The sequence below is a fragment of the Komagataeibacter sucrofermentans DSM 15973 genome, assembly GCF_040581405.1.
GTDB classification, from domain to species: domain Bacteria; phylum Pseudomonadota; class Alphaproteobacteria; order Acetobacterales; family Acetobacteraceae; genus Komagataeibacter; species Komagataeibacter sucrofermentans.
On sequence record NZ_CP137157.1, the window covers coordinates 1,732,633 to 1,847,975 of the forward strand.

Here is a 115,343-nt window from a genome sequence, read left to right on the forward strand (position 1 = left end):
TTTTGATACCATCGGCCCTGATCCGGGCTATATTCGTGGCTACCCGCCCGGCATACGCGAAAATGGCGGCCAGTACACCCATGCCGCCCTGTGGACCGTCATGGCCTTCGCAGCCCTGGGCGATGGCGCGCAGGCACATGCCCTGCTGCACATCATCAACCCCATCAACCACAGCCTGACCGCCGAGGCTGCCGGGCGGTACCGACTGGAACCCTATGTTGTCGCAGCCGACATCTATTCCCGCCCGCCGCATGTGGGGCGGGGCGGCTGGTCGTGGTACACCGGATCAGCCGGATGGATGCAGCGCGTAGGCGTGGAAACCCTGCTCGGCCTGCGCGTGCAGGGTACGACGCTGATCGTTGACCCGTGCATTCCGCCCGGATGGCCCGAATTCACGGCGCGGCTGCGCTGGCGCACCGCCACCTATGCCATAACGGTTAGCAACCCAGAGCATATGAGCGCGGGCGTACGCCATGTCGTGCTCGATGGCGCGGCCCTGCCCGCCACCGATGCGATCGGGATGGTGGATGACGGCGCAACCCATATCGTGACCGTGACCCTCGGGCCGCCACCGCAGGCCGTTACGTGACGGATGGATCTGGTTTGAGGCGCAGTTTCATCACTTATTAATTTACCACCACCCATGCAAAAGGCCCGAACCATCCCGCCCGTATGCCGTTGACTGACTGACAGCAGGACAAGACGCGGTTTTTACTGCTGCCTTTTCCATAAAGGACAGGGATCATGTCTTATCTTACGCACCAGCACGCGCGTGGCGGCACGCCTTCAGCCCCCGTGGATGAAGGCCATGCCGCCCCGAAGGCTGAAGGGCACGGCAAGCCCCGCAAGGGCGAGGACGAGCCGGAATCCAGCCTTGACAATGATGAACGGGTCGAGGCCACCAGCCACAAAGGCCCGCAGCAGAACTGTGCGGAAGGCTGCGATGAACACGCCCGCCCCGAAGGCCAGCCCGGCGCGACACCTACCAAAAAACCCTGATGGCGCGACCGGGCATGAAGCTCGGTATTCGCGCCCATATTCAGACCGCGCAAAAGTATTCACACGACAGGCAGGCGCATGACGCAACCTTTTCCTGACGTGATGCCTTCAATGCGTGGGTCATCCCCCCAAATGAAAGAAGACACAACCATGAAAAAGATTCTGCATTCCACCCTGCTTGCAGCCGTCGTGGCAAGTGTTCCCGCCCTGGCTGTGGCCCAGTCATCCGCCCAGCCTAACGAGCCTGCGCCCACGGCCAATTCGGCGGCCTCGCAGGTGGGGCGCAATCCGCCTTCGGCCACCTCCACAAACGGCCAGCGCGTCGAACCGTCGGACAAGCTGTGGAACAACCCGCGCACCGTGGGCGAACAGCCTGGAACCCAGCCGCCGAACAACAATGATTCCTCTGGCAGCGCCACCCCGTATGGCCACAGCCATACCCACCCTGGCTCGGAGGGGCGCAGCAGCCGCGGCGGCAACAAGACACCTTCCCCCGCCGATAGCAGCGAACAGTAAGCCACGCAGCCGCACGGAGCCTGCGCCGCTCCGTGCCTTATGTGAGAACAGGCATGTACCTTCCCTGTGGCCAGCCCCCCATGCCCCCGCCAGCCCCACCTCCGCCATTGCGTGACCCGCCGCCGGCAGGACCAGATGGCCCCGACCCGTTTGATGACCCGCCGCCCCCACCACCCCCACTCCAGAACAAGGACGCGTGATCATGCATAACAGTCCCGACCCCAAGGAAGAAAAGCAGCCCACTCCCGCCGAGACGCATGAAGACGAGGGCCGCGACGAAGCGCTTGACGAGAGCTTCCCCGCCAGCGACCCACCATCGCAGGGACGCACCACCGGCCCGCGCTCACAGCCGCACAATACAAAGTGAGCTGTCACCCTCATTCACGATGAGGGCGCCCGTTAAAAGGGCGCTACCTGTTTTCGGAGCTTTTTGAAAAAAGCTTCCCCAAAAACTTTTGGCGGCAGGCTGGCCCTCCGCCTGCCGGTCCCTTTCGGGGCGGGAACGCGCCACCATCCCGCCCTTTTGCGGGCGCGGCTCATGCCAGTGCATGCACCAGCCCGCAGCAATACTCTATTTTACAGCAGACGGAGAACAGCCATGGCCATCCATGCATCCGGCGCGATGTCAGCCTCATCCACACGCAATCCCGGCCCGCAGGCCCCTGCTGCCCACGGCACGCTGGCCGGGCGCACCATTGCCTTCCTGGCCACCAATGGCGTGGAGGATGTGGAACTGAGCGAACCGGCGGCGGCCCTGCGCGCGGCGGGTGCCCATACGGTGCTTGTCGCCCCCGAAGCCGGTGAAATTCAGGCCATGAAAGCTGATGTAAACCCCACCCGGCGGCTGCATGTGGACATGCCGGTGAACGAGGCCCGCGCGGATGAATTTGATGGCCTTGTGCTGCCCGGCGGCACGACCAGCCCCGATCACCTGCGCATGGACCCGCAGGCCGTCAGCTTCGTGCGGGCGTTCGTGCAGACGGGCAAGCCCATTGCCGCCATCTGCCACGGCGCATGGACGCTGATCAACGCCGAGGGCGTGCGCGGGCACACGCTCACCTCATGGCCCTCGCTGCGCGTGGACCTGACCAATGCAGGCGCGCACTGGGTGGACCGCGAAGTGGTGAGCGATGGCATGCTGGTCACGTCACGCAACCCGCATGACCTCAAGGCATTCTGTCCGGCCATCATCACCCTGTTTGCCAAAGCCCCCCACCGCGCAGCGCAGTAAAGGGAGGCGGGCAAGATGACGAAGAACCCGACTTTCCTGCGCTATTACGCCACGACCATGCTATGCGCGGGCGCCGCCACGCTGGGGGCCGGTTTTGTGGCCTGGTGGCGCGGGCGCAAGGTTGCAACCGATGCCCCCGTGGCCACGGCGCACGCATCCCCTCCCGCAGCCCACCCCGGCCCGCATGAGCGCGAACCTGCAGAGACCGACACGACACGCCAGGTCGCGCGCAAGATGATCCAGTATTTTGTCATTCCGCTATGGCTGACGGCGGGCCTGACCGACTGGTGGTGCCATCGCCGCACGGATATCGAGCATACGACGGGACTGAAAGAAACCGGCATCCATCTGCTCATGCTTGGCGAGGCCGCCTTCCCCGTTCTGGCGGGCCTGTTCCTGGAAATTGACGCGCCCGTGCTGTCGCTCATGATCGCCTCGTTTTTCGTGCATGAAGCCACGGCGATGTGGGATGTCAGCTATGCCGTAACCCGGCGCGAGGTGCAGCCGGTGGAGCAGCATGTGCACAGCTTTCTGGAAATGGTGCCGCTGCTGGCCGTTGCACTGGTGGCCGTGCTGCACTGGCCACAGCTTCAGGCGCTGATGGGGCGCAAGGTGATCCGCTCGCACCCCATCCGCCTCAAGCGCGTGCCGCTAGGCCTGCGCTATGCTCTGGGCGCACTCGGGGCGATGGCCCTGTTCGAGGTGCTCCCCTATTGCGAGGAAGCCCTGCGCGACTGGAAAGCCAATCCCGGCCGCCTCACGCCCCCTGCGGGCCAGCCGGTGTAAAATTTTTCCCAACCTTATCTATTATTATACATTGCAATATAGTCAGCTGGTATCTAATCAGCTGACTATATTTATGCTTTAAGCAAAATATAGAATAATTATTATAATTTAAATTTTTAAAAATTTTAATTTAATATATATTATTTACATATTAAATGAAATAAAACTGCAAATATTATTATATTTGGAAAATGAATATCTGTAATTTCCTGAAAAGATTTCCATAAAAACGCCTTAATCCGTAACTTTTGGAAAATTTTCAAGCGAGACAGATATGTCAGACGATTTTCGGCAAAAGTTTAAAGTATTTTCAGAACGTATGGTCGGTCTTGCACCACGTTGCAGCAATGAAGAAGCAACCAAAATGTTTCTCGTGCTGCCTTTTTTGCAGTTCCTGGGATATGATATAATGAACCCGGATGAAGTCTGCCCGGAGCACCATGCAGACTTTTCAGAAAAATATAAGAACAGGGTTGATTATGCAGTCCTTCGTGAAGGTCATCCTGTCATTGCAATCGAATGCAAGGCACTTGGCGCACCGCTAAAAGATGACCGGGGACAACTGAAATCATATTTCAATGCGGCCCATACCGTAAAAATGGGCGTCATTACCGATGGTCTGGTTTATGAGTTCTATGCCGACTCAGACGAACCTAACATGATGGATCCAAATGCTTTCCTTTCATTCGATCTACGTGAAATTGCCAAAGGCAAAATCGAGGATTCGGTTGTTGATGGGCTGAAAAGCCTACAGAAATCAAACTTTGACCCAGAAAATATTGGCGCTGAAGCCAAGCGCAAACTGGTCTTTCAAAATCTAGTTCAACAGATTGAAGAACTGGCAGTTACCCCTAGCGAGGCTTTCGTCCGCCTTCTTTTGCAAAATATTGGACTTAAACATGTCCGGGCCAAGGCAGTTGTCGAATATACGGAATTAACCAAGAATGCATTTGCTGAATTTGTGAATCTACGCATTCTTCAGCGATTGGACCTGCCAGTAAAAGATAAAGAAACGGACAAGCCTGTTCTGGTTCCTGACCCATCCAAAGGGGATGCTGACGCAAAACCGAATGACGGCCTGGTCATCACTGATACCGAATTCCATGTATATGAGTATGCCAAGCGCCGTTTAGCCTTTTTAGCTGACAACGATGATCTTTTCGATGCAATCCCGGGAGTGGAATACAAAAATTATAAAGGGAAATTCGTTGTTTTTTATCGCAAAGAACGTGCTGGTCGTCTTTTCGATTTTTATGAAAACAAGGGAACAAAATATACATTTGATTTCGGCGAAGAATTCGGCGGTGAGTTTGGTTCTGATGAACTCGGCGGTCTGGACGAACAGCTTCTAAAGGTATTCAAAGCCCGTGTTGAAGCCATGGGTATCAAAGGAAAGCGCGCCAAAGGAGAGAACTGATAAAAACAACGGTTGTTTCCCAACCCACCGAATCATCCAGCATGACGGCGTTCTTACTTGACACCAGGCCTGTCAAACCTTGAATGACAGAACAGACTGCATAGCTTCTTGTAATAAGCGTGATGCAGTCTGTCTTTTCTGATTTGGCCCATGATGCATCACCGGACCATGACGGTTGCTGCGAGGCAGATGGTCAACATCGGTAAGACGCATGTCATGGGTATCAGGCGTGCCCGTCATGCCAGAAACAGGGGAACGGATGCCTCAGGAGAATTTTTCCCCGACCATTTCCTCGCTTTTTGCCCATAGCGCCTCGGCATGCACGGGATCGACCGCGTAGGCCCGCACGCCCGCACTGACCAGGCTGATCGGCTGGTCAGTGGGCACGACCGGGCTTATGTGGCAGTCTTCACAGTAATGGCCACCAACCGCCTCAGCCTCCGCCACCACGCCAGCCCAGACCGATGTGGCCGCGCCCTGTGGGATGGTCTTGAACTGGAACGGCGGTTTTCCTTCCGCCGCAGCCTGTTCATTGATCCGCGCCACCATTTCCTCCACGCCGCCTGCTGGCATGTAACGTGTCAGTTCTGTCAGGATTCCACCGGGGTGCACTGCTGCGGCGCGCACGCCGCGTGCGCGGTGCCGTGCATCAAACGCAACGGCAAACAGGATATTGGCCGTTTTTGAGCGCCCATAGGCGATGAACGGATCGTACGGCGTATACTCGAAATTCGGGTCTTTCAGGTCAACATCCGCAAAGCGATGCCCGGCTGAGGACACATTGACCAGCCGCGCACCGGTGCGCATCAGCCCCGCGATCCGGTTGACGAGAACAAAGTGCCCCAGATGATTGGTGCCGAACTGCGTCTCGAACCCGTCCTTCGTATGGCCAAACGGCGTCGCCATCACGCCCGCATTGGCGATGACCAGATCGAAGGGCAGGCCGGTTGCGCTCAACTGATCGGCGCAGGCGCGGACACTGCTCAGGTCCGCAAGGTCAAGGGCGATCAGTTCAAAACCTCCTCCCCCACGCTCCGCATCGGCACGGACCTGCGTGGTGGCCTGTTCTGCTTTTATCAGGTTGCGTGCGGCCCCCACCACGTGGGCGCCGTGTGCGGCAAGGGCACGCGCGGTTTCAACCCCCAGACCGGCAGAAACGCCGGTAACAAGAACACGTTTTCCCTTCAGGGACACGCCGGAGAGGACATCGTCCGTCGTCGAGCTTGCGCCAAAAGTCTGCGTCATGGGTAAAACTCCTTGAAAGGATGCATCCGTTTTTTGCCGAAGCAGCATGTGGGATGTTATGTGGAGTGTAGCTCCGCTTGATATATGCGGAGGATGTCTCCGCTTAACAAGAGGAAAACTGGTGACCGACGAAAAAAAGCCACGCCGCCGCCCGCGCAGCGACGGACAGCGCAACAGGGAAAACCTGCTGAAAGTGGCCAAGGCTGCCTTCACGGCGGGGGAAGTCGATATTCCTCTGGACGAGATCGCCCGTCGTGCAGGCGTGGGCATCGGCACGCTTTACCGCCATTTTCCCAATCGTGATGCGCTGATCGAGGCTGTCTATCGCGCTGAACTCGACCGCCTTGCCGATGCCGCACCGGTTCTGGCCGCGCAGCACCCGCCCGTCGAGGCCCTGCGGGCATGGATGCGGCTGTTTGTTGACTACATTGCCGCCAAGCTGGTGATCGCCCCCGCCCTCAACGGCCTGGCAGGCGGCACGGGCGCGCTCTATGCCCAGTCCGGCACGGTTCTGCAAAGTGCGATCGAGGGGCTTGTGGCGGCAGCCGTTGCCAGTGGCGACATCAGCGCAGATATCGAGCCGGTTGACCTGCTCCGTGCCCTGGCGGGTGTTTCGAACTATGCGGCTGGCCCCGGATGGGAAACCAGTGCGAAGCGCCTTGTCGATATTCTCATCGCCGGATCACGGGCGTTGGCATCGTAATATTACGCTATGCAAAAGCTGGTCTGGCCGCTCTATCGGGCCTGTTCGTGCAAGAACAGATAGGGCGACAGATCCCTTCCAGGCAGTAACGTCTGGCGATCCCGACCGGGAAGGGCTTCGCGCCCACTGGTGCATCAAGGGGCGGGGTAACGTTTATTGCTGTTCCTTTCACGCGCCTGAACAGCGTCATGAACGGTTAATGGTCAGGCGGGCGGCCCCGCCGCTCCGTGTCCCTTGCGTCACTGCATGGCAGGTAGCCGCATGCACGGGCAGAAAGAACGCAACCAATTTCCTCTTTCGTGGCTTTTCATCCGAGCAAGTGCACTGCACGCGGCCCGGTCATGGCCCCTGCCCCATTATTACCGACAGTTCAAGAAAAGGGATGGAACGATGGTGTCCACCGCGACAGCCCTCCTGCTGGCCAGATTTCAGTTTGCCTTCACGGTAGGGTTTCATATCGTTTTTCCCGCTTTTTCCATCGGGCTTGCCGCCTATCTGGCCGTGCTGGAAGGCACGTGGCTGAAAACCGGCAGGCAGGTCTATCTCGATCTCTATCAATACTGGCTCAAGGTCTTTTCCATCGTCTTTGCCATGGGCGTCGTATCCGGGCTGGTCATGTCGTATGAATTCGGCACGAACTGGTCGGTCTTTTCACGCAAGGCGGGGCCAATTACCGGCGTGCTCCTGTCATATGAGGTGATGACGGCCTTTTTCCTCGAGGCCGGTTTTCTGGGTGTCATGCTGTTTGGCATGAACAAGGTGGGGCGCGGGCTGCATTTTGCGGCAACGTGCCTTGTCTCGCTCGGCACGCTCATTTCCATGACATGGATCCTCGCCTCCAATTCATGGATGCAGACCCCGCGCGGCTATATGATCGAGCCGGGCACGGGCCGCTTCCTGCCGGCGGACTGGCTTGCCATCATCTTCAACCCCTCCTTCCCTTTCCGGCTGCTGCACATGGGGCTTGCGGCCTTCCTGTCCGTGGCTTTTGTGGTGGGGGCAACGGCTGCGGGGCATATGCTTGCCGCCCGCAGGCGGGGCGAGCGGGCAAGCGAGCCGGTGCGGGTCATGTTTTCCATGGCGATGTGGATGGCGACCATCGTAGCCCCCCTGCAACTTGTTGCAGGCGACATGCATGGCCTGAACACCCTTGAGCACCAACCCGCCAAAATCGCCGCGATGGAGGGGGACTGGACATCGGAAGACCATGCGCCCGAACTGCTGTTCGGCATTCCCAACATGAAGACGGAACATACGGATTATGCCGTGGGCATTCCCCTGCTCGGCTCCCTCATCCTGACCCACAGCCTTGATGGCAAGGTGCCGGGCATGAAGGATTTTCCAGCTCAGGACCGTCCGCCTTCCTATGTCATCTTCTTTACCTTCCGCATCATGGTGGCGCTTGGCATGGCCATGATCGGCATGGGGCTGTGGTCGCTCATTTTGCGGCGGCGGGGGCAGATCTATGACAGTGCGGGCCTGCACCGTGCGGCTGTTGTCATGGCGCCGGTAGGGTTTGTGGCGCTGCTGTGCGGCTGGGTTACGACCGAGGTCGGGCGGCAGCCATGGACCGTCTATGGCCTGCTGCGCACCGAAAACAGTGTCTCCCCCATCATGCTGCCCAGCATGGCCCTGACGATGACGGCATTTGTGGTAGTGTATTTCTTTGTATTCGGCTCCGGGCTGATCCTGCTTGTGCGCATGCTGCGCCATGCACCGCAGACCGGCGAGCAGGGCCCCTCGACAGACAATTCAACCTCCGTGCTCGGTGCGCGCTCCCACCCGCATGAGCTACCGGGCCACGATACGCCGCATGGTTCCGGCCCGGCCTGACAACCCCGTAAACCGCTATCAGGAGATGGAGCATGGACGGCGCTGCATACTGGCTACCTGTAATCTGGGGCGTGATCCTGGCCGCCGCGATCATGATCTATATCGTGCTCGACGGGTTCGACCTTGGCATCGGCATCCTGTTTGCCTTTGAACGCAGGCGCGACAGCCGTGACATCATGGTCAACACCATTGCCCCGGTATGGGATGGCAACGAGACGTGGATGGTTTTTGGCGGCGCGGTGCTGTACGGCGTCTTTCCGGGGGCCTATTCCACCTTGCTGCCTGCCCTTTACCTGCCGGTCGTGACCATGCTGCTGGCCCTTATCTTCAGGGGGGTCGCGTTTGAATTCCGTGTCCTGACCCGTATCGGCGCGGGCAGCCGTTCAACCTTCTGGGACTTCGGGTTCATGGCGGGTTCGGTCATTGTCGCGTTCTGCCAGGGGGCGATCGTGGGGGGCGTGATACAGGGCGTATCCACCACCGAGGGCTCTTTTTCCGGTGGCCCGATAGACTGGCTGACCCCGTTCAGCGTGCTGTGCGGCGTATCCGTGGTGCTGGGTTATGCGCTGCTTGGGGCATGCTGGCTGATCTGGCGCACGGAAGGCGCATTGCAGCAGCATTGCCGCGTGTGGGCATTGCCGCTTGCGCTGACGCTACTGGCCTGCATCGTGGCCGTAAGCATATGGACCACGCAGTTGCACGCCCCTTACCTGCGGCGCTGGATTGCGTGGCCCAATATCATGATCGTGGCGCCGGTGCCCATTCTGGTTGGCGTGCTGACAGTCATTTTCATGTGGGGATTGCGCAACAGGCACCACATCACGCCATTCCTGTGCACGCTGGGGCTGTTCTTCCTGTCATTTTCCGGGCTGGGCATTACGGTATGGCCCCATGCCGTGCCGCCGGGGCTGACATTGTGGGATGTATCCTCTCCCCCCTCCAGCCAGGCGTTTGAACTGGTGGGAACGGCCATCCTGCTGCCTGTCATCCTTGCCTACACGGTTTATTCCTACCGGGTGTTCCGTGGCAAGGTCACGGCAGCCGACAGCTATCACTGAGGCAGGCCCCATGCGCGATTTCCCCTCACCCGCAAAAAAGCTGACCACGCCCGGCCCGCTTGGCAGGCTGGGGTGGTTCGCCCTGATCTGGGCTGCCAGCACGGCTGTTGTCATGCTGGTGGCCGAGGGGCTGCACGCGATGATCCCGCGTTGAAAGGATGGGGCATGGCCTCATTGGTCCGTCATTCCCTTCATGCGGAACATGCCATGTCTTGCGCTATATCGCGAATGGCCACTTATCTGGGAACTGACAGATAAAAGTCACGCATGATGACCATGAGGAGGTGTCCGGGTCGTTATCGGCAAAACCGCCTCCGCCCATGTTTCCGCCTTCCATGCCACCTGCACGGCCGCCTTTTGTTTTTGAGAGCGTGTCGTCAGTTGATGCTGCGTGGCCAGCCCCCTGCACCGCCGTCTGCTTGTCGAAGCCGTTCTGTATCTTTCTGGAAGAAGAGGGACTGCCCTTTCACTGACGTGCGGCCCAGGAGCGGCATCCTGGCGTGAAATGGTATCGTTCCGGGGGTTCGCAATGCAGGCATTGTGTGGCATAGGCATATAATGCAAATGCGTCGCATTAATGAACCTGCCCCTCGCGCAAGACCCCCCGTGGCACCGGACCGGCTCGCGCGCACCGCACGGCTTAACCGCAACAGGATCGCCTGCGCCGTGCTCGCCTGCCTGCTGGCCTATGGGGTTGCCCGCCTGCTGGTGGCGGGTATTGCCGCAGGTACTGCCGGACCCGACCGCATCCATCTGGGTCAGATGATCGCGCTTTTTGGCCTGCCGGTCATGGTGGTGGTGGGCTTTGGCGCATGGCGACGGCACGCGGGGTTGCTGATGGTAGGGGCCTGTGGCTGCCTTGCCGCGGGCCTGAAGCTGTTTGCAACCTGATGCGCGAAACCCTGCGTACCCGCCTGGGCTGGCTGCATGGCTGGCTTGGCTATGGGGCCGGGCTGGTGCTGGCCTGCATCTTCGCCACCGGCAGCGTGGCGATGTTCAATATGGAAATCACGCGCTGGATGCAGCCAGAAGTGCAACTGGCCACCCCTGTGCCCCCCACCGCCCTGGCGCTTGATGCGGCAGCACACCTGATCGCGGCCGAGCAGGCCCGTGGCGTATCAGCCTTTATCGCCCTGCCCTCGGCCCGCTCGCCCACGCTGGATGTGCTGCATTACAATGGCCATGAATTTGTTGGCGCGCGGCTCGACCCGGCCACAGGCGCGGTCATACCGGCGCGGATAACGGCAGGGGGTGGGCTGTTCTACAATTTTCACCATACCCTGTTTCTTGGCGCACGAGTGGGCACGGTTATTGTCAATATTGTTGGAATGGTCCTTCTGGTTGCCATTGTGTCCGGTGTTGTCATTCATATTCACGCGCTGGTGCCCGATATCATCCTGCTGCGCCTGTCCGCGGCCCGGCTGCGGGCCTGGCTTGATGCGCATCTGCTGGCGGGTGTGCTGTTCCTGCCCTTCATGGTCATGATGGCCTATACGGGCGTGCTGGTTAAGGCAGACATGATCGTGCCCGCAGCACCACGCCCCGCGCCGCCGGTGCAGGCGAATGCACCACTCCCTGCCCCAGTGCCGGACATGACGCGGTTGCCGCTGGCACCCCTGCTGGCCCGGGCGCGCGCCAGCCTGCCGGGGCAGGAGCCGGGTTTCATCCTTTTTGCCCCTCAGCGCGTATCCATCTTTGCAGGCGATGCCAGCAGCGCGTTCCTGACCCGCGACCATGCCGATTTCAGCCTGCCCGAGGGCCACCCCCTCCCGGTCAGCACGACTGCCAGCCCCATCGCCCGCACCATGCAACTCATGCACGGGTTGCATTATGCGCGCTTTGCCCCACCGGGTTTGCGGTGGCTGTATTTTATATCCGGCCTGTGCGGCACTGCCGTCATGGCCAGCGGGCTGGTCCTGTTTGTAATGAAGCGCCGCCGCCATGCGGGCCATAGAGGCGCACACCGGCTGGCCGATGGGCTGAACGTAACCGTCATGGCAGGGCTACCCGCCGCCATGCTGGGTTTTTTAGAGGGCAATCGGCTCGTTCCCGCCACCCTGACCGGGCGTGAAGACTGGGAAACCGGCATTTTCTTTACGGTATGGGCGCTGTGTGCGGTGCATGCGCTCTTTCAGGCCCTGCGCGGGCAGGCACACCGGGCATGGCGGGCGCAGCTTGGCTTGGTCGGGCTGCTTGGTGCGAGCCTGCCAGTGCTGGACCTGCTCTGCTGCCCTGCCGCGTTCCGTGCGCTGCCGGGGCTGCACATGGCGGTGGATGGCATGGGGGTTGCTGCCGCAACCGTGGCGCTTTACGCCCGCTACAGGCTTGGGCAGCAGGGCGCATGACCTGCCTGTTCCTTCTCGCGCTGTGGGTGGCAGCCTTTATGTGCCATGCCGCCCTGTGGCCCACGCGCTACGGGCTGCCCGCGTTTCACCCCACCGGCCAGCGCCGCGCCCGCATGATGCGGCTGCTGCTGCCCCTTCTTGCGCTGGGGCTGGCCGTGGGCGTGCAGGGTTTTGTCGTGGGGCTGCTTTCATGGTGCGCCGCCCTGTCGCTTGGTGGTCTTCTGGCGGCCAGCCTTCTTGCCCTGAAAGGCAGGCAGGCTGACCGCCTGTAAACAGCAGATGTTCGGGTTGAAGCTTCAGCCGGTTTTACCAGCCGCCCCAACCCCACCCGCCGACATAACCACCATAAGGATAGTAATAGCCGGGATAACCATACCCGTACCCATATCCATCATACGGGTAGGGCGGCGGTCCGTACCAGCCGGGGCCACGATCCCAACCGCCCCCCCAGCCGCCGCGATCCCAGCCACCACCACGTGGGCCACCGCCCGGACCGCCCGGACCACCCGGACCGCCATGCGGGCCACCGTGAAAACCACCGCCACCGGGACCACCAAAACCCGGACCACCGCCATGGCCGCCCGGCCCACCGCCAAATCCGCCACCGCCTGGGCCACCGTGAAAACCACCGCCACCGGGACCACCAAAACCCGGACCGCCGCCGTGGCCGCCCGGCCCACCGCCAAATCCGCCACCGCCGGGGCCACCGGGGCCACCGGGGCCATGCTGGGCATGTGCGATGGATGGGCCTGCTACGGGCGCCAGCGCAAGCGCCATCGCAACAAAGGCCACGGTCCATGATTTTGTACGCGTCATCATACCTTACTCCTTATGTTGCCATCGTGCTGGCCCGGCACGACAAAACAATGGCGGATTGTCACAGTAATGTATCATTAGCCCGCCAGAGGCCAGGTGCAGGCATGCGGCCCATGCATGATCCGCTCCGTCTTACGATCATCTGCCACGCGTAACCCTTGCACACTCCCCCCTGAACACAAAGGCGGGGTGGAACTGCACCTTTGGGGCATCGTACCCGGTGGGTGCGCACCTCGCTGCCGGACCTGCGACATAATTAACGTTTTCAATAGTAAAATTATTTGATCCGCCTGCCCATGCTGGCGAGATCCATGAAAAAATGATTCAAAAACGGAACAAATGAACGCAATTATCATTTGTTCGTTAAGAAGGATGCAGCCTAAGGCAGTGAAGGTAGCCATCCGGCCACACAGCCATCATGCACTTTTACAATACCTCTTATGGCCTGGACTATTCCGGCCCGGCAGGTCAGCCTTCCCCTGTTTACGGCTGCCAGACTTGTGTGTGCCAGTCATATGGCGCGGGCGCAGGGGTGGCATGGTTGCAGGGGTGAGTGTGGCTATTATGCACACCGGGCATCATAAATAACGTAATAACACGGTAAAACCATATTTACCCGTTGACCGGGTTATTTTTGGCGAATTATACACACATACATGTTGTGGAATTAATATAGCACGACAGGAAACAGGACTCTGCACCAGCCCCGCAACCGGGCTTCAGTCTAGGAAAGACGCAGGATGAACACGCTCCACAAGCCGGCACGGCTCTCGAAAATTGTCCTTCTGACCGGTGTGGTATCCGTGTCCTGCTCTCCTGTCGCCGCCTGGGCCGACCCGGTGGTCGAACGTATCACCACCACCAAGGACGTGGGCGATGTCTCGCCCGCCTTCCGCACATCCACGCCGCGCCACAGCACCACGCGTGTTGCGATTGTAACGGGGGCCGACCTGCTCAAGACCGGGCAGACAAACGTGATCGCGGCACTCCAGCAGTCCTCGCCCGAAATCAACGCCCCTCCGGGCGGCGGCGGCGGCGGTTATTCCACCACCCCCACCCAGACCGTCATCCTGCGTAACCTCAACGCGGATGAAACGCTCGTGCTCGTCAATGGCGTGCGCCGCCATGCCAGCGCCATCGGCAACTGGAACTATGGCCCGGCCCAGGGCACGGAACCGGCTGACCTGAGCCTGATCCCGCTCAGCGCGATCGACCATGTGGAAATCGTGACCGAAGGCGCCACCGCGCTGTACGGGCAGGACGCCATTGGCGGCGCGATCAACATCGTGCTCAAGGCGGGCAACCGCAATGGTGGCACCGCCAACATCCAGAACAGCGGCTACTACAGGGGCGATGGCCAGGGCATTACCGCCTATGGCGACCTTGAGCGCCAGCTCGGCAGCAAGGGTGGCGGCATGGACCTGGCATGGCAGGTGCAGAACCAGCTGCCCACCCACCGCGATGGCATCCACCCCACGCTAGGCGATGTAAACCGCATTGAAGGCATCAGCCGTTCGCTGTCCGAACTGTTCAGCTTCAACGCGCACATGCCCATCAGCCGCTCGGTCGAGGCCTATGGCACCGCCACCCTCGCCCATCGCAGCACCGACCGCATCGGCTTCATCCGCGGGCCGACGAACATCAACAACGTGCCCTCGCTCCACCCCAACGGGTTCGAGCCGATCGAAACGTTCGATGAAATGGATTTTCAGGTCAATGGCGGCCTGCGCGGCACCATGCCCGCAGGCGTTGCGTGGAACACCTATGCCTCGTTCGGGCGCGAACAGGTCAATGAAGGCGTGTATGACGACAACAACCCCACCTTTGGCGCGCTGAGCCAGACCAGCTTCAACCAGGGCAAGATCGTCAATGCCGAGCTGATTGGTGGCGCCAAGTTTTCCAAGCGCTTCACGAGCCGGGCGCTGCCCAAGCCCGCCGTGCTCGACTGGGGGCTGGAATACCGGCACGATACCTACCAGATCGGCGCGGGCGACTATCAGTCCTGGGCCACGGGGCCGGAATATACCGGCAGCAACTCGCCCGGCGCCACCGGCTATAACGGCTTTCAGCCCAGCAACGCGGGCAACTGGTCGCGTGATATCTTCGATGGCCACGTGGGGCTGGACATTTTCGTCACCCGCAAGTGGGAATGGACGATCGGCGGCCATGTGGTGAACTATTCCGACACCACCACCGCGCCAACCGGCTCGATCGGCACGCGCTACAACTTTACCAAGAACTTCTCGATCCACGCCAACGTCAATACCGGCTACCGGCCGCCCACGCTGGGCGCGATCCATTACGATGCCACAACGTCCGGCCCGGGCTATACCACCGTCAACCTTTCCCAGGTCAATGAAGTCGCACGCCTGCTCGGCGCGCATAACCCCAAGGGCGAATACTCGCGCAGCTACAGCATCGGGCTGGACTGGAAGCCCGTGCGCGACCTGCAGCTTTCGCTTGATGGCTACCGTATCGACATCAATGACCGCATCGAGAGCACCAGCGCCTTTTCCGGCCCGGTCATGGCCAGTTACCTCGCGGCTCATGGCGTTGGCGACAACATCACCTATGCCAGCTACATGACCAATGTGGGCAACACCACAACCAACGGCTTTACGGCCAAGATCAGCTACAAATTCCCCATCAAGCCCGCCTATGGCGTGCTGATCGGCTCCGTGCAGGCCAATGCGGCCGATACCGAGCTGACCCGTTACGCTTCCACCCCCTCCATCCTGACCTCGCTGGGGCAGACCTACTTCTCCAAGGCGGCCGAGACGGAACTGCTGCGCTCCTCGCCCAAGAACAAGGAATCCTTCTCGCTTAACTGGAGCAAGGGCCGCTACAGCGTCTTCGTGCAGGAACAGCGCTATGCCGGGGTGGCGTGGCTTGTCTACCAGAGCGATCCGGGCGCCTACTGGACCCATGTGCGCCCGCAGATGATAACAAACCTTGAAGCCTCGGCGCGGGTGGGCCATGGTTTTGTCATCACGCTGGGGGCCAACAACCTGTTCAACAAATATCCGACCCGCACCAACAGGCAGGCGCTCAAGGAAAGCAGTGGCGTGTTCGCCTACCCCATGACCGCGCCCGGCGGGTATGAAGGCGGCTATTACTATGCCCGCCTTGGATACACGTTCTGACCGGCCCGCACCGCATGCCTCATCCGTTTCGTGCCAACATGTCATCATCGTGGCCAGTGCTTGCGCTGGCCACGTGCCTGGCTTTTCATGCCCCTGCCCCCGCGCGGGCAGCCGATGCAGCCCCCCCCGGTGGCACGCTGCTCTATCTGGAAAAGCAGCCGCACAAGAACCTTTATCCCCCCGCTGGCGGCTTCTACCCCAATGGCGGCATCCTGGCCCAGATCACGGACCGGCTGACCTGGCAGAACACCGACACGCTTGCCATCGAGCCGTGGATTGCAACCGGCTGGGGCGTGAATGAAGACAGCACCGTCTTTACCTTCACGCTGCGCCCCGGCGTTACCTTCTCCGATGGCACACCGGTCGATGCGGCGGCAGTCGCCCTCAATTACGATACATTTGGCAAGGGCAACCGCGCGCTGCACCTGCCGCCCTCCGAAGTCATCAACAATTACGAACGCAGCGAGGTCATCGACCCGCTGACGGTGCGCTTTTACTTCAGCAGGCCTTCGCCCGGTTTTTTGCAGGGCACATCGGTCATCGGCTCGGGGCTGGTCTCGCCCGCAAGCCTGCGCCGCCCGCTTGATGAATGGGGCGACGCGCGGCATGTCATCGGCTCCGGCCCGTTCGTGGTGCGCGACGAGGTGCCGGGCAAGTCGGTCGATCTGGCCACCCGCCCCGACTATGCCTGGGGGCCTGCACAGCTTGCCCCGCAGGGGCCGAGCCGACTGGCGGGCGTGCGCATCATCGTGGTGCCTGAAGACAGCATCCGCATTGGCGCCTTCATTGCAGGGCAGGCCGATTTCGCCCGCGCGGTCGAGGCCTATGATGAGGAACAGATCACCCGCCATGGCGATACGGTCTACGCCGCCTCCACCCGTGGGGTGAACAACAGCGTGGTCTTCCGCCCCGACAACCCGCTGGTGGCCGACCCGCGCGTGCGCCTGGCCCTGCTGCACGCCACCGACCGGCCCGACATCCTGCGCACGCTCTATTCCCCCCATTACCCGCTGGCGCGTTCGGTCATTGCCGCCGATGCGCAGGGCTTTGTCGATCACAGCACGGACCTGACCTATGACCCGGTCCTGGCCGCCCGGCTGCTTGATGAAGCCGGATGGACGCTCGACCCCGATGGCTGGCGGCGGCGCAATGGCGTGACCCTCGCGCTGGCCGTGCATGAGGCCCTGCCCCAGCCGCAGAGCCGGAGCATGCTGGTGCTGCTGGCCCAGCAATGGCGCAGAACAGGCGTGCAACTGACCATCCTGTCAGGCAGTCCGGCCATGACGGTGCTCGACAACCTCAACCCCGCCGTCACCCCCCTGTTCCATGCCGAGGTAGGCCGCGCCGACCCCGATGTGATCAAGAGCGCGTTCTACCCCACCAACCGTAACGTGCTGCTGCAAAAGGGCGGGCAGAGCCGCCATGTGGACCACTTTGTCGACCCCGAACTCAACGGGCTGCTCGATCAGGTCGCCTCGGACACCGACCCCGCCACCCGCCTTGCCGACCTTGCCCGCGTGCAGGCCGACATTCTGGCCAAGGGCTACAGTATTCCCATATTCGAGGAGCCGCAGGTCTATGCGGGATCGGCCCGCGTGCACGACATGCATTTCGAGGCCGTGGGGCGGCCTGTTTTCTACCGTACCTGGCTGGCAAGACCGTAGGATGAGGCGCCACCCATGACACGTTACATTCTCTCCCGTGCGCTGCAGGCGCTGCTGGTGCTGTGGGGGGCGTTCACGCTCTCGTTCGTGCTGTTACAGGTCATGCCGGGCGATGCCGTGCTGATCAAGTTCCAGGACCCCGAACTTGGCCTCAGCCCGCAGCAGATCAGTGATATACGCGCAAGCTATGGCGCTGATGAATCCGCCTTCGTGCAATATGCCCATGTGCTGGGCCGCACGCTGGCGGGCCAGCTTGGCTATTCCATCGAGACCGGGGTGCCGGTCAGCCGCATGCTGCACGCCGCCTACCCCACCACGCTGCGCCTTGCGGTGGTGAGCTTTGGCGGCGCGATCATGCTGGCTGCCGGTTTTGCCACCGCCGCCCTGCTTGTGCCCCTGCGCCCCCTGCGCGCGGCCCTGCGGCTGGTGCCGGGGCTGGCGAGCGGCATTCCCGTCTTCTGGCTCGAGATTGTGGCGATCCAGCTTGTCTCGTTTCACTGGAAGCTGGTGCCGGTGGTCGGCGTTTCGGGCTGGGCGGCGGCGGTGCTGCCGGGGCTGGCGCTGGCCATTCCCATTTCAGCACCGCTGACGCAGGTGTTCCTGAGCGCGGCGGAACGGGTCATGGCCCAGCCCTTCATTGACGTGCTGCGCGCGCGCGGCGCCTCGCCGCTGCGTATTCTTTACGCCCACGTGCTGCCCAACGCGTTGCCGCCCACGCTCACCATAAGCGGGCTGGTGTTTGGCGAAATTCTGGCAGGCGCCGTGGTGACCGAGACCGTATTCGGGCTGGACGGGCTGGGGCAGTTGGCCCAGCAGGCCGTGGCCAATCAGGACGTGGCGGTGCTGCAGGCCATCATCCTCATTTCGGTGGCGGGTTTCGTGGTCATCAACTTTACCATTGATGCGCTCCATCCGCTGATCGACCCGCGCATCCGCCGCACGCAGGCGGGAGGGGCGGCATGAACACGGCCCTTGCGCAGTGGCGTCAGCGCCATGACGTGACCCTGCCACGCCTGCTTGGCGTGGTGCCCGTGCTTGTGCTGGTGCTCGTGGCCCTCTGCCCCGGCCTGTTCACCCGGCTTGACCCGCTGGCCGGCCAGACGGGCGAGCGGCTCATGGCGCCGTCAGCCACGCACTGGTTTGGCACGGACCAGTTCGGGCGCGATGTGTTCTCACGCATTATGCATGGCAGTTTCTCCACCCTTTCCGCCGCCATGCTGGCGGTGGCGATCAGCCTGCTTGTGGCCATTCCGCTGGGGCTTGCAGCGGGACTGGGCGGGCGCAGGCTGTCGGCGGCCATCCTGGCGGGGGCAGACATGGTGCTGGCCATCCCCGAGCTTTTCCTCTCGCTCAGCATCATTACCCTGATCGGGCCGGGGGCTACGCATGTGGCCTTTGCCGTGGGCATAAGCCAGGTGGCTGGCTTTACGCGCATGATCCGCACGGAGGTGGTGCGCGTGCGCGCGACCGAATATGTCGAGGCCGCCTTTGGCATCGGCTCCACCTTCTGGCAGGTGGTGTGGCGCCATATCGTGCCCAACAGCCTTGCCCCCGCGCTGTCGCTGGCCACGCTGCGGCTGGGCACGGCCATCCTGGCCATATCGACCATCTGCTTCCTGGGCTACGGGCCATCGCCCCCCACGCCGGAATGGGGCCTGATGATTACCGAAGGGCGCAACTACCTTGCAACCGCCTGGTGGCTGACCACCTTCCCCGGCCTTGCCATCATCTTCTCCGCATGGGCGGCAACGCTGCTTTCACGTGCCATAAGGGTGGACCAATGAACACTGTCTCCCCTCAACTCAGCATCCGTGACCTTGATGTGGTGTATGAAAGCCGGGGCAGCGCGCATCATGCGCTCAAGGGCGTATCGCTAGACGTACGCGCAGGCGAGATGCTGGCGCTGGTGGGTGAATCCGGCTCGGGCAAGTCAACGCTGGGCCGCGCCATACTGGGCCTTCTGCCCGAGAGCGCGCGCATCCAGCGCGGGTCGATCCGGGTGGGCGGCACGGAAATCGTGGAGATGCCCGAGCGCGCGCTACGCCGTATCCGTGGGGCGCGGGTGGCCCTTATTCCGCAGGACCCGGCCCATTCGCTCGACCCCGTGCGCACCATTGGCGCCCAGCTTGTCGAGGCGGTGCACCTGCATGAACCCCGCCACCCTGTAGCCGATACGCGGCGCATGCTGGTGGGCCTGCTTGAGCGCGTGGGCATAAAGGAGCCGGAGCGGCGACTGCACCAGTACCCGCATGAACTCTCGGGCGGCATGCGCCAGCGCGTGCTGATTGCCGCCGCCATTGCCCAGCGCCCGGCCCTGATCGTGGCGGATGAACCCACAAGCGCGCTCGATGTATCGGTGCAGGTGCAGATCATGGCGCTGCTGGCCGCACTGCGCCATGAACTCGGCACGGCCATGCTGTTCATCACCCACGATCTGGGCCTGGCCAGCGAGCAGGCCGACCGCGTGGCCGTGCTCCAGCATGGCACGCTATGCGAAACCGGCGAGACGAAAGCCCTGTTCGCCAACCCGCGCACGCCCTATACCCGCCGCCTGCTGGCCGACCTGCCCCTGTTCCATGAAGCACGCGCCCCCCGCCGGGCGGACGGCCCGCGCGAGGATGCGATTGTCGTCTCGCACCTGACCTATGCCTATAAGGGGGCTGGCGGCAGGCCGGGACACAAGGCGGTGCGCGATATTTCCTTTAACGTGGTGGCCGGGCAGACCCATGGCATCGTGGGTGAATCCGGCTCGGGCAAGACCACGCTGCTGCGCTGCCTGCTGGGGCTGATTACGCCTGATGGCGGGTCGGTGCATATTCTGGGCGAGAACCCGGCACGGGTTGAAGGGGCCGCCCGGCGCGCGCTACGCAGGGCCGTGCAGTTTGTCTACCAGAACCCGCATGTATCGTTCGACCCGCGCGACCGGGCGGCCGATATTCTGGCCGAGCCCCTTATCAATGCGGGCCTGCGCGACCGCAGCGCGCGCGCGGAACGGGTGCGGGCCATGCTGGAGCGGGTGCAACTGCCGCCCGCTGTGCTGGAGCGCAGGGCGGCCAACATGTCTGGCGGGCAGAGCCAGCGCCTGGCCATTGCGCGCGCGCTATTGTGCGACCCCAAAATCCTGATTCTGGATGAAGTGGTCTCGGCACTCGACGTATCGGTGCAGGCCGAGATCCTGACCCTGCTTGAAACGCTGCAGCAGCAGCTTAACCTGACCTATGTGTTCGTATCGCACGATCTGGCCGTGGTGCGGCGCATTGCCGACACCGTCTCGATCATCCGCGCGGGCGAGCAGGTCGAGCATGGCCCGACCGAGACCGTATTCTCCACCCCGCGCGATGATTACACAAAGCGCCTGCTGGCAGCGATACCCGGCCGCGACCTGATGCGCCCGGCCATGCAGGCCTGAAAGAAGACGGCATCGAGAAACCTGTCAGGCGTCCTCGACCGGTTCCGTGCCGTACAGGGCGCTTTCAATCAGGTCAGCGCTTTCGTGCGTGTAGCGCCTGAGGTCTGGCATAAGGCTGCGGGCGGCATCCTCCACCGCGCGCGACAGGGCCTCGAGCGCGGGCGACGGGGTCAGGCCCGCCGGTGTCACCACGCCAAAAAAGAACGGCAGGTTTACATCAAGCGGGCGTATGGCCAGATCAGGCTGGTGGAATGCGGCGGCCGTGACCGGATCGACAATACCCACGCCGAGCCCCGCCCGCGCCAGCCCCATCAGCACCGTGGCCATGTTGGAATCCATGATGGTGGCGGGCGTCCAGCCCATTTGTGCAAAAGCGCGTTCGATCGTGTTGCGTATCCTGAACGGGTTGGCCAGCGTGAGCAGCCTGCTCTCGGCCAGGTCATGCAGGCTGACACGCTCATGGGCGGCCATCGGGTCATCCGCCCGCATTACCGCAACACAGGGCGCCATGCCGATCCATTGCAGGGTTACGCCAGGGTGGTTGAACGGAAAACTGACCAGCCCGAATGTCGCATCCCTGCGCCCCACCGTGCGCACCACCTCATCAGCCGGAACGCTGCGTATATGCACCTCACGCGGGAGGGTGCCCTGCGGCAGGCGGCCGAGCGCCATGGGCAGCAGGCCCGCCGCCAGCGCGGGAATGGCGCATAGATGCAGGGAATTTTCCACATCATGGGCAATGGCGTGCACATTCTCGCGCAGGCGCTGCACGCCGCCCAGAAGCGCCAGCGCCTCGGGCTGGAAACGCAGGGCCTGCTCGGTGGGGGTGATACGCGGCCCGTTGCGGTGGAACAGCGTAAACCCCAGCCCTGCCTCAAGATCCTGCACCATGCGCGTGACCATGGATTGCGACCGCCCCACAAGGCGCGCGCCCCCCGTCATGCTGCCAGTGGCCATGACGGCACAGAAGGCCTCAAGCTGTCTCAGATCGGGAAGTGCTGCATCCATGCCTGTCATGCTAGCCACGAACCCTCGCGCCAGCAAACGCAAACGCGGCAGGCCTCCTTTTACCCTATCGCAGGAAGCGGGGTGTCATGCCATTCATCACCCCTGAGTTCGGGCGTATCGAACGCCACGAGATTGGCATAATGGGTCTCGCGGTCCTCCACGAACAGGGCGCGGGTGATATGGCGCGCAAGGCGCTCGGCCCCGTCGCTTATGGCCGGAATATCGCCGCTGACCTTGCCATGCGACAGCGTGGCGGGGAAGCAGAAGCAGTGCACGTATTTCAGCCATGGGCACGAACCGGGCACTTTTTCCAAAAACTCGAACCCCGGCCCGAGATCGGGCGAAGTGGCCAGTTCCGCGCTGACATGGCCCGAGGGCATGTCCTGCGCGGTGGGGGTGAAGCGGTCTTTCCACAGCCGGATATGCGGCGCGATGGTGGCCAGTTCGGGCCGCCGCGACAGGTCGGAGCAGAAGCCGGTGGCGGCAATAATGAAATCGGTTTCCATCACCCCGCGCGGGGTATGAAGGCGCACGGCATTGCCCGCCATTTCAAGCCGGTCGATGGAGCAGGACAGATGGAAGAAGGCATTGGGGTGGCTGGACACCCGCAACACGCTTGGCCGTGGCGGCGGGGTCTGGGCATCGAGCACCGTATCCATGAAGCGCCATTTCCACCCATCGGGCAGGCCGACAAAGCCCTGCACCACGCCCATGCTGCCAATGCCGGTGAATTTGTTGATGGCAGGCAGGGTTGCGCGCCGGATGACCATATCCACCCGCGCGGCCCCGGCCTCAAGCGCCGTGGCGGCGTTATCCATGGCTGAGGCCCCTGCCCCCACCACAACCACGCGGCGGTTCTTCAGGGCCTCGAAATCAATGGGGTCGGCTGAATGGCGCCAGTAATCACGCGGCAGGCCCGCAATGACCGGCGGCACATAGCTGCCGCCCAGCCCGTCGCGCCCCGTGGCCAGCACCAGATGGCGGCACAGAAGGGTTTCGGTTATGCCACCCTGCACCACCGTCAGCGCCAGCACGCCATCGGCCGCGCGGGCCACGTTGGTCAGGGTCACGCCATTGCGCACCGGCAGGTCGAGCACGCTGCGCAGCCATTCCAGATAGGCCATCCATGTCTGGCGGGGGATCTTGTCCAGCCCATCCCACGCAACATTGCCAAAGCGCGCTTCGTACCACGCGCGAAAGGTCAGGCCCGGCAGGCCCATGCACGGGCCGGACAGCGTTTTGGGCGAGCGCAGCGTGGTCATGCGGGCATAGGTGACCCATGGCCCCTCCTGGCCCGCAGGCGCCTGATCGAGCACGACATGATTGAGCAGCCCGTAGCGCCTGAGGTAACCCGACGCCGTAAGCCCCGCCATGCCACCGCCAATCACGACCACATCAAGCACGTGCCGCCCGTCAACGCTGCGCTCGGGCACCCACGAGCGGGTGGGCAGATCCAGCCAGGCCAGATCCTGCCGCACGCGGCTTTCCAGCGTTGCAAGACCGCCAGGAATTTCGGGTGGCTGAGAAAACGTCATTGATCGTGGTTCCTAAAACGCTACGCTGGCCGGGCCAGGCTTCAGGCCATGGCGGAAAGGCCAATGAGGCTTGGGGCAAACCTAAAAATTCCTTCCGCCCAGATCAAGATAAATCATGCATGATTTGCGTTAAATAATATCTTTGTTGCGTAACGTGCATAATAGGCGCCGCGCATGGCACAGGCACATCATTTTTCAAGAATCAAAGTGCCCCGATCCGACCGCCTGTCAGGTCGGTGATATCCGATCGGCCTGCATGCGGCTGACTACAACGGCACCGCCCCACAGGGCCAGAAAAACCAGCACGATGCCCGCACCCAGTGCCGCAAAATGGTCGCTGGCCATCATCAGCCCCCGCATGAGCAGGCTGCCACCTGCAACAGGGCCTACCCCCTGCCCCAGTTCAATCACGCCAATGCCCACGGCTGCCACAAGGGAGACAAGGCTGATGCCCAGATCATAGGCCACGCGCCTGCGGCCCGAGCGCATGCCCCAGCCATAGGCACGGCACATGAGCAAAGTATCGAGCGTATCAACCAGCGCCATGCCTGCCGTAAAAAGCAGCGGAAACGCCATGACCCCAGCAAGACCCAGCCCGTGCCGGGCCTGAACCGCCGCCATGCCCAGCAGGCCGATTTCACTTGCGGTATCAAACCCCAGCCCGAACAGGAAACCGAGCGGATACATCTGCCAGCTCCGGCCAATCCACCGCCCCACCCACCGAGATATAATGCCTGCGGATGGCGCAGCACCTGCGGGCAACGGGGCAGGCTGGCGCAGGGCCCGCCACTGGCCCATGGCCATGCGGGCATTGGCCACGACCGCTACGAGCATGAAAGCCGCCGAGACCAGCGTGCCGAAGCTTTCGCCCACCAGATGCCACCGCTCCAGCCAGCCCTGCGCGGGCAGCACCACCAGCGCAAGGGTGGCCAGAATGACCACGGTGGAATGACCAAGCGAGAAGAACAGCCCCACCAGCGAAGGCGCGCGCCCTGCCAGCATGAGCCTGCGTGTCACCACGTCAATCGCCACGATATGGTCGGCGTCAAGCCCGTGCCGCAGGCCAAATGTCCATGCCAGCCCCGCAGCCCCCAACAGAACGGGCGAGGCCCCCAGCATGGTCATGGCCCAGGCCCATGCGGCCAGATTGGCCAGCAGCAGGGCGCACATCATGGCGCGTGTTCCATGCCGGGCTTCCTTGAGCATATCGATTTCTTTCCGCCTGCTGGTCAGATGGTGATGTAGGCGCGCACATCCTCCGCCACGAGGTCGCGGGCCTGGCCTGCCAGCACGACCTTGCCCCGGTCGAGCACGGCGATCGTGTCAGCCAGTTCATAGGCAAAATCGAAATACTGCTCTACCAGCACGATGGCCATGTCGCCCCGGTCGCGCAGCATGCCGATGATGGCGCCGATATCCTTGATGATGCTGGGCTGGATGCCCTCGGTCGGTTCATCAAGCACCAGCAGGCGCGGGCGGATGACCAGCGCGCGCGCAATGGCAAGCTGCTGCTGCTGCCCGCCCGACAGGTCGCCGCCCCGCCGGTCGAGCATTTTTGCCAGCACGGGAAACAGGTCGAATATCTCATCAGGCACCCGGCGCTGCCCGCGTGGCAGCAGGCCGAAGCCGGTTTCAAGGTTTTCGCGCACGCTGAGCAGCGGAAAGATGTCGCGCCCCTGCGGCACGGTGGCAATGCCGCGTCGGGCGCGGTCATAGGCGGCGAGCCGAGTAATGTCCTCGCCCTCCCACATGATCGTGCCAGCGCTTGTGGCATGCATGCCGGTTATGGCGCGGATCAGGCTGGTCTTGCCCACGCCATTGCGGCCCAGCACGCAGGTGACCGCCCCGGCCCCTGCCGCGAGCGAGACGCCACGCAGGGCAATCGCCGCGCCATAATGCAGGTGCACGTCGTTAACCTCGAGCATGCGCGTTACCTCCCTTTACGCCCGTGCGGCGCCGTTTAGCGCCCAAGATAGACCTCGATCACGCGCGGGTCGGCGCTGACCGCATCCAGCGTGCCTTCAGCCAGCACGCTGCCTTCATGCAGCACCGTCACGTCCACGCCGAGGGCGCGCACGAAGTCCATGTCATGCTCCACCACCACCACGCTGCGGGTGCGGTTGATCTCGCGCAGCAGGTCAGCGGTGGCCATGGTCTCGGCATCGGTCATGCCCGCCACGGGTTCATCCACCAAAAGCAGTTCAGGCTCCTGGCCCATGAGCATGCCAATCTCGAGCCACTGCTTCTGCCCATGGCTCATGCCGCCTGCGGGCTGATCGGCCATGGCTTCGAGCCGGGTCAGGCGCAGGAGGTGGTCGATGCGTTCGCGCTCGCCCTTGCTGCGGCGCGCCATGAGCACGGCAAAGGGCGAGCGCACGCCCTTGAGCGACAGCAGCAGGTTCTCGGTCACGCTCAGCGCCTCGAACACGGTGGGCTTCTGGAACTTGCGGCCAATGCCCAGCCGGGCGATGGCGGGCTCATCCAGCCGGGTCAGATCGCGGCCCTGAAAGCGCACGGTGCCAGTATCGGGCCGGGTCTTGCCGGTGATGATGTCCATCATCGTTGTCTTGCCCGCGCCGTTGGGGCCGACAATGGCGCGCATCTCGCCCGGGCGCAGCGCAAGGCTGAGGTTGTTGATGGCGCGAAAGCCATCAAACGTCACGCTCACATCGCGCATGTCGAGCAGCAGGTCATCGGTCATGCCTCGTCTCCCTGCGTATCCGCCACTTCAGGGGTCACTTCCTCGGGTGGGGCCTTGCGGGCATGCCGCCACAGCCCCATCAGCCCGTTGGGCAGGAACAGCGTGGTGCCGATGAACAGCAGCCCCAGCCCATACAGCCAGAACTCCGGCAGCCAGGCGGTGAACAGCGTCTTGCCCAGATTGACCAGAATGGCTCCCAGCACGGCGCCGCACAGCGTGCCACGCCCCCCCACCGCCACCCAGATCACGGACTCGATGGAGTTGGCGGGCGCGAACTCACCGGGGTTGATGATGCCTACCTGCGTGACATACAGCGCCCCGCCCAGGCCCGCGATCATGGCCGAGAACACCCACACCAGCAGCTTGGCCTGCTCGGGGCGGTAGCCCAGGAAGCGGGTGCGGCTTTCGGCATCGCGCACGGCCACCAGCAGGTTGCCAAAGCGGCTGCCCACCACAAAACGCGCGGCCAGCAGGCTTGCGGCCAGCAGCAGGCCGGTCACCAGCAGCAGCACGGCGCGGGTCAGCGGCGCGTGCAGGTCAGCGCCCAGAATGTCCTTGAAGTCGGTCAGGCCATTATTGCCGCCAAAGCCCAGACCGTTCTGGAAAAACGCCAGCATGAGCGCATAGGTCAGCGCCTGCGTGATGATGGACAGGTACACCCCCGACACGCGCGAGCGGAAGGCAAGCCAGCCAAACACCCCGGCCAGCAGCCCCGGCACCGCCACGACCAGCACGGCGGCCCAGGCGAAATGCTCCGACCCCCACCAGTACCACGGCAGGTTCTTCCATGAGAGGAAGATCATGAAATCCGGCAGGTCGGCATTGCCATAAACGCCCCGCGCCCCGATCTCGCGCATGAGGTACATGCCCATGGCATACCCCCCCAGCGCGAAGAACGCGGCATGCCCCAGCGTAAGGATGCCCGCAAACCCCCATACCAGATCCACCGCCAGCGCCAGCATGGCATAGGACAGGTATTTACCCGCCAGCGACACCACGAAGGCCGAGGCGTGCAGCGGATTGCCCTCGGGCAGCAGGCTGGCCACGGCAAGCCCGCCTGCCGCCACCACAACGGCCATCGCCATCCAGATCACGCCACGCAGGGAACGCGGGGCATGGGTTGAAAACGGGTTCATGATTCAACTCCCCGCCCGCGCACGGGAAACATGCCGCGCGGATGGCGCTGGATGTAAAGGATGACCAGCACGAGAATGGCGATCTTGGCCGAGACCGCGCCAATGGTCGGCTCCAGCACCTTGCCGCCCATGCCCAGCGCAAGTGCAGCCGCCAGCGTGCCCCACAGGTTGCCCACCCCGCCAAACACCACCACCATGAAGCTGTCGATGATGTAGGACTGCCCGAGATTGGGGCTGACATTGTCAATCTGGCTGACCGCAACGCCCGCAAGCCCCGCAAGCCCTGCCCCCAGCCCGAAGGCCAGCGCATCGACCCGTGGCGTGCGGATGCCCATCAGGGCCGCCATGCGGCGGTTCTGGGTCACGGCACGCATCTGCAGCCCCAGCGGCGTGCGGCGCAGCACCAGCATCAGCCCGCCAAGCACCAGCCCCGCAAAGACAAGGATGGCCAGCCGGTTGAGCGTAATGTCCATGCCACCCACCGCAACCGAGCCCGAAAGCCAGCCCGGCGTCTGCACCGCGATGTTGGTCGGCCCGAAAATGGAGCGCACCGCCTGCTGCAAGATGAGCGACAAGCCCCATGTGGCCAGAAGCGTTTCAAGCGGGCGACCATACAGGAAGCGGATCAGCCCGCGCTCGATCACGATGCCAAGCGCCCCGCACACCACGAACGCCACCGGAATGGCCACAAGAATGACCACCGGCTCCAGCGCGGGCACGGTGGCGCGGATGGCCTGCTGCACCATCCACGTCACGTAGGCGCCGATCATCATCATCTCGCCATGGGCCATGTTGATCACGCCCATCACGCCAAAGGTGATGGCAAGCCCCGTGGCCGCAAGCAGCAGCACCGAGCCGTAGCTCAGGCCATAAAAGGCATTCTGCGCCACACCCCAGGCACGCAGGTGCCAGTCGATGCGCGATACGGCGGCCTGCGCCTCATGGCGCAGCGCTGGCGCTTCCGCATCGGACTGGGCAAGGGCTGCGAGAATGCCACGTGCCTCGGGGCCACCGGCTGCGGCCAGCGCGCGCACGGCTTCAAGCCGGGGGGCGAGCGCATCAGGCGCCGGGGGCTGGCCGAGAATGGTCGCGGCCCGCACTTCCGTCAGCCGGGTGCGCACGGTTGCATCCTTTTCCACCGCAAGGGCGTGCTCGACCACCGGCAGCATGGCCGGGTCGTGCCGGGCGTAAAGCGCATCGGCTGCCCTGAGCCGCGTTGCGGGCTGGGGTGCAAGCAGTTCCCTTCCCGCCTGCGCGCCCGCCAGCGCGGTGCGGATGCGGTTGTTCAGGCGGATCGGCTTCAGCCCCTCCGGCACGGATGCTACGGGCTGGCCCGTGCGGGCCTCCACCACGCTCTCCCCGTGGCGGATATAGACGTTGCCATCAGGGGCTGCGAACAGGCTCCGCTCGCCCAGTGCCAGCAACGCAGCCCCTGCCTGCGGGTCATCTGATGTTGCAAGGGTGGAGATCGCCGCCGTGACCGCCGCGAGTTGCGGGCTGGCGAGGTCGGCAAAGGCATCCGCCCGCGCCCCATGGCCCGGCAGCACCATGGCCCCAAGCCACAGCACCGCCAGCAGGCAGGCGGTACGGACCCTATGCATGCCTGTGCCCGAGGCAGGTCTTGGTGGCAGTGTTGTAATTGCCGCAGGCAATGGGCTTGCTCCAGTCGCCAATCAGGTTTTTCGTTTCCGGCACCCACGGCGACCACGCCTGCCCGGGCACGAGGGCCGGGGTCTTCCACACCACCGAAAACTGCCCGTCATCCTGTATCTCGCCAATATAGACCGGCTTTGTCAGATGGTGGTCGGGCAGCATCTCGGCCACGCCACCGGTCAGGTTGGGCTGGCGGATGCCGATCATCGCGTCAATCACCTTGTCATGATCGGTGGTGCCTGCCTTGGTCACCGCCTGCACCCACATATTGAAGCCGATGTAATGCGCCTCCATCGGGTCGTTGGTGGTGCGCTTGGGGTTTTTGGTGAATTCATGCCACTGCTTGATGAAAGCGGTATTGGCCGGGGTGTCGATGCTCTCGAAGTAGTTCCACGCGGCAAGCTGGCCCACCAGCGGGGCGGTATCCATGCCGGCCAGTTCCTCCTCACCCACGCTGAAGGCCATGACCGGGATGTCGGTGGCCGAAATGCCCTGATTGCCCAGTTCCTTGTAGAACGGCACGTTGGCATCACCATTGATGGTCGAGACCACGGCGGTTTTCTTGCCCGCCGAGCCGAAGGCCTTGATCTGCGAGACGATGGTCTGCCAGTCCGACTGCCCGAACGGCGTGTAGTTGACCATGATATCGGCTTCCGCGATGCCCTTGGCCTTGAGGTAATTGACCAGGATCTGGTTGGTCGTGCGCGGATAGACGTAATCCGTGCCCACCAGCGCGAAACGCTTCGCCCCGCCGCCGTCCTCGCTCAGCAGGTAGTCCACCGCCGGTATGGCCTGCTGGTTGGGGGCAGCGCCGGTATAGAAGATGTTGCGGCTGCACTCCTGGCCTTCATACTGCACGGGATAGAACAGGATGCCGTTGAGTTCCTCGAACACCGGCAGCACCGACTTGCGTGAAACGCTGGTCCAGCAGCCAAACACGGCCGATGCCTTGTCCACCGACAGGAGCTGGCGCGCCTTCTCGGCAAAGAGCGGCCAGTTCGAGGCGGGGTCAACCACCACGGCTTCAAGCGGGCGGCCAAGCAGCCCGCCCTTGCGGTTCTGCTCGGCAATCAGCATCAGCATGGCGTCCTTGAGCGTGGTCTCGCTGATGGCCATCGTGCCGGACAGCGAATGCAGGATGCCAACCCTGATCGGCTCGCCCGCGGGTGCTGCCGCCCGCGCCGGTGCCGCGCGCCACATACCCCCCACAGCAGCCGCCGAGGAGGCAAGGGCAAGACGTCCGAACGCGCGACGGGAAAGGTGAGGCAGTGTGACGGGCATGGTGAACGGTCCTTTTGCTGCTGCCTGCATTGTCGGCGCACCGAAAAGCTCTTCCCATACGCATTCCTGCGTATGTCCCCCACGGGCTTTCCGTTACGATTATGCACGCTGCCACCCGTAACGCCCGAAAGCCGTGATCTTGCCGCACCCGACCAGCCGCCTGCGCATCGTGCGCCCCCGCCGGGCCTACAGCCGCTGGGCCGCCGACCAGACATTCGAGGACTACGCCCTGCGCTTTACCGCGCGCAGCGCGCGCATGGCCACGCCGATGCGCGCAGCACGCACGGCGCTGGGCTCCATCTCGTTCCTGGCGCTCGAGGCCATGGGCGGCACGCTCACGCTGGCCTTCGGCTTTGCCAACACGGCCACGGCCATAGCGCTCGTCACGGCTGTCCTCTTCGCCATTACGCTGCCGCTATGCGCAACGGCCGCGCGCGCGGGGCTGGATATCGACCTGCTCACGCGCGGCACCGGCTTTGGCTATATCGGCTCGACCATCACCTCGCTGCTCTATGCCATTTTCACCTTCATCTTCTTCGGGCTCGAGGCGGCGATCCTGGCGGGCACGCTGCACGGGCTGCTGGGCATGAAGCTGTGGCTGGCGTATCTGCTGTGCGCGGTTCTCATCATTCCGCTGGTCACGTGGGGCATCACGTTCATCGCCCGCTTCCAGATTGCGACACAGCCGGTCTGGCTGGCGCTCAACCTCATCCCCCTTGTGGTAATGGCGGCGCTGCACCCCGAACTGCTGGGGCAGTGGACCCATTTCAACGCGCCTTACGGCACGCCGGGGCGCATCGACCCCCTTGCCGTGGGCACCGGCGCCTCGCTCATGATCGTGCTGGTGTGCCAGAGTGCCGAGCAGATCGACTTCCTGCGCTTTCTGCCCGAACCCACGCGTTGCAACCGGCGGCAATGGTGGGCAGCCCTGGTGCTGGGCGGCCCGGGCTGGATCGTGCTCGATGCCTTCAAGCTGCTGGCGGGCTCGTTTCTGGCATGGGTGGTGCTGCGGGCAGGCTTTTCGCCGCTGCAGGCGGTGCAGCCGGGGGTCATGTACCGTTTTGCCTGGGGCACCTTCACCCCTGCCCCGGTGGCAACCGCGCTGACGGTGGCGCTGGTGGCGCTGGCGCAGGTCAAGGTCAACATCACCAACGCCTATGCGGGGTCGCTGGCGTGGTCGAACTTCTTCTCGCGCCTGACCCACACCCATCCGGGCCGGGTGTTCTATGTCATCTTCAATATCATGATCGCGCTTTTGCTGATGGAGGCCGGGCTGGTCAGCACCATCCAGACCGGCATTACGCTGTACGGCGTGCTGGCCTGCGCGTGGATCGGCGCGATACTGGGGGATGTGGCGCTGTGCAAGCCGCTTGGCCTCAGCCCGCCCTTTGTCGAGTTCAAGCGCGCGCTGCTGCCGGACTTCAACATCGTGGGGCTGGGGGCATGGGGTATTGCCGCAGCCACCGGCGTTGCGGCCTTTGTAGGCTATCTGGGCCCGATGACCGCAGCCTATGCGCCTTTCCTGACGCTGGTGGTGGCCTTTGCAGCGGCACCGGTGCTGGCATGGCTGACCGGGGGGCGCACCTATCTGGCCCGCCAGCAGCCCGCGGGCTGGAACGACCGGCCCGCCATGACCTGCGTGATCTGCGAACATGCCTTCGAGGCACGGGACATGGCCCCCTGTCCGGCCTATGGCGGCACGATCTGCTCGCTTTGCTGCTCGCTCGACGGGCGCTGCCGCGACCGCTGCAAGCCGGTCTCGACCCGCATGGGCAGCCAGCTTGCCACCCCGCTCCGCGCCCTGCCGCCCCGCCTGCGCCGCTGGCTTGTAGCGCCTGCGGGGCGGTTCACGCTCATGCTGGCGGGCATGACGCTGGGCATGGGGCTGCTGGCATGGGCCACGGGCCATGCGTGGCGTAGCATCATGGTGCCGGTCTTCCTTGCGGGCACGGTGGGCGCGTGGCTGCTGGTCATGGCGCAGGAGGGGCGGCGCACCGCCACGCGCGAGACCCTGCACCAGACCCGCCAGCTCATGAACGAGATCCGCGCCCGCCGCCGCACCGACCACGCGCTGAAGCTCGCGCGTGAAAAGGCTGAGGCCGCAAGTCTGGCCAAGACCCGCTACATCAGCGGCATCAGCCACGAGATCCGCTCGCCGCTCAATGCCATCATGGGCTATATCCAGTTGCTGCAGCACGATACGCGCCTGCCGCCCGAGCGCCATCAGGCATTGGGCATCATGCGCGAAAGTGGCGAGCACATCACCAGCATCCTGTCCGGCCTGCTTGACATCTCGCGCATCGAGGCCGGGCGGATCGAACTGCATGCCGATACCATCGCCCTGCCCGCCTTTGTGGAATCCGTGGCCCAGATGATCCGCCCACAGGCACAGGCGCGCGGGCTGGAGCTGATATGGCGGCCGGGCTACCTGCCTGCCGTCGTGACCTGCGATGAGCACCGCCTGCGCCAGATCCTGCTCAACCTGCTGTCAAACGCGGTCAAGTTCACCCGGCAGGGCACGGTCACGTTCTCGGCACGCTGGCAGGGGCAGATTGCGGAATTCATCATAGAAGACACCGGCCCCGGCATCGCAGAGGAAGACCATGCCCGCATTTTCGAGCCCTTTGAGCGTGGAAGCGCCAGCGCGGGCGTGCCGGGCACCGGGCTGGGGCTGACCATCACCCGGCTGCTGACCGAGATCCTGGGTGGCGAACTGACCTTTACCAGCACGCCGGGCAAGGGCTCGCGCTTCAGGGTGCGGCTCATGCTGTCTGACCGGCAGGTGGAACTGCCCGCGCGCCTGCCTGCCTTCCCCACCGGGTATGAAGGGCCGCGCCGCACCGTGCTGGTGGTGGATGACAATGCCGAGCACCGCCTGATCATGCGCGAGATCCTTGAACACTGCGGCTTTGCCTTTGAAGGCGCGGAAAGCGGGGCGGAATGTCTCGACCGCCTGCCGCTGGTGCAACCCGACCTGCTGCTGCTCGACCTGTCCATGCCGGGCATGGACGGGCGCGACCTCGCGCTGCGCATCCGCCGCTCACCCCATGCCGGCGTGCCGATCATGTTCCTGACCGGCAATCTGGTGGAAAGCGCCAACCGCCATGTCCCCTCCCTTGAGGACTGCCCCGTGCTGGGCAAGCCGGTAAACCTGTCAGCTCTGATAACCCAGATGGGCCAGATGCTTGGCCTTGAATGGATCTTTCCCGCCACTGAGGCCGATGACAGCAGGCTGCCTGCGCCACCCGATACCCCCGCCACCGTGCCCGAGGCGGAGCGCGTGGCCCTGCTTGCCCTGCTTGATGGCGGCAATCTGCGCCACCTGCGCGCCCACCTGACAACCCTGCGCGACCAGCATCCGGCCCTGAGTAGTGCGATCGAGCCGCTGCTGGCCCTTGCCGCATCCTACCAGCTTGAAGCCCTGCGCCACCACCTGGAGCGACCCACGCCATGACCGTGCCCGATCCCTCCCGCAAATCCGTTCTTGTCATTGATGATGACCCTGCCGTTCTGGGCCTGATGGACGAAAAACTGACTGATGGCGGCTATACGGTGCTGCTGGCGCAGTCCGGCATGGCTGCGCTTGCCGTAGTGGCGCGCACCGTGCCGGACCTGATCATGGTCGATGCCCTCATGCCCGGCATGAACGGGTGGGAAGTGTGCGCGGCGCTACATGATGACCCGCGCCTGAGCCTGGTGCCCATCATCTTCATGACCGGGCTGACCGAGACCGAGCATGTGATCCGCGCCTTTGAGGCAGGCGCCGCCGATTACGTGACCAAGCCCTTGCGGCTGGAGGAAGTCATGGCCCGCATTGGCGTGCGCATGGAGTCCGCCGCGCGCATCCGCGCGGCTCATGGCGCGCTTGACCATGCGGGCCGCTTCCTTCTGGCCACCAGCCATGCAGGCGATGTGCTGTGGGCTACGCCACAGGCCGGGCTTGTGCTGCGCGAACTGTCAGGCACGGACGATGCGGGCGCGGCCATGCCGTTGCCCACCCCCCTGCCCGCGCCCGGCAGCGTGCTCCTGCGCCATAATGTGGGTGAAAACGAGCTTGTGCTGACCCTTGTGGGCGTAAGCGGCCCGGATGAACTGCTGCTGCGCATAAGCCGGCAGCCGCTTTTCCCCCAGCGCATCCTGCAGGACAGGCTGGGCCTGAGCGCGCGCGAGGCGGAGGTGCTGTTGTGGATCTCGCGCGGCAAGACCAGCCGCGATATTGCCGATATTCTGCAGGTCAGCCCACGCACGATCGACAAGCATATCGAGCAGATTTACAATAAAACCGGCCTGAGCACGCGGGCGGCGGCGGCGGCGACCGCATCGCGCCTGCTGCAGGAGCGCTAGGCGCGAAATCCGCTCAGATTTTCCGGGCGCCGCCTTTTTTAGGCGGCGTTCCCTGAAGCTTTTACAGTCAAGGCACGGCTCGTGCCGCATCATCCGAAAGGCGATCCTGCTGCATGTCGGGCGCGCCGATTTCGGGGCACATCCTGCGCTGCTCATGGCCGCGTATGACAGCCAGTTTCTGGCGCACCTGATCCAGATTGCGCTCGGTGGCATCCTCCCGGATCGGGTGGCCCGCAGGCGTAAGCGTTGCTCCTTTCATGATGCCGAAGCCCAGCACGGGATCGAATTTGACAAAGAAGCCCTTCTCCGCCGGAGCCTTGTCCTGAGCCTCGGCCCTGGCCTCGCTGTGGCTGAGAGCGGCAAGCCGGTCAGACAGGCGCACATCCTCGGCCAGCAGGTGGCGGCAATCCAGTTTTTCGGGGGCGGGAGCAGCCTGTGCCAGGCCCGCGCCCATGATCCCGGCCAGCAGGGCAAAGCCATACGTGGCGTTTCGCTTGAGGGTCAGCATTCCGATCTCTCCCGGCGGTGGGTCAGCCCTGCCGCCTGATAAAATGACATCAACAGGCCAGCCGTTTTCAGTACTGGAACTGCATGCCCAGCAAAAAAGCCCCCACCGCGCGCGTGCCCATGGGCTTGTAGCGCACATAGTCGAACGTAAAGCGCAGGTTGTGGCCATCCATGACATAGTTGCCACCCAGATCCAGCTGGGTGGTTTTGGGGTGGCCGGGCCCGTACATGTCCTTCTTGAAGCGGAACTGCTGGTAACGCACCAGCGGCTGGAGGCGCCCCCAGCCCAGCCGGTAGGGAATGAGGTACGCCGTGCTGGCCAGGAAGGCCGTGCCGTCATTCACGCCACCCACATTGCCGTAATCGGCCGAGCGCTGCCTGTAGCCTGCCGCGATATCCTTCACGCCGCCGGTATAATACTGGTAATACGCCCCCTCGAGCGTATAGACGCCGTATTTCGCGCCCTCGCCAATGCGCTTTTCAAACAGGCCATCAACATTCCACGCCTTGTAGTCGCCCTTGTCCTGCGCCGTGCCCACGCCATCAGTTTCGTACTGGCCTGCCAGGCCAATGGCCAGGATGTCGGCCTTGCCGTAATAGGTACTGGCCGTGTAGTAGGCGGGCGACGGCTCGGGATCGAGGAAGTTGTATTCCATGCGCGCGGCAAAGAGCGGATGCTCGCCATAATTGGAGCCGCCACGCACCCAGTTATGCCCACGATAGACACCGGCTACATAACGGAAACGGTCCTTGAGCAGCTTGCCCCATACCGAGATGCCATCATCACGCCCCGACCATGCGCCCGGATACTGCGACACCATCGGAAAGGCATAGGTGCTGAGGAAGTAGGGTCCATCAAGGTTCGAGCGATCACTTGGCGTGAGCATGCGCCCGCCCCAGATGTTGAACGCCTTCCACCGCTCGAACTGCAGCACACCATCAAGCACGTTCCAGTTGCCATCGCGCAGGCGCTCGAGGTTGAGCGTTGACTTGACGTATTTGTGGAACTGCGCACCCATATAGATACGCAGGTCGTTGGCACTTGCCGCATCCTTGTTGCCGGGCACGGTGGTGTCATGGCTCAGATACTGCGCGCGCACGCCCAGACCCAGCGTAAAGAACTGGTCCTTGCCAAAATTGACCGTGGTGGCCGCGCGGGCATGGGGCATGCTGGCGCCAAGCGCCATACAGGCCGAAAGGATACTGCCGCAACGCAGCAGCTTCTTCTTCCGGTTCATCCTGAACCGGGACACAAGCGCAATCATGAACATCCCCTTGTGGCTGCGGTCACCGACCGGCGACAGGGAAACATTACGAAATTGTACCATCAGGACGGGATGCGTGAAATTACTTATAACGGTCGTTTATGAGCTTATTCATGCCATTTGGGCACAGCGATGCGCCCGCCCTCCGATGCGTAACCACCTGAGCGCAGAGATAAAAAAAACCGCCTTTTGAAAAAGGCGGCACCAAAAAACTTTATTATTTTAAAGCAACAGTTTTTTACAGGCCGCCCTGTTCGATGATGAAACGGGCAATGTCCTCCACCCCGTCGCCTGCGCGGATATTGGCAAACACAAAGGGCCTCTGGCCACGCATCCGCCTGCTGTCGCGGTCCATTACCCCAAGGTCAGCCCCCACATGTGGGGCGAGGTCGATCTTGTTGATGACCAGCAGATCGCTGCGCGTGATGCCGGGGCCGCCCTTGCGTGGGATCTTGTCACCTGCTGAGACATCAATGACATAGATGGTCAGGTCAGCCAGTTCGGGGCTGAAGGTGGCGGCAAGGTTGTCGCCCCCGCTTTCCACCAGCACCAGATCCAGCCCGGCAAAGCGCTCCGTCAGTTCCGCAATGCCGGCAAGGTTTATGCTGGCATCCTCGCGTATGGCCGTGTGCGGGCAACCGCCGGTCTCGATGCCCATGATGCGCTCGGGCGGGAGCGAGCCCGCACGGGTCAGGAACTCGGCATCCTCGCGCGTATAGATATCGTTGGTGATGGCGGCGATATTGTAATCATTGCGAAAGCGGCGGCATAGCGCATCCATCAACGCTGTCTTGCCCGTGCCCACCGGGCCGCCAATGCCCACGCGCAGCGGGCCGTGCTTTGGCTTTGTCATGTTCTGAACAACCTCGTTTCCTGGGTTTCGTGATGCATGGCGGCAAGGTCGGCGGCAAAACAGGCTCCGCCCACATCATCCAGCGTCTGGCGCGCAGCCTGCGCCGCAGCCTGCGCCAGCACGGGTTCAAGCCGGGCCAGTGCGTGCAGCCCATCGGTCTGGCCCAGCGGCACCAGCCGCACGGCAGCCGACACCAATGCCGCCACCGCCGCATACCCGCCCGAGAGCACGGCCTGCGGGGCGGCCACGCCGCCACGGCGAAACACCAGCCCCTGCACCACCGGCAGCGGCCAGCGCGTGCCCGCCAGCGCTGCCTTGGGTGGCACGACATGCCACACCGCCGCCGCCCGCAAAAAGGCCTCGCCCTGATACACCGCCTCCTCATACCGCTCGCGCGAGGCGGCGGAGGCACAGGCGAAGCGGGCAATCTCGCGCAGGCGGGCGTCATCCTTCCCCGCCTGCCATGCCGCGTGCACAATAATCAGGTCATTGCCAAGACTGCCATGCCCCAGCAACGCGCCAACCCACGCGCACAGGGTTTCCACATCACGCACATCGCCTCGCTCGACCGCCCATTCCAGCCCATGACTGTAGGCGTAGCCCCCCGTGGGGAAAGCGGGCGATACCCATGAGAGCAGCCGCAGAAAATTCTGCCCGGCCAGACCTGCGGGTTCAGTCATGTGAATGGACGTGGCCGCCATGCGCATGCGGGTGAGCATGGTCGTGGTGGTGCTCATGGCCATGCGCTGCCCCGCGCCCGGCATAGGCCCCGCTTTCGGGGTCAAAGGCCGCCCGGACCTGTCGCACATGCCCGCCAAGGCCCGCGATCATGTCGGCAATGACATGGTCATGCCGCACAAGGATGCGCTGTGCCGTAATAGCGGCGGGCAGGTGCCGGTTGCCCAGATGCCACGCCAGCCGCAGCAGGTGCAGCGGGTCATGGGCTGTGACTTCCATCAGGTCTTCAGGCAGGGCTTCCACGCGAATGACGCGACCATCATCAAGCACCAGCCCATCACCATCGGCCAGCAGGCGCGCGTGTTCAAGCTCAAGCAGCACGCGCGCGCCCGAGCGCAGGGTGAGCATCATGCGCCTGCGATGGCGGCCTTCATAATCGGCGGCGAACACATCCGCGGCCTCGGCCACGGGCCAGCTTCCCGCTGGCAGGATTTCGGTTACATGCGTCATCAGAACAGGAAATACCTCTGGGCCATGGGCAGGATATCGGCGGGCTCGCAGGTCAGCAGCACGCCATCGGCCCGCACCTCATAGGTTTCGGGGTCAACCTCGATATGCGGCATCGCGTCGTTATGGATCATGCTGCGCTTGCCAATGCCGCCGCGCGTGTCCGACACGGCGGAAAGGGTTTTCTGCAGGCCCAGCCTGCGCCCGATATCATCTTCGAGCGCCGCCTTTGACACGAAGGTCAGGCTGGTATGGGTCCGCGCCCCGCCGTAGCTGCCAAACATGATGCGGCCATGCACCGGCTGCGGCGTGGGGATGGAGGCATTGGGGTCGCCCATCATGGCATAGGCAATGGCCCCGCCCTTGATGACCAGATCGGGTTTGACGCCAAAGAACGCAGGCTCCCACAACACCAGGTCGGCCAGCTTGCCCACCGCGATCGACCCCACCTCATGCGACAGGCCGTGGGCGATGGCGGGATTGATGGTGTATTTGGCAATATAGCGCCTGACGCGGTTGTTGTCGGCCACGCCATCACCGGGCAGGGGGCCGCGCTGCGCTTTCATTTTATGGGCCGTCTGCCATGTGCGCAGCGGCACCTCGCCCACCCGGCCCATGGCCTGGCTGTCGGATGACATCATGGACAGCACGCCCATGTCGTGAAAGATGTCCTCCGCCGCGATGGTCTCGCGCCTTATGCGGCTCTCGGCAAAGGCGATGTCCTCGGGCACCCTGGGGTCAAGGTGATGGCAGACCATGAGCATGTCCAGATGCTCATCAAGCGTGTTGCGGGTATAGGGCCGCGTAGGGTTGGTAGAGGACGGCAGCACGTTGGGCAGTCCTGCCACGCGGATGATGTCGGGCGCGTGGCCGCCGCCCGCGCCCTCGGTATGGAAAGCGTGGATGGTGCGGCCCTGAAAGGCTGCGATCGTGTCCTCCACAAAGCCGCTCTCGTTGAGTGTATCGGTATGGATCATGACCTGCACGTCCATCCGGTCGGCCACACCGAGGCAGCAGTCGATGGCGGCAGGGGTTGACCCCCAGTCCTCATGCAGTTTCAGGCAGCTTGCGCCCGCGCGCACCATTTCCTCCAGCGCCTCGGGGCGGGAGGCATTGCCCTTGCCCGCGAATGCGAGGTTGACCGGAAAGGCATCAGCGGCCTGCAGCATGCGCGCCATGTGCCATGGCCCCGGCGTGCAGGTGGTGGCCGCCGTGCCCGTGGCAGGCCCCGTGCCGCCGCCGAGCATGGTGGTGATGCCCGATGCCAGCGCCTCCTCGATCTGCTGGGGGCAGATGAAATGGATGTGGCTGTCAATGCCGCCCGCGGTCAGGATCTTGCCTTCACCTGCAATGATTTCCGTGCCCGGCCCGATGATGATGTCCACGCCGGGCTGGATATCGGGGTTGCCCGCCTTGCCGATGGCGGCAATGCGCCCGTCACGCAGCGCCACATCCGCCTTGACGATGCCCCAGTGGTCGATGATCAGCGCATTGGTGATGACGGTATCCGCAGCGCCCTCCGCCCGTGTCAATTGCGATTGCCCCATGCCATCGCGGATGGTCTTGCCGCCGCCAAAGCGCACTTCCTCGCCATAGATGGTGAGGTCCTTTTCCACCATCACCAGAAGGTTCGTATCGGCCAGCCGCACGCGGTCGCCGGTGGTGGGGCCGAACTGGCCCGCGTAATCATGCCGGGTCAGGCGCGTCATTGGTCCACACTCCCCATCACATCGCCCCTGAAGCCGATCACGCGCCGCAGGCCCCGCAGCGGCACCAGTGTCACATCACGCTCCTGCCCTGGCTCGAAGCGCACCGCCCCGCCCGAGGGTACATCAAGCCGCCAGCCCAGCGCCTGCGTGCGCTCAAAGCACAGGGCGGGATTGACCTCGGCAAAATGATAATGGCTGCCGACCTGCACGGGGCGGTCGCCGGTGTTGGTGACGCGCAGGGTGCGCCGGGGCTGGCCTTCGTTGAGGGCAATCTCGCCCTCATCGGTCAGGATCTCGCCCGGCACGGCGCCTTCGGGCAGGGGGTCAGCGTATCGGGTCATGGACTGTCACCAGTTTCGTGCCATCGGGGAAGGTCGCCTCGACCTGAACATCATGGATCATCTCGGCCACGCCGGGCATGACCTGCGCGCGGGTCAGTACATGGCCGCCACTGGCCATCAGTTCGGCCACGCTCAGCCCGTCGCGCGCGCCTTCAACCACATGGTCGGTAATCAGGGCCACGGCCTCGGGGTAGTTCAGCCGCACACCACGCTCCAGCCTGCGGCGGGCCACGATGGCTGCCATGGCAATGAGCAGCTTGTCCTTTTCCCTTGGTGTCAGCTTCATGTCGTGCTCCGCTTCCTTGCCTGCCTGTGCTGTATCATGACCGCCATGTAGAGGGCATGGGCCGCCCGGCCCGCAATACCGGCAGGATATGACGCAGCGCCACCTCAAGCCCCCAGCCCCCGGCCCCCACGCCGCGCACCACCAGCATGCCGTTCCACGCCGAGGCGGCAAAGCCCGCGCATTGCGGCGCTGCCAGCCGTTCGCGCACCGGGGCCAGCAGGTCCATTGCCTGCGGGCTGGCCAGCACCAGTGTCGCCACCGCCCCCTGCCCCGCTGCCATGGCGGGCTGGGCCAGCAGGGCCGCGACATCGGTGCTTTCCAGGCGCAGCATGTCTTCGAGCAGCAGTTCGCCCTCGCGCCTTATGGTCAGCCGGTCGCGCACATGCAGGCTGGAAAGCTGCTCGCCCGCGCCAAGGCGGCCAAAGATCCGGCTCTCGAGAAAGAGGAAGGTAGCGGACTGCGCCATATCCACCACCATGTGGCGACGCAGGCGGCTGCCATCGAAAAAGATCGTGCCATGGGGCAGCCATTCCAGCCGTGCGCCAGCACCAACCTGGCATGTAACCGTCATGTCCGCCGGACCATCCTCGGGGCGGGCGCGATAGACCCGCTCGGCAGCCTGCGATGTGACCAGCAGTTCCGTGCCGGGGCCGCAGGCCAGCCGCCCGCTGATGCGATCCCCCGCCGCGATGCCGCCGGATATATTGACCGTGGCGGCTTCCAGCCCGTTGCCCAGCACGCGCGGAAAAAGCAGGCGGCAGCAACCTGCCTGCACCAGATCGGCCATGCGGGTGCGGGGACCATCGGCCCTGACTTCCAGCCCGAACTGCCCCCTTGCGCGCTGGAGTGGGGTTGTTCCCGCGTTCATTTCCGTCCTGACAGCATCGGGGCTATCGTAGCAGCCGGGTGGGGTACGTCCATTGCGTAGAATTACGTAATGCCACGGGCCTGTCCGGAGCCAGCACCCTGCCCTACGCGCGGGGTCAGTCGGGCGATGCGTTGTGAACCGGTTGGCCAAAACGCGCCATGTCCACATTTCCGCCCGATACAATCACGCCAAGGCAGGTCGCGGCGGGCTATCCCTGGTCCATCTCCATCAAAACGATTTCAATCGGGTCACCACCTACACCATGAGAAAAGTATCCTTTCCCGATCGTCTTGAAACCATTTCGTTCGTAGAACTTGTGCGCGTTTAGTGTGGCTTCTACTCTGATCGGCCCCGAGTGGCCTTTGCCTGCGATTTCCACGCCAAGCCTGAGAAGTCGCTTGCCAAGCCCCTGGCCCGTGGCTTTCGGTAACAGGAACAAGCGGGTCACCTCACCGGGAACAGCATCAACAAACCCCTGTATTTCCCCATTCTTTTCGACGACGAACGTGTTGTTTTCCTTGATCACGTCCTCGTAATAATCGGCGGTGCGTTCGCCCATCCACCCCGCAAGCTGATCACGACTGTAATGCTGTTTTCCCAGCCCCTGAATGGATTGCGCCGTTACGTCATACAGCAATTGACCATCACCCGGGCGAGCCGGCCGCAGAATAGTATCCTTTTTATCTTCAATAGTAATCATAGGCCCTCTTCTTTCCGGTCACCGCGTGACTTGACCCAAAAATCCTGAAGCCTGCATGGCAGAATATTCGCGACGACAAGGGCGGGCTACCGATGCCTGTTGACGATCGAGTTATCCGACCTTCCGAACGACAATCATGAAGGCGTAAACAAACCTCAACGTTCCCCCTGCCAGCGATTGTCAATCAGGTGCCCGTTATCATTCTCTACTTGTTGCGGCAGATCCCGGTCTTGCCGCACATTCTCACCCCGGAAATCAGCGGCTCCAGATCAGGAATGGCGATTTTGCACCAGTTCGCCCTGCCCACCCGGCTGGCGGGTGGGCAGGCAAAGTTGAATCAGGGTGCCGGGTTGCAATGCACCTGATGGATCGCGTTGATTTTTGCCTCGAGTTCCGGCGTGATCACCAGATCAACCGAACCGAGAATGGTCCTGAGTTGCTCGATGCTGGTGGCGCCGATGATGTTTGAAGTCACGAACGGGCGGGACGTGACAAAGGCGATGGCCATCTGAACCGGGTCGATCCCTTCTGCTTTTGCCAGCGCAATATAGGCGCTAACCGCTTCCTCCACGCCCGGCTTCTCGTAGCGTTGGGCGCGGTTGAACAGCGTGGTGCGCGCGCCAGCAGGCCGCGCGCCGCCAAGGTATTTGCCGCTCAGATAGCCCTGCGCCAGGGGCGAATAGGCCAGCAGGCCCACCTTTTCACGCAGGGCGATCTCGGCCAGGCCAATCTCGAAGGTGCGGTTGATGAGGTTATAGGCATTCTGGATCGACACGACGCGCGGCGCGCCGTGGCGGGATTCGGCCAGATATTGCGAAACACCCCATGCTGTCTCGTTAGAAAGGCCGACATGGCGGATCTTGCCCTCGCACACCAGATCGCCCAGCACGCCAAGCGTCTCGGCAATGGGCACTTCGTCAGCCTCGGGCAGGCTGGTGAATGTGTTGCCGCCAGCCCCGAACAGCCCCACCTTGCGGTCTGGCCAGTGCAGTTGGTACAGATCAATGTAATCCATGCCAAGACGCCGCAGCGAGCCCTCAAGCGCGTAACGGATCTGCTTTGGCGTCAGCCGGGTTTCCTCCCCGCCGGGGCGGAACCACGGCGATGTGCCCCGCCCCACCACCTTGCTGGCAATGACCAGTCGCTCACGCCCGCCCCGCGCCCTGAGCCAGCTGCCGATGATGGTTTCGGTAGCGCCCTGGGTCTCGGCGCGGGGCGGAATGGAATAAAGCTCGGCGGTATCGATGAAGTTGATGCCGTGATCGAGCGCCATATCAAGCTGGGCATGGCCTTCGGCTTCCGTATTCTGCTGGCCAAAGGTCATGGTGCCAAGACAGATCTCACTGACCATGATGCCAGTGCGACCGAGTTCACGTTGCTGCATGTAAAAACCTGCCTGGTTGGTAGGGCGTGGTACGGGCCGTTCGTCAGGGCGAGTGTTGCAAAAGACGGACGGCAGCGCAATCACACCCGGCCAGGCAGGGATCAGCCGACGGCTTCAGTCAAACGTGCCACCACGCGGGCGAATGATGGGCAGAATGTTGCCGGTGACGGAGTAATAGACGCGCTCGGAAATATTGGTGGCGTGGTCGCCAATGCGTTCAAGGTTCTTTGCAATGAACAGCAGATGGGTGCACGAGCCGATATTGCGCGGGTCTTCCATCATATAGGTCACGAGTTCACGGAACAGCGATACATAGAGTTCATCTACCGCTGTGTCCGACTGCCAAACAATGCGCGCGAGTTCCGGGTCACGCTGGTCCATCGCATCAATGGTGCGGCGCAGGTTTTCCTGCACCAGTCGGCCCATGCTATGCAGGCCCGTGAGCGATATGGGGCATGAAAGCAGTTCGTTGCGCATGGCACGGCGTGCAATCGAGGCCGCGCAATCGCCAATCCGCTCCAGGTCACCCGACATTTTCAACGCCGCCACCACCTCGCGCAGGTCGCCTGCCATGGGTGCTCGCAGGGCAAGAAGGCGGATGACCAGCGCCTCGGTCTGGCGCTCGAGTTCATCGACATGAGGGTCCATTTCCGGCGCATCGACGGCTGCGGCCTCATCATGCTCGACCACCGCCGTAATGGCCTGTGCCACCTGGCGCTCGACCATGCCGCCCATCTTGTTGATGAGCGAACGAAGCTGTTCAAGTTCCTGTTCGTAACTCTGCACGGTGTGCATTGATTCCTGAGGCATCATCACGTCTTTCGTCATCAACCGAAGCGGCCGGTAATGTAATCCTGGGTGCGTTTTTCATGCGGCGCGGTAAACATCTTGTCCGCAGTGTCCACTTCAACGAGTTCGCCCATGTAGAAAAAGGCCACGCGATCCGCACAGCGGGCCGCCTGCTGGAGGTTGTGGGTGACGATGGCAATCGAGAATTCCTGCTTGAGCTCATCAAGCAATTCCTCGATCCGCGCGGTCGAGATCGGGTCGAGCGCGCTGGTCGGTTCATCGAGCAAAATGATTTCAGGCCGGGTTGCAATGGTGCGTGCAATGCACAGACGCTGCTGCTGTCCGCCAGACAGGGCTGCGGCGGAGGCATTGAGCCGGTCCTTCACCTCGCCCCACAGGGCAACACGGCGCAGCACGTTTTCCACGCGCTGGTCCATCTCGCCGCGTGAGAGGCGCTCATGCAGCCGCACGCCAAAGGCGATGTTGTCATAGATCGACATGGGGAACGGCGTGGGCTTCTGGAACACCATGCCAATGCGCGAACGCAGCACGTTCACGTCGATGCCGGGCGAGAGGATGTTACGGCCATCGAACAGCACCTCGCCCATGGCGCGCTGGCCAGGATAGAGGTCATACATCCGGTTGAGAATGCGCAGCAGCGTTGACTTGCCACACCCTGAAGGCCCGATCATGCCGGTCACCTGCCGGGTGGGGAAATCAAGCGAGATACCGCGCAGCGCGTGGTTTTCGCCGTACCAGAAATCAAGGTTGCGGATGGCGATGGCCGGAGCCGACTGCGCCTGGGCGGGCCTGTTATCCATAAGGACGGTGTTCATGATGATGCGGTTCCATTACGTGAAAGCCACCAGCGGGCGAAGATGTTGGTTGCCAGCACCGCAACCGTAATCAGCAGCGCGCCGGTCCAGGCCATCTGCACCCAGTCATCATAGGCCGAACCGGCATATTGATAGATGGTGACAGGCAGGCTCGCCATCGGCGCATTGAGGTTGATGGACCAGTTCAGGTTGCCAAGCGAGGTAAAGAGCAGCGGCGCGGTCTCGCCCGAGATGCGGGCCAGGGCCAGCAGGATGCCGGTCATGATGCCGCCACGCGCCGCGCGCAGGCAGATGCTCACGATCACCCGCCAGCCCGGCGCGCCCAGCGCATAGGCGGCCTCACGCATGGCGCGGGGCACGAGGTGCAGCATGTCTTCGGTCGTGCGCACCACTATGGGAATGAACAGGATGGCCAGCGCCAGCGTGCCCGCCATACCCGAGAAATGCCCCGCAGGCTCCACTACCACCAGATAGACGAACAGCCCGACAAGGATGGAAGGCACGGACAGCATCATGTCCGACACGAAGCGCACGAACGAGACAATCTTCCCGTCATGGCTGAATTCCGACAGGTAGATGCCGGTCAGCATGCCAACGGGCGTGCCGAGCAGGGCGGCGAGCAAGGTCTGCTCGCAACTTCCCACAATGGCGTTGGCAAGCCCCCCACCACTGCCAGGCGCTGCTGTGCTGTGCAGGAAGGTTGAAAGCGACAGCCCCGCCGCGCCGCGCGTGACCAGAGTCCATAAAATTGAAAACAGCAGGAACAGGACAACCACGGTGGCGATACCGCACAGCACGTTGATCAACCGCTCGACAATCCTGCGCCGCACGGCCTGCGCGCCACCGCGCTGCCACCCGTCCGCGGCCCCGACCTGTACATTCTGGGCTGACATATAAGGCTACTTCCCTAGTTCTTTATGCCGCGCTGGAGGAACATGCGCGAGCAGGCCAAGGTAATGAATGAAATAACCATCAGGATCGCACCGAGCGCCAGCAGCGCCGAGAGCTTGAGGCTGCTGGCCGAACTTTCGGGGAATTCCAGCGCAATCAGCGAGGCGATGGTATTGCCGGGCGCGAACAGCGACCAGCCCAGCCGGTTGCTGTTGCCAATGACAAAGGTCACGGCCATCGTCTCGCCCAGGGCGCGGCCCGTACCCAGCATGATGCCGCCCATCACCGCCTGCCGCGACCACGGCAGCACCACCTTGCGCATTACTTCCCACCGGGTCGCCCCCAGGCCAAAGGCGCTTTCCTTCAGCACGGCGGGAATGGAGACGAACACATCGGCCATGACCGAGCAGATGAAGGGCGTAACCATGATGGCCAGGATGAGGCCGCTGGTCAGCAGGCCCGTGCCATAGGGCGCGCCACGGAACAGCAGCCCGATGCCCGGCACATGGCCCAGATAGCGCGTGGCCACGAGCTCGACATAATGCGCCATGAACGGCACCACGATGAAGAACCCCCACATGCCAAATATGATGGAAGGCACGGCAGCCAGAAGCTGCACGGCCATCTCGATCACGCGCGCGAGTGCCGGGGGCGCCATTTCAACCAGCCAGAAGGCCACGCCAAAGGCGAAGGGCACGGCAAACACAAGCGCCACGACCGTGGTGACCAGCGTGCCGAAAATCGATGTCGCCGCGCCAAAATTGTGCGTGATGGGGTTCCATGCCTTACTGGTGATGAACCCCGGCCCGAAGGTGGAAAAAGCCTGCCACCCGCCACTGACCAACACGATGATGATGCCCGCCATGACCAGCAGGATGGACCACCCGGCCAGCCGGGCCAGCACGCCAAAGGCAATCTCACCGGCATTGCCCCCTGCGTTGCGCCCGGAAACAGCCGCCTCCTGGCCTGCGGTGGTGGATGACACTTCCATCATGGAGTTCCTGATATGCATGACATGAATGCAGCACTAAGCGAATTGACTGACTCGTGACAATAATAACGTGCGGCTTTTTTCATGAAGTTTTTATGACACCTGCCATTACATGCATGTATGCCTAATATCTACTTGTGGCACGTCATATAAAGTTCACATATTTCGGGTTGAAGCAGCCCGGGGAAATGCGGCATAGCACCCGCAACGGGCAGGATGGAAAGACCGGCTGCCCCTTAAAAGCACAGGCAGGAACGAGCCTTATGTTTAAATCCAGCGTTATTGAAATCGATGGCGTGTTCATCGGCATCGTGTTTCAGGATGGCCCTGATGAATCCTATACCTTCCGCGCCATGCACGAGCGCGTGACCCAGATGGATGGTGACATCCTTCCCTCTTACGAAGATGCCGTGGCCCGCGCGCGCACCCGCTTCCGCCTCGGGCGCTGCAAGCCTGTGCGCAGCCTCGACGCCGTCCGGCGTTATACCTGAAAGCAGTATTTCATATTCATAAATATGAATATTATATTAAATAAGAATGAGTATTATTTATTTTAAGAAACTTTTTATTTAATATAGCATGACAATAACTTCTGGTGTGTTGTTTCATGCTTCATTTTGCACCCTATTCAACTTTTTCTATCCTGGCGCTAGTCCTGTGCTTCGCACTGGTATGCGTATTCGAATTCGTCAACGGCTTTCATGATACGGCCAATGCGGTAGCCACCGTCATCTATACCAAATCGCTCAAGCCGCGCACCGCCGTGATCTGGTCGGGGCTGATGAACTTCGTGGGCGTGGTGCTTGGTGGCATCAGCGTCGCCTACGGGCTGGTGGAACTGCTGCCCGCCGATGTGCTCTCGCCACCCAATGGCGACCCGGCGGTGCCCATGCTCATTGCCCTGTTTGGCACGGCGCTGGCGTGGAACCTGTTCACCTGGTGGTTCGGCATCCCCAATTCCAGTTCGCATTGCGTCATTGGCGCGCTGATCGGCATTGCCATTGGCGATGCGCTGCTGCACACCCGCGCCATTGGCAACAGCGTTGACTGGTCACAGATCTGGAAGATTTTGCGCGCGCTGGCCATCTCGCCCCTGCTGGGGCTGATTGGCGCGGGCGGGCTGTATTTCATCATCAAGCACCTTGTGCATGACCCCGAGCTGTATCAGCCGCCCCAGGGCGACAAGCCCACGCGCGGCTGGGTGCGCGGGCTGCTGATCCTAACCTGCACCGGTGTCAGCTTCTCGCACGGCAGCAATGACGGGCAGAAAAGCATCGGCCTGATCATGCTGACCATTATCGGCATCCTGCCCGCAACCTTTGCCCTCGCCCCCAACAGCACGCCCCAGATTAGCCATATTGCCCAATACGCCACCGACGCGGTCCCCCTGATCACGCAATACGACCATGACGGCCTGCGCGAGGAAGCCATTGCCTCGGTCAACCGCCTGACCCAGACCACGCCTGATACGGTCGTGCCCTCGCAACTGCGCGCCGACCTGTATGAGGTCGTGGCCGGGCTGAAGGCCGTCTCGCTCAACACGCAGGCCTCTGCCCATGACCGCGCCACCGCGAAAACCCTGAGCAACCAGATGCGCCCGGTCGTGGAATACGCACCATGGTGGGTGCGCCTGCTCAGCGCGCTGTGCCTGGGCATTGGCACCATGATCGGCTACAAGCGCATCGTGCACACGCTGGGCGAGAAGATCGGCAACACGCACCTCACCCCCGCGCAGGGCGCATCGGCCGAACTGGTGGGCGCGGGCCTGATCGCAACGGCGGGCTATACCGGCCTGCCGGTCAGCACCACACACATCATCACCGCCGGTATTGCGGGCACCATGCTTGGCTCGGGCTCGGGCATCAACCGGGGCATGCTGGTCAAGATCGCGCTGGCATGGGTCTTTACCCTGCCTGTCACCATCACCATCGCCGCCAGCCTGTTCTACCTGTTGAGCTGGTAAAGGCGCGCACTGCAAATGGAAACGATCCCTCACATGAACGACACCCGCAAAGACCCCAAGGCCCCGTCAGACCGCGACCGCCTGCGTGAAGAGGTGCTTGATGACATTGACGAGGAAATTGAACTCGAACTCGATGATGCCCGCCTCGGTTCGGAAAACGGGGCGGAAAACACCGATTTCAGGAAAACCTATTTCCGCGAACTGCTGCGCCTGCAGGGCGAACTGGTCACGCTGCAGGACTGGGTGAAGGAGACCGGCCACCGCCTTGTCGTGATCTGCGAAGGGCGTGACGCGGCGGGCAAGGGTGGTGTGATCAAGCGTATTACCCAGCGCCTCAACCCGCGCATCTGCCGCGTGGCCGCCCTGCCTGCCCCCAATGACCGCGAGCGCACGCAATGGTATTTCCAGCGTTACGTGGCCCACCTGCCCGCCGCGGGCGAGATCGTGCTGTTTGACCGCAGCTGGTACAACCGCGCGGGCGTGGAGCGCGTGATGAATTTCTGCACGGATGAGGAATATGACGAGTTCTTCCGCTCCGTACCGGAATTCGAGCGCATGCTGGTGCGCAGCGGCATCCAGATTGTCAAATACTGGTTCTCCATTTCTGATGATGAGCAGGAACTGCGCTTCCGTGCCCGCATGGAAGACCCGCTGAAGCAGTGGAAGCTCAGCCCGATGGACCTTGAAAGCCGCCGCCGCTGGGAATCCTACACCCTAGCCAAAGAAATCATGCTCGAACGCTCGAACATCGATGAAGCGCCATGGTGGATCGTGCGCGCGGACAACAAGAAGAAAGCCCGCCTCAACTGTATCAGCCACCTGCTCTCGCAGGTGCCATACCACGACATCCACAAGCCCGAAGTTCGCCTGCCCGAGCGGGTCTACAGCCCGGACTACATCCGTCAGCCCGTGCCCGAGACCATGTTCGTGCCGGAGAAATACTGAAGAACAAAAGCTTCTGGAGAAGATTTTTTTAATCCTTCAGATAACGCCGCCTTTTTTGAAAAAAGGCGGCACCCAAAAACTTTCGTATCCTCAAATACTTTCTTACAGGATACCGCCTGCAATCGGCAGATTAACACCGGTCATGTAGCTGGAATCATCCCCAAGCAGGAATTCTACCACGCCGGGAATTTCCTTGATGTCGCCATAGCGGCGCATCGGCACGGAATTGATCATCTGCTCGGCCACGACCTTGGGGTCGGTCGAGAAATACTGGCTGCCCGTCTTGGCCTGCAGTTCCACCTGCCGGTCCCACATGAAGCCGGGGCCCATGAAGGCGGGACTGATGGCATTGACCCTGATGTTATAGGGCGCCAGATCTTTCGATGCCGTCTGGGTCAGGCCGATAATGGCGAATTTCGAGGCCCCATAGGCGGCCATGTTCGGCGGGCCGCCCACGCCCGCCATGCTGGCCGTGTTCACGATACGACCGAATTTGCGCGCCACCATATGGCGCGAGACCGCGCGCAGCACATGAAACGCGCCACACACATTGATGGTCATGACACGGGCAAAATCCTCCACCGGGTAATCCTGCACCGGCGCGAAGGCCCCCTGATAGCCTGCATTGTTGAACAGAAAGTCGATCTGGCCAAAATCAGCCACCACCTGGTCCACCACGGCCTGCACGCCTGCCGCATCGGTTACGTCGCAGCCATAGCCACGCGCCGTAACACCGGCAGCGGCCACCGTGCGCACGGCCTCATCCAGTTTCTCGCCCGCAAGGTCAAGCAGGGCAATGGCCGAGCCTGAGGCCGCCAGACGCTGCGCCGTAGCCAGGCCAATATTGCCCGCGGCACCTGTTACCAGCGTTACCTTGCCGCCAAACCGTTTGCTATCCGTCATATGCCACGCTCTCTCCGTTCATGCCTCTGGCATTGCGTCACGGGCCTGCTGGCCCGTGCGTCCTGCCATGCTCCTTTCATCATATCGCTTTGGCTTCGTGCCGGTTCAACAGCTTTTGCAATACTGACCTGCCACTGAGCGGGCAAGACTTCCTGCCGGACCAGAAGGCAGGGCGGTTCAGGAATCCATCACGTTTTTACAGATCGGCACTGATGGAGAATTTGAAGGTCTGCGGGTCACCCATGACCAGATACCCCTGATAACCCGAGGCCCAGTAACGCTGGTTGCCCACGTTATCGACCTCAAAGCGGGCCGTAAGCGGCTTTTTGGCGGCCAGGAATGTATAACGCGCGCCAAGATCGAAGCGCGACCAGACCGGAAGGTGCGCCGTATTGGCATTGTTGAACTGCTGCTTGCCGGTATTGATTACGCGGCCAACCAGCGTCAGCCCTTTTGCAAACGGCACGTCATATTCAAGGTTGCCGTTGATGCTGTAGTTGGGCACGCCAATGACCGTCCTGCCGTCATACAGGCCTCCTGCCGTGTGCAACTGCCTGGCGTCGATCAGCGTCAGGCCACCATTGAAGCGCAGCCCGCGCAGGATTTCGCCATTGAAGGTCAGTTCCATGCCCCGGTTCCGCTGCCTGCCATCCTGCGTATAGATCGACTGGCCGGTCGTGCCATAGGCCTCGCTCATGCCATAGGGCATGGCGGTCTGGAAAAACGCGACACCGGCGGCAAAGCGGCCCACGTCATACTTGGCGCCAACTTCGTACTGCGTGCTCTGATAGGGCGTGAAGACCTGGCCCTGGTTGACATAGGCCGCCCCCACCGTCGTGCCCGCCGAGAGACCCTGGATGCGGTTGAAGTAAAGCGCCATGTGGCTGACCGGATGAATGACCAGCCCGATGATGGGCGAGAAGGCCGCTGCATCGTAATGGGTGGTCAGCTTGGCGGTATCGTAATCAAATGAGTCCGACAGGATATCCTGATACCGGAACCCGCCGGTCAGGGCGATCCGGTCATGCCAGAAGGTCATCGTATCCGACAGGAAGAAGCTGTACAGCTTGTTCCATGCCGTGCGCCCCGGATCAGCAAGGCTGCCACCAGTATAAGCGTTTTCAACCGGCCGGAACTGCGTGGGGTGATAGATGTTGCCCGCAACGCCCGTGCCCATGGCATAGGCCCCATCGGTTGCTTCCCATATGGCCGAGCCACCGGCGTTGATCTCGTGGTGGATGGGCCCGGTATTGACCCGTGCGCGCACGCCCGCCTGCGTGGCCTCGTTCATGACATTATAGACATTGGTCATCGAGCCCACCGTGCCATCGCCCGTGGCTGCATTGCTCAGGGTCGTTGTGGCATAATTTCCCATCTCGTTGCCGCTCTGGGCGCCGAATTTGGCGTAGGTGGTGATATGGCTGCCAAAGTCATGCTCGATATTGAGCGTGCCAAACAGATAGGTCAGGTCGGTATAGGCCCAGCGCTGCCCCCAGTTGGCCGAAGGCGCGGTTGTTCTGGGCACGGTCGTGCCCGCAGGCAGGCCGGTTACGACAATGGCGCTGCGCCCGCCAAAGACCTGCTGCTTCTGGTAATTCATGTTCATGTCGATGCGCGTGTCATCATCATGCCAGTCAAACGCGAGGCCCAGGGCCACGTCATCGCGCCGCTCGCCCTTGATCGGGGTCTCGCCATCCAGCCCCGCCGCGTTGAAACGCAGCCCGAAGGCGTGATCCCTGCCAAACCGGCGGCTGATATCAAAGGCGCCGCCGCCCTGCCCGCTACTGGTATAATCGCCGGTAAGGCGCGTGATGTCGGTCGCCCCCGCCCGCTTGGGCATGAGGTTGACATTGCCGCCGAGTGCCGAGCCACCGGGCGCCGCACCGTTGAGGAACGCGCTGGCCCCGTTGAGCACCTGAACCGAATCATAAAGCTGGGGCGAGACAAGCTGCCGGGGGGTGACGCCATACAGGCCATCAATCGCAACATCATCGCCATACAGCGTAAAACCACGGATCTGGAACAGCTGGGCGTAGTTGCCATAGCCCATGGTCGTGCGCACGGTGGGGTCATTGAGCAGCACATCGCCCAGCGTCTGTGACTGCTGGTTGAGGATCAGGCTGGAATTGTAACTGCGGATGTTGAAAGGCACATCCAGCCCCTTCTTGTTGCCCAGCGCGCCAAGGTCGCCCCCGCTGCTGACATACATGCGGTTGCGACGCGCGGCGGTTACGACCATGTCCTCATGCCCGGATGTTTCAGCAGTCGGGGCGGACGTGGGCGCAGGCGCTGCCGCACGTTTTTTTTGCTGAGTCCGGGCCGACGGAGCGCCGGTTCTGCCCGCATCATCCGCCACCGCGCCAGGCTGCTCGCCCGCCCGCGCCGCAGTAATGAAAGCCGCCGGGCCATAGCCCCCCGCCAGCAGTGAGGCGGTACAGATCGTGGTCAGGTACAGGGCGCGAAGACTCATTTCAAAGCTCACAGGGTCACGTTTCATACCCGCTTTATCAGGTTAATGATAATGAATTGCAATAATAAATGTACATGAATTGCATTCTCATCATATGCTGGCAAAATGCAGCCATGCAGGCGGAAAATCGCAATAATGCACTGAAATAAATATAAATTTTCTGATGAAGCTTTTTTCGGAAAGCCTCAAAAACCCTCATCCGGCAAGTTTTATCAAACCGTGACAGCACGCTTCAGCCCATCCTTTAACACTCCCGGCATCAGGAAAGTGGATGGATATGAGAAAGCCCCGCTCCTGTTGCGGCAGGGGGATACAAGATGCAGTTCGGCATCCATCTGCCTGGCAATGTATTGGCAATGGCAAGACCACTGCCATCCGTGATGGGGAAACCGCGCACGAACGGATTGGTCAGGCGCGTCAGGACCGGCCCGGCAAGAGGACTCATCACTGGCAATGTCCACCGTGCCGTTGTTGCGCAGGCTGAGGCACGGCGGCACGTCACTCTGGCGCTGATGGACCGCGCGCAGGAAGGCATAACCTGTCGCATGACGCGATTGATGAACATGGAATTCTGAACGCCGCCTTATTTTCAAAAAGGCGGCGTTTTCTTTATTATGTCTTCCTACAGACCCAGATCGGACAGTCCCGGATGATCGTCAGGGCGGCGACCGCCGGGCCAGTCAAACAGCCGGTCCTGTACTGTAATCGGCAGGTCATTGATTGAGGCGAAGCGGCGCTGCATCAGGCCATCTGCATCGAACTCCCACAACTCGTTGCCATAAGACCGAAACCACGCGCCCGCGCCATCACGCCACTCATAGGCAAAACGGACGGCCATGCGGTTGTGACGAAAACCCCAGAGTTCCTTGATCAGGCGGTAATCGTGTTCCGTGCTCCATTTGCGGGTTAGGAAAGAGATGATCTCATCGCGCCCCCGGATGAATTCCGTGCGGTTGCGCCACTGGCTGTCCGGCGTATAGGCCTGGGCCACCTGCGCAGGGTTCTGGCTGTTCCAGGCATCTTCAGCAAGACGGACCTTAAGGGCCGCGGTCTGCGCATCAAACGGCGGCAAGGGAGGACGGGACATGCAGGAACTCCTGTATTCAATACAAAAACAAGCGTATGGAGTGAGTGTGGTTCCTGAACCACATTGACGAAATGACAATGATCCCTCATTTCAGGCCATGACCCGTTCCATCGGCTTTGTGCTCTACCCCGATTTCCAGCTACTTGATGCCGCCGGGCCTGCCACGGCGTTCGAGCTTGCCGGGCGTATCAGCGGGCAGGATCATGACCTGAAAATGCTGTCACGCCATGGCGGGCTGGTGCAGTCCTCTTCCAAAATCGCGGTGCAGACCCTGCCGCTTGATGCGGCGGACGTGTTTGACACCCTCATCACCGTTGGTGGCGAAGGCCACGGCACGGCCATGCACTGCGCGGACCTGCGCGCCTTCCTGCAACGCCACGGGGGCCGCACGCGCCGCATGTGCAGTGTATGCTCGGGTGCGTTCGTGCTGGCCGCCGCAGGCCTGCTGCAGGGCCGGCGCGTCACCACGCATTGGCAGCAGGCGCAGAAATTCAGTCATATGTTTGCCGATATCAGGCTCGAGCCTGACGCCATTTTCATCCATGATGGCCCTGTCTGGACCTCAGCTGGCATCAGTGCGGGCATTGACCTTGCACTCGCGCTGATAACCCAGGACCACGGGGAAGATGTTGCCCGCCAGACAGCGCGGCAGATGGTTGTCTTTCACCGCCGCCCCGGCGGGCAATCACAGTTTTCAGCCCTGCTGGAAATGGAAGGAGGAGCCGCCCGTTTTGACACCCTTCTGGGCTGGATACGCGCCCACCTGTCGCAACGCCTGACAGTAGAGGTGCTGGCGGAGCGGATGGCCATGAGCCCACGCCATTTTTCCCGCGCGTTTCAGGCCTCGGTCGGAACCAGTCCGGCAAAGGCTGTTGAACGCCTGCGTGTGGAGGCGGCGCATGAACGGATCGTGCATTCCGCCATACCAATCGAGGCCATTGCGATCACCACGGGATTTCATGACCCCGAGCGCATGCGGCGGGCGTTCGTGCGTGTGTTCGGCTTGCCGCCACAGGCAATCCGTCGTGCGGCGCGATGACTTGCTTCATGGTGCAGGCCCATGCCGGATTACCGGCCCCTGTTCCATCTGAAGCAACATCACGCGTAATAACACGGTCTGCACCAATAATGGCGTAATCGCCTGCCGTGATACGAGGCAGGACAGGGATGCCTGCTGCCAGTCTACACATGCAAACACTCAACAATCCGCCACCGCAGTGCAGGATGGGTGAACGGGAGGCATTTTTCACAATGCCCGTTCGCCATCCCGACCAGCACCACCGGGAAACCCGATGAGACAATACTCCAGCTTCATGATCACCACGCTCTCCTGTTGCGCATTCATGCCAGCCGTGGCGTGCGCGCATGATCGCCTTCATCAGGATAGGCCAGCCGTCAGCACGGACGCAGGCCAGAACGAGCGGATTTTCACCCTGCCGCTGAAGGATGGAGGACAGTTACGGGTGCTCTCTGCCGCCCCGGCCAGACCGCGGGCAACCCTCGTCATGCTACCTGGCGGGGCGGGTGATGTCGGCGTTGAACCAGATGGCAGCATCCGGCACGGCAACAACTTTGTCGTACGCACGCGCGGCCTGTGGAACTTGCGGGGTTATGCCGTGCTCATTCCCGATACGCGTGACCATGCCAGCCTCAGGGGCCAACGCAGTTCTGCCACCTATGCCCGCGTTGTCGCGGATCTCGTCGCTTTTGCGCACCGGCAGGGGTCTCAAGCGGTTTTTGTGCTTGGCACGAGCCAGGGCAGCATCGCGGCCGTCAATGGCGCGGCCCATGCGCCGGCAGGCAGCATTGCCGGTGTCGTGCTGACGGAATCCGTGTCCGTCATGGGAGGCAGCAGGGAAACGGTTTTCAGCGCCGACCCGCAAAACATACGGGCACCCGTTCTGGTCGTGGCCAACCGCGATGACCGTTGCAACGTGGCGCCACCCCAGGCTGCCCGACAGATCGCAGATGCCATGATGGCAAGCCGGGACGTGCGGGTGCTGATGGTGGCGGGTGGCACCACCCGATCGAAAAAAGCCTGCGGCTCACTAAGTCCGCACGGCTATTTCGGTATTGAAGATCAGGTAATTGACGCCATCAGCCAATGGCTCGATGCCCATGCCGGATGATCCCTGCCCTGATGACCCCTGCCGGGCAGGCTGAAAATCATCAGGCCATGTTCAGCTTAGGCCCTGATTTCAGGGCGAAATCAACTACCCGAAAAATCGCATGGCGTCATATGAAATCAGGCGCAGAAAATGCATGACTGGATTTACCGACAAGCGCTGGTCTTTCCCTCTTCATATCCATATCTGCGCCTGAATAATTTTTTCGTGAGCAATGCGGATGAAGAATACCGGTCTTTCGGCGGGCATGATGCTGGCGTTTGCGGCATACGCTTCGTTTTCGATCAGTGATGCCTATTCCAAGCTGCTGGCAGGCCAGATCGACCCGTTTGAGGTCGCGTTTTTCGGCGGTGTCTTTGGCCTGCTGCTCATCCCCTTCATCCGGGGCAAAAACGAATCCTACCGTGACCTGTTCGTGGTGCGCAATCCCATGATGTGGCTGGTGCGGGCTGCCTCCACCTTTGCCGCCACGGCGGCGAGCGTCGAGGCCTTCATGCTCCTGCCCATGCCGGAAGCCTTTTCGCTCATTTTCCTCATGCCGCTTTTCGTCACCGTCCTCTCGGTCGTGCTGCTGCGGGAAAAAGTGTCCACGCTGGGGTGGCTGTCGGTCATCGTGGGCTTTATCGGCGTGCTGATCGTGCTGCGGCCCGGTCTGCGCGCGTTGCAGTTCGGGCATCTGTGCGCCCTGATCTCGGCTGTGGCGAATGCCGTGGGCGTCATTGCCTACCGCCTGTCGGGCCGCGACACGCCGCGCCTGTCCATGTTCAGTTCCAGCCTGTGCGGTCCCCTTCTGGGCAATGGCGTGCTGATGGTGGCCCATGCAAGCTGGCCGCAGGGCGGCACGATATGGATGTTCCTGTTCGGCTACGGCTTTCTGGCCGCACTGGGGCAGTTGCTGATGATGATGTCCGCCACCCGCGCCACCGCAAGCGCCATCGCCCTGCCACAATACAGCCAGATGCTGTGGGCCGTGGCCTTCAGTTTCTATGTCTTTCATGAGCAGCCTGATGACTGGACCTTTGTGGGCATTGCGGTCATTACCGCATCGGGTCTGTTCAAATGGGCCTATCCGCGCCTGATCGGCAGGATGATACCCATGCAGCGCCATGAGGCTGCGCAACCCTTATAAAAAACTGTTTGCACACCACGCATTGATAAAGATTTTCCGATGCCGCCTTTTTTCAGAAAGGGCGGCATTTTTCATAATGCCGGGTCATGCGCCCCACTGCCTACGAAGGTTTTGTTGAAGGGCTTTGGCCTGAGCAAAAGCTCCAGCCGCCCAAAGTGAGCAACCCGCCACAGGCTTGACGCTTGTGGCCAGGGATGGCGTATTCCGCACGGATCGCGCATGCCGCGTTGCGCAAGACGGAACCGGTGTGTGATGACTGATCGCTCCATCACCCAACGCGGTGCCGCACTACGCCGCAAGGTTCGATTTTCGTGAACTGATGCCCGCCCCTTAGCTGGCGGGCATGGCTGCGGGCAGCAACCCTGCCACCGTGCTGCGCGCGCTCAACGAACGGCTCACATGTCTGTTCAACCGCAAACACCAGATCGGACATGCTTATTGCATGGGATGTAAAAGCCGCGCGGCGATCGACAGGATCCTGCGCCACCGGATCATTTCCCTGCTGGCAGAATATTTTTACGAAAACCCGGGCAAGGTCACCAAAAAAATGCCGCCCTTGAAAGGCGGCATCCAGAAACTTTTATTATTTTCAGGGCATTTCTCAAAAACTGTCCGGTAAATGACCAAAGCCTGATCTCCCGGACCAACGCGCCGGGCACGGATCATGACACCCGTGCCCTGCTACGTATCAAATGTGCTTTGTGTTGCGACCCGTTTGCTCAGAAATCGAGCGACGTCTTGACATAATACATGCCGCCATTGAACCCGTAGGGCGAGTAGGACGCATATTTTGCCAGACCCTGCTGCGAATTGGCAATCGAGCTGGAAACACGGGTCGGGTATTTGTTGCCAAGGTTGTTGGCACCTACGCCAATGGTCCACCGCGGCACGGGCTTGTAGTCAACTTCCATGTTGGTGATGAAACCGGGGTTCTGCTCGAACGGCACGGAACCTGGGCCTGTCGGAGCCGCCATGTAGGTAATGGAGCCATAGCGCATTTCCTGCACGAAAACCGACCACTTCTTGTACTGCCAGTTCATGCTGATCTGCTCGCGGTTTTTCGGCGCGGCGTGCAGCACCATCTGCTTGGTAAATTCGTTGACCAGGTTGTTCCGGCTCGAACGGATTTCGTTATCCGAGAAGTTGATGCCCATGGCAAAGCGGAACTTGCCGTAATGGCTGGTGTGCAGGGTGTAATCGGCGCTCAGGTCACCACCAAATGTCTGGGTATTGTAAAGGTTGGCATAGTAGCTGAGCGAAGTGACGTTACCCATACCCGTCGGAGGGGGATTGTTCGGGTCAACAGAAAAACTCTTGGAGCTACCCATCCGATCATTGATGGCAATGTAGTACAGGTTGCCCGCCAGGTGGAAACCATCCACGGGCGTCGCATCAATACCAATGGTATAGCTGCGTGAATACTCACCCTTGAGGGTAGTCGCGCCATAGGACTTGGCGAGGGCACTGCTGGAGGGAATCTGATCCACGACATAACCGGGATAGGGCGCCGAATAGAAATACGAAATTTCACCCAGCGTTGGCGGACGGTAGCCGGAATTGATGTTGGCGCGGATGGCCCAGCGCTTGTTGAAGTTGTAGCGCGTGCCGACCGAACCTGTCTCGACGGTTGCCAGATTGCTGTAGTTGGCAACGCGGCCGCCCAGGGTCCATTCCCACTTCTTGGTGATATAGAAATCAAGGTTGGCAAAACCTTCGTACACGTCACGGTTCGTGTTCGATACGGCCAGCGCGGGGTTGCCAGGGTGATCGGTCGCACCCTGCCCACTCCACGAAGCCGTCTCGCCTTCGGTCATCTGGAAGGTGTCGTGGCGATATTCCGCACCGAACCGCAGGTTGATGTCCTTGGGCAGCAGGCCGGTATGGAACGAGCGCGATCCCCTGAGCCCGGTTGTCAGCTCGGTCGAGATCGACTTGCCATCATAAAAGGATGTCTGGGTCGGGTCGTATGTATATGCGTTACCCGTCAGCGAGGCGTTTTCGGAATCCTTGGTGCCGTAGGCCTGCTGGTCGCGCCCGAATGTTACATACGCATCCCATGCAAAGCCGAGTTTGCGCGTACGGATGCCATTGTCGGTCTCGAAGTCGTACTGGTCCATGGTAATGTAAGGCTGGTTACCATTGGGGTAGAGCGACGGGTTGATCCAGATATCCGAGCTCGTATTGGGGCGGAAGGTTTCAGCCACGTTGGCACGACGATGCGAGAAGGTGGACGTGCTGTAAAAGTTGAGCCCATGCCCCATGGGCACGGACATGTTTTCGCTCAGGGTTTCAAGCGTGCTCTTGGGCAGGCCCAGCCCACGCTGCACATTGCGGTTTGCCGTATCGTTACGCGCGCCTTCGAACAGCGTGCCATAGAAATCGCCACCGCGCGTGGTGGGCAGCTGGTGGGTTACCTGCGCCGCAAGGTCAAGGTAACCGCCCTTGTTGCCCAGCGCCATGGCGTAGCTGGCTGAACCGTCAAACGCCTGCCCGTCGCCCGCGTAATAACCGCTGTTCTTGAAATTGACCGTGCCGCCGCTCGTATCGCGCTTGAGCACGATATTGACCGCGCCCGCGATGGCATCCTGGCCATACAGTGCGGACGCGCCTTCGGTCACGACCTCGATATGGTCAATCGCGGTAATGGGGATCAGCGAAATATCGGCCGGTTCACTACCCCAGTTCGTGCCCGCGTTGGAGTTGAAGTTGGCACCGATATGGCGGCGATGGCCGTTGACCAGAATCAGCGTGTCATCAGGCGACTGCCCGCGCAGCTGCATGGTCTGGACAAAGGAACTCGCGCCACCGCCAGGCAGGGCTGCGGTGGTAATGGCGGGGTTGGCCTGCGCCAGCGCGGAAAGCACATTGGTCTGGCCGGTCTTGAGCAGTTCCGCACCCGTTACGACCGTAACCTGCGTGGTGCTGTGCCGCGCCGTACCGGGTGAAAAGACGGAATTGGTCTGATGGCCGCCGACATGGATCTCTTCGGGGTGGCTCGAGGCACGCAGGGCTGCGGGCATGGCCTGCCTGGGCGCGGGCGCTTTCTTATCGGTGGCGATCCGATAATGTTTTTGCGGCGTCGAAACGGTAGCGCTCGCGGCTTCACTAACAGCCGGCACGAATGTACCAAATGCCACCCCGGCCACCAGATATAACTTGCGCTTTGACAGGCCTGACATATGCCTCTCCCCCCTGAAACTCGACCGAACGTTCCGTAATGAATATGTGCGATCTTATGATGCGCGTTCGTTATGATTTGGCGTCATATGAATTATTGATATGTTAGGAAACCGGATTGGTTCTTACTTGGACATGACAAATTATATAACTGAAATGCCTTTATTTTTTCTGGCGTGTTGCTTTTTTGCATAATAATTTCAAGTATCAGCAAGCATGCCGGACAGGCGTGCATGGGCGCCTGCAGCAACCGTCCCGCGCCATCGCGCCATATGGCACAATATGTTGACAGTTAAATAAAAACCCCTAATGTCAAGGTTATAAATACATAACCTACAACTTTTATGGAGTTCCCGTTGGATATACGCCGACTACAGGCTTTTATTAAAATTATCGACCTTGGCAGCATTTCGCGTGCGGCTGACCTGCTCAATATTGCCCAGCCCGCATTGAGCCAGCAACTGGCCACACTTGAGAATGCTTTCAAGCAGAAGCTTGTCATCCGCAGCAAGAGCGGCGTAACCCCCACCACCGCCGGGGCGGAACTGTACCGGCATGCCCAGACCCTGACCAAACAGTTCGACCGGGCAATGGTTGAAATCAGCCAGGGGTCAGGCCCGCTGGTGGGCAAGGTCTCGGTCGGGCTATCTCCCTACAGCGCTGGGTCCACGCTTTCGGTCAAGCTGCTGCAGCTCGTGCGCGAGCGCCTGCCCAACATTACCCTGCACCTGACCGAAAGCTTTGATGACATATACAGCGAACTGATCATGACCGGGCGGCTGGACATGGCGGTGATTCATGGCGCAGGCCCCATCAAGGGCGTTATTTTCACACCGCTGATGAAGGAAGAATTCTTCCTGCTCGCGCCACATGACCTGGAATTCCCCCAGAATGAAAAAGGCGCCGTGCAGCTTGCTGACATTGCCGACATTCCCCTGCTGCTGCCGCCCAAGCATAATTTTGTCCGCAAAAGCGTGGACATGGCCTTCATACGCAAGCAGCTTGAACCCCGCATCGTGGCCGAAATCGAGGCGCTGATTACCCTGCAGGGCGCCATAGAGCAGGGCATTGGCAGCACCATCCTGCCCTGGTCCGTTGCCAGCCGCATTGTCGTGCCGGGCAAGTCGCGTATCTTTCCGCTGCACAACCCCGTCATTCAGGAAGACGTTTCGCTCTGTATTCCCGAAATCATTCCCGAGACCGAGGCCTCGGTAGCGGTGCGTGAACTCCTCATTGACCTCGCCAAGACCATGGCCGCCTCACATAACTGGCCGGGCGCCCAGCCTTTCGGCTGAAGGTTCAGAGCGCACCACGCCCGATATTGGGGCGGGTCAGCGCATCGGGCTGCAACAGGGCCGCAAGCTGTTCGGGCGAAAGCAGCCGGTCCTCCACGATCAGATCCGTCACCTTGCGGTCTTCAGCCAGTGCGCGCTTGGCAATGGCCGAGCAGATATCGTAACCCAGCACCGGCACCAGGGCTGTAATGATGCCGATATTAAGGTCAAACAGATACTGACACCGCGCCCGATCAGCACAAATGCCGCTGATGCAGCGCGTGGTCAGGGTTTCGATAGCGGCGCGTAATGTTTTGATCGATGTAAACAGGCAATAGCCAATCATCGGTTCAAACGGATTGAGCTGCAACTGCCCGCCATCGGCGCACATCGTAACGGTCAGGTCGTGACCCGCAACCAGATAAGCCACCTGATTAACTGCCTCGGGTATGACGGGATTGACCTTGCCCGGCATGATGGAAGACCCGGCCTGCACCGCTGGCAGCACGATTTCGCCTATCCCCGTGCGCGGCCCGCTCGACAGCAGGCGCAGGTCGCTGGACATTTTTGACAGTTTGAGCGCGAGGCGCTTGAGCGCGCCCGAAAACAGCACAAAAGCACCCACATCCGATGTCGCCTCGATCAGGTCGGGCGAGCTGCTCATGGGCCGCCCGGTCAGGCTGCGCAGTTCCGCCATGACAGCGGGGGCATAGCGCGGGTCGGTATTCAGCCCCGTGCCAATGGCGGTACCGCCCAGGTTGACCTGCTCAAAGGCTGCAGCATGGGCCTTTATGCTCCTGATTTCTTCCGCCACAGAACTGCGGAATGCCCCGAATTCCTGCCCCAGCGTCATGGGCACGGCATCGCGCAACTGCGTACGGCCAACCTTCAGGATGGCATCAAACGCCTCTGCTTTTTCATCCAGCGCCGCGTGCAGCCCATCAAGGGCCGCCACCAGCGGATCGACAGCCAGCAGCAGGCCAAGACGGAGCGCTGTGGGATAAACATCATTGGTGGACTGCGCCATGTTGACATGGTCATTGGGGTGCAGCACGCTGTAGGTGCCCGGTTTTTCCCCCAGCAGCCCCAAGGCGACATTGGCAATGACCTCGTTGGCATTCATGTTCGTCGACGTGCCTGCCCCACCCTGCATGGCATCCACCACAAACTGCGCGCGATAGGCGGGGTTTTGCAGGATCTGCTGGCAGGCGGCGTCAATGGCATTGGCGCGCGTGGGGTCGAGGTAGCCCAGCGCAAGGTTGGCCCGCGCCGCTGCCTGCTTGACGATAGCCAACCCCTGCACCAGCTCGGGAAAACTGCCGATCGTGGTGCCGCTTATGGGAAAGTTATCCAGCGCGCGCCTTGTATGCACGCCCCATAGCACGCCGGGGGGCAGCGTGACCTCGCCCAACATGTCGCGCTCGACACGGGGGCCGGACTGCCCGCTCTCCGCTGCCACAGGGCTGGCCTGGCCCGTCAGGGTGCAGGTCGCGCCATCTCGCGCCGGAGCGGGCATATTAATCATTTCGGTCTATCCCCGTTGAGAAGAATGCTACGACGCGGGTGGAACGATGCCGCCACCACGCCTGTATTCGCCTGTAAAGACATGATGACAGCCCAGAAAAATACGACGGAATGACGACCAAACCGCCGCACCACCCGGCCTGAGCTTATCAGTCAGGCTGGATCTGCATGATTGCGGCGCCATATCCGACCAGTGCGCCAGCCTGCCCCGTCACTTCGGCAACCGTGCCCGCAACCGGTGCGGGAACGGGCACCTGCAGGCTGTCGAGTGTCAGGAGCGCTACAATATCGCCCTGCGCCACCTTGGCCCCGACTGGAGCAAAAGCGGCATCGCGTTGCGGATGAGTCAGGCACAGATGACCAAAATACGGTGTTTTCACCGCTACCAGTCCGCCCCCGGCATCAGGCTGCGCTGCCGGGAGGGCATGAGGGGCTGTTGCAGCAGGTGCTGCCTGCCCCACGCGGATCCGCAGCTTCAGCCCCGCCGCCTCGTTGCACAGTTCCAGGCTTTCCAGCCCGGCCTGCGCCAGCCATGTCGCCATCTGGCCAATCTGTTCAGGCTCTGGCAGCCGATCAAAATGGGGCACCAGCTGTTCGGACCGGTTGTTCATGAGGCTGTCCTTTGCGCAAGCCAGCGTTCAAGGTAGTGAATATCCACGCCGCCACGCGCAAATGCGGGGTCGGCCAGCAGGTCCTGATGCAGGGCGATGTTGGTTGACACCCCTTCCACCTTCATTTCCGCCAGCGCCACCCGCATGCGGGCAATGGCCTGCTCACGGGTCGCGCCGTAACTGATGATCTTGCCGATAAGCGAGTCATAATAAGGCTGCACCGTGTAGCCCGCCACGACATGCGTATCGACCCGGATGCCCGGGCCACCGGGCAGATCCCAGCGCGTGATGGTGCCGGGCGAAGGCATGAAGGTAAACGGATCCTCGGCATTGAGGCGGCATTCAATGGCATGGCCGCGCAGCCCGATATCCGCCTGCGCGATGCCAAGCCGCTGGCCCTGGGCAATGCGCAGCTGCTCGGCCACGATGTCGATGCCTGTTGTCTCTTCCGTAATCGGGTGCTCGACCTGCACGCGGGTGTTCATCTCGATAAAGGCGAACACGCCATCTTCATACAGGAACTCGAACGTGCCCGCGCCACGGTAGCCGATACGCCTGCACGCTTCGGCGCAGCGTTCGCCAATTTCGGCAATGGTTTCGGGTGCGATGCCGGGGGCGGATGCTTCCTCCAGCACTTTCTGGTGGCGGCGCTGTAGCGAGCAGTCGCGCGCGCCCAGCCACAGCGCGGTGCCGTGGGTGTCGCACAGAACCTGAATTTCGATATGACGCGGCTTCTGCATGAAGCGTTCAAGATACAGCGTCGGGTTGCCAAAGGCCTGCTCGGCCTCCTTGGCGGTCAGCGTTACGGCCTGTGCCAGGTCCGCCACACGCTCGACCACGCGCATCCCGCGCCCGCCGCCACCACCTGATGCCTTGACGATGACCGGAAAGCCGACATCGAGCGCAATGGCCTTCACGGCGTCCATATCAGCGGGCAGCGGCCCGTCCGAGCCGGGCACGCAGGGCACGCCCGCCTCACGCATGGCGCGCTTGGCGGTAATCTTGTCGCCCATCATGCGGATGGAAGCCCCGGTCGGGCCGATGAAGGTCAGGCCCGCTTTTTCCACCACATCGGCAAAATCAGCATTTTCCGACAGGAAGCCGTAGCCGGGGTGAATGGCCTGCGCCCCGGTCAGCCGGGCGGCGAGCAGCAGCCCGTCGGGGTCGAGATAGCTGCGGGCTGCGGCGGCGGGGCCAATGCACAGCGCAACATCGGCCTCATGCACATGGCGGCTGTCGGCATCGGCTTCGGAATACACCGCCACCGTCTCCAGCCCGAGCTGGCGGCAGGCGCGCTGGATGCGCAGTGCGATCTCGCCGCGATTAGCGATCAGCACCCGGTTGAAACGTGGGGTCTCACTCATGCCAGCCGGAACAGGGGGGTCCCTGCCTCCACTTCGGTGCCGTCTTCCACCAGCACGGCGGCGATCTTGCCAGCCTGCCCGGCACGGACGGCGTTGAACACCTTCATCGCCTCGACCAGGCCCACTTCCTGCCCTGCCTGCACGTCCTGCCCCACCGTTATGAACGGCGGCGCGCCCGGCGCGGGCGAGAGATGGAACACGCCATAGGACGGGGCGGCAATGACCGCCTCCTCCGCCACCGGCGGCGCAGCCTGTGGCGTGGCCGCTACGGGCGCGGGAGCCACTCCTGCGGGCGGGGCGGATGGCGCAACCTCAGGCTGCGCACCGCCGCCACGGGTAATGCGGATACGGCAGCCGCCTTCCTCGACCTCCAGCTCCGTGACCGGAGCCGTGGCCAGCAGGTCGATCAGCCGCCTGACATGCGTGAGATCCACTGGTCTTACGCCGCGCCGGATGTCTTTTTGGCGAAGTTCAGCCCACCCACGACCTGCATGGTCGGCAGCACTTCCATGAAGCTGACATTCATGCGCTGCGGCGACATGACGGCGAAGGCGACGGAGTTTGCGATATCCTCGGGCAGCAGGGACTCATATTCATCAAAGAATCGCTTCTTCGCCTCTTCCATGTTCCCGATCAGGCGGCCGAACACCTCGGTTTCGCAACGCGCGGGCGAGACTTCGGTCACGCGGATGCGACGGCCGAACAGGTCGCAGCGCAGCTGCTGCGAGAGCGAATGCACGCCTGCCTTGGTGGCGTGATAGACCGTGTTGCCCCCAGCAAAGGCGTAATGGCCCGCAATGGAGGTGATGTTGACGATATGCCCGCGATCACGCTCGATCATGCCGGCCACCACGAGGCGGGTCAGCTGCAGCACCGCGCGCAGGTTCACGTCCACCAGCGCATCGATATCCTCAGGCGTGGTGTTGGTGATGTTGCCCGTGCGCGACTGCCCGGCATTGTTGACCAGGATGTCGATCTCGAGACCCTTGACCAGCGCCTCGATCCCGGCCTGGTCGGACACGCTGACAGCGTGCACGACGCAGCCGGTTTCCTGCGACAGCTGCTCCAGCCGGGCCGCGTCACGCGCCAGGGCATGAACCTCGATCCCTTCCTGCGCCAGGCGGCGCACGATCTGCGCGCCAATGCCAGAAGATGCGCCAGTGACAAGGGCGGTACGATACGGCTGGTTGCTCATGGTAAGAAAACCCGATCCTGAACAGAGAAACTAACACCACCCGGCCCCACAGCGGATACCGGATGCTCAGCTATTGATTTTCATGCTAACGGCCATGAACAACAAGCGCCAAGAGCACTTCGTTCTCACGCCATAACATAATATGATGGCCCGGCTATCATGCTGAGCCATAAGATTATTCAATAGCCTCACAACCACAATTGCACTGGCCATCGTTACGTAAACGGTCATAGTATTGCAGTCGGCACTTCAGGCCGCGAAACCTATATTGTTACGGTTCAGGTTCAATAACCAGCGCCGTTCCAGGGACTGTGTATTTTGAACACGGATATAAAGAACGATGTGGCGCGCGATACCGCCGCGGCGCCTGCCATAAGCATGATCGGCACACGCGCCATGCTGTTCGAGGCGCCGGGTGATTTCACCATGGCCCACCAGCGCCGGGTCTGGGCATTGATGGACGCAGCACAGGCGCGGCCCGACGTGTGCGAACTCATTCCCGGCGTGACCAACCTCATGCTGATCTTTTCCGCCCCGCCCGACAGCCCGCAGGCGGTGGCGGACTGGCTGTGCCATGCCTGGAACACCCTGCCCGAGCGGCACATCGAGGGAAAGCTGTTCGAGATCGGCGTGCGCTATGGCGGCGCGCTGGGCGAGGATCTGGCTGCGGTCTGCGCCCATTCGGGCCTGTCGCCGCAGGACGTCATTTCCATCCATCACGGTAGTGAATACACGGTCTGCGCCATTGGCAGCGCGCCGGGCTTTGGCTACCTGCATGGCCTTGACCCCCGCATCGCAACGCCGCGCAAGACCGTGCCATCGCTGAACATGCAGGCGGGTACCGTCATCATCGGCGGCATGCAGGCTGGCATTTCCGCGCTGACAGGACCGAACGGGTGGAATTCCATCGGGTTTACCGACCTGCGCGTGTTCGATCCGTACAAACAGCCCCCTGCCCTGTTTGCCGTTGGCGATCGCATCCGCTTTTACCCCGAAAGCATCGAGCTGTGATTACGATCCTTGAAACATCCGCCCTGAATACGGTGCAGGATCTCGGTCGCCCCGGATACCGTAATCTGGGCGTGGGCACGTCGGGCGCCATGGATGCGCTTGCCCTGCAGGTCGGCAATATCCTGCTGGGCAACCAGATGGATGATGCCTGCATAGAACTGCAGACCTATCCGTTCGTGCTGCGCTTTGACGCACCCGCCACCTTTGCCGTGACGGGCATGGACGCCGCGATCGAACTTGATGGCCGCACGATCCTGCCGTGGATGGTCGAGACGGCGGCGGCAGGCCAGGTGCTGCGCATCGGGCCGCCCAAGGCGGGCGCGCGCGGCTATATCTGCCTTGCCGGGGGCATTGAGGTGCCGGTGGTGCTGGGCTCGCGCAGCACGCAGTTGCGTGGCGGCTTTGGCGGGCTTGACGGTCGCCCGCTGGAGGCAGGCGATACGCTCAGGACCACGGGTGCCGCGCTGGATGTGGCGGGCTATGGCGCCCTGCCCCCCGCTGCGGTGCTGGATGCCGTAGCAGGCGGGGAGGATGCCAAGGTCATCAACCTGCGCGCGATGCCAGCAACCGATTACACCCTGTTCACACCCGAAGCCCAGCAGCGGCTGTGGGATACCGCCTGGCGCATTACGCCACAGAGCAACCGCGTCGGCTACCGCCTGTCGGGCGCCCCGCTTGAACTGCGCCACCGGGTTGAACTGCGCTCCTATGGCGTGATTGCCGGTATCGTGCAGGTTCCGCCCGCGGGCGAGCCGATCGTGCAACTGGCCGATGCCAATACCGTGGGCGGTTACCCGCGCATCGCCACCGTAATCGAGGCCGATCTGTGGCGACTGGCGCAGGCGCGCATCGGCATGCGCATCCGCTTGCATGAATGCAGCTTTGCCGAAGGTGTTGCCGCCATGCAGCCGGTCAACGCCTATCTTGACGACCTGCGCATGATGGTTGCCCATTACCGCGCATCCGCACGCAGCCGCGCTGGCATGAAATCTGGAGCCAAGGCATGAAGATCGACCTCAATTCCGACATGGGCGAAGGTTTTGGCCGCTGGCGCATTGCTGATGATGACGGGTTGATGGACACCGTCTCATCAGCCAATATCGCCTGTGGTTTCCATGCCGGTGACTACGCCATCATGGACCGCACCGTGCGACTGGCGAAGGAAAAGGGCGTGGGCATTGGCGCCCATCCCGGCCTGCCCGACCTGATGGGCTTTGGCCGCCGCACCATGGCCGTGTCCGATGCAGATATGGAATCCATGATGTGCTACCAGATCGGCGCGCTGCAGGGCATTGCCGCCCGCCACGGCCATCGGGTGACCCATGTCAGTTACCATGCCGCCTTTGGCAACATGGCCAATGCGGATGAGGGCCTTGCCCTGCGCCTGACCCGCGCCATCGCGGCCCTTGACCGGAACCTGAGCGTGTTCTGCATGCCCGGCCAGGCGACCGAGCGTGCCGCCGAGAAGGCCGGCCTGCGGGCACAGACCCTGTTCCTGGCCGATCGTGCCTATACCACGGCCGGCACGCTGGTGCCGCGCGGGCAGCCGGGTGCTGTCATTCACGACCTTGCGGGCGTGCGGGCGCGTGTGAAGCAGTTCCTGCATGACGGATCGGTCACGACCATTGACGGCGCACGCCTGCCGGTCAGGGCGCAGTCCATTCTGGTGCACAGCGACACGCCGGGATCACTGGAACTCGCCCGCGCCATCCGCGCGGAAATCGAGGCAAGCGGGGGCGTGCTGACCCCTGCCTGCCAGCTTTAAGGCCCAGGCATCCTCTACCCATAAGAATTTTCTATTGCACCGCAACGAACGCCTATGACCCGGAATCCGCCCCCTGCGTTACGGTGCCGCAACATGAAGTGCGTGGGGGCACCCGGCAGCATTGATTGATGAAGCGCGCCGCTGTCCATGTCGTGCATTGAGGTACGGATAAAATGAAGCATGACCTGAAACGTGGCGCCCTTCTTCTGGCATCGGCAACGTTTTTTACCGCCGCCCTCAATGCCCTGCAGAAACTGACCGGCTCCACGCTTCCCGCACTCGAGATCATTTTCTTCCGGAACCTGTTTTCGCTCCCCTTCGTGCTGCTGATTGCATCACGCAGCGGCATTGTGCTGAAAACACATCATTTTGGCGGCCATGTCCTGCGCTCGGTGGTGGGCCTGATCAGCATGATCATGGTCGTGATAACCGTGACCCGCCTGCCACTGGCCGAACAGCAGGTCCTGTCCTACACGCAGCCCCTGTTTCTGGTCCTGCTGTCGATACCGCTGTTGCATGAACGGCCCTCGCTCCAGCGCTGGGTTGCGGTCTCGATCGGGTTCTCAGGCGTGATCGTGGTGGCCCTTGGCAAGGGGCTGCTACATGGCCATGCCGCAACAGGCGCTGCCGTGCCCAACTGGGCCTATTTCGTGGCTCTGGCGCAGGGGGCCGTCGGCGCGCTGACCACCATGCAGATACGCCAGCTTTCCGCCACGGAATCCAGCACCACAATCGCCCTGTGGCAGGCCATTCTCATGACGGTCATGACCGCGCTGCCGCTGCCCTTCATCTGGACCACGCCGGGCCTGACCGAAGCGGGCTGCCTTGTTGCCGTGGGTGCCTTTGCCGGTATCGCGCAGGTGCTCCAGACCGAGGCCTTCGCCTCGGCGCAGGTCTCCGCCATTGGCCCGTTTGCCTATTCCGGGCTGCTCTGGGCCGCGCTGATCGGGTGGTTCGGGTTTGGCGAGATGCCCGGCATCGCCATGGGCATTGGCGGGCTGCTGATCATTGGCTCGGGCGTGTGGATGCTGCGCAATGACCGCCCGGCCAGGCAGAAAGTGGTGGCGGAAGGCACGATGGATGCCGCCACCGGCACCCCGCCCTGATCGCCATGCGCCACCCCTCCCTCTCGTAATTCATGGCACACCAGGAGTCCTAAAGCGTGACAACAGGTGAAATGACCACCGACGCCCGAAGCAGGCGCGCAATTCCTGCCCGCTACGTGTTCTTCTTTCTTGTCTTCCTGATGTACGCCATTAGCTATGGCGACCGCGCGGCGCTCTCCATCGCCCTGCCCACGATGGGCAGGGAGTTTTCGCTGACACCGGTGCAGATGGGCTGGGTCTCGTCGAGTTTCCTGTGGTCATATTTCCTGCTCAACCTGCCCTCGACCATCGTGCTCGACATGGTTGGCGCGCGCGCCATCGGCAGCCTTGCTGTGGGCGTATGGTCATTTGCCATGCTGCTCGGTGGCATGGCGCAGAACATTACACAGTTCCTGATGACCCGCGTGCTGCTTGGCGTGGGTGAGGCGCCAACCTTTGGCGTGGGGGCCACGGTGGTGCGCAACTGGGCGCAGCCACGCGAGCGCGGATCGGTCATGACCATGCTGCTCACGGGCATGCAGCTCGGGCTGGCGGGTGGCACGATTGCGGGGGCATACCTGATCACGTTCTTCGGGTGGCGGTGCGAGTTCATGGCGCTGGGCGGCATAGGCATCGCCTGGGCGCTGGTGTGGTGGCTGGTGTACCGTAACCCGAAGGAAAAACCCGATGCCGCCCCACGCAGGCCCATTTCGGCCCGCGAGATCAGGAACCTGTTCCGCTCCTCCTCCTTTCTGGGGATACTGGCAGTGCAGTGCACCCAGAACTACCTGAACTTTCTGGTCATGTCCTGGATGCCGCTGTACCTGATCCATGAGCTGCACATCAACACCACCGGCACGGGCAACAGCACGGCCCTGTGTTATCTGGCCGCAGCCATTGGCGCGGTCGTTATCGGGCGTATTCTGGAACATCTGGTCTTTCGCAGGGGCATTCATCCGCCCAACCGGCGTTTTGTTGTCGTAACCTGCCTGCTCGGCGCCGCCACGATCGGGCTGTTGCCGCAATTTCATACCATGATGCCCATCCTGCTCGTGCTGTCTGGCGCGCTGGCGTGCCTGATGGCGGCGAATGGCGCCAATACCGCGCTGCTGACCGATATGGTGGAAGACGGCAGCAAGATGGGCGCCGTGACGGGCGTGACCCTGACATGCAGCAACTCGCTGGGGCTGCTCTCGCCCATCCTGACCGGGTATATCGTGTCATGGACCGGCAGTTTTGACATGGCATGGTATATATGCGCCGCCGCCCTGCTCATTGCGGGCGGGCTGTCACTTGCCATGGTGCGCAACCCGATCCGGATGGACGGGTAAGGGCAGCATGCTGGCCTTCATAGGATTGTTGTATGGGGCCAGACAATTTTCACCGGTATCTAACCTGTAGCGAAACGATCTACGATCGCTACGACCATCTAATATGCTGTTGCATTGAGTAAAATTGGAGAACGTGTCTGATGCCCGGGTTTGCTGATCGACTGAATGGAATTGGGATTTCGGCTTCGGCCGCGATGACCGACAAGGCATCGGCACTGAAGGCTGAAGGGATGAAGATCATCAGCCTGTCATCGGGCGAGCCGGACTTTCCCACGCCCGAGCATGTGGTGGATGCCGCGATTGCCGCAGCCCGCGCGGGCGATACCAAATACCCGCCGCAGGATGGCAAGCCTGCGCTGAAAAAAGCGGTCCAGGCCAAGTTCCAGCGTGAAAACCACCTTGATTACGTCCTGAACGAGATCCTGGTGGCCAACGGCGCCAAGCAGATCATCTATGATGCCATGATGGCGACGATCAACCCCGGTGACGAGGTGGTCCTGCCCACCCCGAGCTGGATCAGTTATGCCGATATCGCCCGCCTTGCCGGAGCCTCCATCGTTTCCGTGCCCTGCCCTGCCGAAGGCGGGTTCCGCCTCTCGGCCGCAGCGCTTGAGGCCGCCATTACGCCAAAGACCAAGTGGCTGGTTCTCAACTTCCCCGGCAACCCCACCGGCGCGTGCTGCCCGCGCGCGGACATGGAAGCCATCGCCGCCGTGCTGATGAAGCATCCGCAGGTGTGGATCATGACCGATGATATCTACGAACACCTGATCTATGACGGCTTCACCTTCTGTACGATCGCCGAGGTCGAGCCGCGCCTGAAGGACCGTGTCCTCACCGTCAATGGCGTGTCCAAGGCTTATGCCATGACGGGCTGGCGCGTTGGCTATTGCGGTGGCCCGCGCGCGCTCATCGCCGCCATGAACAACATGCAGGGCCAGTCGACAAGCGGCATCAACACGCTGGCGCAGGCGGCGGCTGTTGCAGCCCTCAACGGCCCGCAGGACTTCCTCAAGGACCGCGCGGCTGAATATCAGGCGCGGCGCGACCTGGTGGTTTCCCTGCTCAACGCCATTCCCGGCGTGCAGTGCCATACGCCGCAGGGCGCGTTCTATGTCTATCCCGACATCAGTGGCTGCATGGGCAAGACTTCGGCAGGTGGTCGCCTGATCGCAACCGATGCCGATTTTGTCATGGCCCTGCTTGAAGAACAGCAGGTCGCCTCCGTGCAGGGCGCGGCCTATGGCATGAGCCCGTTCTTCCGCATTTCCTACGCCACGGATACGGACACCCTGCGTGAAGGCTGCCGCCGGATCGCAGCCTTTGTGGACGGGCTGAAGTAAGGTCTGGCCCCGACCAGACAAAACGGCATGGGGCATGGTTATAATGATGTTTCATAACCATGCCCCTTCATCCATGCTTCATACATACATTACAGATGTTGCCCCTGATCCGGTTTAATCAGGGCAACAGACCCGCTCAGTAATGGATGACAGAGCGGATCGACTTGCCGTCATGCATCAGGCGAAACGCCTCATTGATCTCTTCAAGCGGCATGGTGTGTGTAACAAAAGGCTCAAGCTGGATATCGCCCCGCATGGCGTCTTCCACCATGCCCGGCAACTGGCTGCGCCCTTTTACGCCACCAAATGCAGATCCTTTCCAGGACCGCCCCGTAACAAGCTGGAACGGACGGGTGGCAATCTCCTGCCCGGCACCTGCCACACCAATGACAATGGACTGCCCCCACCCACGATGTGCGGATTCAAGTGCAGCCCGCATGACATTGACATTGCCAATACATTCAAAGGTATGGTCCACGCCCCAGTCCGTCATTTCTACAATAACCTGCTGGATCGGCTTGCTATAATCCTTCGGATTAAGGAAATCCGTCGCACCGAATGCTTTTGCCAGTTCAAACTTGTCCGGATTGGTGTCGATGGCAAAAATCCGTCCGGCCTTGGCCTGCCGTGCGCCCTGAATAACAGCAAGGCCGATACCGCCCAGACCAAATACAGCGACAGAATCCCCCGGCTGTACCTTGGCTGTATTATGCACGGCGCCAATCCCGGTCGTCACGCCACATCCCATAAGGCATACATGGCCGGGATTGGCCTGTGGGTTGATCTTGGCCACGGATACTTCGGCCACAACCGTATATTCACTAAATGTAGAGCAGCCCATGTAATGATACAGCGGCTTGCCCTTATAGGAAAAGCGCGTTGTACCATCAGGCATGAGCCCCTTGCCCTGCGTTGCCCGGACCGACACGCACAGGTTTGTCTTGCCAGATTTACAGAACAGGCATGTTCCACATTCCGCCGTATAAAGCGGAATGACATGATCGCCCGGCTTTACACTGGTCACACCTTCGCCCACTTCCATGACAATGCCGGCACCTTCATGCCCCAGCACTGCGGGAAAAAGTCCCTCCGGGTCATCACCGGACAGGGTAAAGGCATCGGTGTGGCATACACCCGTATGGGTGATTTTAATCAGCACCTCGCCCGCACGCGGCGGCTCGACGTCGATCTCGACAATTTCAAGGGGTTTCCGGGCTTCAAACGCAACAGCGGCACGCGATTTCACGCATTTTCTCCTTATTGAATCAGGTCATCCTGCCATGAAAAACAGGCAGGAAACACTAAACCGGGCAATATCGGGGCAGGTATGAAATGACGACCGACCATTCTTGTATCCGGACATCTTTTCTGGCCACGAATATTCCCCGTGCGAGCTAACTTCTGGCGGCAATCCAGCCTACACGAGTACTGCCCGGAGTGCAGGTCCATATTGTGTTGAAGGTATAAAGTAATTCCATTCATATGGAAAAACTAGATAACCAGATTACGCAGAAAATTCTCACACTCAGCCAGTTGCTCCAACGAAACAAATTCGTCTGCCTTATGTGCCTGCATGATCGAACCGGGACCACACACAACGGCGTCAATGCCAACCTGCTGGAACAGTCCCGCCTCCGTTCCGTATGATACGCAGCTACACTGCCAGTTTCCCAGCTTGTTCTTTATATCGTCAACCGCCGTGCATTGCAGCCCGGCCAGGGCAGGCACATTGGCGCGCCGGAACAGGGTCACCCCTGCATCAGGATCATCACGTCGCATTGCCGGTATGATGTCATGATCGATATAGTGCCGGATCGCCTGTTCTATGGCCTCGCCATCTTCTTGTGGCAGGGAGCGGAACTGGAAGCTGAAATCACACAGGTCCGGCACCGTGTTGGTGGACAGGCCGCCTTCAATCGTGCCGACCGAAAACGTGGTGTACGGCGGATCAAAATCCGGGTCCTGCATTTTTTCATAACGGAAGGATGTTGCCATGCCATCAATAAAGTTGATGATTTTGGCGGCATAATTAATGGCGTTCACCCCGTCGGCCGGAGTTGAGGAGTGACACGCCCGGCCATGCACGCGGCATTCAAACACCCGCGATGCCTTGTGCGCGGTAACCGGAGTCATGTCCGTGGGTTCCCCCACAAGGCAGACACGCGGGCTGTAGCCACGCGCCACGATATCACGGATCATGAGCGGCGCGCCGATGCAGCCCAGTTCCTCATCAAACGACAGGGCATAATGAAGCGGATATTGCAGGCGTTTTTGCGCAAATTCCGCAGCAAGGGCGATGGCAATCCCCAGAAAGCCCTTCATGTCGCACGCACCGCGGCCGTACAGCCTGCCGTCACGGATGGTGGCCACGAACGGGTCCGATGTCCAGTTTTGCCCCGCCACGGGCACGACATCCGTATGGCCTGACAGCACAAGCCCGTCATGCAGGCTACCATCGCGCCCCGGCAGGGTTGCAAACAGGTTGGCCTTTGTACCGGACTCGTTTCTTGTCAGTAATACATCCATGCCCAGTGCGCGAAAATGGGCCGCTACTTCCGTAACAAGCGCCATGTTGGAGCAGGAGGAAATACTTTCATGCGCGATCAGGCGCGTGATCCAGTCAAGGGATTGCTGGCTTGGCAGGGCGGTCATGAAAAGGCACGGGCTCCCGAGACAATAAAAAAGCCGGTATATGCCATACGGGCATATACCGACTGCTGTTAGCGATCCTGCACGATATCAGAAGCTCGCGCTGAGCGAACCGAAGAACATCCGCGGTGCCCCCACCAGGAAGGACTGGTAGGCATCCGCCCCCTGCGACAGGCTCATCGGGTTGCCGTTTTCACCCATGGTAGAAATGTAGTGGGAGTTCGACAGGTTGGTTACGCTGAAGGAAAGGATAAGGTCCTTGGCCGGCGCGAGCTTGCGATGCACCGAACCAATCTTGCTGAGGTTGTACTGCACGCCCAGGTTGGCCAGCCAGTAAGACGGCACCTTTACATCCCCCGTATAGCTGTAGTTACGGTGGCTGGTGAAGGTCGCGTCAACATAGGCCGTCAGGCCCTTGTAGTCATAGGACAGGCGGGTCTTGTACATAAAGCGCGGGTAATTGATGACCTGCACGCCCTTGGTGTGATAGTTGATGCCGCCATCCAAAAGGTTGCTGTCATAGGTTGCATGGTTGTAGCTGAAGCTGTTGGTGAACGCCAGGCCGTGGACCGGCATGAGGGTAAGGGCCGCATCTACGCCATCCATGGTGACGCCGCCCACGTTGGCAACGGTTGAAATAGGGTTAATGCCGCCACCCGACGTGATCTGCTGCAGGCGGTTGTTGAAGTTCGTGCGGTAACCATACAGCGACAGCCCGGCATACTGGCTGGAATAGCGATAACCCAGCGCATAGGTCCAGTCCGTTTCAGGATGGATGGAATTACGCTCGGCATTGAACGCGGTCTGCGTTACGGCAAACGGCGAGGCGCAGAGCTTGTAGCCGCACTGTGCGTAGGTATGCACGTTTTCCGAAATATCGAAATACAGTTCATGATGCTTCATGAAATGCCAGTCCGCGCTGATATGCGGCAGGAAAGGCTTGGCGGTGGTCAGGCCAACGCCGCTGGCAAGCTGCGTGCCCGCGCCGTAATAATCCTGGTTGGCATAACCATTGCCAACACGCGTGGTGCTGAGAACGGACTTGAAGCCGAAATGCAGGGCAAGATGCTGGATCGGGCGATAAGTATCCTGCACGAAGGCCGTAAAGGTGTTGGTGTTGTAATCCTGATTATAGATCTGGGCGAACGGGTTCTTCCAGTAGTTCAGCGGGTTGGGCAGGGCCTGCGTCAGCTGGCCGTTGACGATGTTGGGCATCTGGAAGTCATACTGGGGCGACTGGTAGCTGTTGTTTTCATACCATACACCACCGGCCAGCTGGTTCTTGGATGTATCGTAATGCACCTGTGAAATGACGCCAAAACGACGGATGCCAGGGGACTTGCGCAGCTCGGACAGCGGCGAACCGTTGGGCGAGGGATAATAGGGTGTTGTCCATGTGGACTGGGTCGTCTCGCCATGGCCATAGGCCGTGGTGTCCCACGTTACATCGCGTGAAAGCTTGATATGCGCCTTCACGCCGCCAAAATAGTCCTCGCTGTTGAGAACCGCATCGTAATAGGCGGAATCCTGCGGGTCGGCCAGACCGGAGAATGATGAGGGGAAAATGCCATTGGCCGCATTGATCGCAGCCTGCAGGCCGCTCTGCTGGCCGTTATAATAGTTGGTCACGTTGTAACCGGCCTTGCGGATCACTTCCGGCGAGGCATCAGGCGTGGAGAACTGGTGCATGTCGGCCCAGTCGAAATAGGCGGACAGGGAGCTTTCCTCGCCGATGGGCTGCACCAGCTTTGCATTGACCTGCTGGACAAACTGCTCGCCCGTTCCCTTCCAGATCTGACCGTCCTGACGGCTGTAGGATGTATAGAAACGCGTGCCGGTGCGGTTCAGGTCACCACTCTCCAGGCGCACGAACGTGTGATAATTGGCAAAGCTGCCAAAGCCCTGGCTGACCATGCCGCCCATCTTGTGCGACGGATCACGCGAGACATAGGCCATCGACCCACCAAGATTGTTGGTGGCGGCAATATCTTCCGCGCCTGCGGACTGCGACACGTCGATACGCCCGACATTTTCAGACGAAATGGCAAGCAGCGCGTTGAAGCCATTATAGTTTCGCAGCGACTGTTCACCGAGCGGCATGCCATCAAGCGTAAAGCCGATCTCCTGCTGCTGGAAGCCGTGCATGAAGATCTGCTCGGACCAGATATCCACGCCCTGCGCATCGGCGGACTGGAACATGACACCAGGCAACTGCCCGAGCGTCTTGAGCGGGTTGGTGCCTGCTGGTGCCTGTGACAGCAGCTTCTGGCCGACGGTGACCAGCGCGCCGTGGGAGACATGCTTGGACTTGACGTTAAACGTTTCCGACGTGGAGCTGACATAGACCGCTTCCTTGCCAGCGGCAGGCGTGGTCGCGTGCGCGGCGGTGCGGCCGGCGACATGATGCGCCCGGTCGCCTTCCTTCTCGGCGACCTGCGGTACCACCTGCGCCGAGGCAACGCCGGTGCCGATTGTAACGAGCGTGGTGGAAAAGAGACATAATTTCGATAACGAAATGTTCCGCACCATTATTGACCCCTACTTACGACGCTTAACCGCAGGCAGACACCGCGCCCCGTTAGCATGAAATGATGAAAGATGTTCAGCCCGGAGGCCATTGTCTGTCCTGGAAACAGGCTAAGTTGTCTATACGAGTACAGTCAATAAGATTCGTATCGGAATCGCAATCACTCCGTCGTTTTTCCCTGCCCTGTGTTCCGCATGGCCACAGCGTAAACAAGCCCTGTCAGGGCAAGCCCGAACACCCATGACAGATCTGCCCCCCCGAATGCATGGGCAAATGGTCCCATATACAGTTCATTAGCCAGAAACGGCACCTGCACAACCAGCCCGAACAGGTATGACAGCATAGCCCTGAGGTTAAAACGACCATACACGCCCCCATCCGCGGCAAAGAAAGATGGCAGGTCATAGTTGCCATGGCGCAACAGGTAATAGTCGACAAGATTGATGGCCGACCAGGGCACCATGATCGCCATGAGGAGTTCGAGGAAGCCTGCATAGGCCTTGTCGAACTGATCGGACATGACCACCGCCAGCATGGTCGCCACCAGCAGCAGCGTGATCGAGATCGCCACACGCCAGCCACGCCCGAAATGCCGGTGCGGGGCCAGGGTCTGGAACACGGTAATGGAAGAAAGCGCCCCGCAATAAAGGTTCATGGCATTGGCGATGATGATGCCCAGCGACAGCACGCCCAGAACTGGCGCGGCCAGCCAGCCGAGTTCATTGCCCAGCACGGCGGCAACATTGGCGCCCGTTACCACGCCGATCAGCATGGCGACGAACGACCCCAGCACGCAGCCCCAGTAAGTGGCATGGAAGGCCTGCCGCTCCCCCGCCCGGCTGCTCGGCAGGTAGCGTGAATAGTCCGAAACATAGGGCGCGTAGGCAATCTGCCACAGGGCCGCAAGTGACATGGCACCCAGAAAACCCGGCACCGTGTCATGCCCGTCACTGACCCACCACGCGGCGGTGCGCGGTATATGATACAACGCCACCACAAGGCATGTCAGCACGGCCGCACCGCACAGCACCGAGGCGATGCGGGTGGCACCGTGGATGGCCCTGTAGCCCAGCACCGCCGGCACCAGCGAGAGGAACGCCACGATCAGCATGCCCACCGTGCCACCCATATGCCCGTTCATCGTGGCCAGCCCCTGCGCCCCCAGCACAAGGTTGGAGGCGGAAAACCCCAGGAACATGATGACGATCAGGGCCGTCATGGGGGCCGCGCCGATCATGCCGAACTGCGCGCGCGACTGCACCATCTGCGGTATGCCGAGATGCGGCCCCTGCGCCGCATGCAGCGCCATGAACAGCCCCCCTACCAGGTTGCCCACGATGGCCGCGATAATGGCGGTCAGCGGGGTCAGGTGAAATGTCCCGCGCATGACGCCGCCTGTCGTTACGGTCAGCATGGTCATGTTGGCGCCAAACCACAGGGCCAGCAGGTCACGCGCACGGCCGTGCCGTTCCGATGCCGCAACCGGATAGATCGTCTGGAATTCGACGGTTTTCTCGGGCAGGAAATCTTCGGGCAGTTCGGTAAGCTGTTCGATTTTTGTACCTTGCGTGGTCATCATGAAACGGCCCTGTCGGAAAAACGGTTCTGGTCACCCATGAGCAACCTCCATGAAGGTCTGGATACGCGGTGGTGCATTGGGGCCGAATATGTCGGCGGCTGATCCGCTCTCCGCTATGCGCCCCCCTTCGCAGAAGTGGACCGTATGGGCGATCGAGCGCACGAAACGCATTTCATGGGTCACGATCAGCATGGTCATCCCCTCTGCCGACAGGTCGCGGATCACGCCCTGCACCTCCTGCACGAGTTGCGGGTCAAGTGCGCTGGTCGGCTCATCAAAAAGAATCAGCGCAGGCGACATGGCCAGCGCCCGCGCAATGGCGACGCGCTGCTTCTGCCCGCCCGAAAGCTGGTCGGGATAGAAATCCGCGCGCTCCAGCATGCCCACGCGCGCCAGGCAGTCGCGGGCCCTGTCGCGGGCCTCGGCCCGGCCACGACGCAGCACGACCACCTGGCCCTCCACCACGTTTTCCATGACCGTGCGGTGCGAAAACAGGTTGAAGTGCTGGAACACCATGGGCATGCGCGCCCGCGCCGCCTGCAATACACGCGGCTGAGCGATGCGGAAGATGTTGCTGTTGCCATCTTCCGCGCACAGGAACTGCCCGAAGAACGTGATCTCCCCGCCATCGGGCCGCTCCAGAAAATTGAGGCAGCGCAGGATGGTGGACTTGCCCGTGCCGCTCGGGCCGATCAGGCAGGCGATCTCGCCTTCATGCAGGGACAGGTCCACCCCCCTGAGAACGGCGTTGCCCTGAAAGGTCTTGCGCAACTGGCGCACTGTCAGGACGGGAGGCTTTGAGCCGGTCATCGCGCGCCCTCCTTGTCCATGGTCAATGGCACGCTGAGGGTGGCACGCCGGTTGGATGGGGTAAGCCACAGTTCAACGTAGCGGATGATCCGGGCACTGATAAAGCTCATCATGAAGTAGATGATCGCCACCATGATATATGTGTCCATGCTGTCAAACGTGTCGGAAATGACAATCGTGGCATGGCGGAGCAGTTCATTGACCGAAATGAACGATACCAGCGAACAGTCCTTGAGCAGCGCGATGAAATACCCCCCCAGCGTTGGCAGGGAAGCCAGCGCCGCCTGCGGAATGATGACCCGGCAATAAACGGCCACGGGCGACATGCCAAGCGAGATGGCGGCCTCACGCTGACCTTTATCAACCGCCACGATCGCCGCGCGGAACACCTCCGACAGGTAGGCGGCGAGGTTGAGCGTAAGCCCTGCAATGCCCGCCCAGAACGCACTCAGCACGATCCCGGCTTCGGGCAGGGAAAAATAGATCAGCAGCAGTTGCACGATCAGCGGCGTATCGCGCACGACCTCGACAAACGCATCAAGCGGCCAGCGCAGCGTGCGCCGGGGCGACAGCCGGCCCACCGCAAGGAAAAAACCCAGCAGCGTGCCCAGCAGCATCGAGATCAGCGAAAGCTCGACCGTAACCAGCGCGCCCTGAAGCAGGAAAGGGAAATGCTCTGGCACCGCATAAAAGAAAAAATTGTACATGCCGCCCGCTCAGTCCTGTCCGGATGTTTTTACGAGATGGTCCTGCTGCGGTTCCCACACGCCGTAACGTTTCAGGATCGTGCGGATCGTTCCGTCTTCATGCATATCCTCCAGGGCGTGGTTTATCACGGCGAGCAGGTCGGTGCAGGCAGGCCGCACCACAACCCCCTCGCTGCCCAGCCTGTAGGGGGCGGCGGCCTGAGCGCTGGCCCATTTCGGCTTGGGTGTATAGAAAATCGGCCCGCCCACCGTGCGCAGGCCCGCAAAATGCGCCTGCTGCGCGTGCAGCGTGCCCTGATCGACCACAACCGCATCGATCTGCTTGTTGCGCAGGGCAAGGAAGGGGTCGCCAAACGTATCGTAATCCGCGACCGCGGCCCCCATCCCCTGCTCCACCAGGCGGTGGGCCGTGGCGGAATCATTGGTGCCCAGCACGGAACCGATGGTCCTGCCCTTCAGGTCGGCAAGGGAGTGGATGGGCGAATCCTGCGGCACGATCACGTAATCGTACAGCATGAAATACGGCATGGAAAAGCGCACATGCCCCATCACCTCACGCTCCTGCGTGATATGCACGTCGGACAGCACGATATCCCACCGCCTGGCCTTGAGGCCCGGCACGATGGTGGACCATTCCGTAATGACAAACTCCGAGCGGGGCAGCCCCATGCGGCGCGTCAGTTCGGCCAGGAGGTCGGCGTCAATGCCATGATAGACGCCATCATGGTCCTGCCACAGGGAGGGATGCGCGCCAAGCAGCCCGTTGCCCACCCGCATGACCCCTGCCTTGCGGATATCATCCAGACATCCCGCCCGGGCACCTGCCGGCACGCCAGCCGCCAGGAGGCCCAACACAAGCAGGAGGGGCGCCCTCACGCCGGCGCCGTATAAAGGACTGGAAAATCGGGTCCTGCCAGCGAGTCACCATCCTTCAGGGCCAGATGCGCGAAAGGCGGCGAGCCTTTCCCCCCGCGTGAGGCGAAGACCGCGTCATCCCCCACCAGCCGCGCCGAGAAAACGCGCCGCCGGTTGACCGCCCCCGTGGTCGCCGCAGCACCATGAACGGTGCCAAAGTCAAACGCCACGGCATCACCCGGCGCCATGTCCCAGCTCAGGATAGGGTAGTCGCCACGGGCCGAATCGATATCGGGCATGGGCGGGCTGTCATCAACCGCGTAAAGGGGCGTCCCGTCAAAGCGCATGGGCCTGTGGTCGTACCCCCATCGGTGCGAGCCGGCCACGCATTCCAGCGCGCTGGCTGCGGGCACCGGATCGAGGGGGATCCAGAAGCTCACGGTCTGCGGGCCGCTGGCGCAGTAATAGGGGCGGTCCTGATGCCACGGGGTGACAAGCGACGTGCCCGGCTCCTTGACCAGCACATGGTCATGGAAAAAACGCACCTCATGCGCGCCCAGCAGTTCTCCCGCTATCTGGCCGAGGGGAGAATGCTCGACAAAATCGCGGAATTCAGGGATACGCTGCCAGTTGCATAGATCCTGAAAAAAGGGGGCTGAGCCATCTGGCTGGTAGGAACGTTCAAGGGGGCTGGGGTCCGCCATCAGGCGCTCGACGCCTGCGCGCAGTGTCTCGACCCACGGGGCGAATACGCCACGCAGAACGATTGCACCGTTCTTGCGAAAATCCGCCGCCTGTCCGGTCGGGGGAAGCATTGATACTGCCTGGTTCATTTTCTGGCCGTTCCCGATATGAGCGACAATGCAACGATGTTATGTTGTCTGTACAATAAGCGTCAATGCTGATTCGAAATAAAAAAAGGCGTCCGATCCTAAAAATTTAGCGAAATAAGACTGGTTCATCAAAAAGTTATCCAAGACAGATCCGGCCATGCAACCAATTAAATTTCGCTCGACCAACGAAATCTTATATGATTGTATATACATGAACGAACAGGAGATCTGGTCATGTCCGCCAAGCCCGCTTCCATAGCAAAGGTCAATGGTCCTGCATGTCGGCCGGAAGTCGCGCAGCTTGCACCCTATAATGCGGGCCTGAGCACGGAAGCCGTCCGGAGCCGTTACGGTGCAACAACCATTACCAAGCTGGGCAGCAACGAAAACCCTTACGGTCCTGCCCCCGCCGTAGCCACGGCCCTGCAGGAGCTTGTCAAACAGGTCGCACTCTACCCTGAGGCCGACCAGAAGCTGAAGGCCGCGCTCGCGGCAAGGCTGCATGAGCCCGCGTCATGCATCCTGCTGGGCAACGGCTCCGAGCAGATCATCCGCATGATTGCGGAAGCATATATCAACCCCGGTGACCGCGTCGTGACCGTGGTGCCCTCCTTTGGCCTGCACATCATCACCGCCGAGGCCATGGGCGGCAAGGTTGAGGCCGTCCCCATGACACCGGCCTGTACATTCGACCTGCCCGCGCTGATGAAGGCGGTCTCCACCCCGCTCAAGGTGCTGATCTTCGCCAACCCCTCCAACCCCGTGGGCTGCATGATGAAGGCGGATGACATGCGCGCGCTGTTCGCCGCCTGCCCGCCCGACTGCCTGATCGTGGTGGATGAAGCCTATTACGAATATGCCCGCTTCGACGCCGCCTACCCCGATGCCCGCACCATCCTGCGCGAGCAGGAGCGGCCGTGGTTGGTGCTGCGCACCTTCTCCAAGGCATACGGGCTTGCGGGGCTGCGGATCGGGTATGCCATCGGCTCGGACCCGGCAATCATCGATTCGCTTGGCCGAATCCGCGATCCGTTCAACACCAATATCGCAGCACAGCTTGCCGCCCTTGGCGCGCTTGAAGGGCTGGAGCACATGGACCACAGCACGGGCCGCACCGTTGAGGCACGTGAAAAACTCCGTGGCGAGATGGAAGGAATGGGGCTGACGGTAGCCCCTTCCTACGGCAATTTCCTGTTCTTCCGGACCGAGCGCCCGTCGGGCGACATCGCCGAAGCCCTTCTGCATCACGGCGTGATCGTCAAACCATGGAAGGAGGCAGGCTATACACACTGGCTGCGTGTCAGCGTGGGCCTGCCCGATGAGAACGCCCGCTTCCTTGCCGCCCTGCAGGCGGTACTGCACCCTGCTCCTGCCACAGACACCGTTGGAGAATGCGTGAAATGACGACAGCCGACAGCATCGAACAGGCGATTGCCGAACTGCTTCCCCATTTTGGCGAACGCCTGTCACGCAGCCAGTCGGTGTGCGAGCATCATGGCCATGGCGAGGGCTATCACGCCCAACATGCGCCCCAGGCTGTCATCTTTGCCGAAACCACGGAGGACGTGGCCCACGCCCTGCGCGTCTGCAACGCCCACCGTGCGCCAGTCATACCCTTTGGGGCAGGCACGTCGCTTGAGGGGCAGGTCAACGCCATCGAAGGCGGCATATCCATAGACCTGTCGCGCATGACCGGCCTGCTGGAACTCAATACAGGCGACATGGACTGCCGTGTGCAGGCGGGCATCACGCGGCAGGATCTCAACCTGCTGCTGCGTGATGAAGGGCTGTTCTTCCCCGTTGATCCGGGTGGGGAGGCAACCATTGGCGGCATGTGCGCCACGCGCGCGTCGGGCACGGGGGCCGTGCGTTATGGCACGATCCGTGAAAACGTGCTGGGCCTGACCGTGGTGCTCGCCGATGGGCGCATCATGCGCGTGGGCCGCCGGGTGCGCAAATCCGCCATGGGCTATGACCTGACGCACCTCATGATCGGCTCGGAAGGCACGCTAGGCATCATTACGGAGGTGCAGTTGCGCCTGCATGGCATACCCGAGACCATGGCTGCCGCCGTCTGCCAGTTCGAGACACTGGCCGACTGCGTGGAAACGGCCGTGCAGGTCATGCAGATGAGCGTGCCGATCGGGCGCATGGAACTGCTGGATGATGTGCAGATGGATGCCTGCATCCGCTACGCCAAGCTCGATGGCTACCGCCCCATCCCCACCATGTTCTTTGAATTTGAAGGGGGGCCGGAAGCCGTTCGTGAGCAGATCGCGACAGTCGAGGCCATTGCCGACGACAATAACGGCTCAGCCTTTACATGGAGCACCCAGGCACAGGAACGCGCGGCATTGTGGAAGACACGCCACGCCGTATTCTGGGCCTGCCTGGCCTATCGCCCGGGATATACCGGCATCTCGACTGATGCGATCGTGCCCATTTCCGCCCTGACCGAAATGATTTTGGGCGCCAAGCACGATATCGAGGAATCCGGCATTACCGCCCCCATCGTGGGCCATATCGGTGATGGCAATTTCCATACCGTCATGCTTGTGCCGCCGGGCGAGGCGGAAGTGGAAAAAGCCCGTGCGCTGGACCACAAGATCATCGCCCGCGCGCTCTCTCTTGGCGGGTCGGCCAGTGGCGAGCATGGCGTGGGCCTGGCCAAGATCGGGTTCATGCCAGCCGAGCATGATGCGGTAGCACTTGATGTCATGCGCACGATCAAGCGCGCGCTTGACCCGAACAATATCCTCAACCCGGGCAAGCTGCTTCCACCCCCTGCCCCGCCATGCTGAACATCGCGGCACTGGATGCCTTCGCACCACGCCCATGGCGCAACGGGCGGGGCACCACGCGCGAAATCATGGCGCATGATGCCCACCCGGCGCATTTCTGGCGCGTGAGCGTGGCAAGCATCGTGGGCGATGGTCCTTTTTCACTTTTTCCCGGTCTCGTGCGCCATCTGGCGCTTGCCTCCCCCGGCAGGCTGACACTGACCGGGATCGCACCGGGCGGCACGACACTGGAGCGCCCGGGCGACACCATCCGTTTTGACGGCGGCCTTGCGGTCAGTGCGTCATGCCATGGGCAGGCCGTGCAGGCCTTCAATCTCATGGCGGCACCCGCCGTGCCCGCGCGGCTGGAACGCTTTCAGGCTCCCTTCCGCCTGGAACATGCCCATGCGGTCGCCCTCCTTCCCCTTCAGGGTGAATGGCGGACTGAAGGCTGCGACCGCACGCTGCCGACAGGCATGATTGCATGGGGGCAAACCACCAGCGCGACCCGTGTCGCGCCCGTTGCCCCCGCCCTGCCCGCCTGTCTGCTGGCTGTCATCATTTCAACATCCCAAACTGAGAAAGTCATGCCATGAGTGAGCCTGCCGGTCTTCCCATCATTGATCTCGGTCCCGCACGGCAAGGTGACTACGCAACAACCGGCGCCCTGATCAGCCATGCCTTCACCACATCAGGGTTCTGCTACATCCGCAATCACGGCGTGCCGGATGCGGTCATCGACCGCCTGCGGGCCCAGGCGCTGGATTTCTTCCATGCCCCCATGGAAGAAAAACTGACCTGCAAACCCAAGGAAGCGGTGCGCGGCTTCAATGCCCTCAACCGCACGACCATGTACGGCGCGGAACAGCCTGATTACAAGGAGTTCTTCCAGATCGGGCTGGAACTCCCGGCCGATGATCCCGCCGTGCTTGCCGGCCAGCCCCTGCGTGGCCCCAACCAGTGGCCAGCCAGCCGCCCCGCCTTTCGCGACGCCATGATGGACTACTTCAACGCCATCGGGGCATGCGGGCAGGTGCTGCTGCGCGCCGTTGCCCATTCACTTGGCATCGCGCCGGATTTCTTCGTGGGGAAATATGACCGCCCGCTGCAACGCACGCAGGCCATCTGGTACCCACCGCACCCGGCAGAACGCGAGAAAGACCAGTTCGGCGTGGCGCCCCACACCGATTATGGCTGCATTACCCTGCTGTGGCAGGACCAGACCGGTGGGCTTGATGTCATGGGAGCGGATGGTAACTGGATTCCGGCCCCGCCCATTCCGGGCACGCTGGTCATCAATATTGGCGACCTGCTGTGCCGCTGGTCCAACCAGCGTTACAATTCCAACATGCACCGGGTCACGAACCGCTCAGGCAAGGAGCGCCTGTCCATCGCGACCTTCTACGACCCGGATTACGACGCCATTGTCGATCCGCGCGACCTGAACCTGCCCACCGGCACGCAGCCGCTTTTCGAGCCGGTTTCCGCTGGTGATTACATCATGGGCCGCATCCGCGATTCCCAGAAACCCCGCGCCACCAAAGCCTGACCCGCACAGCCCTGCCATGACCCGGCGGGGCTGCCATCAGGCATGCGGGGCGACTTTTGGGGTAATTTTTGGAAAATGACCAAAGGTCCGGGTTGCCGCCTTTTCATGAAGGCGGTGCCCGCAGAAACCTTTTTACAATTTCAGAACCTGTTTACGGCCAGCAGGTCAGGCAGCGTGCCGATGCGCGGCCTGTCAGAACCGCCACAGCGCCTTCTGGCCTGCTGCGCGCACGGCCTCGATATCACGCAGCCCCGCCAGGGCCATGACATCGCGCGTTTCCTGCGCCAGTACGTCAAGGGCGGCCGCCACGCCGGGCGCGCCACCTGCGGCAAGCCCCCAGACCCACGGGCGACCAATGGATACCGCATGCGCGCCAAGCGCCAATGCCGTCACCACATCCCCACCACGGCGGATGCCGCTATCAAGCATGATATCCAGCCGCCCGCCCACCGCGGCCGCAATGCCGGGCAGCACGTCAAGTGTGGCGGGGGCAGGATCCATCTGGCGGCCACCATGGTTGGACACCACAATGCCATCCGCCCCGGCATCTGCCGCACGCACGGCATCTTCAGGGCACATCACGCCCTTGACCACCAGGGTGCCATTCCAGTTTTCGCGCAGCCATGCCAGGTCATCCCAGTCCAGCGTGGGATCGATCTGGGCGGCAACGTCACGCGCCTGGCCCATGACGTTACGCGCGGTTGTATAGGCATCAATATTGCCCACCACGGGCATGCCGCCACGCAACAGGCCCGCAACCCAGGCCGGATGGTTCAGCAGGCCCGCCATCTGCAATACGGTAGGGCGGGAAAGATGCCGGAAGCCATTGCGCACATCGCGCTCACGCACGGGGGTGATGGCTGTATCAACGGTCAGGATAATGCCGGTTATGCCACACGCCCTTGCACGGGCCAGCATGTCGCGTGTCAGGGCACGGTCGCGCAGCACGTAAATCTGCGCCATCACATCCGCGCCCGTTGCGGCCACTTTTTCCATGGGGGCGATGGAAAAGGTGGAAACGCCCATGCCCACGCCACGACTGCGCGCCGCATGGGCGGCGCCACGCTCGCCATGGTGGTGGAACATGCCCGCAAACCCGACCGGAGCGAGAAAGACCGGCAGCTTCCATGTCCGGCCAAAGCAGCGCGTGGTCAGGTCAATGGCTGACACATCGCGCAGGGCATGGGGCACGACGCCCCAGCGGGCAAAACTGTTACGGTTGCGGGCCATGGTGCGTTCACCATGGGCACCGCCATCAATATAATCGGCAAATAGCCGGGGAAGACGACGGCGCGCCTTTCGCGCAGAGGCGATGAACGCGCCGTCATCCACCATCAGGCGGCCTCGACCGTGGGCAGGGACAGGGCGCCCGCCACTGCGGTGTTCAGCACACCGGCGGCGATCAGGGCATTGGCCTTTTCCATGTCGGGGGTGAACAGGCGGTCCTGCGCGAAGAAGGACACGTGCTCACGCAGGGCGGCGGCGGCCTGCGCCAGTGGCTGCGAGGAGGTTAGCGGCGCAAGGAAGTCAAGCCCCTGCACGGCTGCCAGATATTCAATGCCAAGAATGGTACGCACGTTGTCATTGATATCAGTTACGCGGCGGGCTGCAAAGGTTGCCATGGAAACATGGTCTTCCTGGTTGGCGGAGGTGGGCAGGCTGTCCACGCTGGCGGGATGGGCCAGCGTCTTGTTCTCCGACGCCAGCGCCGCCGCCGTGACCTGCGCGATCATGAAGCCCGAATTCACGCCACTGTCATTGACCAGGAAGGGCGGCAGGCCGCTCATGCCCGGGTCGACCAGCAATGCGAGGCGGCGCTCGGCGATGGCGCCAATTTCCGATACCGCAATCGCCATGAGATCCGCCGCGATGGCGACCGGCTCGGCATGGAAGTTACCGCCCGAAATCATCTCATCCGTATCGGGGAAATGGATGGGATTGTCGGAAACCGCATTGGCCTCGATCAGCAGGACGCGGGCGGCATGGCGCAGGCTGTCCAGCGCGGCCCCCATGACCTGCGGCTGGCAGCGCAGGCAGTACGGATCCTGCACGCGCTCATCATCCACCTCATGGGAGGAACGGATGGCCGAACCTTCCATCAGCTTGCGATAGACCGCGGCACATTCGATCTGCCCCTGCTGGCCGCGCAGCGTGTGCAGGCGCGGATCAAAGGGCGCATCCGTGCCACGCGCGGCATCAAGCGTGAGCGAGCCGGTAACAAGGCCCGCCTGGAACAGGCGCTCGGCATCGAACAGGGCAATAATGGCCAGTGACGTGGAAACCTGCGTGCCGTTGAGCAGCGCCAGCCCTTCCTTGGGGCCAAGGACAACCGGCTCCAGGCCCGCAGCCTTCAGCGCCGCAGCACCCGGCAGGCGCTCCCCCCTGTAGAAGGCTTCGCCCTCACCGATCAGGACGGCGGTCATGTGCGCGAGCGGGGCCAGATCGCCCGATGCGCCAACCGATCCCTTTTCGGGGATGACCGGAATGAGCCCCTTGGCCAGCATGTCGAGCAGGAGCTGCACGACCTCCGGCCGCACGCCCGAAAAACCACGCCCGAGCCCGTTGGCCTTGAGCAGCATGATGAGGCGCACCACGCGCTCGGGCAGCGGCTTGCCGATGCCGGCCGCGTGGCTGAGAACCAGGTTGCGCTGGAGATCGCGCAGCCGGTCATCGGGGATGCGGGTCTTGGCCAGTTTGCCAAAACCGGTGTTGACACCATAAACCGCAGCGCCACCGGCCACGATCCGCTCGACCGAACGAGCGGCCGCCGCCAGGGTGGCCTGGGCCTCGGGGCTCAGGGTGACATCCATCCCCTCGAACACAAAGCGGCGCAGGGTAGCCAGATCAAGCTGACCGGGATGAAGAACGAGATTTTCTGACATCTGAAATCAGCCTTTTTTGATCATGGGCAGGTCAAGCCCTTTTTCGTGGGCGCAATCGACCGCGATGTCGTAACCCGCATCCGCATGGCGCATCACGCCGGTTGCCGGGTCATTCCACAGCACGCGCTCAAGGCGCTTTGCGGCATCATCCGTGCCATCAGCCACGATCACCATGCCTGAATGCTGCGAGAAGCCCATGCCCACGCCACCGCCATGGTGCAGCGAAACCCATGTCGCACCCGATGCGGTGTTGAGCAGCGCGTTGAGCAGCGGCCAGTCGGACACGGCATCCGAGCCATCACGCATGGCTTCCGTCTCGCGGTTGGGGCTGGCGACAGAGCCACTGTCGAGGTGGTCGCGGCCGATCACGATCGGCGCCTTGAGTTCACCCTTGGCGACCATTTCATTGAACGCGAGGCCAAGGCGGTGACGGTCGCCCAGCCCGACCCAGCAGATGCGTGACGGCAGGCCCTGGAAGTGGATCTTATCACGCGCCATATCGAGCCAGTTGTGCAGGTGCTTGTCGTCGGGCAGCAGTTCCTTCACCTTGGCGTCGGTCTTGTAAATGTCTTCCGGGTCGCCCGACAGGGCCGCCCAGCGGAACGGGCCGATACCGCGACAGAAGAGCGGGCGGATATAGGCGGGCACGAAACCGGGGAACTCAAAAGCCTCCTCGCAGCCAACCTCAAGCGCCATCTGGCGGATGTTGTTGCCGTAATCGAAGGTGGGAATGCCCAGCCGGTGGAAGGCAACCATCGCCTCCACATGCAGTTTCATGGATTCCTTGGCTGCTTTCTCGACCGCCGCCGGGTCGGTCACGCGCATCTTTGCCGCCTGGTCCAGCGTCCAGCCTGCCGGGAGGTAGCCGTTGAGCGGATCATGGGCGGAGGTCTGGTCGGTCACGCCATCGGGGTGGATGCCACGGCGCACCAGTTCGGGGAAAACTTCGGCCGCGTTGCCAAGCAGGCCGACGGAAACCGGCTTGCCGCTCTTGCATGCTGCATCGATGATCTCGAGCGCTTCATCAAGCGTGTCGACCTTGCGATCGAGATAGCCGGTCTGCAGGCGCTTCTCGATACGGCTGGGCTCACACTCGACTGCCAGCATGGATGCACCGGCCATGACCGCAGCCAGAGGCTGCGCGCCGCTCATGCCGCCGAGGCCGCCGGTCAGGATCCACCGGCCGGTCAGGTCGCCACCATAGTACTGGCGCCCCATCTCGACAAAGGTTTCATACGTTCCCTGAACGATGCCCTGGCTGCCGATATAGATCCAGGAACCGGCCGTCATCTGGCCATACATCATCAGCCCGGCACGATCGAGTTCGTTGAACTTATCCCAGTTCGCCCAGTGGGGAACGATGTTGGAATTGGCGATCAGGACGCGGGGGGCGTTCTCGTGCGTGCGAAATACGCCAACCGGCTTGCCGGACTGCACCAGCAGGGTCTGGTCGGCTTCCAGCGTCTTCAGCGTTTCGACAATACGGTCGTAGCACTCCCAGTTACGGGCGGCGCGGCCAATACCACCATAGACAACCAGCTCCGAAGGCTTTTCCGCCACTTCGGGGTCGAGGTTATTCATCAGCATCCGCATAGCAGCTTCAGTCTGCCAGCTTTTTGCCGTGATCTCCGGCCCATGCGCAGCATGGATAATACGATCGTTGGACAGACGGGACGAGGTCGGGCTACTCATGACATCACCTTGAATGTACTTGTATATACATTCGTTTGCCGCAGACCCTCCCCCTTGTCAACATGAAAACGTAATGAAATACCGTTTCAGAACAATGGGGGAGAAAGATCAGGGCCTGTAGCGACCGACAAAGCTGAATCGGCTGCCGGAATAGGTGAAGATGCCTTTCATCACGACTCGCCCCTCAACCCATGTGCGCCGCATGAGCTGCAGGCAGGCCTCGGGCTCATCAAGCTCGAGCAGTTCACAGATATCCAGGCTCGGGGTTACCGCGAACACCACGTGCTCGATCTCCTCGGGGTGGGAAATGCCCGAGAGATGACGGTGCGGATGGGTAAGGGAAAAGTCCTGATCCAGATAATCGGGCGCGAAATGGGGCGAGACGAAACGCTCCTCGACCTGCAGCGGCGTATCATCTTCATAATGAACGATGATGGAATGGAAGAGTCGCGCACCGGGGCGCTGCTCGAACGCTGTTGCGAGATCACTGTTCGCGCGGATCGTATCAAGCGTGATGATGCGCGTGGTGTGCTCATGCCCGTTGGAGGCAATATCATCAGCAATATCACGCAGTTCCAGCAGTTCCACACGCTGGGCAGGCTCGGCGACGAATGTCCCCACACCCTGCGCGCGCGTGACAAGCCCTTCGGCTGTCAGTTCGCGCAGGGCACGGTGGACAGTCATGCGCGAGACACCGAGCAGTTCCACCAGTTCACTTTCCGACGGGAGTCGATGACCGATCGCCCACTCACCGGTTTCGATCCGCTCGGTGATGTACAGCTTCACCTGCTCGTAACGGGCTGTGGGTTTATCCTTGCTTAAGACCAGTGACACGCAATTACACCTTATTCAGAAGACGTTAGTCTATACTGGCATAAGGGAGTGAGTACCATCCAGCGCTGATCTTAACTTTTTATTGCGGACAACCACCAAAAATCCGTGCGCTGGGCCTTACCCCTCCGATCCAGTACGACAGTTCATGCGGACCGGCGATGTCCCACACCACCATGTCGGCCGCCATGCCCGTGCGCAGTTGCCCGACCGTATGCTCCAGCCCCAGCGCCTTTGCGGCGATATGGGTATGCCCGGCCAGGGCCTCCCCCGGTGTCAGGCGGAAGAGCGTGCAGGCCATGTTCATGACCGCCGTGGGGCTGAGCACGGGCGATGTGCCGGGGTTGCAGTCCGTGGCCAGGCCCATGGGCACGCCATGCTTACGGAACAGGTCCACCGGGGGCTGTTTCGTTTCACGCACAAAATAGAAGGCGCCGGGCAGCAGCATGGCAACGGTGCCTGCATCCGCCATGGCCTGCACGCTGCTTTCGCTTGCATATTCAACATGGTCAGCCGACAGCGCATGCCACCGCGCCGCAAGCTTGCCCCCATCGAGATCGGACATCTGGTCGGCGTGCAGGCGCACGGGCAGCTTCCAGCGCTGGGCGGCCTCAAAGATACGCTCGACCTCGGCAGGCTGGAAGGCAATGGTTTCACAGAACGCATCGACACTGTCGGCCAGGCCGGCTTCCGCCACGGCAGGCAGCATTTCCGTGCACAGGAAGGTGACGTAATCATCCTGCCTGCCCGCGAATTCCGGCGGCAGCGCATGGGCGCCGAGAAAGGTGGTGTGCACCCGCACCGGCAGGTGCCGGCCTACCGCGCGCGCCACGCGCAGCTGCTTGAGTTCATCTTCCAGCCGCAGCCCGTAACCGGACTTGATCTCGACGGTGGTCACGCCATTTTCAACAAGGCAGCGCGCACGCCGCAGCGTAAGCCGCAGCAGTTCCTCCTCGCTCGCATCACGGGTGGCGCGCACGGTGGACAGGATACCGCCACCACGCCGCGCAATCTCCTGATAGGAGACGCCCTGCAACCGCTCCGCGAACTCGCCGCTCCTGTCACCGCCATAGACCAGGTGCGTATGCGGATCGACCAGGCCTGCGGTCATCCACTGCCCGTTGCACGAGATCACTTCGGTTGCGAGGCGTTCGGGCTCGCCGGGCAGGTCCGCCTTGGGGCCGACCCATACGATCTGCCCATCCCGGGCGGCAATGGCGCCATCAGGGATATGGCCGAAATCATCCCCGCCCGGCTGCCCGGTTCCACTCGCATTGGTTGCCAGATTGACATCGACCCATAACCGATCCCACATGACGCACTCCCATTTCAGCGCTTGACCCTAAACGTATATACATGTCTAGTTTTGAAACCGTTCCAACGCAATGCTCTTCAAAACAGGCCCGTCATGTCCTTATCGGTACAGATCCAGACCATTTTTGCCGGGCAGGCTCTCCTGCCCGAGGGGTGGCGTGACAATGTACGCCTCGGCTTTGATGCCAGTGGCCATTTCACCACGATAGAAGCCGACCAGCAGCCTGGGCCGGATGACAGGCGCGTTGATATCGCCCTGCCGCCCATGCCCAGCCTGCATTCCCATGCCTTTCAGCGCGCCATGGCCGGACTGACGGAAACCCGGCTTGATCCGGCCGATTCATTCTGGAGCTGGCGGGAACAGATGTACCGCCTCGCCGCCGTAATCGACCCTGCCACACTCCGCGCCATTGCCGCCCAGCTTTATATGGAAATGCTCAAGGCCGGTTATACGCAGGTTGCCGAGTTCCATTACCTGCACTGCGCACCCGACGGGCAGCAATACGCGCAGCCCGCCGAACTGCCGCTTGCCGTTATTGATGCGGCCCGGGATGCGGGTATTGGCATCACCATGCTGCCTGCCCTGTACCGCCATGCAGGCTTTGGCCGCCCGCTGGCGGCGGAACAGAAGCGCTTTGCCAGTTCGCCGGCATTCCTTGCGCGGGTCATTACCGAAATTACGGGCCGCCATGCTGGCGATCCTTTGGTGAATGCAGGCATTGCCCTACATTCCCTGCGAGCGGCGAGCGGGGATGACATACGCGAAGTGCTTGCCCTGCTGCCTGGTGACATGCCAGTGCACATTCACATTGCCGAACAGATGAAGGAAGTGGATGACTGCGTTGCCTTCCTTGGCCGCAGGCCGGTTGCCTGGCTGCTCGATGAGATGCCGGTGAATGAGCGCTGGTGCCTGGTCCATGCAACGCATATGGATCGGGACGAAACGCTGCGCCTGGCCCGCTCGGGCGCGGTTGCCGGCATCTGCCCCATTACCGAAGCCAATCTGGGCGATGGCTTCTTCCCCTTCATGGATTACGTGGATGCGGGGGGCCGCTTTGGTATCGGCAGTGACAGCAATGTGCTGCTTAACGTAGCGGAAGAACTGCGCACACTGGAATACGGGCAGCGCCTCATATCGCAAAAACGCTGCCGCGCCCTGCCCTCGGACCAGACCGGATCCGTTGGTGGATACCTGTATGCACAGGCCCTGCGGGGCGGAGCGCAGGCCTGCGCGCATGGTGGCGGCCAACTGGCCGTGGGGCAGCGTGCCGATCTGTGCACGCTGGCCGATACCGCCCTGTCGCTGCCTGACCTGCGAGGCGATACCATTATGGATTCACTTGTCTTTGCCCGCGCCACCCTGCCCGTGAGCGATGTACTGTGCGCAGGCCAATGGGTCGTGCGTGAAGGGCACCATATTCACGAAGAACGCATTTCGACCGCATTTGGCAAGGCGATTACGACCTTACGTTCCGATCGGAGTTCACTGTCATGACCCCGCCCGTCTTTACGCATTCACGCGGCACGGCCCCTGTTCTTGTCACCATTCCGCACGCTGGCACGGCCCTTGCGCCCGGCATGGAAGAAAGCATGACGCCACGCGGGCGGTTACTGCCCGATACCGACTGGTATATGGAAAAACTCTATACATCGGCTACCGACATGGGCATCGGGGTTATTCGTGCCAATTATTCCCGCTATGTCGTTGACCTCAACCGGGGCGCGGATGATGCCACGCTCTATCCGGGGCGGCCCAAGACCGGCCTCGTGCCGGATCTGGCCTTTGATGGCGCCCCGATCTACCAGCCCGGACAGGAACCGGATGAAGCGGAAATTGGCGAACGCCTGACCCGCTACTGGCAGCCCTATCATGATGCGGTGGCCGAAGAGCTTGCCCGGCTCAAGGCCCGGTGGGGCTGGGCGATATTGTGGGATGGCCATTCCATCAAGACGGAAATCCCGCGCCTGTTTGAAGGCTGCCTGCCCGACCTGAATTTCGGCACCAACCAGGGGGCCGCCTGCGCGCCATCGCTCATCAACAGCGTTGTCAGTCTTGCTGCGCAGGACACGGATTATTCCCATGTCGTCAACGGGCGGTTCAAAGGCGGCTATACCACGCGCCATTATGGGCAGCCTGAACAGGGCATCCATGCCATACAGCTTGAAAAAGCCCAGAGAATCTATCTCGGCCACGAAGATGCGCCATGGCCGCTTGATACCGACAAGACCCGCAGGATCTCGGCCCTGATCGGCAGGTTACTGCACCAGGCAACGGCATGGCGGCCTGCGTAACCTTTCTATTGCGGCCACAGACAGAGAGCCTGCCCGCTGGCAAAAGAACCAGCGGGCAGGTCAAGCCAGGTACGTCCTGCTTTTTTAACTTCAGGCCTCGGCCGATGGCTTGCCTGATGCTGACGGCTTTTCGGCCGCCTTGCGCATTGCAGGCATGATCATGCGGGGCTGCCTGAACCATGTTTCCAGATCTTTTGGCGCCATGGGTTTGGCGAACAGATAACCCTGCATGACATCACAGTGCAGGCTTTCCAGCAGTTCGTATTGCGCTTCCGTCTCCACCCCCTCGGTCACGACAGTCATGCCCAGGCGGTTACCGATGCCAATTACTGCCGTTGTTACCGCCTGCGCATTCGCATCATGTTCAAGATTCATGATGAAGCTGCGGTCAATCTTGATTTCCGTCAGTGGCAGGCGGGTCAGCCGCGACAGTGATGAGTAGCCGGTGCCAAAATCATCCATGGACAGGCCGACATTCAGGGCACGAATGGCGTTCAGAACATCCATCGTATCCTTGTTTTCATCCATCATCACGCTTTCGGTAATTTCCACCGTCAGCCGTGCCGGGGCGATGCCAAAGCGGGTCAGCAGGTTCGAGATCATTTCAGGCAACTGCCGTTTACGGAAATGACCGGCTGACAGGTTGACCGATACGGCCGGGATCATGACACCATCACGGTCCCATGCCACGATCTGGCGGCAGGCTTCTTCCAGGCACCATGCGCCAATCGCCTCGATCTGCCCGGTATCCTCCGCCACCGCAATGAAACGCGAAGGGAAAATATTGCCCAGATGCGGATGATGCCAGCGCGACAGCGCCTCCACACCATATAGCGCGCCCGTTTTGGCCTCGATCTGCGGCTGGTAATGCAGGTTGAGCAATCCCTTCGCCAGGGAATCACGCAAGGCGGAGCCAAGGACAAGGCGATCCTGTGCCGCGGTATGGTCCTCTGGCGTGGCGACGCGGAATGTTCCGCGGGCATCTTTCTTGGCAAGACGCATCGCGGCTTCGGCATGACCGATCAGGGATTCACTGTCCGGCCCGTTTTCAGGGAACATGCTGATGCCCACGCTGATCGAGGCCGTAATGAAGTTGCCCCCGATTTCGATGGGCGCTTCCATGCCGCCGATCAGCCGCTCGGCAAATGCCGTTGCAGGGGCTGCCTGTGTATCGGGCAATATGATGACGAACTCATCCCCCCCCGCGCGGCTGAGGATATAATGGCTCCGGCACAGGCTTTTGATCCGTGCCGCCACCGCCTTGAGAAAGTCATCGCCATTGGTATGCCCGAGCGCATCGTTGATATCGCGAAAACGATCGAGGTTGAGCATCAGCACGGCAAAATGATTGTCACCCGGTTTGCCGACAAGGTTCCTGAGGACTTTATGGATGGCGGTCCGGTTGAGGAAGCCGGTCAGCGGGTCATAGTTTGCCAGCTGGGAAATATGATGGCGTGCTTCATACTGCTCGATCAGGACACTGCAGAACGGCACGCAGCCCGCCACGATTTTCTGTGGCCACTCACTGACCGTGCTGGTGTTGCGTGAAAAGAGCGCGAATATGCCCGATATCTTGCCATTGCACGCCTTGATCGCGGAGGCCCAGCAATTCTGCAGCCCCAGCGAAACCCCCAGCGACCTGTAGCTTTCCCAGACAACGGTGGCGGCCTCGTCAAGGTCATTGGACAGGGCCATGATGTCAGCATCGGAGAGCGTGACATTTTCAAGTGCCGCGGCATAGCGCCGTGGCAGGCCGGGGCCTGACAGGACATGAAGCCGGTGGTCTTCATCAATCAGGACAAGGATGGCGACCGTATTGGGGATGAAATTCTCCACCTCCCGGCACACGAGATCAGCCACGTCCTGGATCTGCATATCGGTTGAAAGGGACTGGAAGACCGTATTCTGCAGGTCCAGCAGTTTCTTGCGATGGTTTTCTTCCGTTACCGCCTTGATGGATGCAAGATAGTATTTCCTGCCTTTCGGGCCGACCTTGCTTGAAGAGAGCATCAGCTCCCCGGTGATGTAGTCACCGTGCCTGTTCTCGAAGATGATTTCACGCGTTGTACCGACAATGGCGTCAATATCCGTCGCGCCATGACTGGCAAAATCTGGGAACAGCATCCGCATGTTCTGGCCACGCACTTCATCCTGCGTATGACCCCAGAGTTTTTCCGCCCCTTTATTGAAAAAAATGACGTCATTGCGGTCGTCAATCACGACGATTGCCTCGGTCGCGTCGTGCAGCAGGCTCAGGGCGGCATCACCCGACAATGCCGACTTTGGGGAGGACGAGGTAAGGAGCAACTTGTTCATGATGATAGGCCACAGTTCACAATTGGATAGGCAGGATGCCTGCCTGCATGAAATGGAAAAGGCATGTGGAGCGCTCTGGCATCAGGCCGTTTGCAGCCCCAGCGTTTCCGCGCAGGCGGGGCGACCGATCAGGAACCCCTGCCCCGCCACGCAGCCCTCGCCACGGAGCACTTCAAGCTGCCGGGGCGTTTCGATCCCTTCCGCCAGCACGGAGATGTTCATGGTGCGGCCAAGCGCAAGGACCGAACGGACAATGGCAGCGGCATCGGAATTGGTTTCGATCCCCTGCATGAAACTGCCATCGAGCTTGATCCGATCAAACGGGAAGGTGCGCAGTGTATCAATGGACGAATAACCCGTGCCGAAATCATCCAGCGCTATTGAAACGCCGAGTTCCTTGATCCGGCGTATGATTTCCAGAGCACGCTGCTTGTCATCAATGATTGAAGTTTCCGTTAATTCCAGTTCAAGCCGGTCGGGAGAGAGGCCCGTGTTCTCCAGCGTTTCCTTGACCAGTCGATAAAGATCAGGATGAAAGAACTGCACGGGAGACAGGTTGACCGCCAGCTTGCACGAAGCATTCCACTTGGCCGCCTGTGCGCATGCGGTCTGCAGAACCCATTCACCAAGCGGGATGATGAGGCCGTTTTCCTCGGCGACAGGAATGAACTGGGCGGGGGGCACCTCGCCCCGTTCGGGGCTGGTCCAGCGCAGCAGGGCCTCGTAGCCAAAGATCTCGCCCGTCGCAATGGCGGTCTGCACCTGGTAGTGCAGGCTCAGTTCGCCTTTTTCCATTGCCGTTTTCAGGTCCGCCGCAAGCGCGCGCGCCTCGCGTACCATTTCATCCATGGCAGGCTCGTAATAGGCCACGGTGCGCAACGGGTCCGCCTTGGCGCGATACATGGCAAGGTCGGCACGCGTTACGAGCGTTTCCTTGTCGGTTGCATCTTTGGGGAACAGGGCCAGGCCGACGCTTCCGCCGGTTGTCACTTCGTAGTCCTCGATCGGGATGGGCAGGTTGATGGCTTCCTCGATGCGGGCGACAAAGGCATTCAGTTCATCAGGGTCGCTCGTCAGGTGGACTGCCGCGAATTCATCCCCGCCCAGACGGGCCACGAACTCGCCTTCTCCCAGCATCTCGCTAAAACGGTTGGCAATGGTGATCAGAACGACATCGCCTGCGGCATGCCCGCGCACATCGTTGATTTCCTTGAATTTGTTAAGGTCAATGCCAATCAGCGCGAACTGCGTACCCTTCGCTTTCGCCTCCTCGATCACCTGATCGAGATGATCATTGAAGCTGACGCGGTTGGGGAGCGCTGTCAGGGCATCATGCAGTGCCATCTGCCGCATGCGCTCATAAGATTCCGCGCGCGTTGCATCATCAATCGAAAAACTGTTGCCGCCCGTGGCCACAAGCAGGAGGGTGGTAATGGCCAGCGCAACGCCAAGCACGACAGGGGCATTGCCAGTCGCCATGAGGTCGGCGGACATCATGTGCGTGCGCATGGCGGACACACCGATAAAATGCAGCCCCGCGATAGCCGCGACGAACAGGATCGTGGCCAGAAGTTCACAATGCCGGTTCCCGCTACGCAGCAGGCACTGCAGGGACAACGTGCCAAAAACGATGCCCAGCAACAGGGACAATGCGATTGTCGGCATGCTCCATGCCATATGGCCGCCAAATTCAACGGCATACATGCCGGAATAATGCATTCCGGCAATAGCCAGGCCAAGCACGGCACCGCCAAGCGCTGGCCCCATCCGGCTTTTGCTGGTGGTGGCGATAATGGTCGCGGCCAGCACACCGACAGCTGCAATGACAAACGAAAATAGCGTAAGCGGAATACTCAACAGGCCCGCCACACCTGGCATGTATGCCAGCAGCGCCAGAAAGTGGGTGCACCATATGGTCGTGGCGCCCGCAGCCGCACATTGCAGATACCATGAATGATTCTGCCGCCCTGGGGTGGCGGCAATACGCGCCATGATGCGGACCGTAATCCATGAACCCGCGATACACACAATGAGGGCGGAAATAAGGAGGGGCATGTTGGAATCCATTATCGTTTTTAACAATTGCAACACGGCATTATTCCATCGGGAAGCACATGGTTAAGTATAGATACCGCCCGCGTGGTGACATAAAATCTCATCACACCAGATGGCATTTATTCATATAGCTGATATATTATTATTTATTTATATTAGTCTATATTTCAGAACTGCTCTTTTTCATGATCTATATCATATATCCGTGATATAAATAATTTGTTGTACGCGATCTACCGTTTTTCGATCGCCGATCTAAACCTCTTCATACAAATCAACAAAAAGTGATGTATTATTTATTCTATATGGTATAATTGGTTTATTTAATTTCAATATCGTATCTTTTTAGCATTTTTGTGCTGTTACATAACAAAACAATCATCCATATTCCCTTGGTTTTCCGGTATATTTTCTTCCTGTCGGTTACTCTTCCCGCTCGGGGTTGGCAGCGACCTGCTCCAAAACAGACGGTGCTTATCAACATTTTTTTTAATATACTTTTCTGGGTAGCTGGCTTGTATACCCTCTGGGCCCATACCGATTCACGACATTGCTGCACGGTATGACCTGTCAGATTCGACCCATCTGGATAAAGCAGGCAGCCCCGGCCCTGCACACTGGGCGGAATGACTGCGACCACCATTGACATCAGGCGAACAGACACCTGATCCGGTTGCGGCCACAATCCCGCTTACCGATAGCTTACCCTGTTCCTTCCGGCAGATCCGTCAGGGCAAACCGGAAAATCAGAACCACCCTGCGAAAAGCAACATCATATTAAAAACACATGCCCAAATCACCAAAACGGACGACGTGTTACAGTCAGATACAACCGACATGCTTATACATACATGGTTACGATTTATATCGTTTCAAGTATCTTCTTCCGTCTACAAAAACGCACCCTAATCCCAGGCCTGATGATCCATGGTGGAAACTGCGGCATTACAATAACAGCCACGGTTGCCCCCTTCCCTATTCGCTCTCCGTCTTATTTTGCCAAGCGGCCTGACACACCGTTAACCCAACAACCAGCAGGAATGCGAGGAACATGAAGCTGCTGCTCACGCTCAGGCTGGCGCTGATCGCGCCTTTGTAAGCCTGCATTACGTCAGCCTGCCTGGCGGGAGAAAGCGTCTGGATCGCAGCCATGCCTTTTTGCAGGAATTCGGGCACGTCAATCTTCTCGGGCAACACCCCAAGCCGGTTCTGCAAGGTCAGCGCCATCACGCCGCCCGAAAGGGCCACGCCAAGCGAGCCGCCAAGCGAGCGGATGAAGGACATCATGGCCGTGGCGATACCGAGTGACCTCGTTGGCACGGCGTTCTGGATCATGACCGTCGCGTTGGGCATGCCAATGCCCATGCCCACGCCGAGACAGCCCAGGCTGAGCAGGAAGAACACAGCAGGCGCGCCATGATGGGCACAGGCCGCGATCAAAGTAAGGGCCGTGAATTCAATGCCAACGCCGATGGAAAGCAGAAGCCCATAGCGTTGCGTTCTGGACGAAACATACCCGCCCAGCACCGAACTGATCATCATCGTGCCCACCTGCGGCAACATCATCAGGCCCGATGTTGCTGGCGTCTCACCAAGAACAAGCTGATAATAAAGAGGCAGGAAGATCATCGAACCCAGCATGGCGAAAGACATAATCCCGGTCGCGGCGACGCATATGGAAAAAGTGGGGATACGCAGCAGATCCAGACTGATGAGCGGCTCCGGCGCCCGTCGTTCCTGCCAGATGAACGCAACGAACAGAAGCATCGTGCCGCCAAAAAGGAGAAATGTAAGCGGCGATGTCCATGCCAGGGTGGTGCCGAGGGCATTGAACAGCAGCAGGAAGCCCGCCGTGGCAATGCTCAGGAGGGCCGCGCCGGGATAGTCGATGCGCGGCCTTGCTTCGGCCCGGCCAGCAGGCAGGCTCAGCATGATCAGCCCGAACGCGAGAAACCCGATTGGCAGATTGACAAGAAAGACCCATCGCCAGGACAGCGAGCCTGTCAGTACGCCGCCCAGAAATGGCCCCGCCACACTGCTGACCGCAAACGCTCCGGTAAACAGCCCCTGATAGCGGCCCCGTTGCCGGGGCGATACCATATCGCCAATCACCGTCTGCGACAGCGTCATCAGCCCACCTGCCCCCACGCCCTGAAGGCCGCGGAACAGGATTAGCTGCCACATATCCTGCGCAATTCCACACAGGAGCGAGGCACCGAGAAATGAACCGATACTGAACGCCATCAATGGCCGCCTGCCAAACATGTCGGACAGTTTGCCATAGAGCGGTGTGGCGATTGTTGAGGTCAGCATGAACGCTGTCACGACCCAGGACATATGAGCAAGGCCACCAAGGTCGCTGACAATCGTGGGCAACGCGGTCGAGACTATGCTCTGGTCGAGCGCGCCCATGATCATGGTCAGGATAAGGCCGATGAAAACAAGCCGGCGTGTCGAAGGGCTATAAGCAGATGCCGTCTCTGGCACGGAAGATGACTGCACGAAAAAATCCTGTAATGACAAAAAATAGGCCGCATGCCGATTATGACGAACGCATGCGCTCCCGGTTGCTTCAGTTATCGTAGCACAGCAGGTTTAGCGCGATTCAAAATCTGGCTTGAAGGGGCATATCCCGATCAGCACTTGTGGCAGGCCGTTCAAGGCACCGGACAATGCGTAGATGCCGCGGGCAGAATGCTGCATGGCAGGGCATGTAAAACCTTTCCGCCTTTTGGGAGGATTCCTGATCATGGTAGTTAACCTGACAATGCTGTCGACAGCCGTGATGCAGTGATCTTATACTGATGAATATCATAGAATATATTGTATTTTTATTTATTAAAATCACAAAAAAAATCAAGTAGAAGAAAAAATGGCAATAATTGGTGGCATGTATTATATTAATATAAATCGGGCAAACTTACTTACAGTATATTAGGTAAATACAAAAATATTCATGGATGATAAGAGTTTTCTCCGGATTTTATACGGCTCATTGCGTACCGCCCCGAAAGAAAAGGGAATTGGCACAATGACGGGCGGCAGCCCCGTTACATCTGGCATGATGGACAGCATGAAGCGGTTCATCAATGAAAGCAGCCTCTCAGCCAAAACCTATGCCGCAGTCATTCAAAGTCAGCAGCGTGTAGCGACGGAATACCGTGATAATCGTGCCTTCCACGACGGGCAGCGATGCGACACGCATCTTTCAAACCAACCCGGCAAGGCCCGTAAAGCAACCTTAATACCATTCGCAATTTTATAAGAAGCGATAATTCCTAATTTAGGCTGCCAGAAATCCAAGGGGGATGATCCCTACAAGCCTTGAAGCCTGCCCTCACACTTAATTCTCAATAATGCCTGTACAGGCTTTCATAAGTTCAAACCCGTTCTGCACGGCGGCCCCATATGTTGTGTTGTCATAGATCGTCCAGACCTCAGTGCCGCGCGCGGCAAGGGCTGCAACGACTTTTGCATGGGCCTCAACGGCTTCCTGCGTATAACGTGACTTATAGATGTCCGGCGAGCCATGTAGCCGGAAATAGACAAGCCCACCCCAGCCACCCGGTTGTGCCGCAGGGGCCGACCGGCCCGGATCGGCCGCGACGCGTGATATCTGCAGCCCTGCCAGCATATTGTCTATCGTTGGCAGGAACCAGCTTGCATGTCTGGGCTCCACAACAATGGCCCCGGCCAACCTGACCCGCAGATCCTGAAAGAAACGCACGGCAACATCACCGGGATAAGCGAAACTGGGAGGAAACTGAACCAGCACAGGGCCGCGCTTTTCGCCAAGGCCATCCGTTTCCTCGGCAAAGCGGTCGATCAGCGCCTGACAGTCGTCCAGACGATGTTCATGCGTGATGGTTCGGGGCAGTTTTACGGAGAAGCGGAACGCAGGCGGCACGCTTGCCGCCCAGCGCGCGTAAGTCGTGCGCCGATGGGGGCGATAAAAACTGGAGTTGATCTCGACAGTCGAAAAATAGGCGGCATACCGCTCAAGTTGCGTACCGGTAACAGGCAACTTCAATACTTTAGCCATCGCGGAAAAGGTCGACCAGCCCGCGATACCGACACGAATGGACATGACCCCTTCCTTCCCGACAAAGCCAATAACGGGTTACTACAACCCGGTTTACGGCACTACCCGATGCATATCAGCACATTGAGGATGTTATGCACCCTACGGACGTATTGCGGCATTTCTAAGCATGACCCCTACGGGCATTACGTTTTCAGCATATGGCAAGCCTGTTTTAACGGCGTGCCCTGAGGAACATTTCGTATGTCGTCGTCGGCTGCCCCGGTTCTTTCCGGCTATTGTGGGCATGGAACGGATCTACATGACTTCGGACTGTGTAAAGCAGCTTATAACGCTTTTGATATGATGGCCTGTTGACCTTCGGCCATCTCGCTAAAACACAAGATATCCAGTTCCGTTTTTTCGATCCTGAAATCAACCTGACAGAAACACGCGTGTCACAGCAGGCGACGCGCACCTTTCATCATGTCCTGACAGACACGCGCGGCAGGGGAAGAAGGCAACAGGCCAATCAATGGACCTGTAATGGTTTTATGCCGGCCTGTTGCCGCATTGCACCCGTTTGGGCCCGAACGCGACAGACCGGCACAAATCCGTTACAGGTCCATTACGGATCACGCAGCGCTACGCGACGTGACCCCAAGACGGTATCCTTCCTTCTGAAGCACCTTGATCGAGGCTTCGGAATATTTTGCGACCAGACCCGACACGTCACCCGGCGCACACCAGAACCCAAGCGTGACCTGAATATTGGCAGGCTTGGGCAGGAAGGAAACAGAAGGCGCAGGATTCTTGAGCACCTGCGCGTCATTCTCCGTCAGGCCGAGCAGCAGTGCCCGTGCCTTGTCCAGATCATCATTGTAATCAATCAGCAGACTGACCGCGCCCGCAAGCCGGTCCGACTCTGAACGGTTGACCACGATATTGTTTGATAATGTCCCGTTGGGAACATAAATAATCTCGTGATTGGCATCCAGCAGCACGGTACGGAACATCTCGATTGATGTAACCGTTCCTGAACTGCCACCTGCCGTAATTGAATCCCCGACCTTGAAGGGGCGGAACAGCAGGATCAGCACGCCACCGGCAAAGTTGGCGAGGCTGCCCTGCAGCGCCATGCCAACCGCCAGCCCCGCAGCGCCCAGAACGGCCACGAACGATGTTGTGGCGATACCGACCATGGATGCCACGCTGATCAGCAGCAGGGCCTTCAGAAACAGCCCGACCACGCTCAGCAGGAATCCACGCAATGTCGGCTCTATATGACTGGCCTCCATCATCCGGCCCATGGCCCGCGTTACGGCGTTGACAAGCTTCCAGCCTACAAAAAGAACGATCAGAGCCAGAAAAAACTGACTTGCATATTCCAGTATAAGAGGAAGCAATCCGTCCAACTGCTCTAAAATTGAATGAATCTGCTTTTCCATAACTATCCTTGGTCTATCTTTCCCGAGGGCACGGTAGCGACATACGCCCTCCAGGTTCTGTCAATATTGTACATTGTTTTATACATGGCCGTCACCACCATGGCCTTACAAGATAATTTCAGCCGCGCCGTGCTCCTCCAGCACACGGCCATCCTGCCCGTCTTCTCCATTTAAATGAATGGACTTGGGAAAAGGTTCATCCCAATGGGCTAAATCTCGGTCATGGCCTCTTTCAAAAGGCTGAAAAGACATGAAAAATACATGCAATGACATCAAGAAACACGTCCGATCATCGTGACCCAGAAATGCCCTACGGATAAATAGACAACCCGCGGCAGGGTTTCATGACCCGACCACCATGACCGGCACGGCGCCCGCCCGATATTGAATATGATTAACAGATAGGATGGGACCGCCAGCCCCACAAAGAGCCCCGCCCCCCTATGGCGGGCGCGATCTGGACAAAGGTCTGCGGCATGTCCAGCACATATCCCCCCATCATTGCCGTAAGAGAACCTGGCCTGGTCAAGCGGAATACCCGGGCTCTGGGCAATAGCCCCTTCTCTCTTTACCTATGGCAAAACCGCTCTGCCGACCCGGAAGCCAAGAGATGACGCACGCCATTATTGCCGGATTTTGCCAATGGCCCTCAGACCCAGACCATAGATAAACATCACGATGACACCCAGCGGAACCAGCCACGTAAAGGCGATTGTCGCACCATAAGGGTGCCAGAACATCATGGTGCCGCAGACCGTAACGACGGTCATGACAAAAGCAGGCAGAACCTCCCGCGTGAGCGCGCGCCTGCTGAACATGGCAAACACAAAGGCCCCCAGCATCGCCCCGTAAGAACACGACGCCACCGACAGCCCGAATACAACCGCAGGCCCATGGCTATGGGCAAATGCCAGCGCAGCAAGAACGAGCACTACAGCCCACAGCAGGGTTACCAGGCGGGCAAATGGCAGCGCAGACAGGCCGATCCGCCGCGCCAGGGCCCGACAGGGCATGACAAAATCCAGCAATGTCGCGCTGGTCATGGAATTGAGCGTGGCGGACAGGGACCCCATGGTCGCACTCAGCAGGCCCGCGATCAGCAACCCTGCAAGCCCCTGCGGCAGGTCATGTACGATAAAGGCAGGGAATAGCGCATCCGATGTCTGCAGGCCCATCGCAGCCAGCGGTTTTTCATCATTGCGTGCCCACAGCAGCATGCCCACGAGCGACAGCATGGCAAACAGGCATCCCACCATGAATCCACTGCCGACCAGTGCCTTTCTGGCATCCGTCAGATTACGCGCGGCCAGAACGCGCTGGACCATCAACTGGTCCGTGCCATGCGATGCCATGGCCATGATCGCCCCCCCGATCATGGCCGCACAGGGTGTATAGGGATCAAGGAAATAGTGGGGGGATTTGTGGAACAGGTGGAACCTGTTGGAGTGCCGCAGCGCATGGATCTGCATGTCTGTTGCATGATGGTACAACAGCCCCATGCAGGCCGCCGTTCCCGCTACATAGACAGCAAGCTGTATGGCATCGGACCACACCACGGCCCGCAGGCCGCCAAGCATCGTGTAAAACAGCGTGAGGCCTACAATGACCAGCATGATCACCCAGTGTGGCAGGGGAAAGTGCATGGATGCCAGGATGGCTGCGACCGGCAGCATGCCTGCAAACAGCCTGATCCCTTCCGCGAGCACACGCATGATGAGAAACGTGGCGGATACGGTACGCTCCATCGCCTGCCCGAAGCGATGGCCCAGATACTGGTAGACGCTGCTGACCTGCCCGGAAAAATAACGCGGCAGAAACAGCCACGCGACAAGCGCGCGGCCAATGACATACCCCACCGCCAGCCCCACGAACACCATGCCGCTACCATAGGCGATGCCGGGTATGCTGATGATGGTGAGGGTGGAGGTTTCCGTCGCGACAAGGGACAGGCAGATAACCCACCACGGCAGATCATGGCCGCCGCCTACATAGGTGGAAACACAATCCTGCCGCCCCGACAGGGCGAAGGCAATGAATGGAAGGGTCAGGCAATAGATGCAGATAATCGCGATATCGATTGCGGACATACCGGTTCCATCATGTCTGAAAAGCGAATCATATGACCGAATCAATACCATATGAAAGCCAAAAAAGAATCCGGAATCGAAACGTAATTTTGTATCACTTCAGCCAAAGACGGCAACACTGAATGTTTATTCATTTGATTTAAAAGATATTTTTAATTCCCTCCCCGCCGCGCATGCCTCCATACCGGTCTGAAACAAACCCGATCGTTGTCATTGCAGGGAAAGAATGGTATTGTTCCTGTATCAGGCATCTGACATGCCGTCTTTTAACGGACTCTTTGCATATGCATGTTTTACCGGCTGCCACACGGCTGAAGCGCCGTCATGTCCTGATGCTGGCAGGCGCCACAACGGTTACGGCATGCGCGCCCCATGCACGCAGCGCCAGCCCCGACATGCGCGACGTGGACCGCAGGCTGCGCCAGGCCGTGATCCGGGGCGAAGCGCCGGGAGTTGTCTGCGCCATCGGGCATGACCGGCAGATCGTGCATCGGGCCGCATATGGCAGGCGCGCCGTCACCCCCAGGGCCGAACCCATGACATGGGATACGGTATTCGACATGGCATCCCTGACCAAGCCGCTCATCACCGCGCCCTGCGTCATGCAGTTGTGGGAACAGGGACTGTTCGGGCTTGATGATCCTGTCTCGCGTTATCTGCCGCAATTCGCGGCGGCTGGTAAATCCACCATTACCATCCGGCACCTGCTGACCCATTATTCCGGCCTGCCGCCTGATCTGGACCTCGACCACCCATGGCAGGGGCGCGATGCCGCATTCCGCCTGACCATGGGTACTGCACCATCACAACCGCCAGGCAGCGGCTTCATCTATAGCGACATCAACTTCATCACGCTGGGTTTTCTGGTTGAAAAACTCTCGGGCATGACGCTCGATGCCTATGCCACGCGCTACATCCTTGCACCGCTGGGCATGCGCCAGTCACGTTTCCTTCCGCCTGAAACATGGCGGCCCCGCATTGCCCCCACCCAGCCGGATGAAAACGGTCATATGCTGCGCGGGCAGGTCAATGATCCCTCTTCCCGCCGCATGGGTGGGGTGGCCGGGCATGCGGGCCTGTTTTCCGATGCTGATGACATGTGCCTTTATGCACAGGCGCTGCTGGACCGCCGCGCGGGCAGGCCATCGGCCTTTCCGCTGCAACAGCAGACCGTCATGCTCATGACAACCGCGCAGCAGCCGGGCGGAAAATCCGATCTGCGGGGACTGGGATGGGATATTTCCACGCATTATTCCTCCGTCCGGGGGGACAGGTTCCCCCTCGGCTCCTTTGGGCATACCGGCTTTACCGGCACGTCGCTGTGGCTTGATCCCGGTAGTGACAGCTATGTCCTGATCCTGACCAGCCGCCTGCACCCTGCAGGCCGTGGCAATGTCGTGCGCCTGCGCCACGATGTGGCCACCGCGGCAGCCCTTGCCCTGTCTCCGCCGCAGGGCTGACCCCCTTCATATCCCCATCCCCGGAGTTTATGGCCCATGACCCCCGACCGCAGTGCGCCCGCGTTGCCCATCGCCACAGAAGGACAGGACCCACGTTATGCGGATGTGGATGTCTGGCCTGTTGCTTCTGTGCTGGATGCGCTGGTGGAATCACAGATGAGCGCCATTGCCGCCGTGCGGGCCGCGACGCCGGAGCTTGAACGCGCCATCAACGCGGCCCTGCCGCGCCTGCTGGCGGGGGGGCGGCTGTTCTATGTTGGCGCAGGCACATCGGGGCGGATCGGCATGCAGGATGGGGTGGAACTGCTCCCCACCTTCGGCTGGGCGCCCGAACGGCTCGTGCTGCTGCTGGCAGGTGGCAATGATGCCATCTATCAGGCGGCAGAAGGGGCCGAAGACCGGGAAGACGTGGCGCGGACAGACATCCTCGCCCACGATCCCGGCCCGGATGACGTGGTGCTGGGTATCGCCGCAAGCGGCTCCACCCCCTATACCTGCGCAGCAGTGGCGACCGCGCGCGCGGCGGGCAGCCTGACCATTGGCATCGCCTGCAATCGCGACAGCAGGCTCATGAATGTTGCGGATATGGGCATTGCCGTGGTGACAGGGCCGGAAGTCATTTCCGGGTCCACCCGGCTCAAGGCGGGCACGGCGCAGAAAGCAACCCTCAATCTGATTTCCACCACGCTCATGATCCGTATGGGCCATGCCTATCGTGGGCAGATGGTGGATATGCGGGTGGTCAACGCCAAGCTGCGCCAGCGGGCCTGCCGCATGGTCCGCAACCTGAGCGGCAGCACCGAGCAGCAGGCCCTGAGCGCGCTCGAGGCCACGCGGTTCAATGTCAAACGCGCTGTCATGATCTGTTCCGGCATTCCCGCCGACCGGATCGAACCGCTGCTTGCGGCGCATGATGGCAACCTGCGTTCGATCCTTGGGCAGGTGAATACGCCAGATTAGGCTGCCAGCAGGCGGCCTGCCCTGTCCACCGGCATGCTCCGTATGAAAGGGGCCGGGCTTGCGATGCACCACGATGCGCCGCTCAATATCACGGCGCAGGGCTGCTCGCCGCCATCAACCGGCAATATGGAACGCGCGAAGGGTAACATGACACCGGAACAGCTTTTTACGGCGCTAACCCCCAGCCCGCATGACAGGAAGCCCCTTTACCTGCAGGTGGGCGACCGCTTGCGTGACATCATTGCCAGCGGCGCGCTCAAGCGCGGGGATGCCATGCCCCCCGAGCGCGAACTGGCAGACCGGATCGGGGTATCACGCGTGACCATCCGCAAGGCATTTGAGGAACTGGTCGGCGCAGGCATCCTGAGCCAGAAGCCCGGGGCGGGCACTTTCGTATCGGGCCAGATCGAACAGCCTTTCTCCATTCTTCAGAGCTTTTCGGAAGATATGCGCGCGCGCGGGTATGAACCCGGCTCGATCTGGCTGGACAAGCATGTGACGCGCACAAGCCCTGATGAGGCCATGGCACTGGGCATCGCGCCCACGGCCCGTGTCATGCGCCTCAAACGGATCCGGACCGCCAATGGCCAGCCCATGGCGGTAGAGACAGCCGTCATTTCAGCACATTACCTGGATGACCCCGACAGCGTGGGCAACTCCTTTTACGCCGTGCTCAGGCAACGTGACCTGCTGCCGGTCAGGGCGCTGCAACGCATCCGTTCGCGCCTTGCTTTCGTGCATGAAGCCGAACTGCTGCATCTCGATACACCAAGCGCCATACTGGATATTGAAAGACGCTCCTTTCTGCCCGATGGCCGGGTGCTTGAGGTCACATTCTCATCCTATCGCGCCGACCTTTATGATTTCGTGGCGGAACTCAGGACTGCGGGAATACCGGAATGAATCGCATGCTCACTGTCATCGGCCTCATGAGCGGCACGTCGCTTGATGGGGTGGATGCTGCTGTCATCCGCACGGATGGCGAGCGGATCGAGGGATTTGGACCGGATCTGAGCCTGCCCTACCCGGCGGCACTGCGCCAGCGTGCCCGGAAAATTCTCGACAAGGCCGCCACCCTCTCCCCGGACAGCCCGGAACTGAAGGCCGTAGAGCATGAAATAACCCGGTACCATGTTGACGCAACGCGGCAGTTGCAGGCTCTTGTGCCTGAGGTCGATCTGATCGGTTTTCATGGCCAGACCATTCTCCATGCCCCTGACCACCATCACACATGGCAGATCGGAGATGCGCAGCTTCTGTCACGCGCAACGGGTCTGGCTGTAATCCATGATTTCCGCAGCGCGGACGTCGCAGCCGGTGGCGAAGGCGCGCCACTGGTGCCATGGTTTCACGCCGCCCTGTTGCATGGCGCGCCCAAACCGGTCGCGGTGCTCAATATCGGGGGGGTGGCGAACATCACCCTGATTGATGCGGACGGCACCATTCATGCCTGTGATACCGGGCCTGGCAATGCCCTGCTTGATGACTGGGCCCTGCGCCATACGGGCACGGCATGTGACGTGGATGGGAAACTGGCGGCGATGGGCACGGTCAACCAGACGATTGTGGAAGACCTGCTGGCTGATCCCTATTTTGCACGCCCTGCCCCGAAATCGCTGGACCGTCAGACATTCGCCGCGGCACTCGACCGGGTATCGGGCTGCACGCCAGCGGATGGGGCGGCAACGCTTGCCGCCTTTAGCGTTGAAGCCGTTCGTCGCACGCCCCTGCCCACGCGCCCGGCACACTGGTATGTTTGTGGTGGCGGGCGGCATAACCCTGTTCTCATGCACGCAATGCAGGCAGCGCTTGGGGCGCCGGTCGAGCCAGTGGACCGCCTTGGCTGGAACGGGGATGCGCTTGAGGCGCAATGTTTCGGTTTTCTGGCCGCACGCAGCGTGCGCGGCCTGCCGATCTCAGCGCCAACAATTACAGGCGGCCCGGATAACCTGTCAGGCGGCCGCCTGACCTGTGCTGGCCTTATGCCCGTACCCTCATGGATCCGTAAAACCGGGGCAGCGTAACCTCCTCGGTCAACGCAGCCCACGAGCAAAGGCGCCATCGCCTACGGATACGACAAGACCATACCAAAAAATCGACCGGCCTGCATGGAACAGGGTGAACGGGTACATCTGGCCCCTGCCCGGAAAAGCGGGATGCCTCCCCCGGACGGAATTCAATCTGATCCGACAGTGTCGTATTTCAGACTGCCACTGCGTTCAGGGCCGTGTCGATCACCGTCCAGTTCCCGCTTTTTGCGGCAGCCGCGACGTAACCATCGGGTCGCACCAGCCAGATACCGTTTTCATCGGGCGGCAGGCACATTTCGGGCCTCAGCAAGGATGCGTGACGCGCGATCATGGCCCGTGCCTCGGCGCTCTCCCTGGCAGCAAGTACAAAACGGGGTCTATCATTTGGCCCGGAACTCTGTCTTGCAACCAGTCGCTGCCCCGGCCCGGGGCCACGCAGTCCTCGGGCCGAACCCGTGTTGAGAGGGCTGTCAGGATAGTCGATCAGGATTCCGGAAAGCCGGTTGGCGATGGCACGACGCATTGGCGGAATGCGACAGGCCTGCCTTACAGTAAAATTGCGCACTCTCTGCGCCAGATGACTTCTGAGCAGGACAATCCTGGTCATACGGCTGGAATCCGACATTATCTGCAGCGCAACGCCGCTGCGTTCGATACTGTAGCTGTCCAGCAGGCGCGGCCCTGCTTCGTGCCGCTCGACAAGCGCCAGCTTCCAGGCAAGATTGAAGGCATCCTGCATGCCCATGTTCATGCCCTGGCCACCAGCAGGGCTATGGATATGGGCTGCATCGCCAGCCAGAAACACGCGGCCCCTGCGGTAGTCCCGGACCCTGCGTTCATTGACCCCGAAATCCGACAGCCACACCGGATCAGACAGGATGACCCCGCCCGGTCCCCGCCGGTCGACAATACCCTGCATTTCCCCAAGATCGGGCATATGCAATGGAACCGAACCCAGATCGGCGATAATACGGCAATGACCCCGCGCTATCGGAAAGACCATCACCGCGCCATCGGGGTGCCAGAAAATCGCCGGTTCGTCAGGCGGAATCGCAAGGCCCGCCACATGTACGTCAGCAATGACAAAACCCATGGGTAGCGTGTCTCCCTCGAATGCCATGCCGAGCCTGCCGCGCACAAAGGAATGCGCGCCATCACACCCGATGAGCCACGCGGCTTCCAGCGTCTCGACCCTGCCTCGCGCATGCCTGAGCGTGCATGAAACGCCCTCCTCACTGTCAACAAAGTCTGCCAGTTCGGTCTCGCGCTCGACAGTATGGCCAAAAGTTTTGAGATGTTCTTCCAGCAGCCGCTCGGTTTCCGATTGCGGAAGCATCAACAGGTAACTGAAGGCAGAGGCGATCGTCCCGAACGGTATCCGGGCAAGTGTCCTGTCGCCAGCGTGAAGACTGACAGCATCTGCACGTAGCCCGGTGGCCACAAACGCACCCGCACAGCCCGCTGCATCTAGCAGTTCCAGCGTTCGGGGCCAGATGGCCAGGGCACGGGACTCGGTGGTGCGGGTCGGAAGCCTGTCGATAATCCTGACAGACACACCATAACGGGCCAGTTCGGCGGCCATGATCAGGCCGACAGGCCCCGCACCGGTAACGAGAACGGGCTTTGACATGGTTTTTATCCGAACGACAAAGAACTGTCCGGCCTTACGGACCGATGCCTCCACGTTAATGCCAGACGCGTCCTGACTGTTCCTGTCTGCCAAGATGTCATGAAGCGGTCATCCTTCCCGCAGCGCTAACGATCTGCTTTCCTGCCCCGATGCAGGGATGCACCGGGGCAGGGAAAGGATCAGGACCGAAACGCGTCCAGCACCGGGTTTTCCTCGCTCATATGCCCCATGGGGAGCATCGATACCGGCACGGGTTCGATCAGGGGCATCCCTTCTCCCGCCACGCGCAGGCACAGCGCCAGTGA

The 115,343-nt window shown here is 61.2% G+C and carries 104 protein-coding genes (2 of these 104 only partly in view); 47 read left to right on the forward strand and 57 right to left on the reverse strand.

Going from position 1 to position 115,343, the window contains the following annotated elements:
* From R5N89_RS08375 to R5N89_RS08410, 8 genes are all read left to right on the forward strand, one after another.
* A protein-coding gene (locus R5N89_RS08375) for a GH36-type glycosyl hydrolase domain-containing protein (protein ID WP_354680673.1) crosses the window boundary here: on the forward strand, window positions 1–589 show its final stretch. 8,015 nt of this gene lie to the left of the window's left edge; the window shows 589 of its 8,604 coding nt (coding positions 8,016–8,604); its start codon lies beyond the left edge, outside the window; its stop codon occupies window positions 587–589.
* Window positions 590–744: 155 nt separating this feature from the next.
* Complete coding sequence (locus R5N89_RS08380) at window positions 745–999, forward strand: hypothetical protein (protein ID WP_110567591.1); 255 nt, start codon at window positions 745–747, stop codon at window positions 997–999.
* A gap of 150 nt (window positions 1,000–1,149) precedes the next feature.
* Window positions 1,150–1,515, forward strand: coding sequence for a hypothetical protein (locus tag R5N89_RS08385; RefSeq protein WP_244192074.1), 366 nt, complete (start codon window positions 1,150–1,152; stop codon window positions 1,513–1,515).
* Between the two features lie 53 nt (window positions 1,516–1,568).
* Window positions 1,569–1,715, forward strand: a complete 147-nt coding sequence (locus R5N89_RS08390; protein WP_354680674.1) for a hypothetical protein — start codon at window positions 1,569–1,571, stop codon at window positions 1,713–1,715.
* Between the two features lie 2 nt (window positions 1,716–1,717).
* Complete coding sequence (locus R5N89_RS08395) at window positions 1,718–1,882, forward strand: hypothetical protein (RefSeq protein WP_167400825.1); 165 nt, start codon at window positions 1,718–1,720, stop codon at window positions 1,880–1,882.
* A gap of 231 nt (window positions 1,883–2,113) precedes the next feature.
* The gene (locus R5N89_RS08400) at window positions 2,114–2,746 is read left to right on the forward strand and encodes a type 1 glutamine amidotransferase domain-containing protein (protein WP_110567588.1); all 633 of its coding nucleotides are present in this window, start codon (window positions 2,114–2,116) and stop codon (window positions 2,744–2,746) included.
* Between the two features lie 15 nt (window positions 2,747–2,761).
* Complete coding sequence (locus tag R5N89_RS08405) at window positions 2,762–3,532, forward strand: hypothetical protein (protein WP_110567586.1); 771 nt, start codon at window positions 2,762–2,764, stop codon at window positions 3,530–3,532.
* Window positions 3,533–3,806: 274 nt separating this feature from the next.
* Complete coding sequence (locus R5N89_RS08410; RefSeq protein ID WP_110567584.1) at window positions 3,807–4,949, forward strand: type I restriction endonuclease; 1,143 nt, start codon at window positions 3,807–3,809, stop codon at window positions 4,947–4,949.
* A gap of 264 nt (window positions 4,950–5,213) precedes the next feature.
* On the opposite strand, the gene R5N89_RS08415 is transcribed toward R5N89_RS08410, so the two are convergent.
* Window positions 5,214–6,194: an SDR family NAD(P)-dependent oxidoreductase gene (locus R5N89_RS08415; RefSeq protein ID WP_110567582.1), complete on the reverse strand. Its 981-nt coding sequence runs from the start codon at window positions 6,192–6,194 to the stop codon at window positions 5,214–5,216.
* Between the two features lie 121 nt (window positions 6,195–6,315).
* Between R5N89_RS08415 and R5N89_RS08420 the strand changes: the two genes are divergently transcribed.
* From R5N89_RS08420 to R5N89_RS08450, 7 genes are all read left to right on the forward strand, one after another.
* On the forward strand, window positions 6,316–6,897 hold the full coding sequence (locus tag R5N89_RS08420) for a TetR/AcrR family transcriptional regulator (protein WP_110567580.1): 582 nt from the start codon (window positions 6,316–6,318) through the stop codon (window positions 6,895–6,897).
* Between the two features lie 390 nt (window positions 6,898–7,287).
* Complete coding sequence (locus tag R5N89_RS08425; protein ID WP_110567578.1) at window positions 7,288–8,730, forward strand: cytochrome ubiquinol oxidase subunit I; 1,443 nt, start codon at window positions 7,288–7,290, stop codon at window positions 8,728–8,730.
* A gap of 32 nt (window positions 8,731–8,762) precedes the next feature.
* Window positions 8,763–9,788 carry a cytochrome d ubiquinol oxidase subunit II gene (cydB, locus tag R5N89_RS08430; RefSeq protein ID WP_110567576.1) on the forward strand — a complete coding sequence of 342 codons (1,026 nt, stop codon included), beginning with the start codon at window positions 8,763–8,765 and terminating at the stop codon, window positions 9,786–9,788.
* 10 nt (window positions 9,789–9,798) lie between these two features.
* Entirely contained in the window at window positions 9,799–9,942 is a 144-nt protein-coding gene (locus R5N89_RS08435; RefSeq protein WP_110567574.1) for a DUF2474 domain-containing protein, read from the forward strand.
* Window positions 9,943–10,394: 452 nt separating this feature from the next.
* A complete protein-coding gene (locus R5N89_RS08440; protein ID WP_244192073.1) occupies window positions 10,395–10,679 on the forward strand; it encodes a hypothetical protein in 285 nt (94 codons plus the stop codon).
* Complete coding sequence (locus R5N89_RS08445; protein ID WP_110567573.1) at window positions 10,679–12,133, forward strand: PepSY domain-containing protein; 1,455 nt, start codon at window positions 10,679–10,681, stop codon at window positions 12,131–12,133. Before R5N89_RS08440 ends, R5N89_RS08445 begins: the two co-directional genes overlap by 1 nt.
* Entirely contained in the window at window positions 12,130–12,405 is a 276-nt protein-coding gene (locus tag R5N89_RS08450; RefSeq protein WP_110567571.1) for a hypothetical protein, read from the forward strand. The genes R5N89_RS08445 and R5N89_RS08450 overlap by 4 nt, the downstream gene beginning before the upstream one ends.
* 34 nt (window positions 12,406–12,439) lie before the next feature.
* Here the strand turns inward: R5N89_RS08450 and R5N89_RS08455 are convergent, their stop codons facing one another.
* On the reverse strand, window positions 12,440–12,952 hold the full coding sequence (locus R5N89_RS08455; protein ID WP_208624638.1) for a hypothetical protein: 513 nt from the start codon (window positions 12,950–12,952) through the stop codon (window positions 12,440–12,442).
* A gap of 737 nt (window positions 12,953–13,689) precedes the next feature.
* Here R5N89_RS08455 and R5N89_RS08460 point away from each other — a divergent pair.
* From R5N89_RS08460 to R5N89_RS08480, 5 genes are read left to right on the forward strand one after another with little or no spacing between them, the layout of a single operon-like run.
* Window positions 13,690–16,092: a TonB-dependent siderophore receptor gene (locus R5N89_RS08460; RefSeq protein WP_110567567.1), complete on the forward strand. Its 2,403-nt coding sequence runs from the start codon at window positions 13,690–13,692 to the stop codon at window positions 16,090–16,092.
* Window positions 16,093–16,106: 14 nt separating this feature from the next.
* Window positions 16,107–17,756, forward strand: coding sequence for a TIGR04028 family ABC transporter substrate-binding protein (locus R5N89_RS08465; RefSeq protein WP_244192071.1), 1,650 nt, complete (start codon window positions 16,107–16,109; stop codon window positions 17,754–17,756).
* Between the two features lie 15 nt (window positions 17,757–17,771).
* Window positions 17,772–18,719 carry an ABC transporter permease gene (locus tag R5N89_RS08470; protein ID WP_110567563.1) on the forward strand — a complete coding sequence of 316 codons (948 nt, stop codon included), beginning with the start codon at window positions 17,772–17,774 and terminating at the stop codon, window positions 18,717–18,719.
* On the forward strand, window positions 18,716–19,540 hold the full coding sequence (locus R5N89_RS08475; protein ID WP_110567562.1) for an ABC transporter permease: 825 nt from the start codon (window positions 18,716–18,718) through the stop codon (window positions 19,538–19,540). Before R5N89_RS08470 ends, R5N89_RS08475 begins: the two co-directional genes overlap by 4 nt.
* Window positions 19,537–21,165: an ABC transporter ATP-binding protein gene (locus tag R5N89_RS08480; RefSeq protein WP_208624630.1), complete on the forward strand. Its 1,629-nt coding sequence runs from the start codon at window positions 19,537–19,539 to the stop codon at window positions 21,163–21,165. The genes R5N89_RS08475 and R5N89_RS08480 overlap by 4 nt, the downstream gene beginning before the upstream one ends.
* Window positions 21,166–21,189: 24 nt before the next feature.
* On the opposite strand, the gene R5N89_RS08485 is transcribed toward R5N89_RS08480, so the two are convergent.
* The 8 genes from R5N89_RS08485 to urtA all read right to left on the reverse strand — a co-directional run bounded on the left by R5N89_RS08485 (window position 21,190) and on the right by urtA (window position 30,479).
* On the reverse strand, window positions 21,190–22,173 hold the full coding sequence (locus R5N89_RS08485; protein ID WP_354680675.1) for a LysR family transcriptional regulator: 984 nt from the start codon (window positions 22,171–22,173) through the stop codon (window positions 21,190–21,192).
* A gap of 59 nt (window positions 22,174–22,232) precedes the next feature.
* A complete protein-coding gene (locus R5N89_RS08490; protein ID WP_110567559.1) occupies window positions 22,233–23,708 on the reverse strand; it encodes an NAD(P)-binding domain-containing protein in 1,476 nt (491 codons plus the stop codon).
* Between the two features lie 228 nt (window positions 23,709–23,936).
* A complete protein-coding gene (locus R5N89_RS08495) occupies window positions 23,937–24,914 on the reverse strand; it encodes a HoxN/HupN/NixA family nickel/cobalt transporter (RefSeq protein ID WP_110567558.1) in 978 nt (325 codons plus the stop codon).
* Between the two features lie 23 nt (window positions 24,915–24,937).
* The gene (urtE, locus tag R5N89_RS08500) at window positions 24,938–25,633 is read right to left on the reverse strand and encodes an urea ABC transporter ATP-binding subunit UrtE (protein ID WP_110567557.1); all 696 of its coding nucleotides are present in this window, start codon (window positions 25,631–25,633) and stop codon (window positions 24,938–24,940) included.
* A gap of 35 nt (window positions 25,634–25,668) precedes the next feature.
* The gene (gene urtD, locus R5N89_RS08505) at window positions 25,669–26,409 is read right to left on the reverse strand and encodes an urea ABC transporter ATP-binding protein UrtD (protein WP_110567556.1); all 741 of its coding nucleotides are present in this window, start codon (window positions 26,407–26,409) and stop codon (window positions 25,669–25,671) included.
* On the reverse strand, window positions 26,406–27,545 hold the full coding sequence (gene urtC, locus R5N89_RS08510; RefSeq protein ID WP_110567555.1) for an urea ABC transporter permease subunit UrtC: 1,140 nt from the start codon (window positions 27,543–27,545) through the stop codon (window positions 26,406–26,408). The genes urtD and urtC overlap by 4 nt, the downstream gene beginning before the upstream one ends.
* Window positions 27,542–29,146 (reverse strand): urea ABC transporter permease subunit UrtB, encoded by a 1,605-nt coding sequence (urtB, locus tag R5N89_RS08515; protein ID WP_110567554.1) that lies wholly within the window; start codon window positions 29,144–29,146, stop codon window positions 27,542–27,544. The genes urtC and urtB overlap by 4 nt, the downstream gene beginning before the upstream one ends.
* Window positions 29,139–30,479: an urea ABC transporter substrate-binding protein gene (gene urtA / locus R5N89_RS08520; protein WP_110567708.1), complete on the reverse strand. Its 1,341-nt coding sequence runs from the start codon at window positions 30,477–30,479 to the stop codon at window positions 29,139–29,141. Before urtA ends, urtB begins: the two co-directional genes overlap by 8 nt.
* A 139-nt stretch (window positions 30,480–30,618) precedes the next feature.
* Between urtA and R5N89_RS08525 the strand changes: the two genes are divergently transcribed.
* Window positions 30,619–33,933 (forward strand): ATP-binding protein, encoded by a 3,315-nt coding sequence (locus R5N89_RS08525; RefSeq protein ID WP_110567706.1) that lies wholly within the window; start codon window positions 30,619–30,621, stop codon window positions 33,931–33,933.
* Window positions 33,930–34,823 (forward strand): DNA-binding response regulator, encoded by an 894-nt coding sequence (locus tag R5N89_RS08530; RefSeq protein WP_110567553.1) that lies wholly within the window; start codon window positions 33,930–33,932, stop codon window positions 34,821–34,823. Before R5N89_RS08525 ends, R5N89_RS08530 begins: the two co-directional genes overlap by 4 nt.
* 67 nt (window positions 34,824–34,890) lie before the next feature.
* Here the strand turns inward: R5N89_RS08530 and R5N89_RS08535 are convergent, their stop codons facing one another.
* The 15 genes from R5N89_RS08535 to pstC all read right to left on the reverse strand — a co-directional run bounded on the left by R5N89_RS08535 (window position 34,891) and on the right by pstC (window position 47,428).
* On the reverse strand, window positions 34,891–35,331 hold the full coding sequence (locus R5N89_RS08535; RefSeq protein ID WP_110567552.1) for a hypothetical protein: 441 nt from the start codon (window positions 35,329–35,331) through the stop codon (window positions 34,891–34,893).
* A gap of 67 nt (window positions 35,332–35,398) precedes the next feature.
* On the reverse strand, window positions 35,399–36,517 hold the full coding sequence (locus R5N89_RS08540; protein ID WP_373320405.1) for a porin: 1,119 nt from the start codon (window positions 36,515–36,517) through the stop codon (window positions 35,399–35,401).
* Between the two features lie 316 nt (window positions 36,518–36,833).
* Window positions 36,834–37,448: an urease accessory protein UreG gene (gene ureG, locus R5N89_RS08545; RefSeq protein WP_110567551.1), complete on the reverse strand. Its 615-nt coding sequence runs from the start codon at window positions 37,446–37,448 to the stop codon at window positions 36,834–36,836.
* A complete protein-coding gene (locus R5N89_RS08550; protein ID WP_244192082.1) occupies window positions 37,445–38,110 on the reverse strand; it encodes an urease accessory protein UreF in 666 nt (221 codons plus the stop codon). The genes ureG and R5N89_RS08550 overlap by 4 nt, the downstream gene beginning before the upstream one ends.
* Window positions 38,111–38,120: 10 nt before the next feature.
* Window positions 38,121–38,636, reverse strand: a complete 516-nt coding sequence (locus R5N89_RS08555) for an urease accessory protein UreE (protein ID WP_110567550.1) — start codon at window positions 38,634–38,636, stop codon at window positions 38,121–38,123.
* Window positions 38,636–40,342 carry an urease subunit alpha gene (ureC, locus tag R5N89_RS08560; protein ID WP_110567549.1) on the reverse strand — a complete coding sequence of 569 codons (1,707 nt, stop codon included), beginning with the start codon at window positions 40,340–40,342 and terminating at the stop codon, window positions 38,636–38,638. The genes R5N89_RS08555 and ureC overlap by 1 nt, the downstream gene beginning before the upstream one ends.
* The gene (locus R5N89_RS08565) at window positions 40,339–40,683 is read right to left on the reverse strand and encodes an urease subunit beta (protein ID WP_110567547.1); all 345 of its coding nucleotides are present in this window, start codon (window positions 40,681–40,683) and stop codon (window positions 40,339–40,341) included. Before R5N89_RS08565 ends, ureC begins: the two co-directional genes overlap by 4 nt.
* Window positions 40,667–40,969: an urease subunit gamma gene (locus R5N89_RS08570; RefSeq protein ID WP_078527481.1), complete on the reverse strand. Its 303-nt coding sequence runs from the start codon at window positions 40,967–40,969 to the stop codon at window positions 40,667–40,669. Before R5N89_RS08570 ends, R5N89_RS08565 begins: the two co-directional genes overlap by 17 nt.
* Before the next feature lie 34 nt (window positions 40,970–41,003).
* A complete protein-coding gene (locus tag R5N89_RS08575; protein ID WP_110567546.1) occupies window positions 41,004–41,837 on the reverse strand; it encodes an urease accessory protein UreD in 834 nt (277 codons plus the stop codon).
* A 208-nt stretch (window positions 41,838–42,045) separates the two neighbouring features.
* Window positions 42,046–42,537, reverse strand: a complete 492-nt coding sequence (locus R5N89_RS08580) for a GNAT family N-acetyltransferase (RefSeq protein ID WP_110567544.1) — start codon at window positions 42,535–42,537, stop codon at window positions 42,046–42,048.
* Window positions 42,538–42,874: 337 nt separating this feature from the next.
* Window positions 42,875–43,921 carry an aldo/keto reductase gene (locus tag R5N89_RS08585; protein ID WP_110567542.1) on the reverse strand — a complete coding sequence of 349 codons (1,047 nt, stop codon included), beginning with the start codon at window positions 43,919–43,921 and terminating at the stop codon, window positions 42,875–42,877.
* Window positions 43,922–44,035: 114 nt separating this feature from the next.
* A complete protein-coding gene (phoU, locus tag R5N89_RS08590; protein WP_208624629.1) occupies window positions 44,036–44,731 on the reverse strand; it encodes a phosphate signaling complex protein PhoU in 696 nt (231 codons plus the stop codon).
* 17 nt (window positions 44,732–44,748) lie between these two features.
* Window positions 44,749–45,546: a phosphate ABC transporter ATP-binding protein PstB gene (gene pstB / locus R5N89_RS08595; protein ID WP_208624628.1), complete on the reverse strand. Its 798-nt coding sequence runs from the start codon at window positions 45,544–45,546 to the stop codon at window positions 44,749–44,751.
* Window positions 45,543–46,439, reverse strand: coding sequence for a phosphate ABC transporter permease PstA (gene pstA, locus R5N89_RS08600; protein WP_110567538.1), 897 nt, complete (start codon window positions 46,437–46,439; stop codon window positions 45,543–45,545). Before pstA ends, pstB begins: the two co-directional genes overlap by 4 nt.
* Before the next feature lie 14 nt (window positions 46,440–46,453).
* Window positions 46,454–47,428, reverse strand: coding sequence for a phosphate ABC transporter permease subunit PstC (gene pstC, locus R5N89_RS08605; RefSeq protein WP_373320407.1), 975 nt, complete (start codon window positions 47,426–47,428; stop codon window positions 46,454–46,456).
* A gap of 263 nt (window positions 47,429–47,691) precedes the next feature.
* Here pstC and R5N89_RS08610 point away from each other — a divergent pair, with 263 nt between their 5' ends.
* The 3 genes from R5N89_RS08610 (at window position 47,692) to ppk2 (ending at window position 50,336) form a co-directional block, all read left to right on the forward strand.
* Window positions 47,692–47,919 carry a hypothetical protein gene (locus R5N89_RS08610; RefSeq protein ID WP_110567534.1) on the forward strand — a complete coding sequence of 76 codons (228 nt, stop codon included), beginning with the start codon at window positions 47,692–47,694 and terminating at the stop codon, window positions 47,917–47,919.
* A 116-nt stretch (window positions 47,920–48,035) separates the two neighbouring features.
* Complete coding sequence (locus R5N89_RS08615) at window positions 48,036–49,391, forward strand: inorganic phosphate transporter (RefSeq protein ID WP_110567532.1); 1,356 nt, start codon at window positions 48,036–48,038, stop codon at window positions 49,389–49,391.
* Between the two features lie 33 nt (window positions 49,392–49,424).
* A complete protein-coding gene (gene ppk2, locus R5N89_RS08620) occupies window positions 49,425–50,336 on the forward strand; it encodes a polyphosphate kinase 2 (protein ID WP_110567530.1) in 912 nt (303 codons plus the stop codon).
* Between the two features lie 102 nt (window positions 50,337–50,438).
* Here ppk2 and R5N89_RS08625 read toward each other — a convergent pair whose 3' ends face one another.
* The 4 genes from R5N89_RS08625 to R5N89_RS08640 all read right to left on the reverse strand — a co-directional run bounded on the left by R5N89_RS08625 (window position 50,439) and on the right by R5N89_RS08640 (window position 54,796).
* Entirely contained in the window at window positions 50,439–51,239 is an 801-nt protein-coding gene (locus R5N89_RS08625) for an SDR family NAD(P)-dependent oxidoreductase (protein WP_110567528.1), read from the reverse strand.
* Between the two features lie 196 nt (window positions 51,240–51,435).
* Window positions 51,436–53,709, reverse strand: a complete 2,274-nt coding sequence (locus R5N89_RS08630) for a TonB-dependent siderophore receptor (protein WP_110567698.1) — start codon at window positions 53,707–53,709, stop codon at window positions 51,436–51,438.
* A gap of 259 nt (window positions 53,710–53,968) precedes the next feature.
* Entirely contained in the window at window positions 53,969–54,154 is a 186-nt protein-coding gene (locus R5N89_RS08635; protein ID WP_146220181.1) for a hypothetical protein, read from the reverse strand.
* A gap of 177 nt (window positions 54,155–54,331) precedes the next feature.
* Window positions 54,332–54,796 carry a nuclear transport factor 2 family protein gene (locus R5N89_RS08640; protein ID WP_110567524.1) on the reverse strand — a complete coding sequence of 155 codons (465 nt, stop codon included), beginning with the start codon at window positions 54,794–54,796 and terminating at the stop codon, window positions 54,332–54,334.
* A gap of 97 nt (window positions 54,797–54,893) precedes the next feature.
* On the opposite strand from R5N89_RS08640, the gene R5N89_RS08645 reads away from it, so the two are divergent.
* From R5N89_RS08645 to R5N89_RS08660, 4 genes are all read left to right on the forward strand, one after another.
* On the forward strand, window positions 54,894–55,835 hold the full coding sequence (locus tag R5N89_RS08645; protein WP_110567522.1) for a GlxA family transcriptional regulator: 942 nt from the start codon (window positions 54,894–54,896) through the stop codon (window positions 55,833–55,835).
* A gap of 253 nt (window positions 55,836–56,088) precedes the next feature.
* Window positions 56,089–56,925, forward strand: a complete 837-nt coding sequence (locus R5N89_RS08650) for an alpha/beta hydrolase (RefSeq protein WP_244192069.1) — start codon at window positions 56,089–56,091, stop codon at window positions 56,923–56,925.
* Between the two features lie 217 nt (window positions 56,926–57,142).
* Complete coding sequence (locus R5N89_RS08655) at window positions 57,143–58,051, forward strand: DMT family transporter (RefSeq protein ID WP_110567520.1); 909 nt, start codon at window positions 57,143–57,145, stop codon at window positions 58,049–58,051.
* Between the two features lie 343 nt (window positions 58,052–58,394).
* Window positions 58,395–58,670 (forward strand): hypothetical protein, encoded by a 276-nt coding sequence (locus tag R5N89_RS08660; protein WP_110567518.1) that lies wholly within the window; start codon window positions 58,395–58,397, stop codon window positions 58,668–58,670.
* Between the two features lie 100 nt (window positions 58,671–58,770).
* Here the strand turns inward: R5N89_RS08660 and R5N89_RS08665 are convergent, their stop codons facing one another.
* The gene (locus R5N89_RS08665) at window positions 58,771–61,230 is read right to left on the reverse strand and encodes a TonB-dependent siderophore receptor (protein WP_208624627.1); all 2,460 of its coding nucleotides are present in this window, start codon (window positions 61,228–61,230) and stop codon (window positions 58,771–58,773) included.
* A 354-nt stretch (window positions 61,231–61,584) separates the two neighbouring features.
* Between R5N89_RS08665 and R5N89_RS08670 the strand changes: the two genes are divergently transcribed.
* Window positions 61,585–62,523, forward strand: coding sequence for a LysR substrate-binding domain-containing protein (locus tag R5N89_RS08670; protein ID WP_167400824.1), 939 nt, complete (start codon window positions 61,585–61,587; stop codon window positions 62,521–62,523).
* A gap of 4 nt (window positions 62,524–62,527) precedes the next feature.
* Here R5N89_RS08670 and R5N89_RS08675 read toward each other — a convergent pair whose 3' ends face one another.
* From R5N89_RS08675 to R5N89_RS08695, 5 genes are all read right to left on the reverse strand, one after another.
* Complete coding sequence (locus R5N89_RS08675) at window positions 62,528–64,027, reverse strand: aspartate ammonia-lyase (protein ID WP_110567514.1); 1,500 nt, start codon at window positions 64,025–64,027, stop codon at window positions 62,528–62,530.
* 148 nt (window positions 64,028–64,175) lie between these two features.
* A complete protein-coding gene (locus R5N89_RS08680; protein ID WP_110567512.1) occupies window positions 64,176–64,637 on the reverse strand; it encodes a biotin/lipoyl-containing protein in 462 nt (153 codons plus the stop codon).
* Window positions 64,634–66,001: an acetyl-CoA carboxylase biotin carboxylase subunit gene (accC, locus tag R5N89_RS08685; protein ID WP_110567510.1), complete on the reverse strand. Its 1,368-nt coding sequence runs from the start codon at window positions 65,999–66,001 to the stop codon at window positions 64,634–64,636. Before accC ends, R5N89_RS08680 begins: the two co-directional genes overlap by 4 nt.
* Window positions 65,998–66,435, reverse strand: a complete 438-nt coding sequence (locus tag R5N89_RS08690) for a biotin/lipoyl-containing protein (RefSeq protein ID WP_110567508.1) — start codon at window positions 66,433–66,435, stop codon at window positions 65,998–66,000. Before R5N89_RS08690 ends, accC begins: the two co-directional genes overlap by 4 nt.
* 5 nt (window positions 66,436–66,440) lie before the next feature.
* On the reverse strand, window positions 66,441–67,196 hold the full coding sequence (locus R5N89_RS08695; protein WP_110567506.1) for an SDR family oxidoreductase: 756 nt from the start codon (window positions 67,194–67,196) through the stop codon (window positions 66,441–66,443).
* A gap of 378 nt (window positions 67,197–67,574) precedes the next feature.
* On the opposite strand from R5N89_RS08695, the gene pxpB reads away from it, so the two are divergent.
* From pxpB to R5N89_RS08725, 6 genes are all read left to right on the forward strand, one after another.
* Complete coding sequence (pxpB, locus tag R5N89_RS08700; RefSeq protein ID WP_110567692.1) at window positions 67,575–68,207, forward strand: 5-oxoprolinase subunit PxpB; 633 nt, start codon at window positions 67,575–67,577, stop codon at window positions 68,205–68,207.
* A complete protein-coding gene (locus R5N89_RS08705) occupies window positions 68,204–69,214 on the forward strand; it encodes a biotin-dependent carboxyltransferase family protein (RefSeq protein ID WP_110567504.1) in 1,011 nt (336 codons plus the stop codon). Before pxpB ends, R5N89_RS08705 begins: the two co-directional genes overlap by 4 nt.
* Window positions 69,211–69,972: a LamB/YcsF family protein gene (locus R5N89_RS08710; RefSeq protein WP_110567502.1), complete on the forward strand. Its 762-nt coding sequence runs from the start codon at window positions 69,211–69,213 to the stop codon at window positions 69,970–69,972. The genes R5N89_RS08705 and R5N89_RS08710 overlap by 4 nt, the downstream gene beginning before the upstream one ends.
* A gap of 173 nt (window positions 69,973–70,145) precedes the next feature.
* On the forward strand, window positions 70,146–71,078 hold the full coding sequence (locus R5N89_RS08715) for a DMT family transporter (RefSeq protein WP_110567500.1): 933 nt from the start codon (window positions 70,146–70,148) through the stop codon (window positions 71,076–71,078).
* A gap of 71 nt (window positions 71,079–71,149) precedes the next feature.
* Window positions 71,150–72,388: an MFS transporter gene (locus R5N89_RS08720; protein ID WP_110567498.1), complete on the forward strand. Its 1,239-nt coding sequence runs from the start codon at window positions 71,150–71,152 to the stop codon at window positions 72,386–72,388.
* Between the two features lie 140 nt (window positions 72,389–72,528).
* Window positions 72,529–73,731 carry a pyridoxal phosphate-dependent aminotransferase gene (locus R5N89_RS08725; RefSeq protein WP_110567496.1) on the forward strand — a complete coding sequence of 401 codons (1,203 nt, stop codon included), beginning with the start codon at window positions 72,529–72,531 and terminating at the stop codon, window positions 73,729–73,731.
* Window positions 73,732–73,867: 136 nt separating this feature from the next.
* Here the strand turns inward: R5N89_RS08725 and R5N89_RS08730 are convergent, their stop codons facing one another.
* The 8 genes from R5N89_RS08730 to R5N89_RS08765 all read right to left on the reverse strand — a co-directional run bounded on the left by R5N89_RS08730 (window position 73,868) and on the right by R5N89_RS08765 (window position 83,673).
* Window positions 73,868–74,977, reverse strand: a complete 1,110-nt coding sequence (locus R5N89_RS08730; RefSeq protein ID WP_110567494.1) for an S-(hydroxymethyl)glutathione dehydrogenase/class III alcohol dehydrogenase — start codon at window positions 74,975–74,977, stop codon at window positions 73,868–73,870.
* 245 nt (window positions 74,978–75,222) lie between these two features.
* Window positions 75,223–76,383, reverse strand: coding sequence for an acetylornithine deacetylase (argE, locus tag R5N89_RS08735; RefSeq protein ID WP_110567492.1), 1,161 nt, complete (start codon window positions 76,381–76,383; stop codon window positions 75,223–75,225).
* 87 nt (window positions 76,384–76,470) lie between these two features.
* Window positions 76,471–78,909 carry a TonB-dependent receptor gene (locus R5N89_RS08740; RefSeq protein ID WP_110567490.1) on the reverse strand — a complete coding sequence of 813 codons (2,439 nt, stop codon included), beginning with the start codon at window positions 78,907–78,909 and terminating at the stop codon, window positions 76,471–76,473.
* A gap of 158 nt (window positions 78,910–79,067) precedes the next feature.
* Complete coding sequence (locus R5N89_RS08745) at window positions 79,068–80,486, reverse strand: cytosine permease (protein WP_244192068.1); 1,419 nt, start codon at window positions 80,484–80,486, stop codon at window positions 79,068–79,070.
* A gap of 30 nt (window positions 80,487–80,516) precedes the next feature.
* Window positions 80,517–81,296 carry an amino acid ABC transporter ATP-binding protein gene (locus R5N89_RS08750; RefSeq protein ID WP_110567488.1) on the reverse strand — a complete coding sequence of 260 codons (780 nt, stop codon included), beginning with the start codon at window positions 81,294–81,296 and terminating at the stop codon, window positions 80,517–80,519.
* Window positions 81,293–82,003, reverse strand: a complete 711-nt coding sequence (locus R5N89_RS08755) for an amino acid ABC transporter permease (protein ID WP_110567486.1) — start codon at window positions 82,001–82,003, stop codon at window positions 81,293–81,295. The genes R5N89_RS08750 and R5N89_RS08755 overlap by 4 nt, the downstream gene beginning before the upstream one ends.
* Before the next feature lie 9 nt (window positions 82,004–82,012).
* Window positions 82,013–82,879 carry an ABC transporter substrate-binding protein gene (locus tag R5N89_RS08760; RefSeq protein ID WP_208624626.1) on the reverse strand — a complete coding sequence of 289 codons (867 nt, stop codon included), beginning with the start codon at window positions 82,877–82,879 and terminating at the stop codon, window positions 82,013–82,015.
* Window positions 82,876–83,673, reverse strand: a complete 798-nt coding sequence (locus tag R5N89_RS08765) for a phytanoyl-CoA dioxygenase family protein (RefSeq protein WP_208624625.1) — start codon at window positions 83,671–83,673, stop codon at window positions 82,876–82,878. The genes R5N89_RS08760 and R5N89_RS08765 overlap by 4 nt, the downstream gene beginning before the upstream one ends.
* A gap of 252 nt (window positions 83,674–83,925) precedes the next feature.
* Between R5N89_RS08765 and hisC the strand changes: the two genes are divergently transcribed.
* The 4 genes from hisC to R5N89_RS08785 are packed head-to-tail and all read left to right on the forward strand — an operon-like array spanning window position 83,926 to window position 88,020.
* Window positions 83,926–85,095: a histidinol-phosphate transaminase gene (gene hisC / locus R5N89_RS08770; protein ID WP_110567483.1), complete on the forward strand. Its 1,170-nt coding sequence runs from the start codon at window positions 83,926–83,928 to the stop codon at window positions 85,093–85,095.
* Window positions 85,092–86,492 (forward strand): FAD-binding oxidoreductase, encoded by a 1,401-nt coding sequence (locus tag R5N89_RS08775; RefSeq protein ID WP_110567481.1) that lies wholly within the window; start codon window positions 85,092–85,094, stop codon window positions 86,490–86,492. The genes hisC and R5N89_RS08775 overlap by 4 nt, the downstream gene beginning before the upstream one ends.
* Window positions 86,486–87,067 (forward strand): HutD family protein, encoded by a 582-nt coding sequence (locus R5N89_RS08780; protein ID WP_110567479.1) that lies wholly within the window; start codon window positions 86,486–86,488, stop codon window positions 87,065–87,067. Before R5N89_RS08775 ends, R5N89_RS08780 begins: the two co-directional genes overlap by 7 nt.
* On the forward strand, window positions 87,064–88,020 hold the full coding sequence (locus R5N89_RS08785) for an isopenicillin N synthase family oxygenase (RefSeq protein ID WP_110567477.1): 957 nt from the start codon (window positions 87,064–87,066) through the stop codon (window positions 88,018–88,020). Before R5N89_RS08780 ends, R5N89_RS08785 begins: the two co-directional genes overlap by 4 nt.
* Window positions 88,021–88,212: 192 nt before the next feature.
* Here the strand turns inward: R5N89_RS08785 and R5N89_RS08790 are convergent, their stop codons facing one another.
* From R5N89_RS08790 to hutI, 5 genes are all read right to left on the reverse strand, one after another.
* Window positions 88,213–89,355 (reverse strand): alpha-hydroxy acid oxidase, encoded by a 1,143-nt coding sequence (locus R5N89_RS08790; RefSeq protein ID WP_110567475.1) that lies wholly within the window; start codon window positions 89,353–89,355, stop codon window positions 88,213–88,215.
* Window positions 89,355–90,902 (reverse strand): histidine ammonia-lyase, encoded by a 1,548-nt coding sequence (gene hutH / locus R5N89_RS08795; protein ID WP_110567473.1) that lies wholly within the window; start codon window positions 90,900–90,902, stop codon window positions 89,355–89,357. The genes R5N89_RS08790 and hutH overlap by 1 nt, the downstream gene beginning before the upstream one ends.
* Window positions 90,903–90,908: 6 nt before the next feature.
* Window positions 90,909–92,594 (reverse strand): urocanate hydratase, encoded by a 1,686-nt coding sequence (gene hutU, locus R5N89_RS08800; protein WP_110567471.1) that lies wholly within the window; start codon window positions 92,592–92,594, stop codon window positions 90,909–90,911.
* Between the two features lie 108 nt (window positions 92,595–92,702).
* Window positions 92,703–93,428, reverse strand: coding sequence for a histidine utilization repressor (hutC, locus tag R5N89_RS08805; RefSeq protein ID WP_110567469.1), 726 nt, complete (start codon window positions 93,426–93,428; stop codon window positions 92,703–92,705).
* 79 nt (window positions 93,429–93,507) lie between these two features.
* Entirely contained in the window at window positions 93,508–94,740 is a 1,233-nt protein-coding gene (gene hutI, locus R5N89_RS08810; RefSeq protein ID WP_110567467.1) for an imidazolonepropionase, read from the reverse strand.
* Window positions 94,741–94,833: 93 nt separating this feature from the next.
* Here hutI and R5N89_RS08815 point away from each other — a divergent pair, with 93 nt between their 5' ends.
* Together R5N89_RS08815 and hutG are read left to right on the forward strand one after the other, a co-directional pair.
* A complete protein-coding gene (locus tag R5N89_RS08815) occupies window positions 94,834–96,234 on the forward strand; it encodes a formimidoylglutamate deiminase (RefSeq protein WP_110567465.1) in 1,401 nt (466 codons plus the stop codon).
* Entirely contained in the window at window positions 96,231–97,031 is an 801-nt protein-coding gene (gene hutG / locus R5N89_RS08820; protein ID WP_110567463.1) for an N-formylglutamate deformylase, read from the forward strand. The genes R5N89_RS08815 and hutG overlap by 4 nt, the downstream gene beginning before the upstream one ends.
* Before the next feature lie 90 nt (window positions 97,032–97,121).
* Here the strand turns inward: hutG and R5N89_RS08825 are convergent, their stop codons facing one another.
* The 3 genes from R5N89_RS08825 to R5N89_RS08835 all read right to left on the reverse strand — a co-directional run bounded on the left by R5N89_RS08825 (window position 97,122) and on the right by R5N89_RS08835 (window position 103,904).
* Window positions 97,122–99,347, reverse strand: coding sequence for an EAL domain-containing protein (locus tag R5N89_RS08825; RefSeq protein ID WP_244192067.1), 2,226 nt, complete (start codon window positions 99,345–99,347; stop codon window positions 97,122–97,124).
* An 81-nt stretch (window positions 99,348–99,428) separates the two neighbouring features.
* Window positions 99,429–101,402 carry a bifunctional diguanylate cyclase/phosphodiesterase gene (locus tag R5N89_RS08830; protein ID WP_244192066.1) on the reverse strand — a complete coding sequence of 658 codons (1,974 nt, stop codon included), beginning with the start codon at window positions 101,400–101,402 and terminating at the stop codon, window positions 99,429–99,431.
* 975 nt (window positions 101,403–102,377) lie between these two features.
* Entirely contained in the window at window positions 102,378–103,904 is a 1,527-nt protein-coding gene (locus R5N89_RS08835) for an MDR family MFS transporter (RefSeq protein ID WP_110567459.1), read from the reverse strand.
* Window positions 103,905–104,358: 454 nt separating this feature from the next.
* On the opposite strand from R5N89_RS08835, the gene R5N89_RS08840 reads away from it, so the two are divergent.
* Complete coding sequence (locus tag R5N89_RS08840) at window positions 104,359–104,667, forward strand: hypothetical protein (RefSeq protein ID WP_146220180.1); 309 nt, start codon at window positions 104,359–104,361, stop codon at window positions 104,665–104,667.
* Window positions 104,668–104,745: 78 nt separating this feature from the next.
* On the opposite strand, the gene R5N89_RS08845 is transcribed toward R5N89_RS08840, so the two are convergent.
* From R5N89_RS08845 to R5N89_RS08860, 4 genes are all read right to left on the reverse strand, one after another.
* Complete coding sequence (locus tag R5N89_RS08845; protein WP_110567457.1) at window positions 104,746–105,489, reverse strand: DUF72 domain-containing protein; 744 nt, start codon at window positions 105,487–105,489, stop codon at window positions 104,746–104,748.
* 569 nt (window positions 105,490–106,058) lie between these two features.
* A complete protein-coding gene (locus tag R5N89_RS08850) occupies window positions 106,059–106,877 on the reverse strand; it encodes a mechanosensitive ion channel family protein (protein WP_208624634.1) in 819 nt (272 codons plus the stop codon).
* A gap of 99 nt (window positions 106,878–106,976) precedes the next feature.
* Entirely contained in the window at window positions 106,977–107,123 is a 147-nt protein-coding gene (locus tag R5N89_RS08855) for a hypothetical protein (RefSeq protein ID WP_354680951.1), read from the reverse strand.
* A gap of 371 nt (window positions 107,124–107,494) precedes the next feature.
* On the reverse strand, window positions 107,495–108,958 hold the full coding sequence (locus R5N89_RS08860) for a sodium:solute symporter (protein ID WP_110567451.1): 1,464 nt from the start codon (window positions 108,956–108,958) through the stop codon (window positions 107,495–107,497).
* Window positions 108,959–109,242: 284 nt separating this feature from the next.
* Between R5N89_RS08860 and R5N89_RS08865 the strand changes: the two genes are divergently transcribed.
* The 4 genes from R5N89_RS08865 to R5N89_RS08880 are packed head-to-tail and all read left to right on the forward strand — an operon-like array spanning window position 109,243 to window position 113,402.
* The gene (locus R5N89_RS08865) at window positions 109,243–110,418 is read left to right on the forward strand and encodes a serine hydrolase (protein ID WP_110567450.1); all 1,176 of its coding nucleotides are present in this window, start codon (window positions 109,243–109,245) and stop codon (window positions 110,416–110,418) included.
* A gap of 36 nt (window positions 110,419–110,454) precedes the next feature.
* The gene (locus R5N89_RS08870) at window positions 110,455–111,378 is read left to right on the forward strand and encodes an N-acetylmuramic acid 6-phosphate etherase (protein WP_110567448.1); all 924 of its coding nucleotides are present in this window, start codon (window positions 110,455–110,457) and stop codon (window positions 111,376–111,378) included.
* A gap of 33 nt (window positions 111,379–111,411) precedes the next feature.
* A complete protein-coding gene (locus R5N89_RS08875) occupies window positions 111,412–112,281 on the forward strand; it encodes a GntR family transcriptional regulator (RefSeq protein WP_244192065.1) in 870 nt (289 codons plus the stop codon).
* Window positions 112,278–113,402 (forward strand): anhydro-N-acetylmuramic acid kinase, encoded by a 1,125-nt coding sequence (locus tag R5N89_RS08880; protein WP_167400823.1) that lies wholly within the window; start codon window positions 112,278–112,280, stop codon window positions 113,400–113,402. Before R5N89_RS08875 ends, R5N89_RS08880 begins: the two co-directional genes overlap by 4 nt.
* A 178-nt stretch (window positions 113,403–113,580) precedes the next feature.
* Here the strand turns inward: R5N89_RS08880 and R5N89_RS08885 are convergent, their stop codons facing one another.
* Window positions 113,581–115,038: an FAD-dependent monooxygenase gene (locus tag R5N89_RS08885; protein WP_110567680.1), complete on the reverse strand. Its 1,458-nt coding sequence runs from the start codon at window positions 115,036–115,038 to the stop codon at window positions 113,581–113,583.
* A gap of 179 nt (window positions 115,039–115,217) precedes the next feature.
* Window positions 115,218–115,343, reverse strand: partial view of a dihydroxyacetone kinase family protein gene (locus R5N89_RS08890; protein ID WP_110567678.1) — the 3' portion only. 1,665 nt of this gene lie beyond the right edge of the window; 126 of the gene's 1,791 nt are visible here — the last part of the coding sequence; its start codon lies off the right edge, out of view — the gene reads right to left on this strand; its stop codon occupies window positions 115,218–115,220.

Bases quoted from the DNA above. Each gene is read 5' to 3' on its own strand.
- hutI (WP_110567467.1), bottom strand. From the start codon at position 94,740: ATGTGGGATCGGTTATGGGTCGATGTCAATCTGGCAACCAATGCGAGT.
- R5N89_RS08495 (WP_110567558.1), bottom strand. From the start codon at position 24,914: ATGCTCAAGGAAGCCCGGCATGGAACACGCGCCATGATGTGCGCCCTG.
- pstA (WP_110567538.1), bottom strand. From the start codon at position 46,439: ATGTCAGCCCAGAATGTACAGGTCGGGGCCGCGGACGGGTGGCAGCGC.
- argE (WP_110567492.1), bottom strand. From the start codon at position 76,383: ATGACCGCCCTGCCAAGCCAGCAATCCCTTGACTGGATCACGCGCCTG.
- cydB (WP_110567576.1), top strand. From the start codon at position 8,763: ATGGACGGCGCTGCATACTGGCTACCTGTAATCTGGGGCGTGATCCTG.
- ppk2 (WP_110567530.1), top strand. From the start codon at position 49,425: ATGAACGACACCCGCAAAGACCCCAAGGCCCCGTCAGACCGCGACCGC.
- R5N89_RS08410 (WP_110567584.1), top strand. From the start codon at position 3,807: ATGTCAGACGATTTTCGGCAAAAGTTTAAAGTATTTTCAGAACGTATG.
- R5N89_RS08460 (WP_110567567.1), top strand. From the start codon at position 13,690: ATGAACACGCTCCACAAGCCGGCACGGCTCTCGAAAATTGTCCTTCTG.
- ureC (WP_110567549.1), bottom strand. From the start codon at position 40,342: ATGACGCGCCTGACCCGGCATGATTACGCGGGCCAGTTCGGCCCCACC.
- urtA (WP_110567708.1), bottom strand. From the start codon at position 30,479: ATGCCCGTCACACTGCCTCACCTTTCCCGTCGCGCGTTCGGACGTCTT.
- R5N89_RS08435 (WP_110567574.1), top strand. From the start codon at position 9,799: ATGCGCGATTTCCCCTCACCCGCAAAAAAGCTGACCACGCCCGGCCCG.
- R5N89_RS08540 (WP_373320405.1), bottom strand. From the start codon at position 36,517: ATGGCGCTTGGCGCCAGCATGCCCCATGCCCGCGCGGCCACCACGGTC.
- hutG (WP_110567463.1), top strand. From the start codon at position 96,231: ATGACCCCGCCCGTCTTTACGCATTCACGCGGCACGGCCCCTGTTCTT.
- R5N89_RS08610 (WP_110567534.1), top strand. From the start codon at position 47,692: ATGTTTAAATCCAGCGTTATTGAAATCGATGGCGTGTTCATCGGCATC.
- R5N89_RS08715 (WP_110567500.1), top strand. From the start codon at position 70,146: ATGAAGCATGACCTGAAACGTGGCGCCCTTCTTCTGGCATCGGCAACG.
- R5N89_RS08740 (WP_110567490.1), bottom strand. From the start codon at position 78,909: ATGGTGCGGAACATTTCGTTATCGAAATTATGTCTCTTTTCCACCACG.
- R5N89_RS08815 (WP_110567465.1), top strand. From the start codon at position 94,834: ATGTCCTTATCGGTACAGATCCAGACCATTTTTGCCGGGCAGGCTCTC.
- R5N89_RS08530 (WP_110567553.1), top strand. From the start codon at position 33,930: ATGACCGTGCCCGATCCCTCCCGCAAATCCGTTCTTGTCATTGATGAT.
- R5N89_RS08465 (WP_244192071.1), top strand. From the start codon at position 16,107: ATGCCTCATCCGTTTCGTGCCAACATGTCATCATCGTGGCCAGTGCTT.
- R5N89_RS08680 (WP_110567512.1), bottom strand. From the start codon at position 64,637: ATGAACAACCGGTCCGAACAGCTGGTGCCCCATTTTGATCGGCTGCCA.
- R5N89_RS08755 (WP_110567486.1), bottom strand. From the start codon at position 82,003: ATGTACAATTTTTTCTTTTATGCGGTGCCAGAGCATTTCCCTTTCCTG.
- R5N89_RS08660 (WP_110567518.1), top strand. From the start codon at position 58,395: ATGGCTGCGGGCAGCAACCCTGCCACCGTGCTGCGCGCGCTCAACGAA.
- R5N89_RS08395 (WP_167400825.1), top strand. From the start codon at position 1,718: ATGCATAACAGTCCCGACCCCAAGGAAGAAAAGCAGCCCACTCCCGCC.
- R5N89_RS08400 (WP_110567588.1), top strand. From the start codon at position 2,114: ATGGCCATCCATGCATCCGGCGCGATGTCAGCCTCATCCACACGCAAT.
- R5N89_RS08425 (WP_110567578.1), top strand. From the start codon at position 7,288: ATGGTGTCCACCGCGACAGCCCTCCTGCTGGCCAGATTTCAGTTTGCC.
- R5N89_RS08785 (WP_110567477.1), top strand. From the start codon at position 87,064: ATGAGTGAGCCTGCCGGTCTTCCCATCATTGATCTCGGTCCCGCACGG.
- phoU (WP_208624629.1), bottom strand. From the start codon at position 44,731: ATGCCTCAGGAATCAATGCACACCGTGCAGAGTTACGAACAGGAACTT.
- R5N89_RS08645 (WP_110567522.1), top strand. From the start codon at position 54,894: ATGACCCGTTCCATCGGCTTTGTGCTCTACCCCGATTTCCAGCTACTT.
- R5N89_RS08720 (WP_110567498.1), top strand. From the start codon at position 71,150: ATGACCACCGACGCCCGAAGCAGGCGCGCAATTCCTGCCCGCTACGTG.
- pstB (WP_208624628.1), bottom strand. From the start codon at position 45,546: ATGAACACCGTCCTTATGGATAACAGGCCCGCCCAGGCGCAGTCGGCT.
- R5N89_RS08675 (WP_110567514.1), bottom strand. From the start codon at position 64,027: ATGATTAATATGCCCGCTCCGGCGCGAGATGGCGCGACCTGCACCCTG.
- R5N89_RS08860 (WP_110567451.1), bottom strand. From the start codon at position 108,958: ATGTCCGCAATCGATATCGCGATTATCTGCATCTATTGCCTGACCCTT.
- R5N89_RS08450 (WP_110567571.1), top strand. From the start codon at position 12,130: ATGACCTGCCTGTTCCTTCTCGCGCTGTGGGTGGCAGCCTTTATGTGC.
- R5N89_RS08475 (WP_110567562.1), top strand. From the start codon at position 18,716: ATGAACACGGCCCTTGCGCAGTGGCGTCAGCGCCATGACGTGACCCTG.
- R5N89_RS08640 (WP_110567524.1), bottom strand. From the start codon at position 54,796: ATGTCCCGTCCTCCCTTGCCGCCGTTTGATGCGCAGACCGCGGCCCTT.
- R5N89_RS08870 (WP_110567448.1), top strand. From the start codon at position 110,455: ATGACCCCCGACCGCAGTGCGCCCGCGTTGCCCATCGCCACAGAAGGA.
- R5N89_RS08790 (WP_110567475.1), bottom strand. From the start codon at position 89,355: ATGGTGGATGACGGCGCGTTCATCGCCTCTGCGCGAAAGGCGCGCCGT.
- R5N89_RS08380 (WP_110567591.1), top strand. From the start codon at position 745: ATGTCTTATCTTACGCACCAGCACGCGCGTGGCGGCACGCCTTCAGCC.
- R5N89_RS08405 (WP_110567586.1), top strand. From the start codon at position 2,762: ATGACGAAGAACCCGACTTTCCTGCGCTATTACGCCACGACCATGCTA.
- R5N89_RS08385 (WP_244192074.1), top strand. From the start codon at position 1,150: ATGAAAAAGATTCTGCATTCCACCCTGCTTGCAGCCGTCGTGGCAAGT.
- pxpB (WP_110567692.1), top strand. From the start codon at position 67,575: ATGATCGGCACACGCGCCATGCTGTTCGAGGCGCCGGGTGATTTCACC.
- R5N89_RS08485 (WP_354680675.1), bottom strand. From the start codon at position 22,173: ATGGATGCAGCACTTCCCGATCTGAGACAGCTTGAGGCCTTCTGTGCC.
- R5N89_RS08840 (WP_146220180.1), top strand. From the start codon at position 104,359: ATGGATGATAAGAGTTTTCTCCGGATTTTATACGGCTCATTGCGTACC.
- R5N89_RS08780 (WP_110567479.1), top strand. From the start codon at position 86,486: ATGCTGAACATCGCGGCACTGGATGCCTTCGCACCACGCCCATGGCGC.
- R5N89_RS08745 (WP_244192068.1), bottom strand. From the start codon at position 80,486: ATGATGACCACGCAAGGTACAAAAATCGAACAGCTTACCGAACTGCCC.
- R5N89_RS08725 (WP_110567496.1), top strand. From the start codon at position 72,529: ATGCCCGGGTTTGCTGATCGACTGAATGGAATTGGGATTTCGGCTTCG.
- R5N89_RS08825 (WP_244192067.1), bottom strand. From the start codon at position 99,347: ATGAACAAGTTGCTCCTTACCTCGTCCTCCCCAAAGTCGGCATTGTCG.
- R5N89_RS08885 (WP_110567680.1), bottom strand. From the start codon at position 115,038: ATGTCAAAGCCCGTTCTCGTTACCGGTGCGGGGCCTGTCGGCCTGATC.
- R5N89_RS08710 (WP_110567502.1), top strand. From the start codon at position 69,211: ATGAAGATCGACCTCAATTCCGACATGGGCGAAGGTTTTGGCCGCTGG.
- R5N89_RS08665 (WP_208624627.1), bottom strand. From the start codon at position 61,230: ATGTCAGGCCTGTCAAAGCGCAAGTTATATCTGGTGGCCGGGGTGGCA.
- accC (WP_110567510.1), bottom strand. From the start codon at position 66,001: ATGAGTGAGACCCCACGTTTCAACCGGGTGCTGATCGCTAATCGCGGC.
- R5N89_RS08880 (WP_167400823.1), top strand. From the start codon at position 112,278: ATGAATCGCATGCTCACTGTCATCGGCCTCATGAGCGGCACGTCGCTT.
- urtC (WP_110567555.1), bottom strand. From the start codon at position 27,545: ATGAACCCGTTTTCAACCCATGCCCCGCGTTCCCTGCGTGGCGTGATC.
- R5N89_RS08445 (WP_110567573.1), top strand. From the start codon at position 10,679: ATGCGCGAAACCCTGCGTACCCGCCTGGGCTGGCTGCATGGCTGGCTT.
- R5N89_RS08490 (WP_110567559.1), bottom strand. From the start codon at position 23,708: ATGACGTTTTCTCAGCCACCCGAAATTCCTGGCGGTCTTGCAACGCTG.
- pstC (WP_373320407.1), bottom strand. From the start codon at position 47,428: ATGGAAGTGTCATCCACCACCGCAGGCCAGGAGGCGGCTGTTTCCGGG.
- R5N89_RS08750 (WP_110567488.1), bottom strand. From the start codon at position 81,296: ATGACCGGCTCAAAGCCTCCCGTCCTGACAGTGCGCCAGTTGCGCAAG.
- R5N89_RS08695 (WP_110567506.1), bottom strand. From the start codon at position 67,196: ATGAGCAACCAGCCGTATCGTACCGCCCTTGTCACTGGCGCATCTTCT.
- R5N89_RS08585 (WP_110567542.1), bottom strand. From the start codon at position 43,921: ATGCAGCAACGTGAACTCGGTCGCACTGGCATCATGGTCAGTGAGATC.
- R5N89_RS08855 (WP_354680951.1), bottom strand. From the start codon at position 107,123: ATGTCTTTTCAGCCTTTTGAAAGAGGCCATGACCGAGATTTAGCCCAT.
- R5N89_RS08555 (WP_110567550.1), bottom strand. From the start codon at position 38,636: ATGACGCATGTAACCGAAATCCTGCCAGCGGGAAGCTGGCCCGTGGCC.
- R5N89_RS08845 (WP_110567457.1), bottom strand. From the start codon at position 105,489: ATGTCCATTCGTGTCGGTATCGCGGGCTGGTCGACCTTTTCCGCGATG.
- R5N89_RS08390 (WP_354680674.1), top strand. From the start codon at position 1,569: ATGTACCTTCCCTGTGGCCAGCCCCCCATGCCCCCGCCAGCCCCACCT.
- hisC (WP_110567483.1), top strand. From the start codon at position 83,926: ATGTCCGCCAAGCCCGCTTCCATAGCAAAGGTCAATGGTCCTGCATGT.
- hutH (WP_110567473.1), bottom strand. From the start codon at position 90,902: ATGTCAGAAAATCTCGTTCTTCATCCCGGTCAGCTTGATCTGGCTACC.
- R5N89_RS08580 (WP_110567544.1), bottom strand. From the start codon at position 42,537: ATGATTACTATTGAAGATAAAAAGGATACTATTCTGCGGCCGGCTCGC.
- urtD (WP_110567556.1), bottom strand. From the start codon at position 26,409: ATGACCGATGACCTGCTGCTCGACATGCGCGATGTGAGCGTGACGTTT.
- ureG (WP_110567551.1), bottom strand. From the start codon at position 37,448: ATGACAAAGCCAAAGCACGGCCCGCTGCGCGTGGGCATTGGCGGCCCG.
- R5N89_RS08455 (WP_208624638.1), bottom strand. From the start codon at position 12,952: ATGATGACGCGTACAAAATCATGGACCGTGGCCTTTGTTGCGATGGCG.
- R5N89_RS08625 (WP_110567528.1), bottom strand. From the start codon at position 51,239: ATGACGGATAGCAAACGGTTTGGCGGCAAGGTAACGCTGGTAACAGGT.
- R5N89_RS08470 (WP_110567563.1), top strand. From the start codon at position 17,772: ATGACACGTTACATTCTCTCCCGTGCGCTGCAGGCGCTGCTGGTGCTG.
- R5N89_RS08765 (WP_208624625.1), bottom strand. From the start codon at position 83,673: ATGCTTCCCCCGACCGGACAGGCGGCGGATTTTCGCAAGAACGGTGCA.
- R5N89_RS08775 (WP_110567481.1), top strand. From the start codon at position 85,092: ATGACGACAGCCGACAGCATCGAACAGGCGATTGCCGAACTGCTTCCC.
- R5N89_RS08415 (WP_110567582.1), bottom strand. From the start codon at position 6,194: ATGACGCAGACTTTTGGCGCAAGCTCGACGACGGACGATGTCCTCTCC.
- R5N89_RS08875 (WP_244192065.1), top strand. From the start codon at position 111,412: ATGCTCCGTATGAAAGGGGCCGGGCTTGCGATGCACCACGATGCGCCG.
- R5N89_RS08575 (WP_110567546.1), bottom strand. From the start codon at position 41,837: ATGAACGCGGGAACAACCCCACTCCAGCGCGCAAGGGGGCAGTTCGGG.
- R5N89_RS08635 (WP_146220181.1), bottom strand. From the start codon at position 54,154: ATGAGTCCTCTTGCCGGGCCGGTCCTGACGCGCCTGACCAATCCGTTC.
- R5N89_RS08570 (WP_078527481.1), bottom strand. From the start codon at position 40,969: ATGAAGCTGACACCAAGGGAAAAGGACAAGCTGCTCATTGCCATGGCA.
- R5N89_RS08865 (WP_110567450.1), top strand. From the start codon at position 109,243: ATGCATGTTTTACCGGCTGCCACACGGCTGAAGCGCCGTCATGTCCTG.
- R5N89_RS08830 (WP_244192066.1), bottom strand. From the start codon at position 101,402: ATGCCCCTCCTTATTTCCGCCCTCATTGTGTGTATCGCGGGTTCATGG.
- hutU (WP_110567471.1), bottom strand. From the start codon at position 92,594: ATGAGTAGCCCGACCTCGTCCCGTCTGTCCAACGATCGTATTATCCAT.
- R5N89_RS08565 (WP_110567547.1), bottom strand. From the start codon at position 40,683: ATGACCCGATACGCTGACCCCCTGCCCGAAGGCGCCGTGCCGGGCGAG.
- R5N89_RS08615 (WP_110567532.1), top strand. From the start codon at position 48,036: ATGCTTCATTTTGCACCCTATTCAACTTTTTCTATCCTGGCGCTAGTC.
- R5N89_RS08650 (WP_244192069.1), top strand. From the start codon at position 56,089: ATGAGACAATACTCCAGCTTCATGATCACCACGCTCTCCTGTTGCGCA.
- R5N89_RS08655 (WP_110567520.1), top strand. From the start codon at position 57,143: ATGAAGAATACCGGTCTTTCGGCGGGCATGATGCTGGCGTTTGCGGCA.
- R5N89_RS08535 (WP_110567552.1), bottom strand. From the start codon at position 35,331: ATGCTGACCCTCAAGCGAAACGCCACGTATGGCTTTGCCCTGCTGGCC.
- urtB (WP_110567554.1), bottom strand. From the start codon at position 29,146: ATGCATAGGGTCCGTACCGCCTGCCTGCTGGCGGTGCTGTGGCTTGGG.
- R5N89_RS08480 (WP_208624630.1), top strand. From the start codon at position 19,537: ATGAACACTGTCTCCCCTCAACTCAGCATCCGTGACCTTGATGTGGTG.
- R5N89_RS08630 (WP_110567698.1), bottom strand. From the start codon at position 53,709: ATGAGTCTTCGCGCCCTGTACCTGACCACGATCTGTACCGCCTCACTG.
- urtE (WP_110567557.1), bottom strand. From the start codon at position 25,633: ATGCTCGAGGTTAACGACGTGCACCTGCATTATGGCGCGGCGATTGCC.